This is a genomic window from Kineosporia sp. NBRC 101731, assembly GCF_030269305.1.
Taxonomy (GTDB): Bacteria; Actinomycetota; Actinomycetes; order Actinomycetales; family Kineosporiaceae; genus Kineosporia.
Map to the genome: position 1 here is coordinate 115,344 of NZ_BSTC01000008.1, position 115,343 is coordinate 230,686.

A 115,343-nucleotide genomic window follows, 5' to 3' on the forward strand; every position below is an offset into this window, starting at 1 on the left:
TCAGCACGCCGGTGTCGGCGTCGGCGATCAGTTCCAGCCCGGCCGGACGGTGGTCGTCGTGGTCCAGCGCCCGTTCCACGGCGCTGCGGGTGGTCCGGGTGGCGTCGGAACGGGCCGTCGACGTACGGACGCCCCGGTCGGCGGCCGTCTTCTCGGTGTCGCCGACGGCGAACACGGGCGGGTCGGTGTAGACCACGCGCGGTGTACCCGAATGGTCGGCGTCGCGGCCCCGTCCGAGCAGCTCGTCGGCGACCACGCGGGCCTGGTGGTTGGCGCCGTGCGTGTAGGGGTTGATCGCGGTCAGGTCGCCGATCGCGAACACGTCAGGGCGGCCGTTGACCCGCATCCGGGCGTCGACCAGCACCTCGCCCCTCTCACCGGTCTCCAGGGCGAGGTCTTCCAGCCCGTCGAGCACGGGCTTCTTCCCGACGGCCACGAGCAGCCGGTCCACCGCGAACGTCTCGCCGTCGGTGGTCAGCGTGGTGCCGTCGACCCGTTGCAGCTCGGTGCCCGGGCGCACGTCCACCCCGAGCCGCTCCAGCGCCCGGGCCATCGTCTCGCCCAGCCAGGGCTGCTCGCGGTCGAGCAGCGTCGGGGCCGACTGCAGCAGCGTGACCCGGCTGCCGAACGAGGCGTAGACCTCGGCGAGTTCGCAGCCGATCGCCCCGCCACCGAGGATCGCGAGCCGGCCGGGCAGTTCGGCGGTGGACAGGGCGACGTCCGAGGTCCAGATGCCCGGCGCGCCCCGCTCCAGCCCGTCGACGGGCGGCATCACCGCCGCCGACCCGGTGGCCAGGACCAGGGCCGCGCGCCAGTGCACGGTGCCCGTGCTCGTGCCGTCGTCCAGCCGCACCCCGCCGGGCCCGGCGGTGGCGCGGGCCCGCACCAGTTCCACACCGTCCTCGAGCATCCCGTGGGCCGCCAGAGTGTCCTCGCGGTGGTGGACCGTGTCGTCACGCACGCGTACTGCCCGGGCGAAGGCCTCGAGATGGGGAACCGCCGAACCGGCCGAACGGTGTCGCCGGGCGGACAGCAGCATCGACTTCGACGGTACGCAGGCGACGTAGGCGCATTCCCCGCCGATCCGGTGCCGTTCCACCGCGAGCACCCGCAGACCCGCCCGGGCCAGCTCCGCGGCCAGCGGTTTCCCGGCCGAACCGGTACCGATGACGATGACGTCGAAGTGTTCACCGTCGACGTCCGCCGGGGTTTTCACGGCTTTTCCGACAGCCTCTGCCACTTCTTCGTCGCCCGCGCCGCTCATATCCCGAATCATGCCTACGACCTGCTGATTCGGCATCCCGGGGAAGGGCCCGCCGGATGCATTCGATCTTCGCAGCGGTTAGTTTGGGGTATGGCCGGTTTCCTCGGGAAGTTCAGTGTGTTCGCCCGCTCCCCTCAGGGCAAGAAACTGATCCAGCAGGTCCAGACCGTCGCCAAGGACCCGGCCACCCGGGCCAAGGTGCAGGCCCAGGCCCAGCAGATCAGCAAGCAGCTCAAAGACCCGGCCACCCGGGCCAAGGTGCAGGAGCAGGCCCGCGGCCTGACCAAGCGCCTGAAAGACGCCACGGGTGAGAAGCCGAAGCCCGGGCAGTCGTCCCCGCAGACGAAGCCCACCAAGCCGGCGTCCGGCCCGGTCTACGGCACCCCGCCGGACGATGCGCCGAAGTACGGCCAGCCCCCGCAGCACTGATCCCCTCGACCTCGAACCCGAGCGCGTCCTCGGGGCTTAGCCTCTCGCATCGCGCCTCACCCATCGCGCCGCACGGGTATGCGGAGGGTGCTCTAGGGGGCCGGGTTCGGGTCGTGTGCGCGGGCCTTGGTGTCGGCCCGCCCGCCGGGGCCGATGGGTGACGACGCCTGCGGCCCGGCTTCGGCCAGGGCGGTCTCGAACCGGGCCGCGGGGCCCCGCCCGAGCAGGTGCACCACGCCCGGCATCAGGCCGCGCACCGGCCGCAGCAGCCGGATGAAGGCCTGGCCGTAGACGTAGGGCGAGCGGCGCTCGATGCCGTTCACGATCCGGGTGATGGCCGAGTCCAGGTCGTGCAGGCGCAGCCGGCCGGAGCGCCCGGCCACCCGGCCCATGTCGGTGTCGGTGAACGACAGGTAGGCCACGCCTACCCGCACGCCGTGACCGGTCAGTTCGGTGCGCAGGCCCAGGGCGAAGGCCTCCACACCGGCCTTGCTGGCGCCGTACGCCGTGATCATCGGGGTGGGCGCGAGCGCGGCCAACGACGCGACCTGGAGGTAGTAGCCCTGACTGCGGACGAGGTGGGGCAGGAACGCGCGGACCGTGCGGATGCTGCCGAGCAGGTTGACCTCGATCACCCGGTCGTAGGCCGCCGGGTCGGACAGGCTCAGCGGGCTCCCCATCGCGATCCCGGCGTTGGCGATCAGCACGTCCACACCGCCGAAACGCTCCTGCACCCCGGCGACGGCGGTGGCCAGGGCGTCGGGGTCGGTCACGTCGCACTCGAACCAGGCGGCCCGGTCGCCGCAGCGGACGGCCACGGCGGCGAGCTGCTCCGGCTCCAGCCCGAGCAGGGCGACGTGGGCACCGCGCTCGGCCAGCCTCTCGGCCAGCGCGGCGCCGATGCCTCGCGCCGCGCCGGTGATGACAACGACCTGGCCGGCGATCGGCTGCGGGATGCGCATCGCGCTGAGTCTCCTCGGGGGGACGGGGGGAGAGAAAAGGCTCAGAAAGTACCTGTGAACGAAGATGCCGTCGCGAGTGCGCCTGATACGCGCGCGGGGCGCGATGTGACGAGCGCGACGTCCCCCATGATGTCCCTGGATGTCCGTGGAACCGGTGCAGTGAGGCACGGTCGGAATGCACCGGGTGCCAGAGCGGGTTCGCACCGGTGCGAGCAGAAGCAGACCAGTGGCAATCCGGTGGCTGTCCGGTTGCTGTCCGGTTGCTATTCAGGCAGACCAGTTGCTTGCGCACGACTTGTGCACGATCACCGCAGAGGAGTCTTTCGTGACCCAGACGCCGACCCCGTCCTCCGGCCCGGCACCGACCGAGGCCGCGTTACGGCGGGCACTGCGGCGCGCGTCCGACGGCGTCACCCTCGACCAGGCCGAGGCCGAAGTGCTGCTGCAGGCCCACGGCGAGCACCTGGACCGGCTGTTGCAAGCGGCCGGGGCAGTACGGGACGCCGGGCTGGTCAGTGCCGGGCGCGAGGGCATCGTCACCTACTCGCGCAAGGTGTTCGTGCCGGTCACGCACCTGTGTAACGACCGCTGTCACTACTGCACGTTCGTCAAGACCCCGAAGCAGCTGGAGCGCGAGGGCAAGTCGCTCTACATGACGCCGGACGACGTGCTCCGGGTGGCGCGTCAGGGCGCCGCGCTGGGCTGCAAGGAAGTGCTGTTCACCCTCGGCGACCGCCCCGAAGACCGCTGGCCCGAGGCCCGCGAGTGGCTGGAGGAGGCGGGTTACTCCTCGACGCTGGGCTACATCCGCGCGCTCGCGGTGCAGGTGCTCGAGGTCACCGGCATGCTGCCGCACCTCAACCCGGGCGTGATGTCCTGGCAGGACCTGGGCCGGGTGAAGCCGGTCTCGCCGTCGGTCGGGATGATGCTGGAGACCACCTCGCGTCATCTCTACGAGACCCCCGGCCAGGCCCATTACGGCAGCCCCGACAAAGACCCCGAGGTGCGGCTGCGGGTGATCGAGGACGCCGGACGGCACAACATCCCGTTCACCACCGGCCTGCTGATCGGCATCGGTGAGTCGTTCACCGACCGCGCGCAGTCGCTGTTCGCGCTGCGCCGCCTGGCCCGTGAGTACGGCCACATCCAGGAAGTCATCATCCAGAACTTCCGGGCCAAGCCGAAGACCGCGATGCGGTCGGCGGCGGACGCGCAGGAGGACGAGTACCTGGCCGCAGTGGCGGTGGCCCGGTTGGTGATGGGGCCCCGGATGCGGATCCAGGTGCCGCCCAACCTGTCCGAGCCGGAGCAGCTCGGCCGGCTGCTGCAGGCCGGGGCCGACGACTGGGGCGGCGTCTCACCCCTGACCCCCGACCATGTGAACCCCGAGCGTCCCTGGCCGCACCTGGACGACCTGGCCCGGTACAGCGCCGAGGCGGGTTTCGAGCTGACCGAGCGGCTCACGGTGCACCCGGAGTACGCGTCGGTGGGGGAGCCGTGGCTCGACCCGCGGGTCTACGGCCATGTGAAGGCCCTCATGCGTGAGGACGGCCTGGCCAACCCGGCCGCGTTGCCCACCGGAATGCCTTGGCAGGAGCCTGATCCCGAGTGGGGCAGCAGCGGCCGCATCGACCTGAACATCACGATCGACACCACGGGGCGCACCAGCGACCGGCGCAGCGACTTCGACGACGTCTACGGCGACTGGGCGGCGCTGCGGGAGAAAGCCGTGCTCACCGGGGCCCCCGAGCGGCTGGACGGTGACGTGGTCAAGGCGCTGAGCGTGGCCGAGACCGACCCGCAGGCCCTCACCGAAGACCAGTCGGTGCTGCTGGCCTACGTCGAGGGCGATGCGCTCAAGCAGCTGGCCCGGATCGCCGACGACCTGCGCCGCGAGGCGGTCGGCGACGACGTCACCTACATCGTCAACCGGAACATCAACTTCACCAACGTCTGCTACACCGGTTGTCGCTTCTGTGCTTTCGCGCAGCGCCGCAACGACGACGACGCCTTCACCCTCTCGCTGGACGAGGTGAAGAGCCGGGTGCGCCAGGCCTGGGACATCGGCGCGACCGAGGTCTGCATGCAGGGCGGCATCGACCCGCACCTGCCCGCGACGGCCTATTTCGACATCGCCCGGGCGGTGAAGGAGGCCGTGCCGCAGATGCACATGCACGCGTTCAGCCCGATGGAGGTCATCAACGGCTCCACCCGCACCGGCCTGCCGATCCGCGAATGGCTGCGGCAGGCCAAGGAGGCCGGTGTCGACTCGATGCCCGGCACCGCCGCCGAGATCCTCGACGACGACGTGCGCTGGATCCTGACCAAGGGCAAACTGCCCACGGCGTCGTGGATCGAGTGCATCACCACCGCCCACCAGGAGGGCCTGCCCACCTCGTCCACCATGATGTACGGCCACGTGGACAACCCCTCGCACTGGGCGAAGCACCTGCGGCTGCTCGCCCAGTTGCAGGAACAGAGCATGGAATACGGCGCAGCGCGTTTCACCGAGTTCGTGGCGCTGCCGTTCGTGCACCAGAACGCGCCGATCTACCTGGCGGGCGTCGCCCGGCCGGGGCCCACCATGCGCGACAACCTGGTGGTGCACGCGCTCGCGAGAATCCTGCTGTACGGCCGGATCGACAACATCCAGACCTCGTGGGTGAAGCTCGGCGTGGACGGCACCCGGGCGATGCTGCAGGCCGGCGCGAACGACGTGGGCGGCACCCTGATGGAAGAGACCATCTCGAGAATGGCCGGTTCTCAGTATGGTTCGTTGAAGACCGTGGCCGAGCTGGAAGAGATCTCCGAGCACCTCGACCGACCCGCGCGGCAGCGCAACACGTTGTACGAAGAGGTCCAGCTACTCGGGTAGAGCAAAAATTGAGGACGCCCACCAGAGTCTGGTGGGCGTCCTCAATTTTGGTTCTTCTACAGGGACCAGTCGATCGGCTCGGCACCCAGGTCTTCGAGCTCGGCGTTGGCCCGGCTGAACGGGCGTGACCCGAAGAAGCCGTTGTTGGCCGAGAGCGGGCTCGGGTGGGCGCTCTCGATCAGCGGAATGTCTTGCAGCGCAGGGGCGAGCGAGCGCGCGTCGCGACCCCAGAGAATGGCCACCAGGGGCTCGTCCCGCTCCGCCAACGCGTGGATCGCCTGCGCGGTGACCTCTTCCCAGCCCTTGCCCTTGTGCGAGGCGGAAGCGCCGGGCGCGACCGTCAGCACTCGGTTGAGCAACAGCACACCGCGTTCGGTCCAGGCCGTCAGGTCACCGTGCTTCGACGGCTCGATGCCCAGGTCGCTGTGCAGTTCCTTGAAGATGTTGTTCAGGCTGCGCGGCAGCGGGCGCACGTCCGGCCCCACCGAGAACGACAGCCCGACCGCATGACCGGGAGTGGGGTAGGGGTCCTGCCCCACGATCAGCACCCGCACGTCCTTGAACGGCTGCTTGAAGGCCCTCAGCACGTTGGGGCCGGAGGGCAGGTAGGTCCTGCCGTCGGCGATCTCCTTGCGAAGGAAGTCGCCCATCTCGGCGATCTTCTCCTCGACCGGGGCAAGTGCCGCAGCCCAGCCCGGGTCGATCTGCTCAGCGAGTGGTCGGCGTGTCACGGCCGCCGACAGTAGCGCCGTGCACACCTAGACTGCACATCCGTGCATCGCTATGACGCCGGGACCGAGGTTCTCGCCGAGGCCGTGATGAGTTACTCACGGCAGCGCATGAGTTACCAGGACGTTCCTCTGGACGCTCCACTCACAGCCGCGCAGCTGCGCGCCCGGGCCGGTCAGACCATCACGCCCGAGGGCATGGGTGGTGAGAAGGCTCTGCGGCTCTTCGGTGACGTGCTGGCCCCGGCCTGCATCTCCACCGACCACCCGCGCTACCTCTCCTTCATCCCGTGCGCCCCGACCAAGGCCGCGACCCTGTTCGACCTGGTGGTGAGCGCGTCCGGGCTGTACGCGGGGACCTGGATGGAGGGCTCGGGCGCCGTCTACGCCGAGAACCAGGCACTGGCCTGGCTGGCCGGGATGGCCGGCCTGCCGGAGAGCGCGGGCGGGGTGTTCGTGCCGGGCGGTACCACCGGCAACCTGTCCGCCCTGGTCGCGGCCCGGTACAGGGCTCGTCTCGACCGTGCGGAGCACCCTCGCCGCTGGGCCGTCGCCGGCACCGTTCACGCGCACTCGTCCATCGTCAGCGCGTGTGACGTGATGGACGTCGACTTCATCGGGGTTCCGGTGGGTGAAGACGGCCGGCTGACCGGTGCCGCGTTGCGTGAAGCCCTGGAGAAGGCCGGGCACGACGGGGTGTTCGCGGTGGTGGCCACGGCCGGCACGACGAACCTGGGCATCGTCGACGACCTGGAGTCGGTCGGCGCGGTCTGCGAGGAACTGGGCCTGTGGTTCCACGTCGACGGTGCCTACGGGCTCGCCGGCCTGGCGGCACCGAGCGTGCGGCACCGGTTCAGCGGCATCGAGCGCGCCGACTCGTTCGTGGTCGACCCGCACAAGTGGCTGTTCGCCCCGTTCGACTGCTGCGCCCTGATCTACCGCGACCCGACGGTGGCCCGGGCCGCCCACACCCAGCGGGCGGGATACCTGGACGTGGTCACCGACGGCGCGTCGCACGACGAGATCAACCCGTCCGACTACGCGGTCGGCCTGACCCGCCGGGCCCGGGGGCTACCCTTCTGGTTCTCGCTCGCGACGCACGGCACGCAGGCCTACACCGACGCCGTCGAGCGCACCCTGACCGTGGCGCGCCACGCCACGGAACGGATCCGGCACAGCGACGTGCTCGAACTGCTGCACGAGCCAGAGCTGTCGGTGGTCTGCTTCCGCCGGCAGGGCTGGACCCCCCAGGACTATCGCGCCTGGTCGGACCGGTTGCTGGCCGCCGACATCGGGTTCGTGGTCTCCACCACACACGCGGGGGAGACCGTGACCCGACTGGCCGTGGTGAACCCGGAGACCAGCGAGGCCGATATCGACACGATTCTGGACAGTCTGGTTTGAATGACACGGGTCTGCCGCGGTTCTAGAGTGAGCCCGACAGATCTTGAGGTGGGTTGAGGAGCGGGATGGATTCGCAGGAGCAGCCGGAGACCGGTCCGACCGGTCTGACTGCGCGGGAGGCCGAGATCCTGGCCTTCGAGCGGCAGTGGTTCCGGTTCGCCGGTGCGAAGGAGCAGGCCGTCCGTGAGCTCTTCGACATGCCGGCGACCCGCTACTACCAGGTCCTGAATACGCTGATCGACCGACCCGAGGCCCTTGCCGCGGACCCTATGCTGGTGAAGCGCCTGCGCCGGATGCGGCAGACGCGGCGCCGGAGTGGATCCGCACGGTCACTGGATGCTCACGGCTGAGTATCAAAAGCGTCCGATGGGGCACACCACAGTGATATGGCGTTCTGAGATGCCCGGCCGGGAGGGGCCGGGTCGGTAGTCTCAGGCCGTCGAGTACCCCTGAACCGGGTGGTGCTCGTTCCATCGTTCTGGGAGTCATGCGATGACCGCCACGAGGCCTCCGGGCTACGACGACCGCTCCGCCGCGCCGGTGGAGGCGAGCCGCCGCGGTGCACACCGCGCGCGGCCGAAGACGATTGCCGCGCTGCTGCCGGTCATCGCGGGCGTTGCCGTCGTGCTGCTCGTGATCGGTGCTGTCTACACGGTGGCCAGCAGTCGTTCCGGTGGCGAGTCCAGCAGTTCGGCGGCCGGTGGCCTGAGCGACGAGACCGAGGCAACGGCCTCGGCGACCGCCGGTGGTAAGGGCGGCGACAAGACCCCGGCGGCCGGCGGTGACACCACGGCCGAGCCGACGGCAGACGCTTCGGCGACCGAGGACGCGGGCACCGGCGGCGGTGCTGACACCACCGCCGACCAGACCATCCCCGTCGTGGTGCTGAACTCCCTCGACGTGGCTGGCCTGGCGAGCACGTACAAGGAGAAGCTCGAGGCCAAGGGCTGGACGGTCTCGCGCACCGACAACTCCGTCAACCGCGACCTGCAGGCCAGCAAGATCTACTACGAGGACGCGTCGATGAAGGCCTCGGCCCTGGCGGTCAAGAAGGCCCTCGGCGGTATCGGGGTGCTCTCCATGAACCCCACGGTCACTGACGACGACATCATCGTCGTGCTGGGGCAGGACTCCCAGTAGCCCGAGGGCGGTGACCACGAAGGTTGGCCACCCCGCCCGTTCGTGATCATGCACACCTTCCCCGGGGAGCTGGGGCACGTCCCGGCCGAAGGCTGGGGGATTGCCTGATCGCGAACGCAGTAGTGCTGGCGGGCGTTGGTGGGCCACCGCACTAGCTGCGCCCTCCTGAGGTGCTGCGGGGCGGACTGAGGTGCTGCGGGGCGGGCCGAGGTGCTGCGGGGCGGGCCGAGGTGCTGCGGTGCGGGCCGAGGTGCTGCGGTGCGGGCCGAGGTGCTGCGGTGCGGGACCGGTCGGGCGAACCGCGTGGGCCGGACCGGGTGCTGTCAGGCAGCCACCGGGTGCCCCGGGGGACTTCCCCGGCAGGCCCTGGCGCATGCATCGGTTGTCCGCCACGGGAACGTGCCCGGGCCCGGTTCGGCGGCTCGCTTGTTCCCCGATTGGGTCATTTCCGTGCGGTCAGGGCGCACGGAAGTTCCCCGATCATGGACGCGGGCCGGTCAAAGTACGCGGGCGGCGCCCCAGGGGCGCCTTCAGGGGCCCACGCGCGCCTAGGTGTCCTGACCACGGAGGTCGGCCACCGGCTCGTGCGTAGTCAGGCAAACCCTCGGCCGGCGTTCGGCGAGGTGACCGCACTTCCCGCTCGTGGAGACGTTGTCTCCGCCGAGGGCTGGGGGCCGCGTGGGCGTGAACGAACCGTGGGGTCACGTCGCCTGTGCCGGTGTGCTCACTGCCTGCACACGACGGGCCTCAGGGCGTCGTCGCGGGCAGTTGCCTGACCAGCGAGGATAGTTCTGGTTCGAATAGTCCTACGTTTCGGACCGTCATCATTCTGCCTTTTATCCGGTCGTGGAAAAAGGCCGTTGCCATTCATCGAACGGCGCTCGGTCTAAGTGCGGTTCACGAACATCGCTAAGAACTGGTATCTCCCGCATGTCGCATTCAGGCGCTACTGTAGGCGTCGGTCGAACAGTTCGATGAGCAATGTCCTCTCCAGCTTTCACGCCAGAGGCCCGCACGTTGGACCATCCCGGACCTGCCTTCTCAGGTGGAAACGGCGAGCGTGAGACCCGGTTCGTGTGCAGTGCGCGAACCGCGCCGCAGTTACAGCAAGCAGGAGTTGGAATGGCTCAGGGAACCGTCAAGTGGTTCAACGCCGAAAAGGGTTATGGCTTCATCACCGTTGACGGTGGTGGCGCGGACGTCTTCGTGCACTGGTCGGCCATCCAGATGGACGGCTACCGCTCGCTCGACGAAGGTCAGCGGGTGGAGTTCGAGGTCGGTCAGGGCCAGAAGGGCCCGCAGGCAGAGGCCGTGCGCCCCGCATCCTGATTCGTCGGTCGTTGGCCCCTTCGACGGGCTTATGACTTGACTCGTCACCGAAGCCGTTCCCGGCTCGACCCCGGGAACGGCTTCGTGTGTTTCCGAAAGTTTTACATTCCCGAGACCAGGTCGAACTAATAGCGTCGGTAATGGCCGTCGCCGGTCGCTCTCCTTGAACCGCGGATCGCTGAACCAATAGCGATGGATGATTGTTAGGGCAACGAGCCGGTAAGGCTATGGCTGCGCGCCGGAATGCGCTGAGCGGTTAATTCTTCTCGGCGTAGGACGCGATCGGGGCGGCGGCCAGAGGGATACGAACACCACGATCCCCGAGAACCAGGGAAGTGGCCTCGGAACCGCTGTCGACGATCGCCGCGACGGCTTCTGCGGCCAAGTGCGCGGGGGCATGCACGATCACTTCGTCGTGCTGGAAGAAAACCAGTTCGGCCCGGCCCTGATCATCGGGCAGCCCCGACAGACGACGGCGTAGTCCGGCCACGAGCGCGTTGGCCCAGTCGGCCGCCGAGGCCTGGATCACGAAGTTACGCGTGAACCGGCCCCGGGCCCGGGAGCGGGCCAGCGCCTGTTCCGGCGGCCCGTCCTGCCAGGTCGGTTCCGGTGGTGGGCAGGTGCGCCCGAGCACGCTGCGCACGATGCCGCCGTCTTCACCGGTGCGGGCCGCGCGCTCGAGCAGTTCCAGAGCCTGCGGGAAGCGCCGGCGGAGCGCCACCATCGCCAGGGAGTTGGCCCGGGCGCCGTACATGGCGGCCAGCAGGCCGATCTTCGCCTCGTTGCGGGCCTCGGGTTTACCCAGGGCCTGCCGGGCCAGGGCGGTGTACATGTCAGGGTCAGCCGTGGCCGCGATCATGCCGCGGTCTCCCGACAGCGCCGCCAGGATGCGGGGCTCCAGTTGACCCGCGTCGGCCGCCACCAGCACCCAGCCCGGATCGGCCACCACACACGCGCGCATGACCTTGGGAATCTGCAGCGCCCCGCCCCCCGATGTTGCCCAGCGCCCGGTGACCACCCCGCCCGGCACGTACTCGGCGCGGAACCGGCCCCCGCTGACCCACTGGTCCTGCCAGGCCCAGCCGTGGGCCACATGCAGCCGGGCCAGCTCCTTGTAGCGCAGCAGGGGCGGCACGGCCGGGTGGTCGATGCCCTTCAGCTCCCAGGCGCGGGTGGTGTCGACCGTGATCCCCTGCCGCCTGAGCGCCTTCAGCACCTCGGCGGGGGAGTCCGGATTGACCTGATTGATCTGGAACCCGGGCCCACTGCTGCCCGGAGCCAGCTCCTGCGCCACCTCCTCGGCCAGCGTCTGCAGCTTGCGCGGCCGTCCGTGATGCGCAGGCCGCGGCCCGAGCAGCTCGGTGAGCACCTCGTCGTGGATGCGCACGCTCCAGGGCAGCCCGGCCCGCCCCATCTCCACGGCGGCCAGACAGACCGCGGACTCGGCGGCCACCAGTAGCGGGAAGCCTGGATGGGCGACGCGAATGTCGGCGATCTGCTCGACCTGGGTCGCGTAGAGGCGGAGTAGCCCGGCCAGACCGTGAGGTTGTTCTCCACGCGGAGTGGGGCCCACCACGGGTTCACCCTCGTCGAGGTGGTCGGGGAAGCCGGTCGGGGCGGGGTGGCTGAAGCGGTCGGGGCGGCCGCCCGGGGCAAGGTGGTCGCTCGGGGCAAGGTGGTCGCTCAGGGTCAGGTGGTCGGCCGGGGCATGGTGGCCGGTCGGGTCATTGTGGCGGGCCTGGTCGCCGTGATCGGTCGAGTTGGGGTGGCTCGTGGTCGGGTCGCTGCGGCGGGGGTCGGTGGGGCCGGCCGGATCGGCTTCGGGAACGTGACCCGTGGCGGTTCTGGGTACCGTCAGGCCCGCATTGTCGAGCTCCTCGACCCAGGCGGCGACCTCGTCCGGCACGGCAAGCATGCGGGGGTCGATCTCGCCGCCGGCCGGTAGCTCAGGGCCGGAGCCGACCGAGCCGGAGCCGACCGAGCCGGAGCCGACCGAGCCGGAGCCGACCGAGCCGGGCCCGACCGAGTCCGACCCACCCGGGCCGACCGGCGTCCCTCCTTCTGGAGTTGCCCCCGAACCCTCACCGAACGCGTTCTCCTCGAACAGTGAGATCTGGGTGGCGCGGCCCGGCGTCACCGGCTCGCGGACCGCCGACTGGGGCGGCACGAACGGCTCGCCCTCGTACGTGCGCAACAAGTTCTCGACGGCGGCCAGGTCGTGGCACCGCTCGACCCGCACCCCGGCCTCGAGCAAGGCCGGATACATCTCGGTCGTACGCCACCAGATCCACCGGGGGCGGGCCTGGAGCTCCAGCCGGCGCACCTCCGCGACCGGATCGGCCGCCCAGGTGACCGGGCCGACCGGGCGACCGGCCCCGTCCACCCTTTGCCACTGGACACCGTTCCCGGAGGGCACCACCAGGACATGCCCCGGCGCGACCGCGGCCGCGCCGGCCGAACCGCTCTTCACCGCTCCGCCCGCCACAACCCCATGCTGGCAGCCACCACCGACAGTTCTGAGCGCCCGGCACCGGTTACGCGGTCAGGGGAAACAATGTGCGAACGGCCGTTCGGAGGGGCTCTGGAGGTTTGCACTCACCATGGTCGAGTGCTAATCATTGAACTAGCACTCTCCAAGTGTGAGTGACAGTTTTGCGAGTACGGCCAGGTGGATGAGGGCCGGTGTCGGGCGGGACAGGACCGTCGGGCGTCGGTCCGTCCGTCGCGGGCATCTCCCTGGCCAACAACCCACCCTACGTGGAGGGAACACCACACGATGGCCAAGATCATCGCGTTCGACGAGGAAGCCCGTCGCGGCCTCGAGCGGGGTATGAACCAGCTCGCCGACGCCGTGAAGGTGACCCTCGGGCCGAAGGGCCGCAACGTCGTTCTGGAGAAGAAGTGGGGCGCCCCCACTATCACCAACGACGGCGTGTCCATCGCCAAGGAGATCGAGCTCGAGGACCCCTACGAGAAGATCGGCGCCGAGCTGGTCAAGGAGGTCGCGAAGAAGACGGACGACGTCGCGGGTGACGGCACCACCACCGCCACCGTGCTCGCCCAGGCCCTGGTTCGCGAGGGTCTGCGCAACGTCGCCGCCGGCGCCAACCCGATGGCCCTGAAGAAGGGCATCGAGGCGGCTGTCACGGCCGTCAGCGCCGAGCTTCTCGCGCAGGCCAAGGAGGTCGAGACGAAGGAGCAGATTGCTGCTACCGCGTCCATCTCCGCCGCTGACCCCGCGATCGGCGAGCTCATCGCCGAGGCGATGGACAAGGTCGGCAAGGAAGGCGTCATCACCGTCGAGGAGAGCAACACCTTCGGGCTCGAGCTCGAGCTCACCGAGGGTATGCGCTTCGACAAGGGCTACATCTCTGGTTACTTCGTGACCGACCCGGAGCGTATGGAGGCCGTCCTCGACGACCCGTACATCCTCCTGGTCGAGGGCAAGATCAGCACGGTCAAGGACCTGCTGCCCCTGCTCGAGAAGGTCATCCAGAGCGGTAAGCCCCTCGCGATCATCGCCGAGGACGTCGACGGCGAGGCGCTGTCGACCCTGGTGGTCAACAAGATCAAGGGCACGTTCAAGTCGATCGCCGTCAAGGCGCCCGGCTTCGGCGACCGCCGCAAGGCCATGCTGCAGGACATCGCGATCCTGACCGGTGGCCAGGTCATCTCCGAGACCGTCGGCCTCAAGCTCGAGACCGCCGGCCTGGAGCTGCTGGGCCAGGCCCGCAAGGTCGTCATCACCAAGGACGAGACCACGATCGTCGAGGGTTCCGGTGACGCCGAGCAGATCGCCGGCCGCGTCACGCAGATCCGCAACGAGATCGAGGCCAGCGACTCCGACTACGACCGCGAGAAGCTGCAGGAGCGCCTGGCCAAGCTGGCCGGCGGCGTTGCGGTGATCAAGGCCGGAGCTGCCACCGAGGTGGAGCTCAAGGAGCGCAAGCACCGCATCGAAGACGCCGTGCGTAACGCCAAGGCCGCCGTCGAAGAGGGCATCGTGGCCGGTGGTGGCGTCGCGCTGCTGCAGGCTTCGGTCGTCGCCTTCGAGAAGCTCGACCTGACCGGCGACGAGGCCACTGGCGCCAACATCGTCAAGGTCGCCGTCGAGGCCCCGCTCAAGCAGATCGCGATCAACGCCGGTCTCGAGGGTGGCGTCGTGGCGGAGAAGGTGCGCAACCTGCCTTCCGGTCACGGTCTGAACGCGGCCACGGGTGAGTACGTCGACCTGATCGCCAAGGGCATCATCGACCCGGCCAAGGTCACGCGCTCCGCGCTGCAGAACGCCGCGAGCATCGCGGCGCTGTTCCTGACCACCGAGGCGGTCATCGCCGACAAGCCGGAGAAGTCGGCGGCTCCGGCCGGCGGCGCCCCGGACATGGGTGGCATGGACTTCTGATCCACCTGATCCATCTGCACCACAGTGGGGCGGCTCTCCTTCGGGAGGGCCGCCCCTCGTGCTTGGTCATGGAGGACGAGGATGCGCACCTGGGGTGCCCACCCCGGAACCGGGGGCTGACCGGCGTCCGCAATTACGTCTCTTCACGGTCGATCCGCACGTAGACACGGATCGGTGCGCAGTCATGCTCCAACGCTGCTTACCCTGGTTCCTGTGCCGATCGAGACCACACGCGACCACAGCCGGATCGTCCCGCCCGCCCGGCAGGTGCTGCTGGCGCAGGTGACGGACCAGCCGATCGACCTCCAGGCGCTGGCCTCACGCGTCGAGGGGGCGTCGTCGGGGGCCGTGGTCACATTCGGCGGCGTGGTGCGCAACCACGACGGCGGTCGCGAGGTGACCGGCCTGGAGTACGTCGGCCACCCCACCGCGCAGGCCGTGCTGGAGCGGGTGGTCGCCGAGGTCACCGCCGCCAGCGACGCCGAGGCCGTCGCGGTCTCCCATCGCATCGGCACGCTGGCCATCGGCGACACGGCGCTGGCCGTCGCGGTCGCCGGGGCCCATCGTCAGGAGGCCTTCGAGACCGCCATGCGCCTGGTCGACGAGGTCAAGGCGCAGCTGCCGATCTGGAAGCGGCAGGTGCTCGCCGACGGTACCGACGAGTGGGTTGCCTGCCCCTGAGATCTACTTCTTGGAGCCGGCGTTCTTGATGCCGGCTTCCTTGCTGCTGCGCTGGTACAGCTGCACCTGGTAAGTGCCCAGATCGGTCGCCTTCTTGGCGTGGAAGTTGTTGCTCAGCAGCCGCTGCTTGTCGGCTTCGGGGTCTTCGGCACTCTCGCCCAGCCGGGTGTTGCTCGTGACCACCCAGATCCGGGTGCGCTTGCGCAGGGCCTTGGTGATGTCGGCGGTCGTGGCCTCGACACCGAACAGCGTGGCGGAACGGGCTCCGGTCTGGCCCAGGGCGATGTCGTCGACCTCGTCGAACGCCGCCGGGTAAGCCAGTTTCACGACGCGCCGGGACTCGGGCAGGAAGATCACCGCGTCGCCCGGCTGGGCCTGCGACTCGATGGTCTGGGCCACGCCCCGCAGATTCTCCGAGTGGCCGGTGGCCCGCCAGCGGTAGACAGCCTGCATGTGTGCACCGCCGAGGGTGAACACGAGCAGCATGATCGCCAGGTACCGGACTCGCAGCAGGGTGGCCAGCGAGGCCAGGGCCAGAGCACCTCCGGGCACGGTGAAGAAGACGTAGCGCCAGTCGTACAGCGGGTGTATCTGCGAGACGCTCCAGAGCATCACCGTCGGCAGCACCGCCCAGGCGAGGCCGAGCGCCAGGGCCGGGTTGTGCGTGCCCCGGCCGATCCCTGCGAAAGCGAGGACCAGGAGGCCGACCACGATCCAGGTGAGCTCGTACTGGGCCTCGAAGAAGCCGGTGAGCCGGTTCCAGTGCGGCACCGGTAGCCAGGCCACCTGGGCGCTCTGCTGACTGGAGAACCAGAGCAGTGGGCTGAGCAGGGCCACGGCCAGGCCGCCGGCCAGGAACCAGCGGTGCCGCACCGGGGCGGCCGACGTGGCCAGCACATAACAGAGGTGGACGGCCAGGATGGTGAGGCCGATGACGTTGAGCAGGCCGAGCGCGGTCACGCAGCCGATGTAGACCGCCCAGCGTGTGCGCAGCCACGGCTTGCGGCAGACCTGCACCAGGGCCAGCGTGGCGGCCGTGGCCATCAGGGCGACCAGCGCGTAGGGACGGGCCTCCTGGGCGTACCGGGAGGACAGCGGCGCGATTACCCAGAGCAGGCCGGCGACGAGGCCGACCCGGCCGGATCCCAGTTCCCGGCCCAGACGCACCAGTAGGACGCCGGTGACGGCCGCGGCCGCCGCGGACAGCAGCCGGATCGGGGTGATCGAGGTGCTGTCGCCGAGCAGGGCGTGCGCGAGCAGGTAGTAGGTGGCGTGGACCAGGTCGACGCTCTTGGTCAGGTCGAGGATCTCGCCGGTGCTGCGCGACACCACGTCGCGGGTCACAGCCTCGTCCCACCACGGGCTGGGCCGGTTGATCCACCAGGTGAAGACCACGACACCGATGAGCGCGACCAGACCTTCGGCCATCCACGGCCGGGCCAGGACGTCGTGGGCGCGGCCCTCGAGGCGTTCGAGACGGCTCGAGCGGGGTCTGATGCTCTGGGGGGTGGTCTGCGGTCCGGTGAGTGCTGTGGTCTTCCGGCCTGAATCAGCCGGTACGGCCCCGTCGGGTCCCCGCCCCGTGGTCTGCGTCACCGAACGATGTCTCCTACTTCGACGTGGTGAATCGGCACCTATGAGAGTGCCTATGGTCACGCACGGCGACGTTGCCGCATCCTGATCCGTGGTCACCCACGGCGGACAGCGTCGACAACGGGAGACCGTTTCGGCGCCTTCGGAACGGGCGCCCTCGATCAGCCTACGTCAGGCCGGACACTGTCACCCGTCGGAAGGGTCACGGGAGGACAACGGTCGACTGAGAGATTCCTGGGAGTCGAAAACCCAGTAAAACTGGATCAACCGCCAGCAAATGGCGGCAGAACGTCGACGACGGCGCCGACCGGGACGACCCTGAGGCGGTCGCCCGTGACCTCGTCCACAAGGAACGACGACGCCTCGAGGACCCTTGCGAGGGCCGCTCCATGACGGTCGGCCAGGTGCAGCAGGAGTTCATCAAGGGGGGTGGGGCCGGCGATGGACAGATGCTCGGACTCCACTCCGGCCGCGGCCCGGGCCCCGGCGAAGTAGCGGATCGTGACCGACCCTGCCGTGGGGTTGCTGTTGTCCGTGAGGCTGTCACTGGTGATACGGGTGTTGCTCATGAGAAAGACTCAGCCTCCGATGGCGCTCATCGGCCGGGCCGGCTGGATGAACGAGGTGTCGTTGATGCCATGACCCGCCGCCTTGCCCCACATCGCCGCCCGCCAGATCTGGGCGAGCTCCGCGTCGTCCGCACCTGAGCGCAGCAGGGCCCGCAGGTCGGTCTCGTCGCGGGCGAACAGGCAGTTGCGGATCTGGCCGTCGGCCGTCAGCCGGGTGCGGTCGCAGTCGCCGCAGAACGGCCGGGTCACCGAGGCGATGATGCCCACGGTGCCCGTATTCTGGCCGTCCGAGGCGGTCCAGGTCTGGGCCGGTGAGGCGCCCCGGACCCGGGCGTCGACCGGAACCAGCTCGAACTCCCCGGCCAGCGCCTGCTGGATGTCGTCGGCCGTGACCATCTGCTCGCGCTGCCAGGCGCCCTGCGCGTCGAGCGGCATCTGCTCGATGAACCGCAGCTCGTAGCCCTGGGCCAGGGCCCAGCGCACCAGGGGTACGGCCTCGTCGTCGTTGATGCCGGGCAGCAGCACCGTGTTCACCTTGACCGGCCCGAGCCCGGCCGCGGTGGCCGCGGTCAGTCCGGCCAGCACGTCGCGGTGCCGGTCGCGCCGGGTGATCCGGTGGAAGCGTTCCGGGTCGAGCGTGTCCAGGGAAACATTGATCCGGCTCAGCCCGGCCGAGGCCAGGGCTCCGGCGCGCTTGTCCAGACCCACGCCGTTCGTGGTGAGCGCGGTGACGGGCGCGTGGCCCGTCTTCGTCCGTAGCCGGGCGGTCGCCTCGACGATGCGCTCCAGGCCCCGGCGCAACAGCGGCTCGCCGCCGGTGAAGCGGACCTCCTCGACCCCCAGCTCCGCAACCGCGAGGGTGATCAGGCGGATCAGCTCGTCGTCGGAGAGCACCTGTTCGTCGGGAAGCCAGTCCAGGCCCTCCGGCGGCATGCAGTAACCGCAGCGCAGCGAGCACTTGTCGGTCAGGCTCACCCGCAGATCGGTGGCCACCCGTCCATAGGTATCGATCAGGCGGGAGTCTTCGGGTCGCCCCGTGAGGGAGGGAACCCGCCCTTCTCCACGAGTCCTCGGGAGGCCGAGCATCACCGTTGCCACCTCGCCACTGTAAACAACGCTGGGGAAAAGGTGTGTTCGAGGCCTGAACCGGGCACACCGCGGCTCGCCGTCCCGGGTGGTGTGGTCGCCCGGGTGAACGGGAAGAACTCTCTGCGAGCCGGTGGTGTGGGGCATTTGTGCCGGTGGGCGACGCTGTGACGTGGCCCTCTCCAGGCACTTCCGGTCGGCGGTTCCGGTCGGTTCAGCCGGTCGGCGGGCTCCGAAAACACCCATCTGCGTGCTGTTATGACAGAGGGTAAAAACTGGTGACGCGGCGAGGGGTGCCGCGGGTGGGCGTTTCCTGTGGGTTCCCAGTGTCGTCCTACTTGACCAGGTGCTAACCTGAAGGTGAACAAAAGATGAACGAGAGGTGGCTAGGGGACTATGAAGCGAACCTATGGTCTTGAGACGGTCTCCGGTGCGTCGTCTACGGAGTCGGTTTCCGCGACGGGTGACTCGTCGCTGCACGAGGGGCACCCGGAGTGGACGACCGCCGGGCTGAGCCCGGTGGCCCACTGGGTGAAGCTGCCCGACGGTAAGGGTGGCCGCCGGCTGTCCATGGTGTGGGAAGTTCCGAACCCCATGCCCTACGCCGCGCACTGAGGTCGGTAACGACCCGCAACGACCCGCAATGACCCGCAACGACGCACAGCGACCCGCAACGACCTGGACCGGCGGTCCGGCCCGCGCACTCTGTCTGATCGGTCGAGAGGTCCCGTCCCGACCGATCCGATGAGTGCCGGCCGGCCGCTGTCCTTCCGCCGCCGCGCATGGCTCCCTGAGGGAGCTGTGCGCGGCGGCGTCGTTTTGCTGGCGTCCTCACGCTCGACCGGGCTCGGTGACTCACACGAACCCGGGGTTTTCCACAGGCGCGGATTCTGTGGGCAGTGCCGAACGCCTTCTGGTGGAAGCTGTCATGGTCGTTCCACGCCACCTGAACCGGTGGCGGAACGGCCGCTCCCGCCCGTGCGCACCCCCAGGCCGCAGGCGGGAGCGGTCTCTGAGTAAGGCATTTCGCGATGTCAGGGGTTCGGCAGAGGGAGAGGGTATGCCCAGGTTCGAGGTGGACAGCGTCCAGGTGGTGCAGGCGAGTGCCGCGGTGCAGGCGTCGGCCCAGCAGATCGGTACCGAGGTCGACCGCATGATGCGGCATCTCGTGCAGTTGCAGGGCAGCTGGAGCGGATCGGCAGCCACGTCGTTCCAGTCGGTGGTCGGTGACTGGCGGGTGACGCAGGAGCGGGTGCGGGTGGCCCTGGAACAGATCCAGGCCGCGCTGGCTCAGGCGGGGCGGCAGTACCAGGAGGTGGAAGACGCTGCGGTGCGAATGTTCACGGTCTGACGGGAGGTGTGCCCGGTCGGGATCGGGCGGAGGGCGTACAACGCGGAAGGCCTTCGGTGATCCTGCTGGATCGCCGAAGGCCTTCCGGGAAAAGGCTGCTCGGATCAGCCCTTTCGTTGTGACGGCCGGAGGGGGCCAGCCGTCGGAACCGTTCGCCCCGGGTGGGGGACCAAGGCGGACGGTGGTGCGGTGTGGCTACCTTCCGATCCTTTCGATCCTTTCGGACCGGGCGGGGATCAGTTGGCGCTGTCCGGGCGGGTGTCCAGCGTGACCTTCACGTCCTGGGCCTTACCGTCCCTGACGATCGAGACGGTCACCTCGGTTCCCGGGGTGCGCTCGCGCACCTGGGCCATGAGCGACTCGGCGCCGTTGATGTACTCGCCGTCGATGGCGATGACGGTGTCGCCCTTCTTCAGGCCGGCGGTCTCGGCCGGGGAGTCGGCGACCACGGACTGCACCGAGGCGCCGTCGCGCTCGGCGTTGTCCACCTTCACGGTGGCGTCGCCGAGGGTGATACCCAGCCACGGGTGCTGGGCGCTGCCGTTCTCGATCAGCTGGTTGGTGATGTTCTTGACCTGGTCCACCGGGATGGCGAAGCCCAGGCCGATGCTGCCGGACTGGCTGGAGCTCTCCTGGCCGAAACCGCTGCTCTGGCTCAGGGTGGCGATCGAGGAGTTGATGCCGATCAGCTTGCCCTGCGCGTCCACCAGGGCACCGCCGCTGTTACCGGGGTTCACGGCCGCGTCGATCTGGATGGCGTTGGTGACGACCGTCTCGCTGGTGCTGCTGGACGACGAGTCGCTGCTCTCGGAGGACGAGGTGGTGACCGGGCGGTCGACGGCGCTCACGATGCCGGTGGTGACGGTGCCGGCCAGGCCCAGCGGGTTACCGACGGCCATGACCGAATCGCCCACGCTGACCGACTCGGTGTCGCCCAGGGTCGCGGGCTTCAGGTCGCTCGGCGGGTCTTCCAGCTGGATCACGGCCAGGTCGGTGGCCGAGTCGGTGCCGACGATCTTGGCGGTGTACTTACGGCCGTCGTTCAGCACCACCTCGATGGTCTGGGCGCCCGTCACCACGTGGTTGTTGGTGACGATCCGGCCCTTGGCGTCGAGGATGACGCCGGAGCCCTCACCCTCGGACGACTGGCTGGTCACCTGCACCGAGACCACGCTCGGCTCGACCGCGGAGGCCACGGCCTTCCAGTCCGGGTTCTCCGAGGAGCTGGTGGTCACCGGAGCCTGCGCGGAGTCGTCGTTCTGGGAGGACGAGGTGAGCGAGCTGGTGACGGAGGAGGAGTCGTCGTTGTTCACGGCGAGAACCACGCCCGCGGTGAGCAGGCTGGCGATCAGGGCCGCGCCGAGACCGGTCGCGATCACACCACGCCATCCGGGCTGCCCGGCCTCGCGGCGCTTCTTGCCGTTCGGCGGGAGCGGAGGCTGACCACCCTGACCCAGCTGGCCCGGCTGACCCGGCTGACCGTTCGAGCCCGGCTGGCCCCAGCCGGTCTGCGGCAGCGCGCCGGTCTGCGTGCCGACCGGGGCTCCGGTCTGGGTGTCGGTCGTGGTCGGGTAGGCGGTGAGGGTCTGCGTACCGCCGCTGGTGTTCTGCATGTTCTGGCCTCCGCTGCTCCAGCCCGTCTGCTGGGTCTGCCCGTACTGGGGGCGTGTGTACGGGCTCTGCCACTGGTTCTGATCGTGCTGCCGGCCGTACTGCGGGGCGCCCTGCGGCTGCTGCCCGTAGGCCTGCGGGTTCTGCTGGGTCTGGCTGTACTGCTGGCCGTACTGCTGCTGGCCGTACTGCTGCTGGCTGTGCTGCTGCGCGGGCTGCTGTCCGTAAGGCTGCTGTCCGTACAGCTGGGCACCCGGCTGCGACTGGGCACCCGGCTGGGGCTGGGCGGCCGGTGCCGTCGGGGCGGCCGGGGGCGCCTGCGGGGACTGCACCGCCTGTGTGTCCTGCGTCGCGCTGTATCCCGGGGCCGCGCTGTACGCCGGTGTGGCCGGCGTCGTGGCGGTCTGGGACTGCGCCTGCGTCTCGTTCGCCGGGCCGGCCGGAGCGGAGGAAGCCTGCGCAGCCGGAGCCGGGTCGGTGGCGGACGAGTCGGCACCCGGGTGGTTGCCCCAGGAGGACGTGTTCTCGTCGTGGTTGTTCGTGGTCTGCGACATTCTTCTCACCCTCATGGCCAGCTTGCTGACGTGAACTAGTTCAAGCCCCGCCCCTCGGCGTTCGCTGCACCACGTCTGTGAGAAGCCTGAGAACGTGAATCCGGTAGGCGGGGGAGACCGTAAAACGAACGCAAAACGGCGATGCCCCGGTCGTGAGACCGGGGCATCGCCGTTCGAACGCAAGCGTTCTAGGCGTCCATAAGCGCTTTATTCAGCGGCGGACGGGGCGGCCGGAACGTTCAGCGGCCGGCCGTCAGCGCCGAGGCGCGTGCGACGGGGGTTGGCGACGGATCGAGGAGCCTCAGTGTCGTCACGGTCCGGGGTGGTCGCGGTGTGAAGCATCTTCCCTCCTTAACAAAGGGTCGTAGGCCGTTGTGCTCTACCGATGGCCAGGCTCTCGCAACTCTGTGACCGCCTGGTTTCGATTCAGGGAACGCGGTGTTCTCCCGGAAAATGCCCGGAGGAGGGTCGGCATCACCTGTACGGACAAGCATATCCCCGCAGGCCAGACCATACGAGTCGGATTGACGAGATCACCCTGTGGTTGGTGTCACGCCGTAGTGCCGGTTTTCCTCACACCTGCGGGAATGCCCTGGAGAGAGCGCTGTGGCGGGTGGGGACAGGACCAAAGGACCGCCCGTCCGATGGTCGGCCATTCGGACGGGCGGTCACTGACGGTCAGCGATTTTGCGCTCAGCTGGACGGACCGGCATGGGGTGACAGGGGTTCGTCGCCCAGTTCGTCCGGGGTGTCCGGGGCATCGGGTGCCTCGTCCGGATCGGTGCCGGCCAGCGGCAGTTCCACCCGGAACGTGGCACCGCCGCCCGGGGTCTGGGTCACCCCGACCCGTCCGCCGTGCGATCCGATCACGGCCGAGACGATCGACAGACCGAGACCGGAACCACCGCCCTGATGCCGGGCCCGGGACGCGTCCACCCGGTAGAAGCGCTCGAACACCCGGCTCGCGTGCTCGGGAGCGAGCCCTTCGCCGTGGTCACGGACCTCGAGCACCGCAACGTTGTTCTGCTGCCCCGCGGCCACCTCGATCGGGCTCCCGGCCGGGGTGTGCCGCACGGCGTTGGCGACCAGGTTGGCCACCACCTGACGCAGGCGGTGGTCGTCGCCCGTCACCACGGCCGGGACCGGGCCGCTGCCCTCGGTGAGCCCGACCAGCCGGACCCGGCGGTCCGGCGCCAGACCGCGCGCGTCGTGCACGGCGTCGCCGGCCAGCACGGCCAGGTCGACCGGTTCGGCGCGGGCCGGGCGCTGCTCGTCCATCCGGGCGAGCAGGAGCAGATCTTCCACCAGCGCGCCCATGCGGTGCGACTCGTCCTCGATCCGGCTCATCGTGCGCGCCACGTCTTCCGGCTCGGAAACCGCTCCCTGCCGGTAGAGCTCGGCGAAACCACGGATGGAAGCCAGCGGCGTGCGCAGCTCGTGCGACGCGTCTGCGGCGAACCGGCGCGTTCTCTGCTCCGAGGCCTCCTGCTGGTGGAACGCCCTCTCGATCTGGGCGAGCATGCCGTTGAGCGAGTGGGTGAGCCGGCCGACCTCGGTCGTCGGCGGGTGCGCGGGCACCCGGCGGGACAGGTCGCCCGCGGCGATCGCGGCGGCGGTCTCCTCGACCTCGGTGAGCGGCTTGAACGAGCGCCGGATCACCAGCCAGCCCAGGCTCGCGAACAGCACGGTCACCATCAGGCCGAACATCACGATGAGGATGCGCAGACGGTTCACGGCGTCCTCGACGTCGTCGAGAGGGATCGCGATCTGCACGCTCCCGGTGGTGCCGACCGGGCTGCTCCACCCGGAAGCGATGACCCGCCAGCTAGATTCACCCTCTTCCGAGCCGACGGTGTAGATCTTGTTCTTCGTGGCCCAGGCCTGCTCGGAGGTCATGTCGCTCAGGGCGGGCACCGGGCCCTCGGCCGGTACGTCGGCGTCGCCGATTCCGCCGTTGTCCACGCCGATCTTGATCACGTACCGGACGAGGCCCCACTTCAGCGCGTCGCTGTTGTTGCCGCCCCCGTTGAGAGCGTCTTCGGCGACCGGTTTCAGGCTCTTGGTGAGCTGGCTGTCGACCTTGCCGACCAGGTAGCTCTTCAGGACGTACTGGCTGGCGAAGCCGGTCAGGGCCAGGCCCGCGACCAGCAGGACGACCATGATCCCGACCAGCCGGGCGCGCAACGGCGCCTGGTTCCATTGATTGCGGACGCGCTGCACGGCCGACGAGCGTTTCGCCCGGGCCGGTGGGGGCCCGAGTTCGGGCGCGGGCAGGAGGTTCTGCGTCGGAGCGCTCATCGGGATCAGCCCTGGGGAGGAAGACGCAGCACGTAGCCGACGCCGCGCTTGGTGTGGATCAGCGGGGGGTCGACATCGTCGATCTTGCGTCGCAGGTAGGAGATGTAGGACTCGACGATCCCGGCCTCACCGTTGAAGTCGTAGGCCCAGACGTGGTCGAGGATCTGCGCCTTCGACAGCACCCGGTTGGGGTTCAGCATCAGGTAGCGCAGCAGCTTGAACTCGGTGGGGGAGAGCTCGACCAGGCGGTTCGCGCGGCGGACCTCGTGCGAGTCCTCGTCCAGTTCGAGATCGTGGAAGACGAGTCGCCCACTGGCGGCGTCGGTCGCGACGCCGGTGCGGCGCAGGACGGCGCGGATCCGGGCGACGACCTCTTCGAGGCTGAACGGCTTGGTCACGTAGTCGTCGCCGCCCACGGTGAGGCCGGTGACCTTGTCCCCGGTCTCGTCACGGGCAGTCAGGAATACGACGGGTATGTCCCGGCCGCGCTCGCGCAATTTGCGGGTGACCGTGAAGCCGTCCATGTCCGGCATCATCACGTCCAGCACCACGAGGTCGGGGCGGTGCTGCTCGGCGAGCGCCAGGGCCTGGGCGCCGTCCGCAGCGCCCACGACGTCGAAACCGGCGAACCGCAGACTGGTGGTCAACAGTTCGCGGATATTCGGTTCGTCGTCCACGACCAGCAACTTCGCTTCAAACGTCTTCTCAGCCACGGCTCTAGCGTGCACCCGGTTTCTGGGAAGTTCCTGGACGCCAGCCGTTAAGGCTGCTGGGTGTCGGGGCGGCGCAGGAGACCGATGATCCGGGTCAGTTCGCGGCGGTCGGCCTCGTCGAGCCGGTCGAAGAACTGTTCGGCCTCGCTCGCCCGGGCCTTGCGCACAGCCTCGGCGATCTCCTCGCCCTGGCTGCTGAGCGTGACCAGCGTGGCGCGCCGGTCGTCCGGGTCGGGGGAGCGCAGCACCAGGCCCCGCTCCTGCAGGGCGTCGACCACCTCGGTGCCCGAGCGCGGGGCGATGCGCAGGTGGTCGGACAGCGAGCTGATGCGCAGGCGGCCGTGCCGGCGCAGCACGCCGATGGCCCGGGCCTGGGCCGGGGTGATGCCCAGCGGACTGACGCTCTCGTGGCTGCGGTGGCGCAGGGTTCGCGACACCGACCAGAACGCCTCGGCCAGCGTCTCGTTCTCCTCCTGCGTACTCACCGGAATACCGTAGCCGAGGTTACGGTTGGGACCTCATAGTGAGGTAACCTCACTAAATATTCGCCCATCCCGGAGGTCGCTCTTGCCCCGCCCTTCCCGTTCCCCCGAACTCAGTCCCGCCCAGCGTGCCGCCGAGAAGGCGCAGGCCCGCGAGGTCTCGCTGCGCCGTGTCGGCGTGCTCTTCGCCCACCATCGATCCCCGCTCGCCGTGGTGATCGCGATCATCGTGGCGTCGTCGATCATCGCGATGGCCTCACCCTTCCTGCTGCGCGAGATCATCGATGTCGCGATCCCGCAGCAGAAGGTCTCCCTGCTGGTCTGGCTCGTCGGCGGCATGGTCGCCGTGGCCGCGGTGACCAGCATCTTCGGTGTGCTCCAGACCTGGATCAGCACCCGCGTGGGGCAGGAGGTGATGCACCGGCTGCGCACAGACGTGTTCACGCACCTCCAGCGGCAGTCCATCGCCTTCTTCACCCGCACCCGCACCGGTGAGGTGCAGTCACGCATCACCAACGACATCGGCGGCATGCAGAGCGTGGTCACCTCGACCGCGACCTCCATCGCCTCCAACCTCACCACCACGGTCGCCACCGCGGTCGCGATGATCGCGCTCTCCTGGAGACTGTCGCTGATCTCGCTGGTGGTCATGCCGCCGGCCATCTACTTGAGCCGTCGCGTCGCCGACCTGCGCCGGGCCATCACCGCCCAGCGTCAGCGCGAGCTCGCCGACCTGAACGTCACCATCGAAGAAGGCCTTTCGATCAGTGGTGTGCAGCTCAGCAAGACCCTCGGCACCAGCGCCGCGCTGATCGAGCGGTTCACGAAGACCTCCGAACGGCTCATCGACCTGCAGCTGCGCTCCGACCTGGCCGGCCGCTGGCGGATGGCCTCGATGAGCGTCATCTTCGCCGCCATCCCGGCCGCTATCTACCTGAGCGCCGGGCTGCCCGCGACCGCCGGGCACATGACCATCGGCACCCTGGTCGCCTTCACCGCCCTGCAGCAGAACCTGTTCCGGCCGCTGATGAGCCTGCTCAACGTCGGGGTGTCGATCACCTCGTCGCTGGCCCTGTTCGCCCGCATCTTCGAGTACCTCGACCTGCCCGTGGAAGTGGACGACCCGGCCGACGCGGTGCCGATCGACCCGGCCTCGATCCGCGGTGACGTTTGCATCGAAGACGTCACCTTCACCTATCCCGGCAACCGCACCGCGGCCCTGGCCGGTGTCGATCTCATCGTCCCGGCCGGGAACACTCTCGCCCTGGTCGGCGAGACCGGTTCGGGGAAGAGCACTCTCGGATCTCTGGTGGCCCGGCTGGCCGACCCTACCGCCGGCCGGATCACGATCGACGGCATCGACCTGCGCCGGTTCCGGCTCGAAGACCTGGCGAAGGTCGTCGGTGTGGTCAGCCAGGAGACCTACCTGCTGCACACCACGGTGCGGGAGAATCTGCGCTACGCCCGGCCGGACGCGACCGACGAGCAGATCGAGGCCGCGGCCCGTGCCGCCCAGGTGCACGACCTGATCGCCTCGCTGCCCGACGGTTACGACACCATGGTCGGCTCACGGGGCCACCGGTTCTCCGGGGGCGAGAAGCAGCGCCTGGCCATCGCCCGCACGCTGCTGCGTGACCCGCGGGTGCTCGTGCTGGACGAGGCCACCAGCGCCCTGGACACCGCCACCGAGCGGGCCGTGCAGCAGGCCTTCGACGAACTGGCCCGGGGCCGCACCACGATCACCATCGCCCACCGGCTCTCCACGGTGCGCGACGCCGACCTGATCGCGGTGCTCGACCACGGCCGGATCGTCGAGACCGGCACTCACGAAACACTTCTCGAGCGGCACGGGCAGTACGCCGCTCTCAGCGGGTGAAGACCTCAGGCCTCCGGCTCCCGGGCCCCGATCTCCTCGGCGTCCATGATCCGGTAGGCGTATCCCTGCTCGGCCAGGAAGCGCTGCCGGTGCGCGGCGAAGTCCTGGTCGAGGGTGTCGCGGGAGATGACGGCGTAGAACCGGGCCGTCTTCCCGTCGTGCTTCGGGCGCAGGAGCCGGCCGAGGCGCTGGGCCTCTTCCTGGCGTGACCCGAACGAACCCGAGACCTGAATGGCCACACTGGCTTCCGGTAGGTCGATGGAGAAGTTCGCGACCTTGCTGACCACCAGGGTGTGCAGTTCGCCCGAGCGGAACGCGTCGAACAGTCGCTGCCGCTCGGCCACCGAGGTCTCGCCCTTGAGAACCGGTGCGTCCAGACGGTTCCCGATGTCGTCGAGCTGGTCCAGGTACTGCCCGATCACCAGGATCTGCTCACCGGCGTGCTGACGCACCAGCTGCTCGACCACCTTGGTCTTCATCTCGCTGGTGGCGCACAGCCGGTACCGCTCCTCCGGTTCCGCGGTGGCGTAGGTCAGCCGCTCCCGTTCGGGCAGGGTGACGCGCACCTCCACGCAGTCGGCGGGGGCGATATAGCCCTGGGCCTCGATGTCCTTCCACGGCGCGTCGTAACGCTTCGGGCCGATCAGGCTGAACACGTCACCCTCGCGGCCGTCCTCGCGCACCAGCGTCGCGGTCAGGCCCAGACGGCGCCGGGCCTGCAGCGAGGCGGTCATCCGGAACACCGGCGCGGGCAGCAGGTGCACCTCGTCGTACACGATGAGGCCCCAGTCACGGGCGTCGAACACGTCGAGGTGGGCGTACGCGCCCTTCCGCTTCGTCGTCATCACCTGGTAGGTGGCGATGGTGACCGGTCGGATCTCCTTGCGGGAACCCGAGTACTCGCCGATCTCCTCCTCGGTCAGCGACGTGCGCGCGATCAGCTCGTCGCGCCACTGCCGGGCCGAGACCGTGTTCGTCACCAGGATCAGCGTGGTGGTGCCGGACTTCGCCATCGCGGCGGCACCGACCAGGGTCTTGCCGGCGCCACAGGGCAGCACGACCACCCCGGAACCGCCGTGCCAGAAGCCGTCCACCGCGTCGGCCTGGTACGGCCGCAGCTCCCAGCCGTCGGGGGCCAACTCGATCGGGTGCTTCTCGCCGTTCACGTAACCGGCCAGGTCTTCCGCCGGCCAGCCGAGCTTCAGCAGCACCTGCTTGAGATTGCCGCGCTCGCTGGGGTGCACCAGCACGTTCTCCGGATCCAGCCGGGCTCCGACCAGGGGCGCCACCTTCTTGCTGCGCAGCACCTCCTCGAGCACCGGCACGTCGAGCGCGCGCAGCACCAGGCCGTTGTCAGGGTCTTTGATCAGCTGCAGCCGCCCGTAGCGGGCCATGGTCTCGGCCACGTCGACGAGCAGCGCGTGCGGCACCGGGTAGCGCGAGTACTCCAGCAGCACGTCGACGACCTGTTCGGCGTCGTGACCGGCGGCCCGGGCGTTCCACAGACCCAGCGGCGTGAGCCGGTAGGTGTGCACGTGCTCGGGCGCCCGTTCCAGCTCGGCGAACGGCGCGATGGCCCGGCGACAGGCCGCCGCCTGGTCATGGTCGATCTCCAGCAGCAGCGTCTTGTCGCTCTGGACGATCAGTGGTCCGTCAGTCACGAAATGCAGTCTCCCTCATTGCCGGCAGGACCGGACACGACCTCAACCCGATTCCTGCCCAGGTTCATCCCCAGAAGCGGTGGAGCCCCCGGAGCCCTCGGCGGCCCCGGCCACCGCGATCACCCGGTGCACGGAGTACCCCCGCACCTTCCCGGTGCTCAGCTCCAGAGCCCGGATCCGGCCACCCTCCACGGCCAGCGGCTCGATGATCTGCCGCACGGGCCGCCCGGCATCCTCCAGGTATCCGATCCACAGCGCCCGACGTGAGGCCGCGGCCTCCCGCAGCACCGCGATCGCCCCGGCCGGGTCCATCGGCACCAGCGGCGGGGGTTCGGAGTCGTTCGTGACCGGCCGCCGCACGTTCGCGTCCACCGCCCGCATGGCCCGCACCGCCTGGTGCAGGGCCTGCGCGGTGGCGGTGGGCGGCGGCTGGCGTCGCGCGACCGGGGAACCTCCCGAACGGGCGCGGCGCGGCGGCACGGACTGGATGACCAGGTCACCGTCCGGCGACTCGGCCGCCGGGGCCAGACCCATCTCCCGCAGGGCGGCGAGCACCAGGTCGGGCGGGGCCCCGGCCGCGAGCACGGTCGGGGCCAGCCGGCGCAACCGCAGCCCGGCGGCCCGCCGGTCGGCCAGCACCTCCGCCAGGAGGCCCTCGTCGTCCGCCCGCAGATACGCGGAGGCGACCCCGACGCGCAGACGTCCGTACCGGCGGGCGCTGTCGGCGATCAGGTACTCCAGCGGCTGTGGCACCGGGGTCCGGCTGTGCTGGGCCAGCCAGCGGGTCAGGTCTTCCCCCGTACGCCCGGCGTCGAGTGCCCGGCGCACCGAGGCCGCGGTGAAGCGGAAGACCGAGGCACCGCCCCGGCTCTCCACGTCGGCCATGAGCAGCAGTTCGCGCTCGGTCACGGTGGGCAGCCGGCCGGGTGCCACCACGGTCAGGTCGGCCTGCAGCAGCACGTGGTCGACCGGGTCGGGCAGGGTCTCGTCCAGCAGGTCGCCCGCGGTCCGGGCCTCGATCGTGCGGCGCGACACCTGCGCGGCCGTGGGCTCCGGACCGGACCCCGAACCGTAGGTGGGCACCGCCCCGCTCGACTCGGTCGACTCGATCAGCGCCCGCCCGAACGACGAGATAGCCGCCATACCGGTGATTCCCAGCCACGCCGCCTCGGTGAGGGCCCACCGCACCAACTCCGGCTGCGACGCCGACGACCGGCGGGGAGAGGTCCACACCAGCCGCTCCACGAGACCGGAGCCGGACGCGTCTTCCATAGCGCTGACGGTGTCGTCGCTGCGGGAGGGGCGATGGATCGTCTCCACCGAGAGATCCGTCAGCACGTGCTGCCGCACGATCCGCGCCTGCGGGCGCTCCACCAGGGGCCCGAGCGCCGCGATCGGCCCGTCCTTCGGGCCCCGCGAGCCGATCAGGGCCGCCGCCCGGGGACTGTCCCACCAGGCCAGCGCGATCCGGGCCCAGCGCTCGCCGATGCTGCCGGCCAGCCAGACGTCGAAGTCGGGGGTGGGCAGCCACGACGGGTCGGCCTCGCCGTCGTCCGCGATCAGCCCGGCGGCCAGGGCGATCTCCACCACCAGGGCCGCCGGGGTCTCGTCGATGTCGAGCTGCGTGGCGACCCGGCGCAGGTCACGCACGCTCAGCCCACCGGCCCGCAGCAACGGTGGCGGGTCGGTGCCCCAGGCGCTGCACAGTTCCTCGACCAGCCGCACCGCCTCGGCCGCGGACAGGGCCGCCGTGTCGTCGACGTGCCGAGCCTTGCGCTCGCGCACCGGCAGGGCGGGCGGGCTCTGCTCGGGGCGGCGGTGCACCCGGCCCCCACGCAACGCCATCCCGATCTCGCGCGGCAGCACCACGTGGCCCGGGTCGGCGACGGCGAGCAGGCCGTGGGCGAGTAGCCACTCCACCGGCGAGCCCGCGGTGCCGGCCCGCACCGGGCGGTCGGCGTCGGGCACCTGCCCCACGGGCGGCCCCCAGACCAGCCGTTCCAGCACCTGGGCCGCGTTCGCCGGGGCCTTCTCCAGCAGGGCCTTCACCGTGTCCGGGTCACCCAGGTGCTTGGCCAGGCGGGCCAGCGCCGTGTCCGGGTCGCCGGAGGGCGGCAGTCCGAGGTCTTCCATCACCTCGGCCAGGCGCTGCGGTGAGCGGCGGCCCAGGGCCTCGTCCAGCGGCGGGCCCAGACCGGCGGGGTGCGGGCCGAGGCTCTCCCGGGCGGCGCGCACCAGGTGCAGGGAACGGATACCGCCCCAGACCAGGCCCAGCCCGCGCAACCGGGCCAGCGGGCCGCTCACCGGGGCACCCCAGCGGCGGGTCAGCTCACCCGACGACACCGGCTCGGGGCTGACGGCCAGCACCTCCAGTACCTGAAGCGTGCGCGCGTCCAGCCCGTCGACGGCGCGCTGCACCGACAGCCGGCTCACGGCGGCCGTGGCCAGGCCGCCCAGATCGACCGGTGGCGGCACGGTCAGGTCGGGGCGCTGCTCCAGGAGCGAGACCAGCGCCTCGTCGTCCCAGCTACGCAGTTCGTCGGCCAGGCTGCGCACGGGGGTGGGAGGCACGGCCTAACGGTAATCGCCCGCAGCGATCCGCCCGACCTGTCGGGGGCGTGGCGTTGGCATCTCGACAAGCGGTTTGCCCGATGTGTGGGGATGCTCGATCAAGGAAAACGCTCCGGGTCGTCCGGACGCGTCTGAAGAAGGAGGACGCATGGTTACGGCGATCGTCATCATCGTCTTGCTGGCTTTGCTGCTGCTCGGTCTCTTCGCCTTCCAGAAGGCCCGCCGTAACGCGGAACTCCAGCAGCGACGGTCAGAGCTGAAAGACCGGTTCGGGCCCGAGTACGAGCGGTATCTGGCCGGTTCGGACAACCGGACCAAGGCCGAGCGTCGCCTGGCGGCCATCGCGGACCGCCGCGACAAGCTCCAGATCCGCGACCTCAGCACCGAGGAGAAGGCCCGTTTCGGCACGCGCTGGTCCGCGGCCCAGGCCCGCTTCGTCGACGAGCCGCCGGCGGCCGTGGACGACGCGGAGACCCTGATCAACACGGTGATGAAGGAACGCGGTTACCCCGTGGACGACTTCGCCACCCGCTCCGACATGGTCATGGTCGACCACGCCGAGATCGTTCAGGAGTACCGCAGCGCCCACGAGTCGCACGAGCGTCACCGCAGCTCCGGCACGCTGGAGACGGAAGACCTGCGCCAGGCGTTCATGCACTACCGCAAGCTGTTCCACGCGCTGGTCGGTACGCCCGAGCCGGCATCCACCACTCGCCCCCTGGCTGCGGGCAAGCACGCCGACGCCCCCGTTGCTGATGGTGACACGCCCGTGCGCGACACGGTGCCGCTGCCGGCTCGCGACGCCGGGCGTCGTCCGCCGGTCAGCCCCACCCGTCACGAGGGCACCGGCGAGAAGGTCGCCGAGAGCACCACGGTGAACGCTGACCCCGAGAACACCACCCGGCACCCGCAGGAGACCCGATGACGACCCCCACGAACGGCCCGGACCAAGACGTCAGGAACCCCGACGGGCTGCGGACGGATGAGGCGGTCACCGCCGAGCGGCGCGCCGATCAGGCTGCCCGCGCCGCGGCGGACCGGGACGCCGGAGCAGCCCGGGACACCAAGGACGCTCAGGACCCGGTGACCGCCGGCCGGGGCACCCCGCAGGAGACCTCCGCGCAGTCCCGGCCCAGCTGGCCCGGGCCGAGTGCGGCGAGTTCGGTGGGGCAGGCGGGTCCCGGTGAGCGCCCGGTGGGCGGCACGGTCGACGAGACGGTCGATGAGGGCAAGAGCGGCGAATCACGGACGTCGTGGGCGGGTCCCACGGTCGTGTCGCCGGAGCAGGGTGACCCGTCGGTGCGGGAGGACTACGCGCACGGCGAGGCCCACCGCCGCGCCGGTTCCGGGGGTGTCTCCGGTGTCGGCAAGGACGAGGTCATCGGCAAGGACCCGGTCGTCACCCGGGTCCCGGCCGAGCGGCCCCCGCAGCCCGACCCGGTGGACACCGTTTCCGGCAGCTCGGATTCTGGTAGTTCGGACAGCTCGGTCGGCACGGTCCCGGTCAACACGGACCCGGCCGTCGGCAAGACCTCGGACCGCGACGTCGTGGCCGGTGTCGCCGAGGGCGAGAAGATCGACGACACCGACGCGCCTTCAGCTCCGGTCACCTCGATCAACAGTGGCCGGCGTCGTTCCCCGGCCGCGCCCGACGCGGTCGACGGCGTCACCGACGTCACCTCGGACGACGAATGGCGTGATCTGCAGGCCAAGTTCGTTGACGACCCGGAGTCCACGGTCACCGAGGCAGCCACCCTGATCGAGCGTGACCTCGCGGGCCTGCGCTCGAAGCTGGCGGGCGGCTCGACCGAAGACCTGCGCAACGCGTTCAAGCGTTATCGCGGTCTGCACGAGTCGCTGCGCTGACCACCGGCTGACCATCAGCTGACCAGTACCCGCACCACCGGACGGCGAGGGGCCCGCACGGGTGCCTCGTCGTCCTCTGTTGTGCCGGTGTTGTGTCGCGCCGGGCCGAGAGTTGTGCCGGGCGGTGCCGAAACCCCCCTAAACTGGCGGCCGTGCCAACTGAACAGCTGGTGGTCGGCTTCGACCTCGACATGACCCTGGTCGACTCCGCCGACGGCATCGTGGCCACGCTGGTACAGGCCCATCAGCAGGTCGGCGGGGGTGCGCCGGGCACGGTCGTCAATCGTGAGCGGGCCTGGCCGCTGATGGGATACCCGCTCGACCGGATCATCACCGAGCTGATGCCGGGGGTGGACGTCGAGCGGATGGCCGACACCTACCGCTCGCTCTACTCCACCACCGGGCTGGCGCGGAACACGCTGCTGCCCGGTGTGGCGGAAGCTTTCGCGGCCGTCCGCGCGGCCGGCGGCCGGGTCCTGGTGATCTCGGCGAAGTCCGAGCCGGGGGTCCGGTCCGTGCTCGAGGCCATCGGTCTGCTCGACCATCCGCATCGGCCCGACCTGATCGCCGGGGGCCGGTTCGGCACCGCGAAGGGCGAGTTGCTCGTGGTGGAGGGCGCGTCGGTCTACGTCGGCGACCATGTCGGTGACGTGGCCGCGGCCCGGTTCGCGGGTGCCACCAGCGTCGGTGTGATCACCGGACCGCAGTCGGCCGACGAACTCACCGCGGCCGGTGCCGACGTCGTCCTCCATGATCTTCTCGGATTCCCCCGGTGGCTTTCGGGTCATCTGGCCGGATTAAGCCGTTCGCACGTCGGCAACTGACGGCTAATCTTGAGGAAACGACAGATCGTGAGCAAGAGCGGTTGCCGCGGATAATAAGGTCCGCGGCAATCATCACGTGACAGGGGAAAAAGACGTGCCGACTGGCAGGGTCAAGTGGTTCGACGCCGAGCGAGGCTTCGGTTTCGCCAGCAACGATGACGGTGGCGAGGTGTTCGTGCACGCCTCCGCGCTGCCCGACGGCACGACCACGCTCAAACCGGGCGCCAAGATCGAGTTCGGGGTTGCCGAGGGCCGTCGTGGCCTGCAGGCCCTGAGCGTGCGCCTGGTCGAGGCCAGCCCGTCCGTGGCCCGGGCGATGCGCAAACCGGCCGAAGACATGACGGTCATCGTCGAAGACCTGATCAAGCTGCTGGACAATGTTTCCAACAGCCTGCGCCGTGGGCGTTACCCCGACCGTTCTTCCGCGAGCAAGGTGGCAACCGTGCTCCGCGCCGTAGCGGACGACCTCGAGGCGTGATCGGCCGACCGGCTCGCCGCCCGCGCCTGCTCGACACCCTGCGCGGATGGGGGAGACTTGCGGGCGCGGCCACTGCCAGATCGGCGCCGCCCCCGTCGTCGTCGACGGGTGGCACGGCAACCGGTGAACGGTGGCAGGCAGGTCGGGGTGCAGCAGGAGTGGAGCAGATGGTGGACCAGCAGGTGACCGGAACGATCGACGAGGCCCAGGCCCCGATCTTTCCTGAGCAGGCCGAACCGCAGGGCCAGGCTCCGGCCGCGCTGCCGACCGAGCCCGATCCGGTAGCAGCGGCCGCGGTCGACCTGGCCCGTGGCGCCGCGGAAGACGTCGCCCAGCCGGACACCGTGGGCCGTCACCTCTCGGTGTCGGTCGACCAGGCCGGGCTGACGATGCACGCCTTCGACTGCACGGCGAAGGGCTACCGGGGCTGGCGCTGGGCGGTCACGCTCGCCCACGTTCCCGGGTCCGATCGGGTGACGGTCTGTGACACCGTTCTGCTGCCCGGCGCCGAGTCGATCATGGCTCCGGACTGGGTGCCGTGGTCCGACCGGCTGGCCCCGGGTGACCTGGGCCCCGGCGACGAGCTGCCGTTCCGGCCCGAAGACCCGAACCTGGTCCCGGGCTACACGGTCACCGACGAAGACGACGCCGACCAGCAGCTCTTCTGGGAGCTCGGGCTGGGGCGCGAGCGTGTGCTGGGGCCCGAAGGGGTTTCGGGTGCGGCGGATCGCTGGCACCGGGGTCCGCACGGTCCCACGGCCGACATCGCCGTGCAGTCCGCTGCCTCGTGTGTGACCTGTGCGTACTTCGTGCCGCTGTCCGGCCGACTGCGCCAGTCGTTCGGCGCGTGCGCCAACGAGTGGTCGCCCGCCGACGGCTCGGTGGTCACGGTCGACTTCGGCTGTGGTGCGCACAGCGAGACCGACCTGGAGATGCCGGGGCCCGAACCGCTGAGCGACCACATCCTCGACGACACGGTCGTCGACCGGTTCGACCTGTCGGCTCCCGAGCCTTCGGCCGAGTCGGCTCCCGGTATCGAGACCGGGCCGAGGGTGGACGTCGATGAGCCCCAGGCTCCCGGCGACAGTGCGGACGCGGTCGGCCCGGAGTCGTCGGTAGAGGCTCCGGAGTCGTCGGCCGATGCCGAGTCGCCGGCCGATGTTGAGGCGCCGGCTGATGTGGAGCCGCGGGCCCAGGTGCCCGATCGCCGGACCCCGCGGGACGCCGGTGGCACGATGAAGGATCTGGTCGAGCCCGACACCTCGCCTCCGGTGGAGATCTCGGTCGAGCCGACGATCGATCCGGAGCCGGTGGCCTCGCCGGAAGACCTGGTCACGGTGCGTCCGCTGGGCGAGTCGGCGGTGAACGGGACCACGAAGGACGAGTCGTCCCCGGGCGAGTCGGCTGGGGACGCGTCGGTGGCGGACGAGGTTGATCTGGCCGAGACGGCGACGGATGAGTCTCCGGTGGTTCAGCCGGTCGCAGACGAGGTTGCTGAGGCCGGGTCGGTGGTGGACGAGGTGGTTGCCGAGGAGGCAGCGCCCGCCTCGGCCGAGTCGACCGAGCAGGCCGAGTCGACCGAGCAGGCCGAGCCGGTTGAGCCAGCCGAATCGACTGAGAAGGCCGAATCGGCTGAGAAGGCCGAATCGGTTGAGCCGACCGAGCGGGTCGAGTCGGTGGAGCCGGCCGTCGAGGTGGTTGCGTTCGGGGGTGTTCCCCAGGAGCAGACCGTGAAGGCCGAGCCCGAGGAAGACCAGGCTCCGCCGGTCGCGCTGGGTCCCGATGCGCGGGTGGCTGACGGCGATGCTCCGGAAACGGTTGCGTCGAGCGAATCTTCGCAGGGCCAGGCCCTTGAGCCGGTGAGCGAGTACAACCTGCCCGCCGACGGCTCGATCGAGTCGTCAGTGACCGCGCCGGGTGAGTCCATCCGGGAGTCGGACGGTGCACTGGTCACTCCGTCCGAGTCGGCAACCCCCTCCCTCAGCAGTGGAACCGCCGGTGCTGCGGTGGACGCGGTGACGGGGCCGGACCCTGACGGGGCCGGCGACGCCGGTTCCGGGCCGGTTCGGGCCGGAACTGCCGAAGCCGACCACGCTGGTCGCGATGCGGTTGACACCGATTCGGTGGCCGACGTCCTCAATGTCGAGGCACCGGAGAACCATTCGGCGACATCGGTGCCCGAAGCCGCTGAGCTGACACCGGCGGCCGACTCTGTTGCGACGGATGACCCGGCCGTGACCGATGCGCCTTCGGTTGCTGACGAGGTACCGGCCGCTGGCGAGGCCTCGGCTGCTGAAGAAACAGCGGTTACAGGCGATCCGGTCGTTGTCGACGAAGCGCCGGAAGCCGGTCAGGCGCCGGAAGCCGGTCAGGCGCCGGAATCCGGCCACACGCTGGAATCCGGCCACACGCCGGACGACGAGCGTAAGCCTGAGAGCCGGACCGAGGTGCCGCCGCAGTCGTGACCAACGACCGGTTCGGTGTGGCGGACATCCGGCACCGGGTGCTGGCGGCCTGGGCGGCCTCGCCGACCCGGTTCCGGGAAGACGCCAACGCCGAGGAAGAGCTTGTCCTGGGTGGTTACCGGGATCGCCTGGTGATCGAGTTGGCCCAGAACGCGGCCGATGCCGCGTCGCGGGGCGAGGTGTCCGGGCGGTTGCTGCTGCGGCTCGCCGAGTCCGTCGACGGTCCGGGCGGTACGGGCGGCACCGGCGGACCGGTGCTGGTCGCGGCCAACACCGGTGCGCCGCTCGACGCCGACGGCGTGCAGGCACTGTGCACACTGCGGGCCTCGGCCAAGCGCGACGGCGGCACGGTCGGCCGGTTCGGTGTCGGTTTCGCGGCTGTACTGGCGGTGTCCGACGAGCCGGTGGTGCTGAGTCGATCCGGCGGAGTTCGCTTCTCGGCCGCAGATACTCGCGAACTGGTGAGCCGCAAGGCTTTCGAAGACAATTCCCCGAAGCTGGCGGAAGAGCTACAACGCCGCGACGGCAAGGTTCCGGTGCTGCGGCTGCCTTTCGAGGCCGAGGGGGTGCCGCCGGAGGGGTACGACACGGCGGTGCTGCTGCCACTGTCGGGCCCGGACGCCACCGCCCGGGTACGGCAGTTGCTGGCCGAGGTGTCCGATGTGCTCCTGCTGGCCCTGCCCGGGCTGGACGAGATCATCGTCGAGCTGCCCGGTGAACCGCCGCGGGTACTGCGCGATGTCGCGCACCGCTGGCGAATCCTTCGGCGGGAGGGTGACATCCCGGCGGAACTGCTGGCCGACCGGCCGACCGAGGAGCAGTTGCTCACCCGCTGGAGCCTGACCTGGGCGCTGCCCTCCGGCGAGGGTGATCTGCCGCAGCCGGCGGTGCTGAACGCGCCCACGCCGAGTGACGAATCCCTGCCCTGGCCGGCGGTTCTCGTGGCCACCGTGCCGATGGACGTGACCCGGCGGCACGTGGTGGCCGGCCCGGTCACCGACCTGATCGTGGCGAACGCCGCCCGGGCCTATGCGGATCTGCTCGGCCAGGTCGCCGCCGAGGGTGGCGAGGCCTGGCCGCTCGTCGTCACCGGTCTGCCCGCCGGGGCGGTGGACGGTGCCCTGCGCGAGGCCGTGCTGGCCCTGCTGCCCGACATCCCGCTGCTGCACTCGGCCGAGGACGCCACGGTGCTGTTGCGCCCGACGCAGGCCCTGGCGCTCGCCGGACCGGTCGGCGCCGATCGCGCGGTGGTGAGTGTCTTCGCCTCCTGGCTGGACGGTCTCGTGCACGCACCGCGTCCGTCCGGGCCCGTGTTCGACCACCTGAACGTGCGTCGCCAGTGGCTCTCCGACGCGGTCGAGTCCCTGCCGGCGCTGCCCGACCCGCAGCGCTGGCGCGCGGCCTACGAGGCGCTGTCCGGGCTGACGATCGATGAAACAGTACGCGAGGCATTGGCTTTCCTGCCGGTCCCGCTGGCCGACGGTTCGGTCGCGCGCGGTGCCCGAGGTCTGCTGCTGGCCTCCCCGGAGACCGATGTCGACGCTGGGGCACCGATCTCGGTGCCCGAGGCGCTGAGTGTGCTCGGTGCGAAGGTGGTGCACCCCGACGCGGTGCATCCTCTGCTCGAACGGCTGGGCGTCACCGTGGCCGGGCCGCGAGCGCTGGTCGAGCTGCCCGTGGTGCGCTCGGCTGTTCGTGAGATCGGTGATGAGCCAGGTGCTTTCGTCGATCTCGACCGTTCGCCCGACGAGCTGCGCGACGCAGTGCTGGCCTTGGTCGCGGTGGCCGTGACCGCAGGTGAACTGGGCCCGGGGGAGCTGCCCTGGCTGGGGGAGCTGGAACTGAGTGACGAGGACGGAGAACCCACCCCGGCGTCGGCCCTGGCCATCGAGGGCAGTCCGGCCGCCGACTGGTTCCATCCCGACGACGTCGGCATCCTGCCCGAGTGGTGGGCGCAGCGCTGGGGCGAGAGCACCCTGGTCGCGGTCGGTGTGCTGCGAGGGCCCGGTGCCTTCCTGGCGTCCGAGGCCTCACTGGAGCCCGACCTGCTGGGGCTGGACGACGAGGAGGGCACGCCCTCCACGGAGCTCGACGCCTGGGACGACTACGCCGCCTGGGTGCAGGCGACTCATCCGGAGATGCTGCCTGGCGGAACGATTTCCGAGCTCATCGCGGTCCGTGACCTGGACCTGGTGCGGCCCGAGGCGCTGCCCGACGTGGTGACGGCGATCGCCGGCGACCCGCTGCTGCGGCCCGCGCTGGTGCGCCCGGCGCGAGTGGTGTCGGGCGGCCGGGGCTTCGATGTTCCCTCGTACACCGCCTGGTGGTTGAGGTCCGAGCTGACCGACGGCGATGAGGAGGGCGGTGTCCTCGCGGCACCCGACGCCGAGCCGTCGCTGCGTGCCCTGCTGACCCCGGCACCGGACTGGCTGGCCAGGCTCGACGCCGTCGCGAGCCGCGCGGTCGGCGTGGTCACCGGGGTGGACGACCTGGACGCCCAGGGTCTGCACGACGTGCTGGACCGGCTGGCCGATCCGGAGGTCGAGCTGACCGCCGCGATGTTGCTGCCGCTGCTCGAGCGCATGGCCGATCTGGCCTCCGGGCCGGTCGTGGAAGAGACGGAACGTCCCTTTTCCGTGCGTGCCCTCGATCCGGACGACCCGTCCCGCACCGTGGTGGTGCCGGTCGCGCAGGCCGTGATCGTCGACGCGCCGATGTACCGCCAGCGTCATGACCTCGGGGCGCAGGTGCCCGTGGCACCCGCCCGGGCCGGTGCGCTGAGCGACCTGCTCGGCGTGTCCCGTGCGGGTGACCTGATCTCTGGCGTTCTCGACGATGCCGACGGTACGGAGCAGCCGGTGGGCGAGGCGGTACGCGGTCTGCTCCCCGAAGCTCCGGCCACCTGGTGTGAGCACGAGGCGCTCGTCGTGGATGGCGTCGAGGTGGACTGGTGGGTCGAGGGCGAGGGAACGACAGCGAGGCTGCACGCGTCGACCGTCGACGGTCTGGCCCGGGCACTGGCCTGGTCGGGGGAACGCTGGGAACTGCGCGACCTTCTGGCGGCGGTGCTCGCCGACCCGGATCTGGGTGCGGACGCGCTGGTCGACCAGACTTTCGGCTAAGGGCTGGTCGGGCTAGGTCAGATCAGGTCAGATCAGGGCAGGGTGCCCGGCACGCCGCCGGGCCGGGGCACGGGCTTGCGCCGCAGCTTGGGCAGCCCGGTGGGCTCCCCGTTGTTGCGTGGCACGTCGTCGACGTCTCCCGTGTAGCCGCTGGAGGGGATGACCTCACCCGGCTTCGGCTTGGGGCGGCGGACGAGTAGATACGTGTAACCCACGAACCCGAGCGCCACTCCGGCCAGGGCGGTCCACACCCACCAGCCGCGTCCGGTGGACTCCAGCTCGGGGCGCAGGACCAGTCCCAGTACAAACAGCAGCGCCCAGATGCCGGTGCCGACCGCCACCGGCAGCCGTTCGCCCGGACCACCCTGGGTGACCTGGTAGGGCACTTCCTGTTCTCCCACTCTTTCGAGGTTACCTGTCCGAACGGGCGGACCAGGGGTTATGTGCCCCACTGCGTGATGATCTTGCGTCGGACAGCCCGAACAGGCGACCGGAAACCACCCCGAGAGGCGAGGGAATAGTTAGCACGGCTAAGCAGTTCGGTAGACTGTGAGCGTGCTCGAGGAGACAGAACTGCGCGTGTCCCTGATGAAGGTGACACGCCGGTTGCGCGCGGAGAAGTCTGACACCGAACTCACCGACAGTCAGATGTCGGTGCTGGCTGTGCTGGATCGGACCGGTCCTGCGACACCCCGGGCGCTGGCTGATTTCGAGCGGGTGCAGCCGCCCTCCATGACCCGCACGCTCGCCGCCCTGGACGCCCGCGGTCTGGTCGACCGCGAGCCCGACCCGGCCGACGGCCGGCAGATCATCGTCCGGATCACCCCGTCCGGCGAGGCCGCCGTCACCGCGACCCGTCGTCAGCGCGACGCCTGGCTGGCCCGGCGGCTGGCCGACCTCGACCCGGAAGAGCGAGCCGTTCTCGCCCGTGCGTCACAGATATTGAGGAGGATCGCCGACTCGTGAGTCCCATGTTCAGGGCCCTGGGCATCCGTAATTACCGACTCTGGGCAACCGGAGCCATCGTGTCGAACACCGGCACCTGGATGCAGCGCGTGGCCCAGGACTGGCTGGTCCTCACCCAGCTCACCGACAACTCCGGCGTCGCGGTCGGCATCACGACCGCGCTCCAGTTCCTGCCGGTGCTCCTGCTGGCCCCCTGGGCCGGCGCCGTCACCGACCGGTTCGACCGCCGCCGGGTGCTCATCTCCACGCAGGTGGCCTTCGCCGTTCTCGGCCTGACCCTCGGCCTGCTCGTCGTCACCGGCCTCGTGCAGCTCTGGATGGTCTACACCCTCGCCTTCGGTCTCGGTGTCGTCGCCGCCGTGGACGGTCCGGCCCGCCAGGCCTTCGTCTCCGAGCTGGTGCCGGTCGACTACCTGCCCAACGCCGTCGGCCTGAACTCCGCCTCGTTCAACGCCGGCCGTCTGATCGGCCCCGGCCTCGCCGGTCTGCTGATCGCCTCGTTCGGCACCGGTCTGGTGTTCCTCGTCAACGGCGTCAGCTTCGTCGCCGTGGTGTTCTCCCTGACCCGGATGAACCGTGCGGAGCTGAGCGCCCAGCAGCGTCCGCCCCGCGGCAACCGCTCGGCCCGCGCCGGCCTGGTCTACGTGCGCAGTCATCCCGAGATCGGCCTGATCATGGCCATTGTCGGCACGGTGGCGATGCTGGGCCTGAACTCTCAGATCACCATCGCCCTGATGGCCCGGCTGGTCTTCGACAAGGGCGCCGGGGAGTACGGCATCCTCGGCTCGGTCATGGCCATCGGATCGCTCGGTGGCGCCCTGCTCGCGGCCCGGCGGGAACACCCCACGGTGAAGCTGGTCATCACGGCCGCCGCGGCCTTCGGCGTCACGTCGATCCTGTCCGCGGTGATGCCCACGTACTGGTCGTTCGGCCTGATGCTGATCCCCGTGGGCCTGTCGGCGCTGACCATGCTCACCGCCGCCAACGCCACCATCCAGCTCTCCACCGAGCCGGCCATGCGAGGACGCGTGATGGCCCTCTACATGGCGGTGATCATGGGTGGCACACCGATCGGGTCGCCCATCATCGGCTGGGTCGGCGAGACGTTCGGCCCCCGCTGGACCGTGCTCATCGGCGGTATCGGAACCCTCCTCGTCGCCGTCGTGGCCGCAGCCGTGCTGAGCCGCTCGCCGGGTCTGCGCGCAGCCGTGGCCCAGGCCGAGAAGGGCCCGGCCGTCACGGTCACGGCCACCACCGTGCGGGCCCGGTCCAGGCACACCCCCGAGGCCGAGACGGTCGCCCGGACCACGGCAACCCGGACGACGGCAACGGCCGAGGTGACGGAGAACTCGACCGCCTGACCCGCCTTCCAACAAGAAGGGTCAGGCGCCCAGCAGCTTGTCCAGGACACCCTGGAACAGCTGATACCCCACGAAACTGACGATGTCGAGGATCGTGTGGGCCACGATCAGGGCCCACACCCGGCCGCCGCGCCGGTACCACTCGGCGAACACCAGGCCCATGATCGCGTTCCCCACGAATGCCCCGAAGCCCTGGTACAGGTGGTACGAGCCGCGCAGCAACGCACTCGCCACGATGACTCCCCGCCAGCTCCAGCTCTGACGGCGCAGCCGGTTCATCAGGTACCCGACCACGATGACCTCTTCGAGCACCGCGTTCTTGACCGCCTGCAGCATCAGGACCGGAACGGTCCACCAGTACTCGCCCAGGCCGGACGCCACGACCGTCGTGGTCAGGTTCAGCCGGTTCCCGATGATGTACAGCGCCAGACCGGGCACCCCGATCAACGCCGCCAGCCCGGCTCCATGGGCCAGATCGCGCCAGTAGGTACGGCCTCTCGCAGTCGTGCTCGAGTCGCTCGTCCCAGCCTCGGCGACTGTACGCTCCGGGCCGTCAGCGCTGGCCCGGAACCACACCCCACCCCGGCTCAACCCGAGTCGCTCGGCCCAGCGGGGTGTGTCACCGGCCAGCAGCCACAGCACCAGGGCCACCGGCACGAGCGTGTTGACGATGCCCAGGAGCTGGTAGGTCAGGTCCAGGTACTCGCGCACGCTCTGGGACGTGTTCAGCGTGGAGGTCTGCGACCGCAGACTGCCCTCGGCCGTCAGCTTGGCGATGATGCTGACCAGCGAATAGACCCCCGACATCCCGAGCGAGAGCCCGAGGACGATCCAGATCTCCCAGGTCAGCCGGCGTTGGGCCGCGGGCTCATCGTGCGGTGGCTCCTCGCTGACGTCGCGGCGCAGGGCCGGACCCCGCATCCACCAGGGGGAACCAGCCACGTCGGCATCGGTCTGAGACACGCCGCCACGATAGACAACCTCGCTGTGGTGAGCCCCGCCACCCGCTCATCGCCCCTCCCCGGATTCTCCGGCCCGCGGCAGCGCCGGCCCCAGCGCCCCGCCGGCGCCCGCGTGCACCGTGTAGTCCACCGGCGCCCGTTCCACCACGGCCGACGGCGGCAGGGCCGGGCGGCTGAGGTACTCCACTCCTTCCGGCACCGGAGCGGTGCGGTAGGCGGCGCCGATCCGTTCCGACAGCTCCGCCCGGCGCTCGGGAGTGGTGGCGACGTCGCGGAACTCCTCGTACAGCCGGTGTGTGTCGCGGGTGACGCGCCAGCTGGCCGGGGTGTGGAACTGAACTTCGAAGGCGATCCCCGTGGACGGGTCGGCCCAGGTGGTGTTGAGACCGCGGTACCGCTGCGAGCTCCAGGCGTTGTTCAGGCTGAGGTTGTGATAGCCGCGATGCGCCAGCAGACGGGTGACCTGCTCGACCCCGGACACGTACGAACGATTCTCCAGCACCACCGTGTAGCGCACCGCGTCTTCGGCCCGGTCGAGCAGCACCGGCAGCGGACGGCCCGTGTTGGCCTGCTGCGTGGCCACCTTTCGCCTCATCGACTCCCCGGTCTTCAGGCGGTTGGACAACCCGGCCAGATCGGCCCGGGCAGCTCGCGACACCTCTCGCATGGTCTTGGTCAGGCTGGGTTCACCGGCGGCGATCAGCGCCGAGAACCTTTCCACCGCCTCGACCGCCTGGGGCGTGAGTTCGCGCCCCAGGGTGTGCTCCCAGGACATCGGGCCCAGCGGCTGCGTACTGCGATCGATCAGCCGGGACCGCGCCGACCGGGCCGCGGCCTCGGTGGCACCCCGGCGACCGGCTTCTTCCGCGCGGGCCAGCTGGGACATCCGGGCCGCCCGGGAGAGTTGCCCGGCCCGCCCGGTCGCCGTGCTCGTGCCGGCCCCGAAACCCCCGGCCACGCTGGGCAGCAGGTGCCCCGTCGCGCGGGCCGGGTTGGACCGCCAGGTGTGCCAGTCGACCACCGCCCGGCCGGTGTCGGCCGGGTGCGAGGCCGCTTCCTTCACCGTTCCGAGCAGGCGCACCGTGGTCGAGGGATCGTGCCGGGCCACCCACCGGGTGAACCCGATGGCCGCGACCAGGCTCTCCTCGGTGGCCTCCTGCGCCCCGAGCAGCACCTCGGCCCGCGCATCTTCGGCGGCGGCCAGCCAGCGACGCCAGCGCGGCGGACGCTGCGGGGCCACCGCCGCCAGCCCGGACAGCGTGGTCGCGGTGAGCCGCGCCGCCTCGTGCGCACGTTGAGCGGCGTCTCGGCTGAGCACCTCGGCCAGGTCGGAGGGAGACGAAAGAGCCCTTCGGAGTTCGTGAATCGCGGGTTCCAGCAGCTCGGCGAACCGAGAGTAGGCGGTCGCGGCCCGGCGGCACGCCGAGGCCACCCGGCGGAACTCGTCGGGCTGGGTGGAGAGCATCTCGCTGATCGCCCCGGCGGCCGGGCCGGGCACCGCCTGAGCCAGGGGCGTGGGCAGACCGACAGCCGCCGCCTCCAGCCCGTCGGCGATCACCTGGAGGTGCCGGCTCAGCGACTGCGCGGCGGCCGACTGCGCCGCGAGCCGGGTCAGCTCGCTGGGGGAGACCCCGCCGGTGGAGGACTGGTGCCTGGTGCGAGCCACCCCGGTCACGGCTGAAAGCCCCGGGTCACCACGGTTTCGGTGTCTTCACAGGTCTTGGCCAGCAGAGAGAGCAGGTCGGCCAGGCGCTCGGCGTCGCCCACCACGTCGCCGAGGGCGTGCGACCAGCGGTCGAGGAACTCGTGCGACGCCCCGACCAGTGCCGGGTCGCCGAGGGCGGACATGGTGGCCCGCACGGGGCCGGGGTGGGCGTGGAGGGTGGACGCCTCGGACGCGGCCGACCGGACGCGTCCGGCCAGATCGTGGAGCTCTGCGGTGTCGACGTGAAGCCGTGGGCTCATGTCTTCAGACCGTAGGGCAGACCACCGACAGTCTTGGAAAGTTATCCACAGGCATGGTTTTCCACAGGCTGGGGATTACGGTGTGACATCGTGCAGATGATGCACCGGGTCGTGCAGGAGATAGCGCGCGAAGCTGTCGACGGTGAACCGCGCCCCGTCGCTGCGCCGCCCGGGCCGGCTCCACTGCTCGTCGGTGACGGCGGCGAACCGGTGGGCGATCGCGTCACCGGCCTCCAGGAGCTCACGCGAGACCAGCACCGGATCCTGCTCCCAGTACCGGTCGGCCAGCGCGGTGTCGTCCTGGTCCCAGTTGGGGAAGATCGGGTCGTTCTCGGTGAGCATCGTCTGCAGACGCCCGTCGAAGACCCGGAAGGTGTCACGCACGTGACAGGCGTACTCCAGCGGCGACCAGACCTCTTCGGAGGGACGTTTGCGCACGTCGGGCGTCACCAGCACCTCCAGCCAGGCGGCGGCGTTGGCCCGGATCAGCGACGGCAGGCGCCACATCGCAATGGATCCGGCCTCGTAACCGCACTCCGGGCAGGTGCGATCGAGTACCCACGTCCAGTCCTTGGTGTCCTTCGCGATCGCCATGCACAAAGATTAGTGCGGACCTTCCGGGTGAATCCTCTTCTATGCGCACTCCTGTCACAGATATTTACCGGCCACCTGCGCACTTAGCATGACCGGATGCACCTGACCGTCGAAGCCGCCCGCCCCGAGCACGCCACCGACGTGTCCCGCCTGCTGCGTGATTACCTCACCCTCACCGAGCAGGAGAAGACCGCCCGTGGCCTGGCCGTCGGCGGCCCGCTGCCGCAGCGTTACCAGGACGAGGTCGACCACCCGGAAAGCCTTCTCCCCGACTGCCTGCTCGCGTGCACCGGCGACCGGGTGCTCGGCCTGGTGGTGCTGAAGGAACAGGGCGACCAGGTCGAGATCAAGCGGCTCTGGGTCGACCCGGCCGCCCGCGGCACCGGTGCCGGCCGCGCCCTGGTGCGCGCGGCCGTCGACCGGGCCGGCGCCCGGCCGGTCACCCTCACCGTCTGGGACTGGCGGGCCGCCCCGATCGGCCTCTACCGCTCACTCGGGTTCACCGACACGCAGTCGTGGGACGAACGTCCACACCTGATCTGCATGACTCTCCCGGCGGGCACCGCTCAGTCGAGCAGATAACTCCGCAGAACCGCCGGGATCACGTCCCTCGACGAGCGCAGCTGGTCCGCGTCCTGCGACGACAGGTCCGGCACCGCGAGCAGCAGCTCTTCCAGGTGCCCGTCCGGCAGCGCCTGCAGCCAGCGCCGCGCCGCCTCGTCCAGGGCCTCTTCGGTGAGTTCACCCAGGAACCGCACCCGGGACATCCCACCGTCCGGATACACGTCCATCCGGATCTGCGTCACCACGTCGCGGGCCACCCTCAACCGGTGCACCGAGTCGGGCCGCAACGGCCCGCGGGGCAGCAGTTCCAGCCAGGTCGAACTGTCATCAACAGAGGACGACGCCGGCACCGCACCGGTCAGTCTCACCTCTCCGGGAGCGTTGCCGAGGAAGTGGCTGGTGTCGATCACCGCCCGGCGCACCCGCCCGGCCCCGGCCAGCGCGAAGACCACCCAGTCGTTGCCGCCGTCGCGCCGCCGGGCGTTCTCCCAGCCGCCCTCGGTGGTCAGCGGGTCGCCGGGCCGGATCAGCTTGCCCGCCGACGAGTAGAACATGTCCGAACAGCCCACCACCGCACCGCCGTTCGTGAGCGCGGCAAGATCGATGGTGCCGGTCAGATGACGCGGGTCGGCCACCGGCTCACCGAGCACCCGCAGTCGGGCCACGCCGCCGTCCGGGTAGATCGACAGCCGCACGTGCGTCCAGCGGCGGTCACTGGCCACCTCGAACGCATTCTCGGTGTCACCCTTGAGCGCGACCTTCGGCAGGATCGTGGTCCAGGCGCTCTCGGGCAGGTCCTGAGCCACCGGGTGGCCCTCGCTCGCCGTCGCCTCGATCGTGGCGTAGGGCGGGTAATTGCCCTTGAAGTGCGCTGTGTCGATGACCACCGAGCGCACGACACCGGGAATGCCCAGCCGCACGATCGCGAAGTCGTTCCCCGGCCGGTCCACCGGGTCGCGGCGCCGGCGGGTCTCCCAGCCGTCGTAGATCTTGCCGTCCGGCCCGAATTCGTGCACCTGGTGCGCCGAGGGCTCCGGCCGGATCAGGTTGCGCCGGTCGGCGAACAACTGGTCGTTCGCGTACACCACCCGCCCGCCGACGTTCGAGCACGCGAGATCTGTCAGTCCGCCAAGTTGTTCAGCCATGTCGGCCACCTTCCTGTGCCACTTCCCCGGGGAAAGTCTGCATGATCACGACCAATAGGTGGGGGTCTACCGTGATCAGGCAAAGTTTCCCCGGAAAGATTGCATGATCACGAAGGGTTTGAGGGCTACACGTCGCCCCGCCGCAGCAGCCGGCCCCGCGGGGGAGCGGTCAGGTCGATGGGCTCACCGGCCAGCCAGGTCTCGCGCACCACCCCGGCCAGGGCCATACCGTCGTAGGGCGTGATCGCGTGCTTGTGCTCCAGCGCGGAGGCCGCCACCACCGACGCCTCGTCGGGGGCGAACAGGCACAGGTCGGCGTCGTAGCCCAGCGCGATCCGGCCCTTGCGGGTCAGGCCGGCCAGGTTCGCGGTGCGGGCCGCCATGTACTCGGCCACGTCGACCAGCGTGAGGCCGTGGGTGCGGGCCTGGCTCCAGACCGCCCGCAGGCCCAGCTGCAGTGACGAGATGCCACCCCAGGCCACACCGAAATCACCGATGTCGAAACGCTTCAGCTCCGGCGTGGAGGGGGAGTGGTCACTGACGATCACGTCGATCACGCCGTCGCGCAGCCCTTCCCAGAGCAGCTCACGGTTCGAGGACTCGCGGATCGGTGGGCAGCACTTGAACTGCGTGGCCCCGTCGGGAATCGACTCCGACGTGAAACTCAGGTAGTGCGGGCAGGTCTCGACCGTGATGAGCACACCGTCGCGCTTGGCCGAGGCCAGCATCGGCAGGGCGTCGGAGCTGGACAGGTGCAGGATGTGCACCCGCGCCCGGGTGTACCGCGCGGCCTCGATCACCTCGGCGATGGCCATGTTCTCGGCGCCGCGCGGGCGCGAGGCCAGGAACTTCCGGTAGCGCTCGCCGTCGGCGGCCGGAGCCCGGTCGATCGCGTCTGAGTTCTCCGCGTGCACGATCATCAGGGCGCCGAAGTCCTGCAGCTTGCCGAGGTACTGCTCCAGCTCGTCCGACGACAGGGGCAGGAACTCGTCCACCCCGGAGTGCAGCAGGAAGCACTTGAACCCGAACACCCCGGCGTCGTGCAGCGGCCGCAGGTCGTCGAGGTTGCCGGGCACGGCCCCGCCCCAGAACCCGGTGTCCACGAAAACCGCACCGGAGGCCGATTTCCGCTTGATCTCGAGCGCCTCGACCGTGGTGGTGGCCGGGATCGAGTTCAGCGGCATGTCGATGACCGTGGTGACGCCGCCGGCCGCCGCGGCCCGGGTGGCGGTCTCGAAGCCCTCCCACTCGGTGCGGCCCGGCTCGTTGATGTGCACATGGGTGTCGACCAGGCCGGGCATCAGCACCACGTCGTCGCCCAGTTCGATCACCCGGGTGGCCTCCAGCGGCGCGTCGAGAGGCTCGATCGCCACGATCCGCCCGTCTCGAATCCCGATGGAACGGGCCGACTCGCCCACCGTGGTGATGACGCGTCGAGCCCGGAAAACCGTGTCAAGCATGAGAACCTCGTCCCGTCAGCGTTTCGCCAGCACCAGCAGGGCCGCCCGGTCGAGTCCGGAGGCGAGAAGCACCTCGGAGTCGTCACAGGCCCCGCACTCCACCGCCCGCAACACCGCGTTGGCCAGGGCCTGTGCGGTGGCGGGCTCGTCCATCACGCCTGAGTCCGCCTTCTGGGTGTAGGCCCGCAGACGCGCCGCGCTCGGCGCGAGCTGCGCCCGGTAGAACGCATAAGTGGCTGCGTACCGGGTGACCAGGTGCCCCGGGTGCAGGTCCCAGCCCTGGTACAACGCGCGCTCCAGGGCCCGGTTCACCAGCCGGGCGTGCAGGGTCCAGGCCGCCGCGATCTCGTCCGGGGAGCCGACCGGGATCACGTTCGTCGACCCGTCACTCACCCGTACACCGGTCTGCGCGGCGGCCAGCTGCATCACGGCCTTGGCGTGGTCGGCCAGCGGGTGCTCCAGCGACTGGTAGCCCGCGACCACCCCGGCCGCCGCACTGAAATCGTAGGTGCCGTAGTGCAGTCCCTCGCAGCGGCCCTGTGCGGCGTGCACCAGTCGGGCCACCGCCGCCGTGCCGTCCGGCCCGTAGACCGCCTGCGGCACCTCGATCTGCAGCTCCAGGCGCAGCGATCCCTCGTCCAGCCCGTAGGTCGACTCCAGGTACGCGAGCACCCGCACCCCGGCGTGGACCTCGGCCTCGTGGGCGACCTTCGGTAGCGTCACGACGAATCGCTCCGGTAGTCCATCGTGCGAAACCGCCGCGGAGACAAGGAGTTCCAGTGTTTTCAGGCCTCTCCAGCGGGTGGCGGGCTGGAGCCCTTTGATGCGGGTGCCGGTGAGCAGCGGAGCCTCGGGCCGCCCGGCCAGCTCGGCCAGCGCGATCCCGGCGGCGGTCGCCGCCGCGTCCTCCTCCTCGGAAGGACGTAAACCGTAACCGTCCTCGAAGTCGACCCGGACGTCCTCGATCGGCTGGGAGGCGAGTTTCGCCAACAGACGCGGGTGGACGTCTACCATCAGTTCCGCGGGAAGCCCCGAGAAAGACGCCAGGGACGCGGAATCGGTGACGTGGGTGCTCAGCAGGGTCAGTGCCCGTGAACCCCACTGTGTGCAGGTCGACGCGGTGAACTGATCGGCCGGTACGTACGCGGTGTGCACCGGCTGCCGGCTGGGGGCCTCGCCCGGGAAGCGGGCGGCCTGGGCGTCGGCGGGGGCCAGCAGGGTGTCGATCTCGGAAATGAAGGCAGCGTCGAACATGTCGTTCCCCTTACAGGACTCAGGCAAAACCGGGAACGAACTGCCAGGCGGGGCCGGCGTCCGGCGCCTCCTCGCGCAGCACCTGACCCTCGATCAGGCCGTACGGACGGTCCCCGGCGATGAACACCTCGTTCGGGTTGTCCAGCCCGAAAGGTGAGAGGTCGGCCAGGTAGTGATGTTTGTTCGGCATCGACAGCCGTACCTCGGCAACCTCACCGAACTTCTCCAGCACGGCCCGGCCCATCGCGTACAAGGTCTGCTGAAGAGCGAGACTGTGTGTCGCTGAGAAGGTTTCGAGCAGTACCGCACGGATGGCCGGGTAGATCTCGCCGAAGGCCAGATCGGCGGAGGAATACCGCCAGCGGGCGGTCACCGAGGTCGCCAGAATCCGGTCGGTGGTCTCCGGCAGGGTCGTGTACTCGTCGCGCGGGAAGCCGTGGAACTCCGAGCCGGTGGTCTTCAGTACCACCAGATCGGTCAGCCCGGACACCACCCAGACCTGATCGCCGTCGAAAGTCACGCTGGTGGTGCGACGTTCGCCGCCCGGCCGGGCGAAGGAGTGATCGTCGAGGTGATCCCAGGGCAGCTGGTCGATCTCGATCTGCGCACCCTTCACCGGCTCCTGCGACTCGACGAAGTGCCGGCCCAGGCGAATCGCGAAGTCTTCCGGTGTACCCACGCCGAACTTGCGGGCGAAGGCGTACACGGTGTTCTTCTGCGTGTCCGTGGCCAGCACCGACGCGTTGTCCCCGGTCAGGTAGGTGGCGTCGAACGCCCCCCGCAGGTGGGTGCTGATGTTGAGGTCGGTGAGCACGTGCCGCGGGGCGGTGCGGTCCACGTGCACGAGTCGCACCTCGGCCTTGCCGTACTGGTTGACTCCCAGGACGATGCCCATGCCTCAGCTCCCTCGGTAGGTCGAGTACGCGTAGGCCGACAGAAGAATCGGCACGTGGAAGTGACCGTCTTCCGTGATCCGGAACGTGACGGTCACCTCCGGGTAGAAGCATTCCCGGCCCTGCTGCTCGAACCATTCTCCGGTTCCGAACGTCAGGCGGAAGATGCCGGGAGTGAGGATCTCGTCACTACCCCAGTCGCGGATGCGACCGTCGGAGTCGGTGCGGGCGGTGGCCAGCGGGGTCCAGCCGGACGACGACCTCTCGAGCACCACCGACACGCCCTCGGCCGGCCGGCCGGTACCCGAGTCCAGCACGTGGGTGGACAGCGTGGCCATCAGGCGACCTCTTCCGACAACTCGTCGATCAGCGCGCCCAGACGTAGTTGCGCGATCTGGGCGAGCTGGTCACGCACCACGTCGGCCTCGGCCTCCGGGTCGTTCTCCAGCCGCTCGGTCAGCGCCAGCAAGATCTCCGGTCCGCTGCGCCCGGCCGCCCGGATCAGGAACACCCGGTCGAACTTCTTCTCGTAAGCCAGGTTTCCAGCATGTAACTTCTCGGCCAGATCGGCGTCCGCGGCATCCACGCCGGACTGCTCCGACCGGGAGTGGGCAGCCTCACGACTGGCGTCGGCGGGCCTCTCACCGATGCGGGGATGCCTGCTCAGAGCCAGATGAAGGTCGTCGTCAGTGAGCACCAGCCCGAACCGGTAGGCGGTGGCCAGCAGGCTCTCGACATCCGGGTAGGGGCGCCCGGCCAGCACCGCTGTCGCCCAGCCGGGCCCGTGCAGGCAGGTCAGGAGCCGTTGCCGGGCGGTCTCGGAAGTGAGCTCGTTGAACACTGCGACACCGTGCGCTGCGGGCACCGGGCTCCTCAAGATCGATGGTCGGTTCCCGGACACCATACTCAACGACGGCGTCGGCGAGAACGACTAGGACGCAACATGATCGCCGCGCTGAACAGGACAACCATCACAACCACGGCCCCGCCGGCTCCGATCATCAGGCGAAGGCGGTTGTCGTCACCGGCCAGAGTGCGCAGGGTTTCGTTTGTCCCCGAGGTGGTTTCAGCAGAGGACGAGGTGGGCGCCGCGGTCTCGACCGCGTAGCTGGGCACCCGTACCCGCAGAACCGGCTGATCCTCGCCCTCCGACCCGATCAGGGCGTAGGCGCCGTCGTCGATGACCGCGATCGACTCACCCTGTTCCTGGTCGGGCAGAGCTTCGGAGGCCAGCGTGTCGAGGCTGCCGTCCTCGGCGGTCTCCGGGTCGGCGATCACCGACTGGTTGCCGTATCCACGCAGGAGCATGTTCCCGTCGGGCAGGAAGGCCCCGTCGGTGACGAGCGAGGCCCCGGTGCGGGCGACCCGGGTCATCCGGGTGATGCGCGAGACCCCGGTGCCGCCGGGCCAGACCTTGGTGGGGACGGCGAACACCTCGGACCCGAACAGCGTCTTGGAGACCACGTAGAGCCGGCCCGTGCGCGGATCGGCCAGCAGGGCCTCGGCGTCGCGCGGGCCCCCGGGGTAGGTCAGGCGCAGCACCCGGATCGGCTGCACCGTCATGTCCGTCAGCTGCTCCGGCTCCCGGATGATCGCGATGCGTACGTCGTCGTGCTTGGCGTTGTTGTCGCCGATGTCCCCGATCGCGATCAGCGCCCGGCCGTCGGCGTCGCGCCAGCTGGTGATCGCTTCCCAGTCCCGGGCGTCCTCACCGGCGATCGTCACTGCCGCCGCGGTGGAACCGCCCTTCGCGATCGCGTAGATCCGGTTCGAGTTGCCGGAGTCGTTGTGCGTCCAGAGCACACCGTCGTGCAGCAGGCTCGGGGCCAGGCCGGAGCTCTCCAGGATGCGCGGATCGCTGATCACCCGGTCGGTGCGGGTCTTCGCTTGGGCCGTGCCGGGAACCAGCAGCACCAGCAGCAGCGCGAACAGGGCGGTCAGCGGCTTCCTCACCCGAGCGTCACCGCGTCCACCTCGGGCCGCAGGCGCTCGGCCAGGGCCGGTTGCACCTGCCAGGCCGAGACCAGCTCGGTGTACTCGGCCACCCGCCGGGCGGTCGGCGCGGTGCCGGTGCGCACGGCGCGGATCAGGGCGTTGCGCGGGGTGTGCCGGGAGTCGATGAACTCGACCACCTCCACCCGGTAGCCGAGCAGCCGCAGCAGGTCGGCCCGCACGGTGTCGGTGAGCACGTCGGCGAAACGCTCGCGCAGGATGGCGTGCCGGGTCAGCCCGGCGAACGGGATGCCGCCCTGGGCGTCGGCGAGCTGCCGCTGGATGTCCTGGTGGCAGCAGGGGGCAGCCAGCACGCCCCGGGCCTGCCAGCGCACGGCCAGGGCCAGCGAGTCGTCCGTCGCGGTGTCGCAGGCGTGCAGGGCGAGCACGATGTCGACCCCGGTGAACTCGGGGTCGACGGCGGCCTCCTCGATCGAGGCGGCCTTGAACCCGAGACCCTCCAGTCCGGCCTCCGCCGCCACCCGGGCATTGCGCTCGGCCATCTCCGGCCGGATGTCCACACCCAGCGTCTGCACGTCCGGATCGATCTCGGAGGCCAGGTACCGGTGCGCGGCCATGGTCAGGTAGGCGTTGCCGCAGCCGAGGTCGACCACGCGCAGCGGGCGGCCCTCCTGCTTCACCTTGCGGGCGATCGGGGCCAGCTGCCGCAGGAAGGCATCCACCTGCCGGCGCTTGGCGGCGTCGGCCCCGAGCACCGTGAACAGCGGGTCGGCCGGGTCGATGAGGTGGTTCTTGGCGCGGTCGTGCGTGGTGTCGACCGGCTCGGCGGTCTGCTCGGAGGTGTGCACCTGGGCCTCGCCGCGCTTGGTCACCCGCAGCTGCACCACGCTGTCGCGGGTCTCCACGTGCCAGTTGCCGAACGGCTGGGCGAGCAGGTCGCCGACCATGCTCTCGGCGTCGGCCCCGGTGAGATTACGGACGACGGGGATGCGCCCGTCGGTCGAGGTCACCTGGAGGTGCCGCTCGCCACGGAGGTCGACCGGCCTCAGCTGCGCCCGCTGTGGGTCCGGACGGGCACTGCGCCGGTGGCCCGAGGCGACGGCACGCACCAGCCCGCCGGTGTCCAGGAGGAGGGGGCGGAGACGGTCGAGGGCAGGCTGGAGCGGTTCGGGCACGGGAGCGATTGTCTCAGGACTCATCCAGGACCCCGGCGAGGCGAGCCCTCACCTGCCGCGGCGAGCCCCCTCCAACCCCGTCGTGATCATGCAAAACCTCCCCGGAGTTCTAGAACTGTCCGGGCAAGAGTTCTAGAAGACTGGGGAGGTTTTGCATGATCACGAACAAAGGGTGGGCGGCCAGCAGCTAGCCGACTAGCCGACTAGCGACTAGGCGGCCGGCTGACCGGCTAGCTGGCCGGTCAGCCGGCCGGCTCGTTGGTCAGCGGGCCAGCCAGGCGTCGGGGGCCTCGGCCATTTCCCGCACGGTGGCGGGGAGCTCGCCCGTGAGCACGTCGTGCAGGGTGGTCTCGTCGAGCACCATGCGCAGGCTGTGCCGCATGGCGACCCAGACCGTGGGCAGGTGCTCGGCGACACCGGTGTAGGCGGTTTCGTGTGGACGTAACCCGCGTACCTCGGCGAGGGGCCCGTCCACCACCCGGATCACCGCACCGATGGTGATCTGGTCGGCGGGCCGGGCCAGCGCGTAGCCGCCGTCGGCGCCACGCTGACTGCGCACGAGGCCTGCCCGGCGCAGTTCGGAGAGGATGGCCTCGACGAACTTCCGGGGCAGATCCTGCTGGGCGATCAGCACGTCCACCTTGACGAGATCGGGTGACTTCGAGGCGAGCATCAACAGGGCTCGCACGGCGTAGTCGGTCTTGGCGGAGATCTGCACGCGACCATTGTCCCAATACCTGGGACTGCGCGCTGCCCGGCCTGCGCCGACACGCCCGGCAGGGCGTGCACAGTGCCGGGTGAAACGGGGTTTATGCCTTTTTAAGACACTGCCAGGGTCTTCGGGGCGTGCGTGGTGCGCAGCCAGACCGAGCGGCCGGGCTCGAGCGCGAGTTCCTGCGCCTGGATCCGGGTGAGCTGCACCCAGGGCTCGCTGCCGCCCTTGCTCGTGCGCAGTTCGGCCCGCACCTCGAAGCCGACCCGGGTCAGCCGGGTCACCGTGGCCTCGATCGCCTCCTGGCCGGGGGCGGCCAGCACCTCGATGTCGTGCGGGCGCACCAGCTGACCGTCGAGGGTGGTGACCGGGCCGAGGAACTTCATCACGAAGTCGTTGGCCGGCCGGTCGTAGAGGTCGGCGGGGGCGCCGACCTGCTCGATCCTCCCGCCGTTGATCACCACGATCTCGTCCGAGACCTCGAGGGCCTCTTCCTGGTCGTGCGTGACGAAGATGGTGGTCACGTTCATCTCGTCGTGCAGGTTGCGCAGCCAGTCGCGCAGCTCCTTGCGCACCTGGGCGTCGAGGGCACCGAACGGCTCGTCGAGCAGCAGCACCTCCGGCTGCACGGCCAGGGCGCGGGCCAGGGCCATGCGCTGGCGCTGGCCTCCGGACAGCTGTGAGGGCAGGCGGTCGGCGAACTGCTCCAGGTGCACCAGCTCGAGCAGTTCCATGACCCGCTTGCGGATCTCGGCCTTGGGCTTGCGCCGGATCTCCAGCCCGAAGGCCACGTTCTTGAACACGGTCATGTGCTTGAACGCGGCGTAGTGCTGGAACACGAAGCCCACGCTGCGTTTCTGCGGGGGCAGCCAGGTGGCCTGCACCCCCTCGATCTCGACGTTGCCGGTGTCGGGGAACTCCAGGCCGGCGATGATGCGCAGCAGCGTGGACTTACCGCCTCCGGAGGGGCCGAGCAGGGCGGTCAGCCGGCCGGTCGGAACCTCCAGGCTGACGTTGTCGAGGGCGACGAAATCGCCGAAACGCTTGTTGATGCCGGAAACCGAGATGCTCACTGGTTCTGCTCCTTCGGCCGCAGCAGGGCGATGACGACGATGAAGAGGACGGCGACACACATCAGCAGGAAGGCCGCCGTGAACGCGTCCTGTTCGGCCTGCGCCCCGAACTCCTGGTAGGCGTCGTTGACGAAGAGGGTCGGGGTCTGGGAGACGCCCGCCACGCTGCCGCTGACCACCCGCACGGCCCCGAACTCACCGAGCGAGCGGGCCAGGCTGAGCACCACACCGTAGGCCAGCGCCCAGCGGATGGTCGGCAGGGTGATGCGGACGAACCGCTGGAAACCGTTGGCCCCCAGCGATTGGGCGGCCTGGTCCTGCTCGGTACCGGCTTCTTCGAGCACCGGGATCACCTCACGCACCACCAGCGGCAGGGCCACGATCACCGTGGCCAGCACCAGGGCCGGGGTGGCGAAGATGATCTGGATGCCCATGCTGTTCAGCACCGGGCCGAACCAGCCGTTCGTGCCGTAGACGAAGATCAGCGCGATACCGACGACGATCGGGGAGATCGAGACCGGCAGGTCGATGATCGCGTTCAGCAGGCGACGGCCCGGAAAGCGGTACCGCACGATGAGGATCGAGATGCCGATGCCGAACACCGTGTTGATCAGCACGCTGATCACCGCGACGAACACGCCGAGCCGGGCGGCGGCCTGGAAGTCGGGGTTGCGCAGCGACTCCAGCACCGGCTCCAGGCCGTTCTCGAATGTGTGCTGCACGACCGTGCCGACGGGGAGCGCGACCAGCCCGAGCACGTAGCCGACGGCGATGATGCGCAGCACCCACCGCACGACCGGGTTGCCCAACTGTCGCCGGCGCCTCCCGGGCGCGACCGCGGGTGGTGCCGGAGTCGTCTTCAATTCGATCTCTGAAGTGGCAGTTTCAGTCACGACGGGCCGCCAGTCTCTGCAACGAGTCGAGCAGGACGAGCACGATCACGGCGACCACCAGCAGCAGGGTGGCCACGGCGGCGGCGCCGGTGGTGTCGTTCTGCTCGATCAGCTTCAGCATGTACGCGCTGCTCACCTCGGTCTTGCCGATGAGGTTCGCCGAGATCAGGATGACCGACCCGAACTCGCCCAGGGCGCGGGCGAAGGCGAGTGCGGAGCCGGCCAGCATCGCCGGGGCGATCGTGGGGAGCACGATGCGCCGGAAGATGGTGAAACCCGAGGCGCCGAGCGAGGCCGCGGCCTCCTCGACGTCCCGCTCCATGTCGATCAGCACCGGCTGCACCGAGCGCACCACGAACGGGAGCGTGACGAAGAGCAGGGCCACGAAGATGCCGCGCCGGGTGCCGACCAGATCGATGCCGAACGGGCTCTGCGGCCCGTACAGCGAGATCAGCACCAGGCCGGCCACGATCGTCGGCAGGGCGAACGGGATGTCGATGATGACCTCGACGATCCGCTTGCCCGGGAACGAGTCCCGTACGAGTACCCAGGCCACGAGGGTGCCGAGCACGGCGTTGATGACGGTCACCAGCACCGCGGCGCCGACGCTCAGCTTGATCGTGTCCAGGGCCTCGGGGTCGGTGACGGCCTCCCAGAACGGGCCGAAGCCGCTCTGCAGGGCCACCACCACGATGCTCGCGATGGGCAGCAGCACGATCAGGGAGAGCCAGAGCATGCCGACGCCGAGGCCGAGCCCCGAGGCGGCGCTGAGCCGCCCCGAGGAGACCGGCCGGGGGCGCCGCCGCGGCGGCGCCGGGATATCCGGTGCGGTGGCCATCGTCGGTTACTTCCGGAGCTTGGTGACGATGCCGTTGTCGCCGAAGAACGTGTCGTCGACCTCGTCCCAGCCGCCGAGATCGGCAATGGTGGTGAGGTTCTTGACGGTCGGGAACGGGTTGGCCGGGTCGTTCGCGCCCTCGACATCGGTGGCCGTGACCCCGTCGACGACCGGACGGAAGCCGTCCTTCGCCAGGATCGTCTGCCCCTCGGTGCTGCGGATGTAGTCGAGGAACTTGCCGGTCACCTCGGGAGCGTCACTGGTGACGGCGCCCGGGTTCTCGATCAGCAGGGTGCTGTCGGGGACGATGTACTCGAGTTCCTCGCCGGCGGCGCGGGCCGCGATGGCCTCGTTCTCGTAGGAGATCAGCACGTCACCGGTGCCCTTGAGGAAGGCGTCGGTGGCGTTGCGGCCGCTGTCGTTCCAGCTCACCACGTTGCCGATGAAACTCTTCAGGTAGGTCTGCGCGGCCGCCGTGTCGTTGTCGGCGCCGAGGGCCTGGGCGTAGGCGCCGAGCAGGTTCCACTTCGCGGCGCCGGAGGTGCCCGGGTCGGCGGTGACGATGCCGATGCCGGACTTGGCGATGTCGTCCCAGTCCTTGATGTTCTTCGGGTTGCCCTTGCGCACGGCGATGACCACGACGGAGCTGGAGTTGATGCCCTCGGTGTCGCCGACGCTCTTCCACTCCTTGTCCACCTTGCCGGCGTCCACGACCTTCTTCAGGTCGGGCTCCAGCGAGAAGGCGACCAGGTCGGCGGCCTGACCGGCGACCACGGCGCGGGCCTGGGCGCCGCTGGCGCCGTAGGAGCTCTTGAACGTGACGCCCTCGCCGTCGGGCGTCTTCGCGAACGCCTCACCGAGATCGTCGTAGGCGGACTTGATCACGGAGAAGCCGACGATGTCGATCTCCTTGGCGGAACCCCCACCGCTGCCGCCGGAGGAGGAACCGGTGCTCGTGTTCGAGCCACAGGCGCTCAGCCCGAGGCTGGAGGCCGCCAGCAGGGCGAGCACGGCGGTGGTGCGACCGCGACCACGCAGAACGTTCATCTCGGGAAGACTCCAAGTCTGTGACGGGACCAGTTCTCAAGCTTGCGTTGCACACCGGTCCGGTCGGGCGATCCGGCAGGCGGTAACCATACATTAACTCTATCGCTCCACTAGAGAATAGAGGAAAAGCCGGGTTTATAGGGATGGCCCGGATGATGTGTTCGCGAAGCCTGTCAACGTGCCGTTACAAACCGGCATCGGCGATGGTCAGCCTGGTGGCGGGAACGAGAAATGCCCCCGGACCTCGCAGGTCAGGGGGCATTTCTCAGAGAAACGGACTAGCTCAGGTGTTCCACCACGTACTCGATGCTGGCCAGCAGGGCGCTCGCGTCGTCCGGCTCCACCGCCGGGTAGACCGCGATGCGCAACTGGTTGCGGCCGAGCTTGCGGTACGGCTCGACGTCGACCACGCCGTTCGCCCGCAGGGTCGCGGCCACCTGGGCGGCGTCGGCCCCGTCGAAGTCGACCGTGCACACCACCTGGCTGCGGGCGGCCGGGTCGGATACGAACGGCGTTGTGTACGAGGTCTTCTCGGCCCAGGTGTAGATCCGGTCGCTGGAGTCGGCGGTGCGGGCGGCGACCCAGTCCATACCGCCGTTGCCCAGCATCCAGTCGATCTGCGAGGCCATCATCGCCAGGGTCGCCACCGCCGGGGTGTTGACGGTCTGGTTCTTGCGCGAGTTGTCGATCGCGGCCTGAAGGTCGAGGAAATCGGGGATGTAGCGGCCGGACGCGGTGATCCGCTCGCTGCGCTCCAGCGCGGCAGGGGAGAGGAACGCCAGCCAGAGCCCACCGTCGGAGGCGAAGCTCTTCTGCGGGGCGAAGTAGTAGGCGTCGGTCTGGCTCACGTCGACGGGTAGGCCGCCCGCCGCGGAGGTGGCGTCCACCAGCATCAGCGCGTCGTCCTGGGCGCCCGCGACCCGCAGCACCGGCGCCATCACACCGGTCGAGGTCTCGTTCTGCGGCCAGGCGTAGGCGTCGACCCCTTCTTCCGCCCGGGCCTGCGCCACCTCACCGGCCGGCGCCGAGATCACCGTGCCGGAACCGAGGAACGGCGCCTTCTCGGTCACGGCGGCGAACTTGGCCGAGAACTCGCCGAACGTGAGGTGCTGGGCGCGGTGCCGCACCAGGTTGAAGGCCGCGATGTCCCAGAAGGCGTTGGAGCCGCCGTTCCCGAGGACCACCTCGTAGCCGGTGGGCAGGTCGAACAGCTCGGCGAGCCCGGCACGCACCCGGCCGACGAGGTCTTTGACCGGGGCCTGACGGTGCGAGGTGCCCAGCACGGTGCGCTCGATCGAGGCCAGGTACTCCACCTGCTCGGGGCGGATCTTGCTGGGGCCGGAGCCGAAGCGGCCGTCGGCGGGCAACAGCCCGGCCGGGATGGTGATGGACGGCGTACTCACCGAGGCGAACCTTCCTGACGAGCGGTGGGACGCGCCAGTCTCGCAGGTCGGGGCCGGGCCGGGCGATCAGGTTACGGAGGCGGGCAGATCGGCGCCGCCGGCGATCACGGCCGCGACGAACAACGGCGCGGTCGCGATCGTCGGTGGTCGCCGCACTAGACCCTGAAGCCGTGCACCTTCTCGATGCCTCGCGGACCCTCACCCACGTACCGGGCCGAGGGGCGCACCAGCCGTCCGGTGGCCTTCTGCTCGACGATGTGGGCCGACCAGCCGGCGGTGCGGGCGCAGGTGAACATCGGGGTGAACATCCGGGCCGGTACCTGCGCGAAATCGAGGATCACGGCCGCCCAGAACTCCACGTTGGTGGCCAGTACACGGTCCGGCCGGCGGGCCTGGAGTTCGCTCAGGGCGGCCTTCTCCAGGGCCAGGGCGGTCTCGAAGCGGGGGGCGCCGAGACGTTCGGCGGTGGAGCGCAGCACCTGTGCCCGCGGGTCCTGCGCGCGGTACACCCGGTGGCCGAAACCCATCAGCCGCTCGCCGCGGTCGAGTACCTGCTTCACGTAGGCCAGGGCGTCGCCGGTGCGTTCCACCCCCTCGAGCATGTGCAGTACCCGCGACGGCGCCCCACCGTGCAGCGGGCCCGACATCGCGCCGACCGCACCGGACAGCGCCGCCGCCACGTCCGCACCGGTCGAGGCGATGACCCGGGCGGTGAAGGTGGAGGCGTTCAGGCCGTGCTCGGCGGCCGAGACCCAGTAGGCGTCCACGGCCTCGACGTGTCGCGGGTCGGGTTCGCCCCGCCAGCGGATCATGAACCGCTCGGTGATGGTGCGCCCCTCGTCCACCATCTTCTGCGGAACCATGGCCGTGTTCTGGCCCCGGGCCGACTGGGCCACGAACGACAGTGCCATCACCGACGCCCGTGCCAGGTCGTCACGCGCCTGGGCCGGATCGATGTCGAGCAGTGGCTTGAAACCCCACAGCGGCGCCAGCTGGGCCAGGGCGCTCTGCACGTCGACCCGCACGTCGCCGGTGTGCACCGGCAGCGGGAAGGGTTCGGCCGGGGGCAGACCGGGGGTGAACGAGTTGTCCACGAGCAGGCCCCAGACCTGGCCGAAGTCCACCCGCCCGGCGAGATCGACCAGGTCGACGCCGCGGTACCGCAGGGCGCCGCCGTCCCGGTCGGGTTCGGCAATCGCGGTCTCGAAAGCCACGACGCCTTCGAGACCCGGTACGAATTCGCCCATCTCGAACTCCTTTGTTCTGTTGTCGTGTCCTGGTGGGGACAGTCCGCGGCCGTGGCCCGCCGGATCGCGACGGGCCGGTCCGGACAGTTCAGCGCAGTCAAGGGCACAAAGGCAGGGCCTACGGCATGAGTAAGGCCATATTCGGCGGGCGGCGGTAGCTTTCTGTGTCCGTCCGATGGCCGAGCGTCTGTTACGGCGGCGTCGGTGGCCGCGAACCCCCAGACTGTTGGCCATGAGCATCGAGCACGTGGATCCGGCGTTCAGCGACCAGCGGCTGTCCTACCAGGTGCCGGGCCTGGCCGAGACCGACCTGGCCACCAGCCCCCTGGCCCAGTTCCGGGGCTGGTACGACGAGGCGCTGGCCCATCCCGGCGTGACCGAGCCGAACGCGATGGCCGTGGCCACGGTCGATGCGGACGGTGCCCCGTCGGTGCGCACGGTGCTGCTGAAACACGCCGAGCGTCTGGGGTTCGTGTTCTTCACCAACTACGACTCACGCAAGGCCGCCGATCTGACCGCCCGTCCGGTCGCCGCGCTCGACCTGGTCTGGATGCCCCTGCACCGCCAGGTCAGTGTGCGGGGGGTGGTCGAGCGGGTCGACGAGCGGGCCACCGCCGAGTACTTCCGCTCGCGGCCGTGGGGCTCCCGGATCGGCGCCTGGGCCAGTCACCAGTCGCAGCCGGTCGCCTCCCGCACCGTGATGGCCGACCGCTGGAGGGAATTCAGCGAGCGCTGGCCCGACACCGGCAGCGCGGACGATGTCCCGGTGCCGCCGCACTGGGGCGGTTTCCTGGTGCGCCCGGTGGAGATCGAGTTCTGGCAGGGCCAGCCCTCCCGGATGCACGACCGGCTGGTGTTCCTGCCCGTGGGCGCCGATCCGGAGGCGATCCGGATCAGTTCCGACGCCGGCCTGCCGTTGCTGGACGACCCGGACGCCTGGCAGGTCATCCGCCGCGAACCCTGACCCGCCACGAACCCTGACCCGCCGCTGCGCACCTACTCTGCCGTGATCACGAACACAAGGGTGAGGACCTAGCTTTGGTGATCAGGAACCGTTTTCGCAGTAGCGGTTCCAGGCGGCCTCGGCCTCGTCGTCGCGGCCGGCGCTGCCGAGTACGGCAGCCAGCCGGGCGCCGAGGCCGTGGGTCTGTTCCGTCTCGTGCGCCACCGAGGCCGCTTCCGCCGCCTCGCGCAGGTCGGTCACGGCACCCTCGAGGTCGCCGAGCTCGGCGCGCAGCTGGCCGCGTAGGCCCTGCAGGTCGCGGGCCGACCAGGTGTCGCCGAGCTCGCGGTACTCGTCCACCAGCCCGTCGGCCACCTCCATGGCCTCACCGAACCACCCGCCCAGGGCCAGGAGCCGGGCCCGCTGCTCGGCGATGGCGACCCGGTGCCAGCGCATCTGCTGCTCGGCCAGCTCCCGCTCCGAGGGCTGCACCCGGCGCCCGGACAGGGCGTGAGACCAGTCGTTCAGGGTTTCGTCGGCCTCGTCCAGCGCATTCAGCGCGGCGTCGTCACCCGAGGCGGCCCGCACAGCCGTGACCCGTTCGCGGCGGCAGGTGGCGGCCCGGGCCCAGTCGGCGCCGGCCTCGGCCAGCTCGGCGGCCCGCTCCAGATCGGCCGCCACCCGGCCGGGGCGCCCGGCCACCCGGGCGGCCAGCTGCCAGGCCTCGGCCTGGCCGATCGGGTTGCCGTTGCGGGCGTGCCACTGGGCGCTGCGGATCGCCAGGCGCCGGGCCGGTCCGGGCGTGCCCGCGGTCGAGTTCGCCTCTGCCGCAGCGAAGGCCGCGGCCCCCGCCAGATGCATCTGAGAGGCGATCTCGGCCGGGATGTCGCCCTCGGGTACCTGCACCTCGTCGGGGGCCAGGCGCTCGCCGGGCGCGGCGGTCAGCGCCGGCGTCTCCATACCTTCTGCCCGCAGCACATCGACCACGTCGGCGAACGCGGCCTCGGCGGCGGCCGCCGCGGCGAACGGCCGCTCCAGCTCGAGCAGGACCCGGGAGAGGTCCACGCGGCACTGCCCGGCCAGGGCGGCGGGGGCGAAACGGTCGAGCAGCGGCACTGCCCGGGCCAGGTCGGCCGCGGCGATCGAAGCGTCACCCGTGCGGTGCCTCAGCATTGCCGAGGCAGCCAGTAGGGTGCCGAGAATAGGCCCCTCGCCTGATCTTTCGGCGTCTTCCACGGCATGGTCCCAGACTGCGAGGGCAGCCGCCGGGTCGGTCTCGCCGAGCACCGAGGCCAAGTCGGCCCCGGCCTGGGCGCGTTCCAGCGGGCGCACCCCCTCGGGCAGCGTGGCCACGGCCTGCATCAGGGTGCTCACCGCGGCCGAGCGCGGTTCGTCGCGGGCGCGCAGCCGCAGCATCCGGGTCAGGGCCCGCAGGTGGCGGTGCTCGAGCCGTTCCGGTGGCACCGACCGCAACTGGGCGATCGAGGTCTCGAGCGGGTCGAAGTTCACCAGGTCGAGCGTCTGCGCCACCTCGCGCACGTCTTCCGGTGACATCTCCGCGCGCAGCTGTTCCATCGGGTCGAGCTGACGACGCGACTGCTTCGGGTCGTCGTCACCGTGCCAGGGCCGGTGCCCGGGGGAGTCGGACGGCGTCACCCGGATCGGTGTGGTGATGAACGGGCCGATCAGGGACGTCGGCATGGACGCCGGGCCGAACGCCTCGGTGAGGACCGGGTCGTGGATCGGCTTGACCTCGTCCTCCTCCTCGTCCTCCGGGAAGTCTGGCTCGTCATCGGATCCGGCGGGCGGATCGACCGGGATCAGCCCGGTGACCTCTTCCGGCACCGCACCGTGAACCGGTACCAGCTGGGAAATCTGGGCGGGTACCACCACACCGGCGGTCGCAGCGATCTCCCGGGCCAGCACGAGCCGGGACAGGGCCTCGCCGAGGTCGGGCGGGGTGCCCGTGCCGGCCACCTCGGCCGTCAGCTCCTCGATCCGGTCCATCGCGGTATCCGGCTCCATCAAACGGTTCTGGGCCGCGACAAGCACACAGGCCTGGTCGTGCAGCAGCGACTCCAGAACCAGGCCGGACGCGAACAGCCGCTCGGTGGCGGCCTGGGAGGCTTCCAGCAGCACCCGTGCTTCCAACGGCGGTCCCATGTCGGGATCGACCGGATGGGAAGAGATCTCATCCAGCGCCAGCCAGCCGTCGAGCCGGGCCGCGGCCTGCTCGGCGTACGGATCTCCCTCGGTGCGGATCGACGACCGGATCAGGCGCCACGCGCCCATCACGGCCCGCATCGCCTCGGTCGCGTCCGCCCGCAGGGCATCGTCGAACTCCTTGGCCAGCACGGTGAGGTCGGTGCTGTCGGTGGCCGTGCCCTCGGCGCGGCGCCCCCGGCTGATCTGCTCCGGGGTCCACTGCTCCAGGCCCGCCCGCTCGAAGGCCTCCAGCGGCATGTCGGGCAGCGACCCGGAACCAAGGGTCTCGCGCAGTCGCGCGCCGACCTCGCCGGTCTCGTTACGCGCGTCGAAAAGCAACGCCAGGCGACTGCTCTCGGCCAGTGCGCGCTCACCGAGGAGGGACACCGTCAGATCGGTCCCGGTGCGGTAGGCGACCGGCAGCATGCTGGCCCGCGCGACCGGCAGCACCACCTCACCCGGCCGCCCGGCCTCGGTCAGGCTCCAGACCAGCCGGGCGATCGCCGCCGCGTTCTGCAACTGCTCCAGCGGTTCGGGAACCCCGGTCAGCGCCGGCAGCCATTCGCGCAGCAGGTCCAGTCCGTGCCGCAGGCGCCCGGACCGGGCGCAGGCCAGCAACTGGTCGGCCGCACCGGTGCCCCGGATCGCGATCGACGCCAGCGCGTCACCGGCCTGGGAATCACCGGAGATGCCGGCCGCCGCGGCCGCTCCGGCCAGCCGGGTACGGATCAGCCGGACCGCGCGCACGTGTTCCGAGGCCGCCGCGCCCACCTGCCCGTTGCGCAGGAACGCGGGGATCACCGCCCCGATCATCCCGGCGGGCTGCGACTCGCACTCCGACGCCGGGGCCCGCAGCACCGGCCCGGCGTGATCGATCGCTCGCTGGTAGGCGCCCAGCTCGACCAGGTGACGCACCTGCTCGGCCCGCTCGCAGTCGGCACAGCCGGCGCCTGCCGGTGAAGGACCGGCGGCCAGCCAGGCCTCGAGTTCACCGCTCGCGGCGATGATGCCGTGCACGTGACGGGTGAACAGGAAACGTGACCGCAGCACCGGGCCCGCGGGCTCACCGGCCTCGGCGTAGCGCTGCTCGGTACCGGTGATGATGTGGTTGATCAAAGAACGCGACACGTCGGGATGGGGCAGCAGCCCGGCCCCGGTCGTGGCCAGGTTGGCGAGCAGCAGACGGCCCAGCTGTTCGTCGAGCCAGTCGGGGGCCTCGTCGTAGCGGGCCATCAGCCAGCCGAACAGTTCCGGCACCCGCTCGTGCCGTCCCGCGTCGAGGCAGGCGGTCAGGAGGGCGCTACGGATCTGGGTGCCCAGCAACCCGACTTCCTGGGCGCTACCGGCCCCGGACACCGATGGCAGCAGCCCGTCCAGCGCCTCGATGCGTTCCGGTCCCACCGGAAGCTCGAGCGCGCCGGCCAGAGCCGCGCGGATCTCTTCGGACGCCGTGCTCACTCGCACGATCATGCCTTCTTCCGGCGCCCGATGTCCGCCGGACGGGCTACTCCTGCGTACGCCCACCGAGAAACCGGGGAAAAACCCGTTGCCGGGTGCGGCCGGGCGTACGTACCGTCGTGGCACACGAGAGAGGAGGTGGTTCGACAGTGAGTTCATATCGGACGCGTGAGGTGGCAGTCAGCTAGCCGCCGTCGTTCCGGACGGACTGCTCTCGTTCTTTCTCGAGAGTGATTCACGGCCCCGACAGCGGCCGGCGAATTCCAGGCAGTCACCGCAGCCCGCAGGGGGCGCGCATCGTCCAGCGCGCCACCGCCGGATTCCAGATCTCTGACCTCAGAGATCCCGGCGAGCCTGCGGGCTGTTGCCTGCCCCCACTCCGTTCGCGGAGGGTTTGAGGGGGCTCCCGGCCCCTGGAGGAGGGGTGCGGGCGGGTGCGGTGTCCGGCCCTTGTTTCCGGGCTGTTCCGTTCTCCGCACAAAGCGTCAGATGGGGCCTCTCAGGCCGGTGGTGGATGGTGCCTGGTTGCCGAAGGGTTGACAATGGGCACGTGAGCGACCTCATTGACACCACCGAGATGTATCTGAGAACGATCTTCGAGCTCGAGGAAGAGGGCGTCGTCCCGCTGCGGGCCCGGATCGCAGAGCGTCTGGGTCACTCCGGGCCGACCGTGTCCCAGACCGTCGCGCGGATGGAACGTGACGGTCTTCTCCATGTCTCCGGCGACCGCCATCTCGAACTGACCGAGATCGGCCGGGCGAAGGCCACCCGGGTCATGCGCAAGCACCGGCTCGCCGAACGACTGCTGCTCGACGTGATCGGCCTGGAGTGGGAGCTCGTCCACGACGAGGCCTGCCGCTGGGAGCACGTGATGAGCGACCACGTCGAGCAGAAACTGCTCAAGATGCTCGCCGGGCCGATGGAGAGCCCGTACGGCAACCCGATCCCGGGGCTGGAGGAGCTCGGTGGGCCGGAGGCACTGCCCAACGCCTTCCGCGAGGGCGTGCTCAGCCTTCCCGACGCCGTGGCCGCGGCCGACAACAGCAACGAGCTGATGATTCGCCGCCTCGGCGAGCGGCTCCAGATCGACACGCAGTTGATGAAGCAGTTGCAGGGCGCCGGCATGGTGCCCGGTTCCCGCGTGCAGGCGCAGCGCACGCCCACCGGTTACCTGATCAGCGTGGTCAAGCTGCCGGAGATGCGCTCGGCCGAGGCCGACGGGGGTGTCGCGCTGCTGGCCGACGTGGCCCGTCACGTCTTCGTCGAGGCCGTCTGAGGGCCCACCCGAAGGGAAACCTCCGGCAGGCCGGCGCCAGCTCACACGCACCACGTCGCCAGAAGCCGTAAGAACCCAGGAGAGCCCCGTCCCGGCCGCAGCCGGGGCGGGGCTCTTCGTCGGTCCGGAAGCCTCCGGAAGCCTCCGGAAGCCCCGCCGAAGGTGCCGTGAAAGCCCCGTGAGGGCCCTCGTCCTCCATTCCTGCACAGAGAACCGAAGCCCCCTCGCTGCACCCGGGCTTCTCTACTCAGAGTCGCGGAGAACGGCCGTATCAAGATCGATTCAATACTGTCAAAAATGGCACGACGCGCCGCGGCGTGTCGGGCTCCCGTGCAGCTCAGAGTGCGGAACGGGGGGTTCAAGGTAGTGGTGAGGCTTCTGTGCGTCCTCCCATCGGGGGCGCCGAAGCCGCGTTCGAAGGACCAAAGATCGGCCGAACGTGCTGATCCAATCACGTTCCGTAAATATTCCTGGGGCTGCCGTGACCCAGACGTGACATCGCTTCGCGCGTTCGGGTAGCTTCGCGTTCGCTTCTCCCCCTCCGAGAAGCCCCCGAGGTGGACGCCGAGCTCTGCCATCACCCCGGGGCAACACGAACACCGCATGGCAGAGGCGGGGGACCCAATTCCGGGCGTCGTTCCACAGACGTCCTTGGGGTGAAGCCGGGACACCGTCCTCGAACAGAGGGCGATCCCGGCCGGATGACTTCTCCCATCCGAACCCGACAGCTGACCTCGTAGGCGTTCGGAGAGGTAAACCGTGACTACTCGGGCCACGGCGCGCCATCGCGCGCCTGTTCGTCCTGCAACACCGCTTTCGTCTCTGGGTCATGCCGTGACCGGCCAGATGTCGGTGCTCGGTCGGGGTGGCGCAGTGATCGCCATGTCGGGCGGGCTCGTCGCCACGATGGGGATGTCTTCCCAGGCCGCGAACCGTACGACCACCGGCGCCGAGGCGGCTGTCCCGGCCACTGCCCCGATCGCGGTGCAGCCGGCTGTCGCCTTCTCGGGAAGCCTCGCGGCACCTTCCGGCGCCCAGACTTCTTCGGCATCGCTCACGGCACCGGTCGCCGCCACGGTATCGTTCGAAAGCAGCGATTTCACCGCTGTTCCGAACAAGGTCGTTATCTCCGCCGTGAGCGGAGAGTCGTCGACGGGTACCAGTGTGTCCAGTTCATTCGGCAGTGCGCGGGGCTCCTCCGTGCTAGCCGTTGCCGCCCGCTACCTGGGCGTTCCATACCGCTACGGCGGCACCACACCCATGGCCTGGGACTGTTCCGGTGCCACCGGTTACATCTACAGCCAGGTCGGTATCGACCTGCCACGCACGGCCAACCAGCAGATGCTGAGCTCCACCCGCATCTCCCGGTCGCAGGCAGTGCCGGGCGACCTGGTGTTCTTCACCTCTGGTGGTAGTGCCTACCACGTGGGGATCTACGCCGGCGGCAACATGATGTACGACGCCGGTCGCACCGGTACGTCGTTCAGCAAGCGTGCCATCTGGACCAGCGCCGTGACGTTCGGCCGGGTGGCCTGAGCGTTCGTTCGAGGTTCACCGCCGAAGCCCCCGCCGGATCCCGGTGGGGGCTTCGGCGCTTTGTTTGCCGGATCGTCACGCAGATCACTGAGGTAAAGGGAGTGATCTGGCACGGGGTTGCCGCTTACGCTGTCAACCAGAGTCCGACAAGCTGGCATACCGGTGAGGAGGTCGTAGGTGATACCACACATACGCGACTTTCTTGCGGCCAGGGCGCGGGCGCATACCGGGTTACCGGGCCAGCGCCGGCAAGCCCGCACGAGCGGGCCTGCGAGCAGTACCAGTTCCACCGAGATACCGGGCGGCCATGTGCCGCCCACTCAAGGCGTCGTTCCCTACGGAACGGCGCCTTTTGTCGTCCGGGACCCAGGAGGTGGCCGCTGATGCGCACCCTCGTACTGAACGCCGGCTATGAACCACTGGCCGTCGTCTCCTTCCGCCGGGCCATCGTGCTCGTCCTCGCCGGTAAAGCGGCCGTGGTCGAGAACGGCCCTCATCCAGTGATCAGTGAGACCCTCACCGTCGACCGGCCTCTCGTGATCGTGCTCTCCCGCTATGTGAAGGTGCCGCACGGCCGGGCGATCCCGGTGAGTAGACGGGGGGTGCTGCGGCGCGATGAGCACCGGTGCGCCTACTGCGACGCTCACGCCGCCACGATCGACCACGTGCTGCCACGTAGTCGCGGTGGTCAGGACACCTGGGAGAACCTGGTGGCGTGCTGCATGCGGTGCAACAACGTCAAGGGCAGCCGTACCCCGGAGGAAATGGGGTGGACGCTCTCGGTGCGGCCGCGTTCGCCGCGCGGCCCGGCCTGGGTGGTGCGGGGCGCAGACGTACGTGAGCCGTCCTGGGAGGAATACCTGGGCTCCGCGGCCTGAGCACCCAAGACCACGGTCTGAGCCAGAAGGTCCCTCCAACCTCTGGCTCAGACCGAGGAGCTCATGTGGCCACTGCCGAAGCGGGCCGGAGACAGCACCGCCCGGACACACGAAAATGGGCCCGGGCGAAGCAGAAGTCTGGTGCACCGGCGCTCTCGGCGCCGGTGCGTTGGAGAGCCTGCCACACCGATGCTGATTTAGCAAAGTGTCATGACTCCACGTAATCAAACTATCGGTATTGGCAGGTTGTGACCATGTGACCGATACGTATTGCGAAGTTATGCGTCAGCAGAGAGTGTGCCCGCATCGAGCCGTACCGTGCCCGTCCAGACCGATCCGGGTGCCAGTTCAGTCGGTTCCAGCAGGGCCGGTTCGATGCAGACGAAGTCGCTCTCGGCGCCCGGGGGCACGTCGCCCAGGCCGTGGCCGGGGCCCGGGTTCCAGACCACACGGTCGGGAAAGCCGTTGGCCGTGATGACCAATGGCCCCAGCTCGGGGTCTTCCAGGGTCACCGGGCCGGAGGCGCCCGCGATCGCGACGTCGCGTGTGCCGAGTGCGAGCACGGCATCGTCCAGCACGCCCGGTGAGCCCCCGGCATTGTCCGCCGCGGTCCGTCCGCCCAGACCGGTGATCACCGTGGTGGGGTCACCGACGGTGAAGTAGGTGTGGAGAGCCGCGGTGAAGTTCCAGGGCGCGGTGTCGGTGTTCCGAGCGGTGAGCGTCAGATCGAGGACCGAGCCGGACGCTTGCACCCGCAGCACCAGCTCGAACGCGTGAGGCCAGATCGCGCGGGTGTTTTCGTCGTCTTCCAGCTTCGCCTCCCAGAAACCGGCGCCGGACTCGACCACGACCCAGGCCCGGTTGCGCGCCAGGCCGTGCTTCGGCAGCGGCCCGCGCCCGGCGAACTGCGGGAAGATCACCGGAACGCCGCCCCGCACGGCCAGGCCGGGCCCGCTCTCGGCGGTGGGGCTCAGCCACAAGCGGGCCGGACCGCCCGCCGGGGCCCAGCCGAGCACGTGACCGCCGTGCGCGGTCACCACCAGCTCGGCGCCGTCGGGGCTGTTCAGGGTGTGGGTGGTGGAGGGATCGATGGCCATGGTCGGCATTCTCGCCGTCCCGGGTGAACAGATCCGGCAAGCACGCCACGCGAAATACCGGGAGAGATGAACACAGGTGCGCCGGTAGCATCGATGACGGCAAAAGCCCTACCTGCTGAGAGGTCCTTCGATGCACGACCCGCGCGCCCTGCTCGACCCGGGCAATGAGGCGGTTCGCCGGCTCGCCCGCCGAGGCTACACACTCGACTCGGCCGCATTGGAAGAACTGCTGTCCAGCCGGAACTCCGGCATCAAGACGGCGGACGACCTGCGTGCCGAGTCCAAGAAGCTGGCCGGTGAGGTCGGCAAGACGGCCAAGGCCGGCGGCGACGTGACCGCGCTGAAAGAGCGCGCCCGCGAGCTGAAGGACGAGATCAAGCAGGCCGAGGAGCGCGCCGAGGCGGCGAGTGCCGACCTGCGTGACCTGATGCTGAACATCCCCAACCTGCCGCTGGACACGTTGCCTGACGGCTTCAGCGACGAGGACGCCACCGAGATCCGCCGCTGGGGAACCCCGCCACAGTTCGACTTCACCCCGCGCGACCACGTCGAGCTGGGGGAGCGCACGGGCATTCTCGACTTCGCCCGGGCCACCAAGCTGTCGGGCCCGCGGTTCCGGGTCGCCCGGGGCGCGGGGGCAGCGCTGGAGCGGGGTCTGGCCTCGTTCTTCCTCGACCTGCACACCCGCGAGCACGGATACACCGAGTTCTCGGTGCCGCACCTGGTGATGCCCAGCGCCCTGCTCGGCACCGGTCAGCTGCCGAAGTTCGAGGAAGACCTGTTCCGCACCGCGGCGGGCACGCGTGACCTCTACCTGATCCCGACGGCCGAGGTTCCGCTGACGAACCTGCACGCCGACGAGATCGTCGAGCCCGGCGACCTGCCCCTGGCCTACACCGCCTGGACGCCGTGCTTCCGCTCGGAGGCCGGCTCCTACGGTCGCGACACCCGGGGCCTGATCCGGCTGCACGAGTTCGAGAAGGTCGAGATGGTGCGCATCGTCGCCGCCGACTCCTCGCAGAGCGAGCTCGAGAAGCTGGTCGGTCACGCCGAGGCGGTGCTGCAGAAACTGGGGCTGGCCCACCGCACGATCCTGCTGGCCGCGGGAGACACCGGTTTCAGCGCCCAGATGACCTACGACGTGGAGGTCTGGCTGCCCGGGCAGGACACCTACCGGGAGATCTCGTCCTGCTCGGACTGTGGTCAGTTCCAGGCGCGGCGCGCGAACATCCGTACGCGCACCGACGAGGGCAAGCGTGAGTTCGTCGCCACGCTGAACGGCTCGGGCCTGCCGATCGGCCGCACCATGGCCGCGGTGCTGGAGAACGGGCAGCAGGCCGACGGCTCGATCGTGCTGCCCGAGGTGCTCACCAGGTACACGGGCTTCAGCACGATCCACGCCGACGGCAAGACCGACTAGTTCTCAGCCGGAGATCGTCGGCCCCACCTCGGTCGGCGTGATCCGGATCAGGCAACGGCGTTCACGCTGCATCGCCGCGCGGTAGTCGTCCCAGTCCGGGTGTTCCCCGGAGATGCTCCGGTAGTAGTCCTCGAGCAGGGGCAGCGCGGCGGGCAGCGTGACCACGTCGGCCGGTCCGGCGATCTGCACCCACGGGCCGTAGAACTCGTCGGTGAACACGGCCAGCCAGGCCCGGGCGTCGCGCTGCAGGTGCTTGACCTTCATCGCGGGCTCGCGGGTACTGATCACCACCTGGGTCCCGTCGCCCGACACGCCCACCGTCACCGGTGACATCTGCGGGGCGCCGTCTTTCTTCAGGGTGGTGAGCACGGCGTTGTGGTTGTCCTGGCAGAACTTCAGGGCCTCGGCGATGTCCATCCAGCCATCCTCAACCAAAATTGAGGACGCACCACACGACTCGTGTGGTGCGTCCTCAATCGTTTCTGGTCGGCTCAGGCGGGTTGCTCGATCCGCTTGGCCTCGATCCGGTTCTCCTTGGGCCATTTCACGTTCCAGACCCAGCCGGCCTTCTCGAACAGCCAGATCAGCCGCGCCGAGATGTCCCATTGGCCGGGGTCGACACCGTGCCGGGCGCAGGTCGGGTCGGCGTGGTGCAGGTTGTGCCACGACTCGCCGAAGCTCGGGATGGCCAGCAGCCACACGTTCGAGGCGCGGTCCTTCAGGGTGGTCTTGAAGGGCCGTTCGCCCATCACGTGACAGACCGAGTTCACAGCCCAGGTGACGTGGTGGATCAGGGCGATGCGCACCAGCCCGGCCCAGAAGTACGCGGTGATGAAGCCGTGCCACGACTGGCTCACCAGACCGCCGATGATCGCGGGGCCGAACAGGCTGGCCAGCAGGAAGAAGACGAAGTTCTTCTGGATGAAGCGGATGTCCTTGTCGGCCACCAGGTCGGGGGCGAACCGGCGCGAGTTGGAGTTCTCCCGGGTGAACAGCCAGCCCATGTGAGCCCAGACCATGCCCTTGGCCAGAGCCGGCACGGTCTCGCCGAAGCGCCAGGGAGAGTGCGGGTCGTCCTCGTCGTCGGAGAACTGGTGATGGCGGCGGTGGTCGGCGACCCAGCGGATCGGCGCACCCTCGATCGCCATCGTGCCCGCGACCGTGAGCAGGATGCGCATGGGCCGCTTGGCCTTGAACGAGCCGTGGGTCAGGTAGCGGTGGAAGCCGACGGTCACACCCAGGCCGGTGAACAGGTACATCACCGTGAACAGCACCACGTCGGTCCAGCCCAGCCAGCCGCCGATCCAGGCCACCGGGATCGCTGCGGCGACCGCTACGAGGGGAGCGACGACGAAGAACCAGAGGAAGGCGATCTCGACGTTGCTCTTGCGCCCGTAGGTCAGGGGCAGTTGCTGCCGGCGGGGGGCGCGCTGGTCCGGGTCGGAGGTGGGGCCGGCCTCGGCCACGGAGGTGTTCATGTCGCCGGCGTCGGCCGCGCTGGTCGATGCGGTCACGGAAGACCCCTGTCGCTGGGTGTAGGTCGGCTGATCCACGTTCTTTACTTACGTAACCGTAACCTACGACCCCGTAGGTTGCACAAGGTCTGGAGCGCGTGTGAAAGGGGTGACTCGCCTCCGTCTCGCGCGGGCCGGCGGCCGAATGAGCTCGCGGATTAGCACCGGACGCCGGAATCCCGCCAGAATCAGTCTTCGTGCCGTCCCCGCGTGTGCTCGCCGTGACCGCCCTCGCCGCCCTGGGCGGCCTGGCCGGGCTTTTCAGTGCCGGTGACGGGGGCGTACCAGCGTCCACCGACGCCCAGTCGGTGCGGGGTGGGCTGGTCAGTCAGGCCTCCGGGGCCGTCGCGGCAGAGAACGCCAAGACCGGCACGCGCACCTGGCGTATCGGCACCACCCGGGCCGCGGCGCAAGGGCTCACCGCGTACGCCGGGGCGACCTCCGCGGCCCCCGGCGAGAAGGTGTCCCTGTTCCTGCGGGGCAACGGCGCCACCCACGCCCGGGCCTATCGGCTCGGCTGGTACGGCGGGGCGGGCGCCCGCCAGGTGTGGGAGAGCACGTTCCCGGCCACCGCGCAGACCGGTACAGCGGCGAACTGGACCTCGACCTCCTCGATCGACACCACCGGCTGGCCCGAGGGCACTTACCTGATCCGCCTCGACCTGGGCGGGGCCAGTCGTTACGTGCCGCTCACCGTCACCTCCGCCCGTTCCGGGGCCGCGGGCCGGGTGGTCGTGCTGACCTCACCGATGACCTGGGCCGCGACCGGGCGTAAGAGTTCGGTCGGCAAGGGCCGCACCGTCACCCTCGACCGCCCGCTGGTCACCGGCGACGGTGGTGGCGGGCTGGTGGCCGATGCCGGGCTGATCGCGCAGATCGAGCGCACCGGAACCGATGTCGTCTACCTGACCGATGCCGACCTGGCCGCCGCACCCGGCCTGATCGACGGCGCCACAGCCCTGCTGGTCGACGGGGACAGCCGGTACTGGACCGCGCAGATGCGTACCTCGGTGCGCAAGGCCGTCGACGCCGGTACCAACCTCGCGTTCTTCGGGGCCGGCTCCGCCGAGGTCAACGTCGTCCGTAATTCCACCGCCCCGCGAACTTTCACTGTCGCGGCCGCGGCGACCGCGGCGTCCTCCCAACTCACCGGCTCGGTGGCCACCTGCCGGGCCAACTGGGCCACCGCACTCACCGTGGCCGACCCCACCTGGTGGGGCTTCGAGGGTGGATCGGTGCGGAACGGCGAGGTGTTGCGGCGTCTGGTGTCCGGGCGGCTCGACCGGGTCGCCGTCCCGTCGGACGCGTCCGTGGCGGCCTCCGCCGACCTTGCCTGCGGTCAGACCCAGGCCACCACCTATCGCGAGAAGCCTTCCGGAGCAGGCGTTTTCACTGCCGGAACGCAGGCCTGGGCCTGCACCGTGAGCGGCGCCTGCACCGACGCGACCGGCCGCCGGATCAAGGCCGACGCCCGCGCCCAGCAGGTCGCGGCCCTGGTCACCCGCAACGTGGTGAAGGCCTTCGCAACCCCGAAGGCCGCCCCCAACCTTCCGTGACGCCTCAAGCCTTCCGTGACGCCCCAAACCTTCCGTGACGCCCCAAACCTTCAGCGACGCCCCAAGCCTTCAGCGACGCCCCAAACCTTCCGTGATCATGCAAAACCTCCCCAGTGTTCTAGAACTCTTGCGGCGACAGTTCTAGAACTCCGGGGAGGTTTTGCATGATCACGAACAGGGTTTTTCAGCCCAGCTCCGCGTCGTGGGCCAGGATCGCTATCTGCACGCGGTTCGTCACCCCGAGCTTCGTCATCACCCGTGAGACATGCGCTTTCACCGTGGCAACACTCATGTAGAGCTCATCGCCGATCTCCGCGTTCGACCCGCCCCGTCCCACCGCGACGGCGACATCGCGCTCGCGAGGGCTCAGGGGTTCCAGCCGGGCCCGGGCCTCCTCGCGGCGCGAGGGCGCCTGCGGCAACGGCGCACCGACGTGCTCGATGAGGCGACGGGTGATGGCGGGGGAGAGCATCGCGTCGCCGGCCGCCACCGTGCGGATGCCGCGCACCAGATCGGCCGGGGGCGTGTCTTTCAGCAGGAAGCCGCCGGCCCCGGCGCGCAACGCCCGCAGCACGTACTCGTCGGCGTCGAACGTGGTCAGCACGATGACCTGCGGGGGTGAGGGCTGTCGCATCAGCTGCTCGGTGGCGGCCAGGCCGTCGACCCGGGGCATCCGGATGTCCATGAGCACCACGTCGGGCCGGGTCTCCCGCACCGCCGCGAGCACCTGGGACCCGTCGTCGGCCTCCCCGGCCACCTCCACCTCGTCGCTGCCGGAGAGCATCATCCGCAGCGCGGCCCGCACCAGTGCGTCGTCGTCCACGATCAGCACGCGGGTCTTCTCAGGTGTCACCCGGACCACCTTCCTCGTCGGGGACCGACCAGGGCAACCAGGCGGTGAGCCGGAAGTCGCCGGACGAGACGCGGCCGTGCTCCAGGCGTCCCTCGGTCAGGCTGATCCGTTCGGCCAGCCCGACCAGTCCCTGCCCGGCTCCCGGTAGTACGTCGGGCGGTGCCAGCGGGGACCGGTTCAGCACGCTCACGTCGATGCCCCGGCCCGGACCACCGGCCACCGACACGGTGACGGCGGTGTGGGGTGCGTGTTTCCGGGCATTCGTCAGGCCCTCCTGAACGATCCGGTACACCGTGCGGCCGATCAGCTCGGGCGCGCCCTGATCACCGTCGAGCGTGAGGGTGACATGCATGCCCGCCGCCCGGGACTCCGCCACCAGGTCGGGGATGTCACACAGGGTGGGTTGCGGCCGGGCCGGGGAGTCTTCCGTGTCCCCGGCCCGCAGTACGCCGATCACCTCGCGCAGGTCCTGGAGCGCCTGGTGCGCGCTGGCCCGGATCACCGCGGCGGACTCGGCCACCTCCGGCCCGGCCTTGTCGGCGCGGAACTCCAGGGCCCCGGCGTGCAGGGTGATCAGCGAGATCCGGTGGCCGAGCACGTCGTGCATCTCCCGGGCGATACGGGTGCGCTCGGACTGGCGGGCCTGCTGCAGCAACAGGTTCCGCTCACTCTCGGCCCGCTCGGCCCGATCGCGCAGCGAGAGGATCAGCTGGTAGCGGGCCCGGGCGAACAGGCCCCAGGCCACCACTGCGCCGATCAGCAGGACAGCCACGACGAGGCTGGTCACCGGCTCGGTGTTCAGGTCGGGCCGGACGACGACGTAGACGACCCCGGCGGCCAGGTTGATCACCGCCAGCAGGGCGACGTGACGCAGCGGACGGCGCACGGCCACGGTGAACAACAGCACCTGGGCCGGTACCGCGGCGATCGAGGAGAAGGTGGAGAGCACGGCCATCAGCAGCCCGAGCCGGACCGGCCAGCGACGGCGCCACCAGATCAGCACGACGCAGGGGATACCGAACAGCCCGTCGGCCACCATCAGGATCCGCGACGGCGGGGGAGTGGGCTCGGTACCGGCCACGGCCAGCAGCAGGCCCATCCCCAGGCAGATCAGGAACAGGACGGTGTCCACCGCCCAGTCACGGGGGGAACGCCGCAGCTCGCGGGCGCGCACACCCTCGTCCAGCTCCGCCGGGATCCAGCCCGAGAACCATCGTCCGCCCGTGCTCACCAGGCCACCGTAGGCAACCCGATCGGGCGGCCACCATCGCCCCAGGGCGAACCGACCACCTACTTTCGTCTACCTGGGGGTCATCCTCAGGTGATGACTGATCGGTCCGAAGACGGACGCGGTCGGCCGGCCCGGGACGGCAGAGTTGTTCCCGTGATCGAGATCGAGAACCTGACGAAGCGATACGGCACCCAGACCGCTGTCGCCGACGTGTCCTTCCGGTGCGAGACCGGCACAGTGACTGGTTTTCTCGGCCCGAACGGCGCCGGAAAATCGACCACGATGCGGATTCTGTGCGGCCTCACCCCGGCGACCGGCGGGCGCGCGCTGATCGACGGCGTCCCGTACCGGGACCTCCCCAACCCCGGGCGTGCAGTGGGCGTGCTCCTGGACGCTTCCGCTCAGCACGCCGGCCGTACCGGCCGCGAGGTGCTCACCCTCGGCACGATGGTGCTCGGTCTGCCGCGCGAGCGCGCCGGCCAGGTGCTCGACCTGGTGGGCCTGGACAAGAAGGCCGCCGACAAGCGGGTCGGCAACTACTCCCTGGGTATGCGCCAGCGTCTCGGCCTGGCTCACGCCCTGCTCGGCAACCCGTCCACCCTGGTGCTCGACGAGCCGGCCAACGGCCTCGACCCCGAGGGCATCTTCTGGATGCGCGGTCTGCTGCGCGAGTTCGCCGACCGCGGCGGAACGGTGCTGCTGTCGTCCCACCTGCTGCACGAGATCGAAGCGGTCGCAGACCATCTGGTGGTGATCGGCAGCGGCCGGATCGCGGCCGACGGCAGTAAGCAGGAACTGCTGGCCGGTGCGGGCACCCTGGTGCGCGCCCTGGAGCCGGAGGCCCTGGCCGACGCCCTGCGGCGTGCCGGGGTCACCATCACCCCGACCGCGGACGGCGCGTTCCTCACCGACGCCGAACCGCTCGTGATCGGTCGTACGGCCGCCGCGACCGGTGCGGTGCTGACCGAACTGCGCCCCGCCGACGGCGCCGGCCTGGAAGCCCTGTTCCTCCAGCTCACCGCCACCGCCAGTACCGCCGCCCCGGCCGGTGCCGTCAATCCGTCCGCTGCCCCGATGGAGGTCGCGCGATGAGCGCCCCGACCGCACAGCACTCCGCCCTTCCCGCCTGGGCCGCTCCCGGCGCCACCGGGTCCACGAAGATCAGCACGCCGGGGATGCTCACGCTGACCCGGATCGAGCTGCGCAAGATGTCCGACACCCGGGCCGGGCGCTGGCTGCTGATCATCACCGCCGGGCTGGTGATCCTGGTGATCGGCGCGATGGCGATCTGGGGCTCGGACGAGGGCAGCTGGGTGAACTACACCGGTCTGGCCTCGTTCCCCATCACGATCTTCGGCCCGGTGGTCGGGATCATGACCGTCACCAGCGAGTGGAGCCAGCGCACCGCCCTCACCACATTCACCCTGGTTCCGCAGCGCGGCCGGGTGATCGTCGCGAAACTGCTGGCCGCCGTGGCCCTGGCCGTGGTCACCGTGGCGATCACGCTGGTCGTCGCCGCCGTGGCCACCGCGATCAGCAGTGGTGACGATCCCTGGGACCACACCGCCACGTCCATCGGCACCCTGCTGCTGTACGTCGCGATCTACTTCGCCATCGGTGTCGGGTTCGGCCTGCTGTTCTCCAGCACCCCGGTCGCGATCGTCAGCTTCTTCGCCCTGCCGATCGCGTTCTCCCTGCTCTCGCTGTTCTCCGCCCTCCAGACCCCGATCGAGTGGGTGAACCCCCAGTCGACGCTGGAGGTGCTCAACGCCACCGACCCGATCAGTGGTGAGGACTGGGCGAAGGTGCTCCTGACGTGCCTGCTCTGGATGGTTGTGCCCCTGGTGGCCGGGGGTGTTCTGACCTCTCGGCGCGAGGTGAAATAGGAATTCCTCAGGAGGGGACAGCGAGCCGGTGGCCATCAGGCCACCGGCTCGCTGTTTTCCGCCCGGAGGCGAAGCTGTGCATCTCATAGCTGGTTCACAGCCCGGATGCGGGGTTCGCTCATCCCGGCCACCAACTCTGAACACATGGCAGACAACCAGGGGCACACGACGACCGCGGCGCCGGTGAACAACCACCCGGCCCCTGCCCAGAACGAGAACGAGACACAGGCCGCCCCGATGTGGGCGTCGCCGCAGCCTGCACCGGTCGGTCAGCCGGTGGCGTCCGGGCCTGCGGCATCCGGTCCGGCACCGGTTCAGACACCGGTTCAGTCCCCGGTCCAGTCCCCGGTCCAGTCCCCGGTCCAGGGGCAGGCCGTCGGCCTGAACGGTGGTTCGGCGGTCGCGCCGGGACAGCCGTACGTCCAGCAGCCGCCACTGACCTTCGAGGTACCGCCGGACCAGCTCGGTGGCGCGCCGGTGGCCGGTGGTCGTTCGGGTGCGTTCACCGACAAATTGAAGACGCCGGTGGCCGCTGCGGTCATCGGTGGTGTCCTGCTTCTCGGTGTCGGTTTCGCGACCGGCTATGTGGTCGGTCACGACCGGGGCGCTTCGTCGTCCAGCAGCACCGGCGGCCAGACCGGTTTCGGTGGACAGGGCGGTTTCGGTGGACAGGGCGGTTTCGGTGGACAGGGCGGTTTCGGCGGTCAGGGTGGCTTCGGGGGTCAGTCCCAGCAGGGCACCCAGCCGTTCGGTCAGGGCGGCACTCAGGGGGGCACCGGGACTCAGGGGGGCACCGGGACTCAGGGGGGCACCGGGACTCAGGGGGGCACCGGGACGCAAGGCGGGACCGGCACCCAGCAGTTCGGCCAGAGCCAGGACGGCACCGCCACGCAGGACGGCACCACCACGGACGGCACCACCACGGATCTCTCGCAGACCCAGTGAGCCCGCGATGCCGACCCGTCGCGAACGTCTGACCGGCCAGAAAGACAGACCAGCGAGTACACGGCCCGTGCCGGCGGGACATCCCCTCCGGTGGCCCGAGAACACCGGCCGTGTACTCGCTCGACATCTGTCGGCGCGCGGTTTCCGTCTGTCCGGCCACCATCGCGATGGCCGGCCGGTACGAACGACTCGGCGACCGTGGGTCACGGTCGCCGCGTGATGTGACACACCTCCCGGCACCCGTTGAATCAGGAGGCCGGGCGGGTATCGCGCCGCCGAGCGAGCATTCTGCCGGTGTTCACCGGTCACTGACAGGTGCACCCCCGCACTCGGAAAACCCCCGTTGACGAGCTGATTTGTCGACGTCGAGGGCCGGTGCGAGGGCGCCTGATCACTGTCCGAGGATCGTGCGGGCGTCGTCCACGCCCAGTTCCCCCGTTGCCAGGGCCCGCAGGGTGGCCAGTCTGGCCGCCTCGTCCGGGGCCGCAGAAGCGTCACGTTCCGTCGCGCTCGCCGCAGTGGCCGGTGCGGTGGGTGCGGTGGGTGCGGTGGGCCGCAGACCGAGCTTCGTCAGAAGGTCGTCGAACCGGGCCCGCGCGGTGGGGTAGCTGACCCCGAGATGGCGCTCGAGCTCCTTCATGTTGCCGCGGGAGGCGAGAAAGACCCGCAGCACGTCGAGTTCCGACTCCTCGAGCGCGCAGAAGTCGCACTGGTGGAAGTGCCCGCTGATGCCCGTGCCACAGGCGTCGCAGCCGAGCTGGGTGACGTGGAGATCCTCGCTGCAGACCGGGCACTGCTGAGGGGCCCGGTACTCCCGGGATCCCCCGGCCAGGGGACCGCGGCTCACAGGGGCACCTCGTCCCAGATCTGGGCCCCGACCGTCACCGAACTCATCACCGCGTCGATCTTCAGCAGATCGCGCCCGTTACCGACCATGGACTGCGTGATCTGGTCGTCCAGGGGCAGGGTGCTGACCGGCTGGTCGGGAAGTTGCAGCCGGCCCATCCGGTTGGTCCCGGAGATCCGCAGGTCGCTGCCCTCCAGCAGGGTGAGCCGGGCGGACGAGGACTCGGCGTAGAACCGGGACTCGCCCAGCGGCACGGCGCTGAGCTTCACCGACGACGACATCGCCTCGACATCGAGCCGGCCGCGCAACTTGTCGGCCTTGAGCGAGCTCGCCACCACGCGCGCCTTCAGCCCTCCGACCAGGCCGTTCAGCTTCACCTCGGCGCCGGTGGCCTCCAGCTCGACCAGCAGCGCGGGATTCACCCGCACCAGCAGCTGATGCTCCTTCCACGACCGCGCCCAGGTGAGGGTCTTGGGCAGATCGCTGAAGCTGAAGCCACCCAGCAGGTTGCCGCCCTGGCGGTTGGCCCGCTCGTCCAGCGGGCCGGTGCCCGAGACGACGAGGGTGGTGCCCTCCTGGTTGATGCGGTGCGGACCGCTCACGTAGAGCTGGGCCACGGTCGGGTCGGCCACGACCTGGACGGCCCGGTACGAGCCGAGCACCCGCACGGTGTCGATCGTGCCGGTGATGGGGGGCGTGCCACCGGCCTGACCCGCCGGGCGGCCGAACGAGGGCGCCACCGGCTGACCCGGCTGACCCGGCTGACCCGGCTGACTTGGCACGGATGCGCCGCTCGCCTTCTGCTCGTCCATGGCCTTCATGGCCGCCTCGGGACTCATTTCCCCCGAGGCGACGCTCCTGAGAATCGCTTCTAGTTCGTCACTCATGAAAATATTTAAACTCGAGCTTCGCAAAATGGAAACCCTGGCTTTCCACTGAGGGGTTGGGGTCGGGGGTGCGCCCCGAAATGCGGACCTGGCCGTACCGAGGAAGAGTGAGGGCATCCGGACAACGGATACCGATGCGACGGGAGGGCCGCCATGAGCGCCACCGACAAGATCAAGAACACTGGCCAGAGCGTCGTCGGCAAGGTGAAGGAAGCCGTCGGCAAGGGCAAGGACGACGAGCGTCTCGAGACCGAGGGCCGCGCCGACCAGACCTCTGCGGACTTCAAGCAGGCCGGCGAGCACGTCAAGGACGCCTTCAAGCACTGACGTACGACGGCGGAGCCCCGGGACCCTCAGGTCCCGGGGCTCCGTCGTCTGCGGGCATCGAGTGCCAAAAGCGCTTGCCGTCCTGCCTCGGAGGGGGATTCAGGCAGGACGGCAAGCTGTACTTACCGAGCCGGTGCAGTCGCAGCGCCGTGTCTCGGGGGGAAGACACGATGCGCGCGTAGTCGTTGCACCGACAAGTACCATGGTGCCACCGAGGTCGTTGCGTCGTCAACCAATCACGGTAGGCTGGACCGGGTGGATGAGAACGACGCCCCAGACCGTGGGGCCTGGCTGAACGAGGCCGAGCAGTCCGCCTGGCGGGCCTATCTGGACAGCACCCGCATGCTTTTCGCGGCGCTCGACCGGCAGCTGGCGGCCGAGTCCGACCTGACGCTCACCGACTACGACATCCTGGTCCGCCTCGACGAGGCGCCGGGTGGCCGCCTGCGGATGCGTGAGCTGGCCGATCTCACCCTCTCCACCCGGAGCGGCGTCACCCGCGCGGTCACCCGGGCCGAGCAGGCCGGATGGGTCCGCCGCGTGGAGTGCGAGGAAGACCGGCGGGGCATGAACGCCGAGCTGACCGATGCCGGTCGGGCCAAGCTCGCGGCCAGCGCCCCGGGGCATGTGCGAGCCGTGCGCGAGATGCTGATCGATCAGCTGACGCCGGAGCAGTTGTCCCAGCTCACCGAGATCGGCCGCCGGGTGCAGGGCAAGATCGATATCGGGTAGCCCACGACGGTCAAGCGGGGTCACCCGTTTGCCGATGCCGTGGACATGAACCCCTCTGCCGCCCTGCTCGAACGTCTCCTCGGAATCGCCGAAGGAGTCGCCGCTTTCGGCGATCAGCTCGATGAGCCCACCGGAACCCGCCTGTCTGCCGCTGCCCGGGAGGCGATCGACGAGTACTGGGAGCAGATGCGCGGGTACCCGTCCGGCTCCCGCTCGTGGCGCGACGAGGTCTTCGCCCTTCTGATGAGCACCCAGTACCGGGCAGCGGCCTAGGGCTTAGGGGTTGACGCCCAGGAGCGGTGCGGCATCCCGGCTCGGGCTGGGTTTGACGGCCAGTCCCCGGGAGTCGTTCTGTTGTGCGGCGAGATGTTCGGCCACGGTGACGGCCTCGTAGTGCGCGGGTTTCCCCTCGTCGGCGCAGCCGGGTAGCACGGAGATCACTGCATCGGCGTTGCCGTCGTGGAAGAAGGCAGCCGAGCGGCGGCGTACCAGATGGCCTTCGTCGTCGGTGGGCGGCAGCACGCGGTGGAGCGGGGAGACCCAGCGGTCGTTGGTCCAGTGGGCTGCCAGATCGCCCAGATTCACCAGAAGTGCACCGGCGGTGGGCATCACGTCGTGCCAGGTGCCGTCTTGGTCGAGGATCTGCAGGCCTCTGATCTCCGGGTCGGCCCACAGCACGGTGACGATGCCGTGGTCGGTATGGGCTCCCATGCCGACCTGGTCCTGCGACAGCAGCTTTTCGTCGGCCGGGACGCAGTAGTTGTTCAGACGCAGTACTTCCAGGGCATGGTCCTGATAGCCCGCGAAGAAGTCATCGTCCAGCCCGAGCGCCACGGCCATCACCGAGGTCACCTCGCGGGCGACCCGGGCGGCCTCGGCGAACCAGATCATCACACTCGGCTCGAAGCTCTCCGGGCGCAGCGGCCACAGGTTCGGTGCGTACTGGAGATCGTCCAGGCCCAGGCCGGGGAAGTCCTCGGAGCTGCGGCCGACGTTGAACGACTCGAACAGATCGGCGGGGGAGTCGACGCCCAGGCTCAGGCTGAGGCGCTCGGCCCGCGGCGGGGTGTACCCGCGGTTGAACTCCGGTGACGCCGGGCGCAGGGCCTTCTTCTGCCACATCGGCAGGCCGAAGAAGCTGTCCATCGCGGAGACCATTCCGGTCTCCACCGCGGCCGGGATGTCGTGCCCGACCACCTGGACGAACCCGACGGTGGACGCGGCCCGGTCCAGTTCCGCGGCCACCAGGGCGCGATCGGCCGCCAGGCCGTCACGGAACGTGGCCAGGTCGATCGTCGGGATGTGCAGCTGACCGTCACGCGTGCGGGCTGTACTCATACGCCTGAACTTCCCCTCCGTCACACCGTTGGGCTCGCCGGAGCCTGCTGCCGAAGTTCCGACGGTACGGGCAGGCCATGAACACGGCGTTACGGAGCACGGGTCTGGATTTCACCGTCATTGCCGGTTGTTCAGCTCGGGCGCAGGTGTTGCCCTCATCGTCCCCCGTCGGTGGGTCAGATCGTGTAGGCCCAGGCCGGTGCGACGGGGTGCCGGGCGGTGCGCCAAGCGTTCAGGCTGCCGGCCGCGGCGACGATCCAGCCGGTGAGAAGACCGGTGAACAGGGCCACGGCCAGCCACTCCAGGGCCTGCGCACCGGTGGCCGAGGCCAGACCCGCGGCCCCGGTCACACAGGTGCCCACCGGGAAGGTGAAGGCCCACCAGGTCGGGGCGAACGGCAGACCCGGTGCGGTCCGCGCGGTGCGCAGGGTCAGGGTCAGGGAGAGGACGGCCCACAACAGGGCGAAGCCCAGCACCGGAAGTCCGTAGACCGCGCCGAGGGTGCGCAGGGCCGTGGCGAGCGGATCGGTGACGGCCAGATCGGCGCGCCGGCCGACGGCGTTCGCCGCCGTCACCGACTGACCCAGCGGTCCGAGCACGATCCACAGTGTCGGAACCAGTTTCGCCGGGGGCAGGCCGTGCCGCAGCAGGCGGCCCCACAGCTGCGTGACGACCAGGCCCGAGGCGATCAGGCTGATCCCGAACAGGCCGTACAGCGTCAGCAACAGGGTGAGCCTCGGCTGGCCCGCGGGCACGTGCGGCAGCAGCGCGGCCCCGGTCGCGGCGGAGACCATGGGCGGCACGACCGGCATCAGCCAGCCGCCGAACGCGGCGTCCGGACGGCGGGAATCATCACCCAGAGCGCCGGTGATGTGCCAGTAGGGCACGGCGAGGGCGCTCGCCAGACCCAGCGCCGTGCCGATCAGCCAGAGGGTCCACGCGACGGTCACCGCCGCGTGCGCGCCGATCACGTCCTCACCCACGAGCAGCGTTCCCGCACCCACCGTGAGCAGAGCCATCGGCGGTGCACCGTAGAAGTGCGCGACGACCGGGTGCCGGTGGTGCGACCGGGCCCGATCCCGGTGCGAGATCCATTGCGCGGCGAAGGCGCCGGTCATCAGTACCAGCATCGTGGTGGCCAGAAGCCAGGCCCCGACCGCGAAATCGCGCACGCCCGGGGTCGTGGACAGGCCTCGGGGCAGCGCGACGGCGGCCGTGGCGATGATTCCCGTACCCATCACGGCGGCGAACCAGTTCGGCGCGATCGCCTCGACCAGAGTGAGGTTTTCCGTTGGTCGGGGCCGGGTCGGCCGGATGGCCGGCCGAGGGGGCAGGTGGGTCATGGTCACGCTGTCGAGTCTGGTGCTCCCCGGGCGCGGGCGGAACGGGCCACCCACCTGGATCGTCACAAGGCTGCCCTGTGACCCCTACTGCGCGACTCAGGGAAGTACCGCGCCCGTAGTAGCTCCAGGTGTCGATGGCTGGACGATGTGCCCGGGACCCAAGATCACGATCCTTCTAGGGGTGGGCACCGTTGCCCGCGTTCGCAGGAATTCAAAACCGGTCATCCCGCCCGGAGGGGACTCATCCGCCATGTCCGCACTCGCCCGATGGTGCTATCAGCACCGGTACGTCGTTCTCGCGCTATGGATCACGCTGCTCGTCGGCCTGGGGGCCGCCAACGCGTCACGCGGCACCGCGTACTCCGACGAGTTCAGCCTGCCCGGAACGGAATCCTCCAAGGCGCTGGATCTCCTGGAGCAGGCCAGCCCCGCACAGGCCGGTGACACCGGCCAGATCGTCGTCCACGCCGAGAACGGCAAGATCTCCGACGCCGGGGTCCAGCAGCGGGTGTCGGCGATGCTCGCCGAGGTCTCCGGGCTGCCGCACGTGTCCGGGGTGACCGGTCCTTACGACGAGGCCGGGGCCACACAGGTCAGCCAGGACGGCACGATCGCCTTCGCCACCGTGCAGTTCGACGCCTTGACGGCGGACATCCCGGTGGAGGACGTCGAGAAGGTCATCGACACCGCCCAGGCGATCGACGGTGACGGCGTGCAGGTCGAACTCGGCGGCCAGGTGATTCAGAACGCCACCCAGGAACCGCCGGGCGGCAGTGAGGTCTTCGGGGTGATCGCGGCCGCGGTCATCCTCTTCATCACCTTCGGCTCGCTGTTCGCCAGTCTGATGCCGATCATGGTCGCGCTGTTCGGCGTCGGCGTGGGAATCCTTTCCATCGGCCAGCTCTCGCACGCCATGTCGCTCTCCTCGATCGCGCCCACCCTGGCCGCGCTGATCGGTCTGGGCGTGGGTATCGACTACGCGCTCTTCATCGTCACCCGTTACCGCAGCGGCCTGAAGTCCGGTCTGCAGCCCGAGGACGCGGCCATCCGGGCGCTGAACACCTCCGGTCGTGCAGTGCTTTTCGCCGGTGGCACGGTGGTGATCGCTCTGCTCGGCCTGCTCGTGCTGAACGTCAACTTCCTGGCCGGCATGGGAATCGGCGCCGCCGTCACGGTGCTGGCCACCGTCGCGGCCGCGATCACCCTGCTGCCCGCTGCCCTCGGTATGCTCGGAGTGCGCCTGCTCAGCCGTCGTGAGCGGCGCGCCCTGGCTGAACACGGTCCTTCGGAAAGTCATGCTCGACAGGGATTCTGGGGTCGCTGGGCGAAGACCATCGAGCATCGGAAGGTGCTCTTCGGGCTGGTTGCCACCGCGTTGATCGTGGTGCTGTCGCTGCCCACGCTGTCGCTGCGCCTGGGGTCGTCCGACGCCGGTAACGACCCGTCGGACAGCACCACCCGTCAGGCCTACGACCTGCTCGCCGATGGTTTCGGCCCGGGTTCGAACGGCCCGCTGCTGCTGGTCGCCGAACTGGGCAACGACTCCGACGCGAAGGCACTCACCGCGCTGGCCGCCACGATCCAGGAAACCCCCGGTGTTGCCGCGGTGGCTGCCGTGCCGGTGCAGCCCGGGGCCACGCTCGGCCTGATCCAGGTCGTCCCGACGACCTCACCGCAGGACGCGAAGACCAGTGAGCTGATCCAGCACCTGCGCAAGGACGTGATCCCTCCGGCCGAGAGCGGCACCTCGATGCAGGTGTACGTGGGCGGCGCGACCGCGATCTTCGACGACTTCGCCGACGTACTCACCGGCAAGCTGCCGTTGTTCATCGGTGTGATCGTGGCCCTGGGCTGTCTGCTGCTGCTCCTGGCCTTCCGCAGTGTCGTGGTGTCCCTGACCGCGGCGGTGATGAACCTGATTGCCGCGGCTGCCTCGTTCGGCGTGCTGGTGGCGGTGTTCCAGTGGGGCTGGGGCTCCTCGGCCATCGGGGCCGGGCCGGGCGGCCCGGTCGAGGCCTTCCTGCCGGTGATCATGCTGGCCATCCTGTTCGGCCTGTCGATGGACTACCAGGTGTTCCTGGTCAGCCGCATGCACGAGGAATGGCAGCACAGCCGCGACAACGCCCGGGCGGTGACGGTCGGACAGGCCGAGACCGGACGGGTGATCACGGCGGCGGCGCTGATCATGATCTTCGTGTTCGCGGCCTTCATCCTCGAGGGTCAGCGGGTCATCGCGGAGTTCGGCGTCGGCCTGGCCGCGGCCGTCGCGATCGACGCCTTCCTGATCCGGACGGTCCTGGTGCCGGCCGTCATGCACGGTCTCGGTGATGCCAACTGGTGGCTGCCGGGCTGGCTCGACCGGATCCTGCCGCACCTGTCGGTCGACCCGGCCGACGAGCCCCTGCCCGACGCGACCGCGGACGAGCCCCCGGCCGCCGAACTGGTGTCCCGCTGACCGCCTGATCCGCCTACAGTTCTGAGATGGGACTTCCCCTGAAGATCATGCCGAAGGCCGTCGGCCACCCCCGGGTCCGTCCCTGGGTGTCCGACGGCCTTCTGGCCTTGCTGCTCTTCGCGTTCAGTGTGGTGGCCGGGTTCAAGATGACCGAGCACCCGGAGCTGCACACGGCCGGGGTGCTGCTGGCCGAGGCGGCGATCTTCTCGGTGCTGGTGCTGCGCACGGCCCGGCCCCAGACCGTGCTCTGCTGCACCGCCGCGGGGTGCGCGGCCCTGGTCTGGCACCTCAACGGTCTGGACACCCCCGCGCTGCTGGCGCCCGCGGCCGCGCTGTCGGTCGTGGCGGCCCGGGGAAACCGCCGGGTCACGGTGATCTGGTGGGGTCTGACCAGCGCGGTGATCGTGGTCAGTCAGTCGATCGGCTCCGGTGAGGTGTTCCAGGCCAACCAGATCGGCACCCTGGTCTGGCTGGGGTTCTTCGCCGCGATGGGCGAGGCGGTCCAGAGCAAGAAGGCTTACGTGGCGGCGATCGAGGAACGGGCCCACCGGGCCGAGCACACCCGTGAGGAGGAGGCCGGCCGCCGGGTCGCCGAGGAACGGCTGCGCATCGCCCAGGAACTGCACGATGTGGTCGCCCACCACATCGCCGTCATCCACGTGCAGGCATCGGTGGCCGAGCATCTGGTGAAGGACAAACCGGAAGAGGCGGCCGAGGCGCTCACCCACGTACGGCGCTCCAGTCGTACCGTGCTCGACGAGCTGACCGGCCTGCTCAACGTACTGCGGCAGCCGGGTGACACGAAGACCCCGATCGAGCCGGCCGCCGGTGTGAACGACCTGCCCGCGCTCATCCACTCGTTCGAGTCCTCCGGGCTCAGGGTCACCTGGACCATCCGGGGCGAACGTCGTCCACTGCCCCCGGCGGTCGACCTGGTGGCCTACCGCCTGGCGCAGGAGGGCCTGACCAACGCCCACAAGCACGGCCTCGGCTCGGCCAAGCTCGATGTCCGGTTCACCGGTGACGCCGTGATGATCGACATCGTCAACGCGAACGGCGTCGAGGCCCGGCCGGCCACCGACGACAGTTCGCTGACGGGTGGGTACGGCCTCATCGGGATGCGCGAGCGGGCCCTGGCGGTGGGCGGCAGCCTGCGGGCCGCGCCGGAGCCCGACGGCACCTGGCGGGTGCGGGCCCGGCTGCCGGTGCGGGCGGAGAAGGAGAAGAAGGCCCCGGTGCCGATCCCCCCGATGCCCCCGCCGGACAAGGCTGCTGTTTCCTGCAAGATCCCCGTCCGGCCCGGTGGCCTCGGCCAGCGGGAGCCGAGCCGGGGCACCGCCTGAGAGAAATGTGATGACGAACCAGATGACCCGAGTGCTGCTCGCCGACGACCAGGCACTGATCCGCGCCGGTTTCCGGGTCCTGATCGACTCCGCGTCCGACCTGGAGGTGGTGGGCGAGGCCGGCACCGGCCGGCAGGCCGTCGACCTGGCGCGGTCCACCCGCGCCGACGTGGTGGTGATGGACATCCGGATGCCCGACCTCGACGGTCTCGAGGCCACCCGGCTGATCTGTGCCGATGACGACCTGGCCGGGGTGAAGGTGCTGGTCGTGACCACCTTCGAGATCGACGAGTACGTGCTCGCCGCGCTCCGGGCCGGCGCCAGCGGGTTCGTCGGCAAGGGGGTGGAGGCGGAAGAGCTGCTCGCTGCCATCCGTACGGTGGCCACCGGTGACGCGCTGCTGTCGCCGCGCGCCACCCGGGGCCTGATCACCGAGTTCCTGGCGCAGCCGAGCAGCGTGAACCCGCCTACCCCGGAACAGTTCTCGGCTCTCACCGAGCGTGAGCGGGAAGTGGCCACGCTGGTTGCGCTGGGCCTTTCCAACGATGAGATCGCCGAACGGCTCTTCGTCAGCCCGCTCACCGCGAAAACACATGTGAACCGAGCGATGACGAAGGTCGGCGCACGGGACCGGGCCCAGCTCGTGGTGGCTGCCTACCAGAGCGGGCTGGTGAGCCCGGCCCCCGATCTCAATCGCTGAAGGTGACACCCTTCCAGAACGCGACCCGGTCCTTGATCTGCGCGGCGGCCTCTTTCGGCGCCGGGTAGTACCAGGCGGCATCGGTGTTCTCGGTGCCGTCGACCGTGACCGAGTAGTACGACGCCGTGCCCTTCCACGGGCAGACACTGGTGGTGCTGCTCTCGCTGAACAGGTCCTGCCGCAGCGACGAGGCCGGGAAGTAGGGATTGCCCTCGACCTCGACGATGTCGTCCGACTCGGCGATCACGGTGCCGTTCCAGGTGGCGCGCATGGACAGTTCCTTTCGCAGGGGCAACAACCTGTGAATCAGGATGCCTTTCGGTCAACGGGGCTGCCATCGCGACTATTTCTGTTTAAGGTCGGGGGGTGCGATGGACCGATTCGGCACGGTTCGTCCGGGGTGGCGCCACGGCGCTGCGCCGGGCTGCCGCAGTGACGGCCTTTCTGCTCGGGGTCACCGTGGTCTTCATGATGTCCGGGTCGACGGCCGCGCAGCCCAGAACCCTGGCCGACGACACGCCGGCCACTCCCTCGGGCACGTCTGCCCTGCTCCCCACGGTTTCCGGCACCAGCGGCCCGTTACTGCCCACGGCCAGTGCCACGGCCTGGCCGTTCGACTCGTTCCCGACCACGAGCACCACCCCGACCCCGTCCTCGACGTCGGGCGGCGCCTACGGCATCTCCAAGACCACCGCCCTGACCTCCTCGGGCATCCCGGCGCGGGCTTATCAGGCCTATCGGTCGGCGGCCGCGCAACTGGCCGTCTCCGACCCCACCTGCAAGATCGACTGGGCGCTCATCGCCGGCATCGGACGCGTGGAGAGCAACCACGGCCGGTACGGCGGGTCCGGCATCACCCAGGCCGGCCTGATCACGCCGCCCATTCTCGGTATCCGCCTCGACGGGTCTACCCCGGGCACCGCCCGCATCGGTGACACCGACAACGGCGCGTACGACGGCGACTCCTCCGTCGACCGCGCGGTCGGACCGATGCAGTTCCTGCCCGGCACCTGGAAGGCGTACGGCCAGGGCAACCCGCAGGACATCGACAATGCAGCGCTCGCCACCGGAAAATACCTCTGTGCGGGCAGTTCGAGCCTCGACACCCGGGCCGGTCAGGCGGCGGCCGTGTACCGATACAACCGCAGCAACAGCTACGTCTCGCTGGTGCTCTCGCTGGCCACGGCCTATCGCACGGGCGAGGAGCAGACCGTGCCCGACGCCCCGGCCGACACGCCGACGCCCAGGCCCACCGGTGAGGACACCGACCCGCCGGGCACCGCTCCGGGCCCGCCGCCCGCACTGCCCCAGCCGCCGAAGCACACCACCCCGACGAAGACGGCCAAGCCGACGAAGACCAGCAAGCCCACCACCACGAGCAAGCCCACGAAGACCGGCAAGCCGACCCCCACCAAGACCCCCAAGCCGACGACCACGGTCACGCCCACCACCAGGCCCACGCCGACGAAGACGGTCGCGCCCACCCCCACGCCGACCACCACGGTGGTGCCGACCACGTCGCCCACGCCCACCGTGAAGCCCCCGGCGTCCCCCACGCCCACCGACAGCTGCACGACCTCACCCACACCCACAGCGACGGGCACCGCCACCCCGACCCCCACGCCAACTCCCACCACCACGCCGAGTCCTACACCCACCCCGTGCGTGACCAGTGCGCCGGCGGTCGAAGAGTCAGGCGAGTAGCGCCCCGTCACCGAAAAGTCCCCGTTCCGGACCCCATGGGCAACCAGGGGGTTGCCTGTTTGATAGGCAACCTCTAGGCTGCCTATTGTTGAAGGGGAGCGATGGACGACGAGGTGTTCCGGGCGCTGGCCGATCCCACCCGGCGGGCGTTGCTCGACCGGCTGGCCGAGGAGAACGGGCAGAGTCTCAAGCAACTCTGTGTGGGGCTGGGCATGTCCCGGCAGTCCGTGAGCAAGCACCTGGCGGTGCTCGAGGCGGCGAATGTGGTCACCACGCTGCGGCAAGGGCGTGAGCTGCTGCATCACCTGAATGCCGAGCCGATCAATGCCATTGCTGACCGGTGGATGTCGAAGTACGACCGCGGCCGGGCGCAGGTCCTGGCCGGTCTCAAGCAGGCTCTGGAGGGGCAGAACATGGCTGAGAACAGTGAGTTCGTCTACGTCACGTACATCCGCTCGACGCCGGAAAAGGTCTGGCGGGCGATCACCGAGCCGGAGTTCACGAAACAGTACTGGGGAGTGGAATTTCGCTCCGACTGGAAGAAGGGCAGCCCGATCGTCTGGGATTTCCAGGGGCTCGAGGTCGCCGATCCGGAGCAGGTGGTGGTGGAGTCCTCGCCCTACGAGCGCCTGGCCTACACCTGGCACGGTCTGACCCCGGAGCTCGTCGACACGATGGGCTGGGACGAGGACCGGCGGCTACGACTGGCCGAGGACCCACGGACCACGGCGACTTTCACGATCGAGCCGCAGGACGGCGGCGTGGTGAAGCTGAGTCTCGTGCACACCGGTGCACCGGACAGCACCATGGTGAAGATGGTCGAACAGGGCTGGCCCGTAGTGCTGGCCGGTCTCAAGACCTTGCTGGAGACCGGCTCTGCACTGAAGGGCTAGCTAGACGTCGATCCGCGATCCGATGATCACCGTCTGGTCGCGGGGCAGGCGGAAGTAGTCGGCGGCGTCGGCGGTGATGCCGGAGGTGGCCAGGAACAGCCGCTTGCGCCACCTGGTCATCCCGGGCGCGTCTCCGATCTCCAGGTCGATGGTGGACAGGAAGTAGGAGGCGTCACCCAGGGAGACGGGTAGCTCGGGAGCCGTGCCGCAGATCAGGGCCAGCGCTGCGGGGACATCAGGTTCGTCCATGTAGCCGAACCAGGCGGTCACGTGGGTGATGCCGTCGTCGGCGTATCCGAGCTCGTCGAGTACCACCCGTTCGGCGGGTGGGACGTACGGCACCGGCCGGGTCTGGATCGAGACGATCACCGCGTGCTGGTGCAGAACGTGGTTGTGCTCGACGTTCGCCCGCATCGCCAGGGGTGTCGTGTCCTTGCCACGGTTCAGGAAGACGGCGGTGCCCGGCACCCGTACCGGTTCCGGCTGCCGCGTGTGCAGGGTGTCGACGAATTCCCGCAACGACCCCTCTTCCTCCTCCCGCCGGCTGGTGACCTGTGCCCGTCCACGCTGCCAGGTGGTCATCACGGTGAAGGCGGTGATGGCGATCAGGAGCGGCAGCCAGGCGCCGTGCACCAGCTTGGTCAGGTTCGCGCTCAGGAACAGCAGGTCGAGCAGGAAGAAGACACCACCGGCGCCGAAGACCAGCCAGCGCGGCCAGTTCCAGCCCTTCCGGGCGACGTAGAAGAACAGGATGGTCGTGATGGTGATCGTGCCGGTGGCCGCCATCCCGTAGGCGTAGGCCAGCCGCTGCGAGCTCCGGAAGGTGAAGACCAGGGTCAGTACCGAGAACATCAGCAGCCAGTTGATCCACGGCACGTAGATCTGGCCGATCGCCTGGTCCGAGGTGTGGGTGATCCGCAGGCGGGGCAGATACCCGAGTTGGACGGCCTGGTGGGCGACGGAGAACGCGCCGGTGATGACGGCCTGGGAGGCGATCACGGTGGCCGCGGTGGCCAGCAGGACCAGGGGCAGACGGAACCACTCCGGTACCAGCAGGAAGAACGGGCTACTCAGGTTGGCCGGGTTCTGGATGATGAGAGCACCCTGGCCGAGGTAGTTGAGGAGGCCGGCCGGGAAGACGAGGATCAGCCAGGCCCGGGTGATGGCGGCCCGGCCGAAATGACCCATGTCGGCGAACAGCGCCTCGGCGCCGGTGATCGCCAGCACCACCGCGGCCATCGAGAAGAACGCGATCCCGAAGTGGCCGAACAGGAAGCCGATCGCGTAGGTCGGTGAGAGGGCCTTGAGCACTTCCGGGTTCTGCGTGATTCCGCGCAGGCCGGCGATCCCGATGGTGAGGAACCAGGCGATCATCACCGGGCCGAAGAGCCGTCCGACCTTGGCGGTGCCGAACTTCTGCGCGGTGAAGAGCGCCACGATGATCACGGCGGTGATCGGCACGGTCAGATTGGCCAGGGAGGGGTTCACGATCTCCAGGCCCTCGACCGCGGACAGGACCGAGATGGCCGGGGTGATCACGCTGTCGCCGAAGAACAGCGAGGCGCCGAAGATGCCCAGGCCGGCCAGCACCGCTTTGGTCCGCCGGGAGCCCGGCACCGCCTGACGACGGATCAGTGTGATGAGCGAGAGGATCCCGCCCTCGCCGTCGTTGTCGGCCCGCAGCACGAAGAGCACGTACATCAGGGTCACGATCAGCGTCACCGACCAGATGATCAGCGAGATCACCCCGAGGACGTTGTCCGGCGTCGCCGGCACCGGATGAGGGTCGTCGGGGCTGAAGATCGTCTGGAGCGTGTAGATCGGGCTCGTGCCGATGTCCCCGTAGACGACCCCGAGCGCGGCGATGGTCAGCGCGGTCCGGGCCAGGGAAGGGCTTCGCGTGTCGGCTGCAGGACGGTCAGGGTTGGCCACGCACGCGACTCTGGGGCCGGTTCCGTGACGGCGCAACATTTTGACAAGATTTTGACACGTGCCCGTTCGATTACCCCGCGTTACCATGCGGCTGGACGGGGGGTGCGGCCGGGGGCTCCGTGAGCGCACAGTGATAGGGCTCGGGGGTCTCATGAACGGACGTGGTGGTCGCCGGAGCGGTGTCGGCCCGGGTGTCGGCCAGGATGTTGTCGCTGACCCCAAACCAGGCGATCAGCGCGCTCACGGCCACCAGTACGGCGCCGCCGATCACGGCGGTGTGGAAGCCGTGGGCCAGTGGGCCGGGGCGGTTGAAGTCGTCGCCGGACAGGCCCATCGCCAGTGGCAGCACGGCCACCGAGAGCAGTCCGGCGGTGCGGGCGACGGCGTTGTTCACCCCGGAGGCGACACCGGCGTGCCGGTCCTCGGCGGCGGCCAGCACGGCGGCGGTCAGAGGGGCCACGGTCAGGCTCAGGCCCAGCCCGAAGACGATCACGGCGGGCAGAACGTCGGTGAGATAGCTTGCGGTGGAACCGATCCGGAGCATCAGCAGCAAACCGCAGGCCATGATGAGAGGTCCGAACGTCATCGGGCGGCGGGGGCCGATGCGGGCCGACAGGGCTCCGGTACGGGACGACAGGGTGAGCATGATCGCGGTCAGCGGCAGCGTGGCGGCGCCGGCTTGCAGGGGGCTGAGGCCGGTGACGACCTGCAACACGATCGCGAGCAGGAAGAAGGTGCCGGAGATCGCGGCGTAGAGGGCGAAGGTGACCAGGTTCGCGGCGGTGAACTGCCGGGAGGTGAAGATGTCGAGCGGTATCAGGGGATGGTTGCTGCGACGCTCGGTGAGGACGAATGCGACCAGCCCGAGAGCGCCGATCAGCGCAGCCGCCGTCACCACCGTGGTGGAGGACCCGCCGGCCGCGATCAGGGCGTAGGTCAGGCCACCGAGACCGATGGCGCCGGTGACGGATCCGGCGAGATCGGGACGACGGGGCGCCGTCGGGTCGAGTGACTCCGGCACGTGCCGCAGAGCCAGCCCGATCACGAAAACCGTGAGCGGCAGGTTGATCAGGAAGACCAGACGCCAGGACTGCTCGAGCAGGGCGCCGCCGAGCAGCGGGCCGAGCGCGGCGGACACCCCGCCCAGGCCCGACCATGCCCCGATCGCCCGGGCCCGGTCGGCGGGATGGAACGACGACGAGATCATCGCCAGGCTGCCGGGTGTCAGCAGCGCGCCACCGACCCCCTGGAGGGCGCGGGCCAGCACGAGAGTCTCCAGATTCGGTGCGACGCCGCACATCAGCGACGCGACGCCGAACCAGGCGACACCGATCAGGAACACCCGCCGCCGGCCGAAGCGGTCACCCAGCGACCCGCCGAGCAGGATCAGGGAGGCCAGGGTGAGCGCGTACCCGTTGACGGTCCACTGCATCCCGGCCACGTCCGCGTCCAGGTCACGACCGATCGTGGGCAGCGCCACGTTGACCACGGTGGCATCGAGACTGACCACCGCGCTGCCCAGAACCGCCGCGGTCAGGACCCACCGCCCGGACGGCGTGGAGAGGCGCAGCGGTGCTGCGTCCTCAGTGGGAGCTTTTCGTGGCTGACCCGTCATGTCACCGAGACTGCCCCACTTCGTCACACCGCGTCGAGCCTATGGTGGCTGCATGGAATACGTGAAGCTCGGCTCGACGGGACTGGATGTCTCCCGTCTGTGTCTCGGATGCGTGAGTTACGGGGAGCCCGGCCGTGGCACCCATCCCTGGACCCTCGGCGAGGACGAGAGCCGTCCCTTCATCAAGACGGCCGTCGAGGCCGGGATCACGTTCTTCGTCCCCCAGCGCTAGCGCGCCGGGAGGTGCCCCCACCGGCCAACATGTATTCGGACGGCACCAGCGAGGAGATCGTCGGCCGGGCGCTGGCCGACTACGCCCGCCGCCACGAGATCGTGCTGGACGCGGGTAGCGATCGGCAGAAGACTGACGCCGTCGGCCAGACCCTCTATCAGGAGGGCGATCGTGAGATCGTCGAGGCAGTCGCCAAGGTGGCGGACGCCCGGGGCGTCTCCCGAGCCCAGGTGGCACTGGCGTGGGTGGCCCGGAACCCGGTCGTGACCGCTCCGATCATCGGGGCGACCAAGCCGCACCACCTGACCGATGCGCTGGCCGGGATCGAGCTGCAGCTGACGGACGACGAGGTGTCGCAGCTGGAGGCTCCCTACACGGCCCATGCCGTGGCCGGTCACTCGTAGCATCCGGAAACCTACTCGAAGCTTCCAAGTGCTCTTGTCTGCCTACTTTGAGTGATGGGAAGATCATTGAGCGACAACTGAATTGCATTAAGTAACGAATTGGTCTCGGTGTGTTGCCCTGGCTTGTCCGGATGATGATGGGGGATTCCTCGTCCGTTTGCCATCCGGTCAGCCATCGGCTGCTCCGGGCCCCCGGTTGTCGACGCATCGACGTGTCAACGTGTGCAACGTTCAACTATGCGGGGGCAATGTGCCTGAGGAGGCAGCAGTCTTGAAGAAGGTCATGCGCGGTGTCAGTGCGACGGTGGCAATGGGCGCGATCGTAGGTCTGGCAGCCTGTGCCCCGCCGGACAAGAAGGACGACAGCGCGACCGGCGCCAACGGCGTCAGCGCCGCGTCGGCGACCTCCGCGGAGGAGTTCGGAGGGCTCGACGCCCTGGTCACGGCGGCCAAGAAGGAAGGCCAGCTGAACGTTGTCGCACTGCCGGACAACTGGGCGAACTACGGCAAGATCAAGGCCGCCTTCACCGAGAAGTACGGCATCAAGATCACCACGGACAACCCGGGCGGGTCCAGTCAGGAGGAGATCAACTCGGTCAAGGACGAGAAGGGCCGCAGCTCGGCCCCGGACGTCCTGGACATGGGTGGTGCCGTCACCCTGGCCAACACCGCTCTGTACGCGCCCTACCAGGTCGCGACCTGGGACGACATCCCGGACAGCCAGAAGGAGTCGACCGGCCTGTGGGTCAACGACTACGGCGGCTACATGTCGATCGGCTACGACTCGTCCAAGTTCAACGACGTCTCCGCGCTGAAAGACCTGCTCGGTAAGGACTTCAAGAACTCGGTCGCACTGAACGGTGACCCGACGCAGGCCGGTGCCGCGTTTGCCGGCGTCGCGTTCGCCGCGCTCGGCAACGGTGGCTCGGCCGACGACGTCAGCAAGGGTGTCGACTTCTTCACCGAGCTGAAGAAGGCCGGCAACTTCGTGCCGGTGCAGGCCAGCGACACCACGATCAAGAGCGGTGAGACGCCGGTCGTGTTCGACTGGGACTATCTGAACGCCGCCCAGGTCAAGGAGGTCCCGACCTGGAAGACCGTGATCCCCGAGGGTGTCCTGCTCGGCAGCTACTACAACCAGGCCGTCAACAAGGACGCTCCGCACCCGGCCGCCGCCCGGCTGTGGCAGGAGTTCCTCTACTCCGACGAGGGCCAGAACCTCTACCTCGGTGGTGGCGCCCGTCCGGTGCGCATGGAGGCCATGACCACGGCCGGCACCATCGACAAGGACGCCGCGGCGAAGCTGCCCGAGGCCAAGGGTGACGCGGTGTTCCTGACCACGGAGCAGACCACGAAGGCCACCGAATACCTGACCAAGAACTGGGCCAAGGCGATCGGCTGACGTGGTGACGTCCACGCCTGTCGACGGTGAACCCGCCGCCCGGTCCTCGCGGACCGGGCGGCGGGTCCCGCTCAGCTGGCTCGGTGTGGTGCCGTTCCTGGCCTACATCGGGCTCTTCCTGCTCCTGCCCACCGTGCTGGTGGTGGTCCAGGCGTTCGCCGACCCCGACGGGCGGCCGACCCTGGACAACGTCCGGGCCCTGTCCGAGAGTTATGTGCTGACCGCCTTCTGGCGCAGCATCGAGTTGTCGTTCGTCACCGCCCTGGTCGGAGCCGTGCTCGGTGCGCTGCTGGCCTACCTGCTGGTGAGTGGCCCGGCCGACGGATTCGTCCGGCGCGTGGCCACCGCGGCCGCTGGTGTGCTGGCCCAGTTCGGCGGTGTGACCCTGGCTTTCGCGTTCATCGTGAGCGTCGGTAACCAGGGCCTGATCACCCTGCTGCTGCAGAACATCGGGATCGGCGCCTCCGGTGGCTGGCTCTACCAGATGTCCGGCCTGATCGTGGTGTACCTGTACTTCCAGATCCCGCTGATGGTGCTGGTCTTCCTGCCCGCGCTGGACGGCGTGAAACCACAGTGGCGGGAGGCCACCGAGAGTCTCGGTGGCAACAGCTGGGCCTACTGGCGGCACGTCGCGGTACCGCTGCTGACCCCGCCCTTCCTGGGAGCGTTCCTGCTGTTGTTCGCCAACGCGTTCGCCGCCTACGCCACCGCCGCGGCGCTGATCAGTCAGGGTGGCGTGATCATCCCGCTGCAGATCCGCGCGGCCATCACCAGTGAGACCGTGCTCGGCCGGGAGAACGTGGCCAACGCGCTGGCTCTCGGCATGGTGATCGTGGTCGCCGTGGCCATGGCGCTCTACTCCTGGATGCAGCGGAGGTCCGCCCGATGGCTGCAGTGATGACCGAACTGACCACAGCTCCACCGAAGAACCAGGGTGTGCGAGCCCGTTCGGCCCTGCGCTTCCGGATCGGCCGGGCCGTGCTGCTCGTGCTGTTCGCCCTGTTCTTCGCCGTCCCGCTGCTCGCGCTGATCGAGTTCAGCACGCGCAGCACCGACCTGACCGGGCCACGCACGCTGGAGTACTGGCGCTACATCGGCCAGGACCCGCAGATCCTCACCGCGCTGCGCGACTCGGTGCTGCTGGCCCTGATCACCTCGGTGGTGGCCCTGGTCCTGCTGCTGCCGACCATGGTCTGGGTGCGGCTGCGGCTGCCGAAACTTCATCGGGTGGTGGAGTTCCTGTGCCTACTGCCGCTGACCATCCCGGCCCTGGTGCTGGTGGTCGGCTGGGCCCCGATCTACCTGTGGATCGCCTACTTCACCCCCGCCCAGTTCGACAGTTCACCCGTGGTACTGGCTTTCGCCTACGTCATCCTGGTGATGCCGTACATGTACCGCTCGCTGGACGCGGGGCTGTCGTCGATCGACGTGCGCACCCTGGCCGAGGCCGCACGCAGCCTGGGCGCCGGCTGGTTCACCGTGATGGCGCGCGTGATCATGCCGAACATGCTCTCGGCCGTGCTCAACGCAGCGCTGCTGTCGGTGGCGCTGGTGCTCGGTGAGTTCACCGTGGCCTCGCTGCTCAACTACGACAACCTGCAGGTCGTGATGAACAACGTGGCCCAGATCAGTTCCGGGGTCACGGTCGCGCTCGCCGCGGCGTCCCTGATGTTCGTGTTCGTGCTGCTGTTCGCGCTGTCGTTCGCCGGCCGCCGCCGGCCGGCCCGCGCGACCGCTGAGGAGAAGTGACGTGACGAAAACCGATACCCCAGTGACGGCCGCCGAGGCCACCCGGGCCGGGGTCGAGGTCCGGCTGGAAGGACTGCGGCGCCAGTACGGTGCGGTCACCGCCCTGGACGGCCTCGACCTCACCATCAAGCCCGGCGAATTCGTCGCTCTGCTCGGCCCCTCCGGCTGCGGGAAGACCACCGCGCTGCGGCTTCTCGCGGGTCTGGAAGACGCCGACGGCGGGCGCGTGGTGGTCGGCGACAAGGACGTCACCCAGCTGCCCACGAACAAGCGCGACATGGGCATGGTGTTTCAGGCCTACTCGCTCTTCCCGCACATGACCGCCCGGCAGAACGTCGCCTTCGGGCTGCGCCTGCGCAAGATCGGCGAAACCGAACGCAACCGGCGGGCGGGCGAGATGCTCGAACTGGTCGGCCTTTCGGCGCAGGCTGACCGGTACGCCCACCAGATGTCCGGCGGTCAGCAGCAGCGGGTGGCCCTGGCCCGGGCCCTGGCGATCCGCCCGACCGTGCTGCTGCTCGACGAGCCGCTCTCCGCCCTGGACGCCAAGGTCCGGGCCACCCTGCGCGACGAGATCCGCCGCGTGCAGCTGGAGGTCGGGATCACCACGCTGTTCGTCACGCACGACCAGGAGGAGGCGCTCGCCGTCGCCGACCGGGTGGGTGTGATGAACGCGGGCCGGCTGGAGCAGCTGGGCCCCCCGACCGAGGTCTACGGTCGTCCGGCCACGCCGTTCGTGGCTCAGTTCGTGGGCCTGTCCAACCGCATCCCGGCGACCGTGAACGGTTCCACGGCAGATGTTCTGGGTGCCGCGGTGCCGGTCATCCCGTCGTCGATCGACCGTGGTGAGGGCTTCGCCCTGGTGCGCCCGGAGGCCGTGGACCTGTTCCCGGTGACCGACGGCGCGACCGGCCCGCTGGTGGGTCAGGTGATCGCGACCTCGTTCCTCGGTGCGGTCAGCCGGATCACGGTCGACCTGGGCCCGGCCGGCAAGGTGCTGGCCCAGATGCCCACCTCGCAGGCTGGTGGCTTCGGCTCCGGCAGCGTGGCCCGGGTGACGTTCCGGCCCGACCCGGTGCTGGTGGTCAAGGGCTGACCTGCCCCTCTTCGGTGATCATGCCAATCCCCCAGCCTTCGGCCGGGAGGTGCCCCCACTCCCCGGAGTTCTGGAACTGCTGGCCCGAGAGTTCTAGAACGCCGGGGAGGTTTTGCATGATCACGAAGAGGAGGGGTGCGGTTCTCGGAACTCGGGGACACTTTGCAAGATCACGAACAGGGGTTTGGCCGGGTCAGTAGGCTTGGAGGGCCAGATCGATCGCCAGACCCAGTCCGGTCAGGGCGATGAGGATGCGCAGGGGGCCGGCCGGGGCATGGCGCAGGACGATCGGGCCGATCCGGCCGCCGATCAGGGATCCCAGGGCCAGGGGCAGGCAGTACAGCCAGTCCACCGGGCCGAAAGCGATGAAGTAGACCGCGGCCACGGCATTCGCGGCCGTGAGCACGGTGGTGCGCACGGCGCTGGCCCGGGCCAGGCCCAGCCCGGTGAGACCGAGCAGCAGGGCTATCAGCATCACGCCGGCGGCGGCCCCGAAGTAGCCGCCGTAGATGCCGACGAGGAACGTGCCGATCAGGAGGGCGCGCGGTGGGCCGTCGTCCGCCGGTGCCGGATCGAGATCGGCTGCGGTGTGCGGGATTTGGTCGGCCGGAACGTCGCCGACGGCCGATCCTTTCGCCGGTCCGGGGCGCAGCAGCACGGCCAGGGCGGCGCCGCCGATCAGGAACGGCACGACCTTCTCGAACGCGTCGGACGGGGTGAGCAGGAGCAGTACACCGCCGACGATGCCGCCGGGTACGGCCCAGAGCAGCATCTTTCGCAGCAGTGGGCCCTGGCCGCGCAGCTCCGGGCGGGAGCCGTGCAGGGTGCCCGCGCCGGAAAAGATCAGGGCCACGGTGTTGGTGACGTTGGCGCTGATCGGGGAGATGCCGGTGGCCAGCAGGGCGGGGTAGCTGATCAGCGAGGCCAGACCGGCGATGCTGCCCGTGAGACCGCTGCCGATACCGGCGAGCACCAGCAGGAGGGCCGTGGTCGCACTCACCGGTGCAACACCGAGCGCCGCTCCGGATCGCGCAGGTCGGTGCCTGCTTCCAGCCACATCTGCCGGACGTGGGCCGCGCCCCGGGCCCGGGCCAGAGCAGCCTCGTCCGGGGTCATGGGCAGCACGGGGTAGAAGCCCACCGGGTCGGCCGGGGGCCCGAGATCGAGGTCGGGCACCAGGCCACCGGCGTCACCCAGCAGCACCGCGGTGAACCGGGCCCCCGGCCAGAGGGGCTGCTGCAGGTCGATCGTGGCGCCGGAGGCCAGTACGAGTCCTTCGACCTGAGGGGTGGCGGCCAGCACGGCCAGCGTTCGCAGGACCTCGTCGCGGGCGGGGCGCAGACTCAGGACGAGTTCGGCCCGGGGGCCGCGCACCGGATCGGCGACCGTGGCCGTGGGTGGGTGCATCGGCTCCTCGCTGATCCCGACGGTGACGTAGCGGACCAGGCCGGTGGGGTCGGGTCCGAAACGGTCGACGTGCAGCGTGCGGGTGCCCAGGAAGGTCACGGAGGCACTGGCGTTCGGACCGGGGAAGGTTGTCGTCAGATGCGTCCGGACGAGGTCGGTGACGGCAGGCACCCCGGCATTCCATCACGGCCCCCCGCAGCGGGATCGGGCCGCCGCCGGTAGGGGCACCTGGAGAGCCGCGGTGACCACCTCGTCCTCCGCTGCGGCACGACCACCGGGCGATCACCCGGTTCCGGGCCGGGGCATCGTGCCACCATGCAGGAATGCCTGCGGACGAGGATCTCCTGCACCGGGCCCGGTTGCTGCAGGCCGGGAAACTGGAGCCGGTTCCGCCCCGGGCGGCGGCCACGGTCGCGCTGCTGCGGGACGGCGCGGCCGGTCCGGAGGTGTATCTCCTGCGCCGGGTGCCGCAGATGGCCTTCGCCGCCGGGATGTACGTGTTCCCCGGTGGTTCGGTGGACGCCACGGACGCGGTCGGCGGGCACGGCTGGCAGGGGCCCGACCCGGCCACCTGGGCCCGGTGGTTCCGCACCCGGGAGAGCACCGCGTCGTCCGTCGTCCGGGCCGCCGTGCGCGAGACGTTCGAGGAGACAGGGGTGCTGCTGGCCTCCGGTGGGCCGTCGGCGGGGTCGTCGGCGGGGCCTCCGGCGGGGTCGAGGACGGACGAAATGGCGGACGAGGTGGTCGGCGAACGGGAGCGGGCCGGTCTGGAGGCGGGCCGGGAGAGCCTGGCCGCCCTGCTCGCCCGGCACGACCTCGACCTGCGCGCGGACCTCCTGGCTCCGCTGCAGCACTGGATCACCCCGGAACTGGAGCTGCGTCGCTACGACACCCGGTTCTTCGTCGCCGCACTGCCGCCGGGTCAGGAACCCCGAAACGTGGGTGGTGAGGCCGATCGCCGGGTGTGGATCACTCCCGCGCGGGCGCTGAACTCAGGTCTGACCCTGATGCCGCCGACCCGGGCTGCCCTCACCGAGCTGGCGAGGTATGCCACCGTGGCCGAGGCCCTCACCGCTGAACGGGAGATCGGTGTCGTGATGCCGAGATTCGAGATCGTCGGGGACCGGCTGGTGCGCAGCACCGGATGAGGTCAGGTCTGCCGGATCGCGGGACCCAGGAGCAGCCGGCTCGCCGCCGGCCGGTAACGCGGTAGGCCCAGGGGTGGGAGGGGTGGCACGAAGAGCCGGGAAAAGCCCGGAAGGGCCAGTCGCTCAGGCATCGACACCCGGCGCCGCTTCGTCCCGGCGCACTGCCAGCACCAGGGCCACCAGCAGGACCAGGGCGATGGCCAGCAGGGGCACCTCGCGGTTGTCGGTGTAGCGCAACTGCGCCAGGGCGACGGCGGCGAGGGCGCCCCCGAGGACGACGCGGGTGGGGGAGCAGCGCGGGTGCAGCAGACCGACCCCGATCACCACCGCGACCAGGAACGGTCCCCAGTAGTACGAGAGGATCAGCGGGTCCAGGAGCAGACGCACCACCAGCACGGCCAGCGGCGCGATCCAGACGACGTCGCGGCGGCGGCCCAGCCCGAGGGCGACCACCGCCCCGGCCAGTCCCGCGGCGATGCCCTGGAGCAGGCGTAGTTCCCAGCTGAACTCGGTCAGGTGGGGGAACAGCAGGCCGATCAGGGTCTCTTCACGGATGGTCCACACCAGGTGGAACATCTCGAACCGGCCGGTGGCGAGGAAGGGCAGGTACGGCAGCACGGCGCCGGCGGCGAAGGCTGTGCCGGCCCGGGCGAGTCGTCGGGGGGCGCGTTCCACCAGCAGCACCCCGGCTGCCAGCACGCCCCAGGGCTCCCAGCCCGCGGACAGCCCGATGATCAGCCCACCGGCGGTGCTACGGCCGCGCACGGCCGCAGAGGTGCCGACGACCCACATCACGGGGACGCCGTACTGGGCCAGGTGCCCGCCCAGCCAGAACTGGTGGGGCACGGTGATCAGCACGGCTGTCAGACCGGCCGCGAGTTCCATCGGGGCGCAGTCCGGCAGGTCGTGCAGCCGGCGCAGGTACCGCACGAAGGCCATGACGCCGGCGACGATGAGGGCGCCGCCGATCAGGCGCAGGAGGAACTGCCCGGCGAGGCCGACGTCGATGTAGCCGGCGTGGTGCTGATGGCCGAACGGGTACAGGGCCCAGCTGGCAAGCAGCTCGAACGGGCCGGCCTGCATCCAGGAGGTGCTGTAGATCTCACCCAGACGGCCCTGCAGGATCCAGCCTCCGGCGCGGCTGAAACGCACCAGGTCGGCCGGCTGGACGCCCAGGTTCCAGATCGACTGCACCGCCCCGACCCCGCACAACAGCCAGCGCAGCCGGGTGACCACCCGCAGGGCAGGAGCGAGCCCACTCAGCCGGCGCCCGGCGGCGACCAGCTGAGGGGCTTCCTGCGGGAAGGAGGTCACCGAGTGTGGCTCGGCGACCGGGGTTGGTGCCTTTACTTACCCGGGTACGACTTGCGGAACGGCTTGCGGCTGTCCGGGGTGCCCCGTGGGTGCTGCGGGGGCGCCCCGTCGGTCTTGGTGAGGTGGATGAGCTTCCCCGAGATCCGGGTCTGCGTCAGCGCCTCGACGGTTTCGCGCGACAGGTTGGCCGGCAGTTCGACCAGGGTGTGGTCGGCCTGGATGTCGATGTGACCGAAGTCCGACCGGCCCAGACCGCCCTCGTTCGCGATCGCCCCGACGATGGCGCCGGGCTGTACCCGGTGCCGGCGCCCGACCGCGATGCGGTAGGTCGCCAGAGGCACGTCGCCCCGGGGGCGACGCGGACCGGCCACCCGCGGTGCCGGACGGCCGTTGCGGGCGGCGCCGGCGGGCTCCCGGGCCGGACGACGGGCCGAGGGCGGCGGGTCGGGCGGCAGCAGGAAGGACTTACCGGCCTGGGCCATCACGGCCAGGGCGGCGGCCACGTCGGTCGCCGGCACGTCGTTCTCGGCCAGGAACTCCTCGATCAGACCGCGGAACACGGCCACCTCGGGGTTCTCCAGATTGGCCTTGATCGAGTCGGTGAACTTGCCGACGCGCGTGGAGTTCACGTCGTCGGCGGTCGGCAGCGGCATCTCTTCGATCGTCGAGCGGGTGGCCCGCTCGATCGACCCGAGCAGGCGCTTCTCCCGCGGCGTGACGAACAGCAGCGCCTCGCCGGAGCGACCGGCCCGGCCGGTGCGGCCGATCCGGTGCACGTACGACTCGCTGTCGTGCGGGATGTCGAAGTTCACGACGTGGGTGATGCGTTCCACATCGAGACCGCGGGCGGCGACATCGGTGGCGACGAGGATGTCGAGCTGACCGGACTTGAGCTGGTCGATCGTGCGCTCACGCTGCTGCTGAGCCAGGTCACCGTTGATGGCGGCGGCGGAGAAGCCCCGCGCCCGCAGCCGCTCGGCCAGTTCCTCGGTGGACTGCTTGGTGCGGACGAAGATGATCATCGCCCCGAAGTCCTCGACCTCGAGGACCCGGGTGAGGGCGTCCACCTTCTGCTGGTGACCCACGAAGATGTAGCGCTGCCGGGTGTTGACCGACGTCACCGTGCGGTTGGCCACGGTGATCTCGGCCGCGTCGGTGAGGTACTTCTTCGAGATGCGGCGGATCTGCGGCGGCATGGTGGCCGAGAAGAGGGCCACCTGCTTGTCGTCCGGAGTCGTCGCCAGGATCGTCTCGACGTCTTCCTGGAAGCCCATCTGCAGCATCTCGTCGGCCTCGTCCAGCACCAGGTACTTCAGCTGGGAGAGGTCGAGGGTGCGCTTCTCCAGGTGATCTATCACCCGTCCGGGCGTACCGACGACGATGTGGGCGCCGCGCTTGAGGCCGGCCAGCTGCACGCCGTAGCTCTGCCCACCGTAGATCGGCAGCACGTGCAGACCCGGGATGTGGTGGGAGTAGCGGCCGAAGGCCTCGGCCACCTGCAGCGCCAGTTCCCGGGTGGGAGCGAGCACCAGGGCCTGCGGGGCACGCTGGGAGAGGTCGATGCGGCTGAGTACCGGCAGCGCGAACGCTGCGGTCTTACCGGTACCGGTCTGGGCCAGACCGACCAGGTGGCGCCCCTCCATCAGCGGCGGGATCGCCGCGGCCTGGATGGGGGAGGGCATCTCATAGCCGACATCGCTGAGGGCTCGAAGCACGCGCTCGTCGATCCCGAGGTCGGCGAACGTGGGCTGGGCCTCGCGCGGCTCCGGCAGCTCTGCGGGGGGATGGGGGACGTCCACAGAGTGCTCCGGAGTGTCTTCCGGGGCGTCGCGGACAGCGGGATCGGTGTTCATCGCCCACTAATCTACGGAGCCTGGGGGCTTCCTGCACAACGCGGGGCCCCAGGAACCGAGTTGTCCCGGGGCCCACGGCTGTGCAGCGGCTTTGCTGGGTGACCCTGCGTGGTTAGTCGCCCGCCAGGGTGGCGGGTGCTCCGGAAGCGGCCGGTGGGGGTGCATCGGGAGCACGTTCCACGGTGAAGTCCCCCGCCTCGGTCGCGTCCGGGAGTTCTGGTGCACCGGCCCGCCGCAGCACCAGGGTGAGCAGCACGGTGATGATCAGATTGGCCAGGACCGCCACGAAACCGACGTAGATCTGCTTGTCGCTGTCGAACCCGGCGAGTGACAGTTTGTAGGCGGAGCCACCGAAATGGTCCTTGCCGTTGTTCGGGTTCGGGATCTGGTAGAGCATCCCGATGCCGACCACCAGCCCGGCCACCAGACCGGTGCTCAGCGCCCACGGATGCAGCCAGCGGGTGTACACCCCGAGGGCCACGGACGGCAGGGTCTGGAGGATCAGGACGCCCCCGATCAGCTGCAGGTCGATGGCGAACTGCGGGTCGAGGAAGAGGATCACCGCGACCGCGCCGACCTTCACCACCAGGGACGTGATCTTGCTGACTCCCGCCTCCTGAGCCGGGGTGGCGTCGCGCTTCAGATACTCCTTGTAGACGTTGCGGGTGAACAGGTTGGCCGCCGCGATCGACATGATCGAGGCCGGCACCAGCGCCCCGATACCGATCGCCGCGTAGGCCACGCCCGCGAACCAGTCCGGGAACATCTGGTCGAACAGCGAGGGCACGATCGTGTTGGTGTCCTTGCCCAGGGGCTTGATCCCGGCGGCCAGCGCCATGTAGCCCAGCAGCGCGATCAGGCCGAGCAGGAAGCTGTAGGCCGGCAGCGCGGACATGTTCTTCTTGATCGTGTCGCGGCTCCTGGCCGCCAGCACGCTGGTGAGCGAGTGCGGGTAGAGGAACAGCGCCAGGGCCGAGCCGAGCGCCAGGGTGATGTACTGCAACTGGTTGTTCGCGTTCAGCACGATGCTGCCCCGGGGCGCCCCGGTGTTCGGGTTGGTCTGGCTCAAGGCCTGCTCGGCGCTGCCGAAGATCACTCCCCAGCCGCCGAGCTTGTACGGGATCACGATCACGGCCACGATGATCACCAGGTAGATGAGCGTGTCCTTGACGAACGCGATCAGCGCCGGCGCCCGCAGGCCCGAGCTGTACGTGTACACGGCCAGGATCAGGAACGCGATGATGATCGGCAGGTGACCGGTCACGCCCATCACCTTGAGCACCGCCTCGATGCCGATGAGCTGCAGGGCGATGTACGGCATGGTGGCGACGATGCCGGTGATCGCGACCAGCAGGGCCAGGGTGGGGGAGCCGAAGCGGCCCCGCACGAAGTCGGCCGGGGTGACGTAGCCGTGCCGGTAGCTCACCGACCACAGCCGGGTCATCACCAGGAACGCCAGCGGGTAGATCAGGATCGTGTACGGCACGGCGTAGAAGCCGATGGCCCCGGAGGAGAAGACCAGGGCCGGGACCGCGACGAAGGTGTAGGCCGTGTAGAGGTCGCCACCGAGGAGGAACCAGGTCACCCAGGTGCCGAAGTTCCGCCCTCCGAGACCCCATTCGTCCAGATGGTCGAGCGAGTCGGCCCGTCGCCAGCGGGCGGCGGCGAAGCCCATCACCGAGACGAGCAGGAAGAGGAAGGTGAAGACGACGAGTTCGACGATGTGGTCGGAGGCGTGGGGCATGCCTCAGTCCCTCCGCTTCGTCTTGGTGTAGACGAGCGCGGTGCAGCCGACCCCGAGCAGAACGAAGGCCAGCTGTAGCCAGTAGAACAGCGGGAAGTCGAACAGGCGCGGGTTGTCGTGATTGAAGAGCGGTGTGCTCAGCGGGATCACGATCGGGATGAGCAGGAACCAGTTCCAGTGACTGGCGTCCGAGTGCCCGCGGTGCGGCTCCTCGGGAGGTTCTGAGGACGACATTGTCACTTCCCCTCACTGACGGTGTACGACAGAGGCGAGTGACTGTCTATCAGGTCACAGTTTGTCCGCCAAGGGTCACGGGGGCAGTCTGTGAAGAAGGGTCAGACGGGTTCCGAGATCGCCTTGACGATGATGATCAGCGTGCGACGGCAGACATCCAGGTCCGCGCCCTGACCGCTCGCGGCGGCGACCCACATCGCGGTGGTGCCCGTCTCGTAGCCGGCGATCACGGCGTTGATGGCGTCTTCGGGGGCGACCGCCAGGCGACGGCCGGCCCGGGCCAGTCCCACGGTGAGCAGTCGCAGCAACTCCTCACGGAACGGCTGCATGGTCTTCAGCAAGAGCGGGGCGTGCTCCGGGTTGCGGATCAGGTAGAGCCCGACCTCGCTCTCCACCAGCCTCGACTCACGGTCCTGCGGGTTGGCGGCCATGACCTGGTCGACCAGGTAGTCGACCATCTCCACGCCGTCCGGGGGGTCCTGGGTGCTCCGGGCGCTCTGCTCGAGGATCGTCCGGACCCCGCCGAGCAGCGTCTCGTGCTTCTGCGCCATCAGCTCGTTCAGCAGGTCTTCCTTGGTGGCGAAGTTCGAGTAGAACGCGCCCCGGGTGAAACCGGCTTCCTCGCAGATGCTTTCCACGCTGGCGCCGTTCACTCCGCGCTCGGCGATGACCGCGCTCGCGGCTGCGAGTAGACGCTGCCGGGTGGCGGCCCGCCGGGGGGTGATCCGGGTCGGTTGCTCGATCACGGTCGTTCCTCGGTCTCCTCGTGGTTCGCGCCCGTCGGCGTGGCGAACGCACAGTCTCCCTCAGGTGGCGGCAGCCGGCAGGTCGCCGGACGATTTGGGAGGTGTGTGAGGGCTGCACCTCGGCTGTCCAACTCCTGTTCAGTACATTACTGTATTCAATACAGACCTGTATCGAAGCTGTTCAGACGCCCCCTGCCCCGGGCGCTGATGGGAGAACACGTATGTCCACGCTGCTTTATGCGCTCGGCCGGCGCGCCTACCGGGGGCGGTTGGTCGTCATCGGCGTCTGGGTCCTGGTGCTCGCCGGACTCGCCGCCGGGGCGGTGACCCTCGGGAGCGGCACCAGCGAGGAGTTCCGGATTCCCGGCACCGCCTCGCAGGAGGCTCTCGACACGCTCGGCGACCGCTTCCCCGAACTGGCCGGTGGCCAGGCGCAGGTGGTCGCGGTCGCGTCCGACGTCACCACCCCCGAGATGAAGAAGGCGGTGCGCAGTTCGCTCGCCGCCGTCTCGCAGGTCGACGGCGTCACCGCCGTGATCGACCCGTACAACGAGCAGGTCAAGGGCGCGATCTCGCAGGACCGGCAGGTCGCCCTGGGCACCGTGCAGGTGGAGAGCAACTGGCGCGACGATTCCGACGCCCTGCGTGACGCCATCGAGAAGGCCGCTGAGCCGATCACGGCCGCGGGCGGCCAGGTCGAGTTCGGCGGTGAGGTCTTCGCCGTGTCCCTGCCGTCGGTCACCCCGACCGAGGGCATCGGCGTGGTGGTCGCGCTGATCGTGCTGATCGTCACCTTCGGCTCGATCCTCGCCGCCGGGCTCCCGCTGATCACCGCCCTGGTCGGCGTCGGCGCCACGATGGCCGCGATCTGGCTGTTCACCCCGGTGCTCGACATCTCCAGCACCGTGCCGCTCCTGGCCCTGATGATCGGTCTGGCCGTCGGCATCGACTACGCGCTGCTGATCGTCTCGCGGCACCGCGACCAGCTCCGGGACGGTCTCGACCCGGAGGAGTCGGCGGCCCGGGCGGTGGCGAAGGCCGGTTCCGCAGTGGTCTTCGCCGGTCTGACCGTGATCATCGCCCTGGTCGGCCTGGCCGTCGCCCGCATCCCGTTCCTCACCGTCATGGGTGTGGCCGCGGCCGGAGCCGTGCTGGTGGCCGTGCTGATCGCGCTCACCCTGCTGCCGGCCCTGCTCGGTTTCCTGGGATCGCGTCTGACGCCGAAACCCGTTGAGGGCAAGGAACGTCACCGCTTCGCCCACGCCTGGCTGAGCACCGTCATCCGGATCCCGGTGGTGACGATCCTGCTCGTGGTGGTCGCCGTCGGCGCGCTCGCCGTGCCGGCCAAAGACCTGCGCCTGGCCCTGAACGACAACGGCACCGCCGCGTCCGACACCACTCAGCGCAAGGCGTTCGACCTGGTCGCCACTCACTTCGGCCCCGGCGCCAACGCTCCTCTGCTGGTCACCGCCGATCTTCCGGCCGGCTCCGACCCGCAGAAGCTCCTGGCCCAGCTGGCCCAGGAACTCGGCGGCCTGAAGGGTGTGGCCGGGGTCAGCTCGGCGGCGGTCAACGCCGACGGCGACCTGGCCGTGGTGGCCCTGGTCCCGACCGGAAGCGCCTCCTCCCAGGTCACGTCCGACCTGGTGAAGGAGATCCGTTCGGCCGACGCCGATCTGCGGCAGAAGTACGGTGTCGATGTCGGCGTCACCGGCCAGACCGCCATCGCGATCGACATCTCCGACCGTCTCAGCGACGCCCTGCTGCCCTTCGGCATCGCCGTCGTCGGCCTCTCCCTGGTGCTGCTCGGCGCGGTCTTCCGCTCCATCGCCGTCCCGATCAAGGCCGCCCTCGGCTACCTGCTCTCGGTCGGTGCCTCGTTCGGCGCCGTCACCGCGGTGTTCGAATGGGGCTGGCTGGGTGACCTCCTCGGCGTGCAGCGCGAGGGCCCGGTCATCAGCTTCATGCCGATCATCCTGATGGGTGTGCTCTTCGGCCTGGCCATGGACTACGAGGTGTTCCTGGTGGCCCGGATCCGCGAGGAGTTCGTGCACAACGGTGGGGACGCCCGCAAGGCCCTGCGCGTCGGGTACGCGGCCGGTTCCCGGGTGGTCACGGCCGCCGCGCTGATCATGGTCTCGGTGTTCACCGCATTCGTGCCGGAGGGCGACGCCAACATCAAGCCGATCGCCCTGGCACTCGCGGTCGGGGTCTTCGTCGACGCGTTCATCGTGCGGATGATCCTGGTGCCGGCCGTGCTCGCCCTGCTCGGCAACGCCGCCTGGTGGATCCCGGGCTGGTTGGACCGCCTGCTGCCGCGCCTGGACGTGGAGGGGGAGGGCCTGGAGAAGAAGCTCGAGCACCAGAAGGAGGAGGAGCCCGCCCCGGTCCTCTGAATCCCCTGGTGAACCGGGAGGGCCCCGCACGCGGTCTGCGTGCGGGGCCCTCCCGCGTCCGTACAGGTGATACCGGAACCTCACGTGATCTGTTTCAGCCGGACGGTATTCAGGTGGCCGTCGTCCGGTCGATGAAAGCGTGACGATTTCTCCCCGGCTCTCGGTGGAAGGCCACCCATGACCGTGCACTCCCCTCTGAAGTTCATCACCGATCTCCGGATCGGCCTCAAGATCCTGATACTGGCCCTGATCGCCGTCATCCTCACCGCTGCGGTGGGGTGGACCGGTCAGCACGCCCTGAACCAGGTGCAGAAGTCCGGCGAGTACGTCGTCGATGTCACCGCCGAGGGGAGCCAGGCAATTCTCTCCGCCCGGTCCAACTACAGCGGCTTTCGACGGTTCGTCTATGCCACCGTGATCGCCCCGGACGCCGAAACTCGCGACAGCTTCCTCGAGAGCGCGAAAGAGAACTACGACGAAGCGCTCGCAGAGATGAAGCAGCTCCAGACGCTGGATCTTCCGGCCGCCGACCTGGCCGTCGTGACGGACAAACTGATTCCGGCGACCGAGAAGACCTGGACGATGTGGCAGGACGAACTTCTGCCCACCGCATCGCTGCTCAACTTGGGCCGCGGCCGGATCGACGCCTATGTCGCCAAGGTCCGCGCTGACTTCGACCCGCTGGCCAACGACGTCCGGGACCAGATCGCGGTCATCACCGCGAGCCTGGACAAGTCGATGACCGACCAGTCGGACGCCTCGGCCTCCGACGCCAAGAGCGCCGCGATCCGGATCTGGGTGATCACGGTCCTCGGCGCGGTGCTGCTCTTCGCCGTCGGGTTGTGGATCGCCCGGATGGTGTCCGGCCCGGTGAACCGGTTGCGCCTGGCGCTGGTGGCGCTGTCCGAGGGCGACCTCACCGTGGCAGCCGACGTGGGGGGCCGCGACGAGATCGGCCAGATGGCCACGGCCCTGAACGAGGCCCGGGATTCCCTGCGCGCGGCCATGATCCAGATCAACGGAACATCGGGGACGCTCTCCGACGCCTCTCACAGTCTGGGCTCCATCTCCGCGCAGATCTCCGCGAACGCCGAGGCGACGTCCCGGCAGGCCTCCGGCCTGGCCGGTACCGCGAACGAGGTGTCGGGGAACGTGCAGACGGTGGCCGCCGGCACGGAGGAGATGACGGCGAGCATCCGGGAGATCGCCTCGTCATCGGCTCAGGCCGTCCGGGTGGCCGCCAGCGCGGTCAACGAGGCGGTCACGGCCCGGGCGACCGTCGGGAAGCTGGGTGACTCCAGCGAGGAGATCGGCAATGTGGTCAAGGCGATCACCTCGATCGCCGAACAGACCAATCTGCTGGCGCTGAACGCGACCATCGAGGCGGCCCGGGCCGGGGAGGCGGGCAAGGGCTTCGCCGTCGTCGCCGAGGAGGTGAAGCAACTGGCCCAGGAGACGGCCCGCGCCACCGAGGACATCTCTCGCCGGGTCGAGACGATCCAGGCAGACACCCAGGAGGCGGTCAACGCGATCGCCCGCATCTCGCAGACGATCGAGGACGTCAACTCGTACCAGACCACGATCGCCTCGGCGGTCGAGGAGCAGACCGCCACCACGTCGGAGATCTCCCGGAGCATCACCGAGGCGGCGGCGGGATCGGCCAATATCGCCGCGAGCGTGGACTCGGTGGCCGGGGCCGCCCAGGCCTCGGGGGAAAGCATCGGCCAGGCCGAGCGGGCCGCAGGGGAGCTCGCAGGACTGTCGGGTGAGCTCCGTCAGCTGGTCTCCCGGTTCCGGCTGTGACGAGATCTGATGCCACTCCTCGTCCAGCGGCTCCGGGGAGCAGCGGCCGGACGGGTGGCACGGCAGCGTGGAGCAAAAACTCGAACACGCTGAGTGTTCAGTCGTCGCAGATCGTTGCCGATGGGCTGGGGACGATCCAGGCCGCCCCAACGGCCGGTGCCCAACCGAAAGGCTCCAGGAACTACCCCGTACGTCAGCTGGTGTCCCGCTTCCGGCTGTAAACCACTGAAACGCAACCGAAATCCCATCAGCTGAGATCAGCATGAAAGAGAGATAGGCGGATCATGCAGGCACTAGTCGTCGACGACTCGCGGGTGATGCGGACCATCCTGACCAAACTCCTCACCAACCTGAACTTCGATGTGGTTCAGGCCGGCGACGGAGCGGAGGCTCTGGCCGCACTCGATGCCGGGGCCCGTCCGGAGGTCGCGCTCGTGGACTGGAACATGCCGGTCATGGACGGGCTGACCTTCATCAAGAAGGTCCGGCAGAACCCGGAGTACCGGGACGTGGTGCTGATGATGGTCACCACCGAGAGCGAACAGAACAACATCGTGCGGGCGCTCGCCGCCGGTGCGCACGAGTACGTGATCAAGCCGTTCACCGACGAGGTCATTGCCGAGAAGCTGGAGATGCTGGGACTGATCGAGCGATGAGCACACCGGAAGAGTTAGCAGTGGGTGAAGGGAGATCTCGCCGATGAGTATCGCGACCACGGACTTCGCTTTCGTGGCCGACCTGGTGCGCCAGCGCAGTGCCATTGATCTGCAGCCTGGCAAGGAGTACCTGGTGGAGTCCCGACTGGTGCCGCTGATGCGGACCAGCGGGGAGAGCGATCTTGCCGCTTTCGTCGCCCGGCTGCGCCGCGGCGATTCACAGCTGATCGCCTCGGTCATCGACGCGCTCACCACCAATGAGACCCTGTGGTTCCGGGACACGGCCCCTTTCGACGTCTTCACCAAGCAGCTGCTGCCGGATGTGGCCAAGACGTCGCTGACCAAGAAGATCACCGTGTGGTCGGCAGCCTGCTCCTCCGGTCAGGAGGGCTACTCGCTGGCCATG

At 69.6% G+C, this 115,343-nt stretch carries 99 protein-coding genes, 2 pseudogenes and 1 riboswitch (2 of these 102 cut by a window edge); of the genes and pseudogenes, 47 read left to right on the top strand and 54 right to left on the bottom strand.

The features are described 5' to 3' along the window. Positions 1 to 1,264, bottom strand: partial view of a dihydrolipoyl dehydrogenase family protein gene (locus QSK05_RS22230; RefSeq protein WP_285599217.1) — the 5' portion only. The gene continues 170 nt to the left of window position 1, outside the view; the window shows 1,264 of its 1,434 coding nt (coding positions 1-1,264); its start codon is at positions 1,262 to 1,264; its stop codon lies beyond the left edge, outside the window. Positions 1,265 to 1,354: 90 nt separating this feature from the next. Here QSK05_RS22230 and QSK05_RS22235 point away from each other — a divergent pair, with 90 nt between their 5' ends. After that, positions 1,355 to 1,693, top strand: coding sequence for a hypothetical protein (locus QSK05_RS22235; protein ID WP_285599218.1), 339 nt, complete (start codon positions 1,355 to 1,357; stop codon positions 1,691 to 1,693). Positions 1,694 to 1,785: 92 nt separating this feature from the next. Here the strand turns inward: QSK05_RS22235 and QSK05_RS22240 are convergent, their stop codons facing one another. After that, on the bottom strand, positions 1,786 to 2,655 hold the full coding sequence (locus tag QSK05_RS22240) for an SDR family oxidoreductase (RefSeq protein ID WP_285599219.1): 870 nt from the start codon (positions 2,653 to 2,655) through the stop codon (positions 1,786 to 1,788). A gap of 304 nt (positions 2,656 to 2,959) precedes the next feature. On the opposite strand from QSK05_RS22240, the gene QSK05_RS22245 reads away from it, so the two are divergent. Further along, positions 2,960 to 5,530 carry a bifunctional FO biosynthesis protein CofGH gene (locus QSK05_RS22245; protein ID WP_502879813.1) on the top strand — a complete coding sequence of 857 codons (2,571 nt, stop codon included), beginning with the start codon at positions 2,960 to 2,962 and terminating at the stop codon, positions 5,528 to 5,530. A gap of 56 nt (positions 5,531 to 5,586) precedes the next feature. Here the strand turns inward: QSK05_RS22245 and QSK05_RS22250 are convergent, their stop codons facing one another. Continuing rightward, positions 5,587 to 6,261 (bottom strand): uracil-DNA glycosylase, encoded by a 675-nt coding sequence (locus QSK05_RS22250; protein WP_285599221.1) that lies wholly within the window; start codon positions 6,259 to 6,261, stop codon positions 5,587 to 5,589. Between the two features lie 42 nt (positions 6,262 to 6,303). Here QSK05_RS22250 and QSK05_RS22255 point away from each other — a divergent pair, with 42 nt between their 5' ends. The 4 genes from QSK05_RS22255 (at position 6,304) to QSK05_RS22270 (ending at position 10,131) form a co-directional block, all read left to right on the top strand. After that, positions 6,304 to 7,662, top strand: a complete 1,359-nt coding sequence (locus QSK05_RS22255) for a pyridoxal phosphate-dependent decarboxylase family protein (RefSeq protein WP_285599222.1) — start codon at positions 6,304 to 6,306, stop codon at positions 7,660 to 7,662. Positions 7,663 to 7,727: 65 nt separating this feature from the next. Then, positions 7,728 to 8,012, top strand: coding sequence for a DUF3263 domain-containing protein (locus QSK05_RS22260; RefSeq protein WP_285599223.1), 285 nt, complete (start codon positions 7,728 to 7,730; stop codon positions 8,010 to 8,012). Between the two features lie 142 nt (positions 8,013 to 8,154). Beyond that, entirely contained in the window at positions 8,155 to 8,802 is a 648-nt protein-coding gene (locus QSK05_RS22265; RefSeq protein WP_285599224.1) for a LytR C-terminal domain-containing protein, read from the top strand. Between the two features lie 1,122 nt (positions 8,803 to 9,924). Next, entirely contained in the window at positions 9,925 to 10,131 is a 207-nt protein-coding gene (locus tag QSK05_RS22270; protein WP_214153400.1) for a cold-shock protein, read from the top strand. A 256-nt stretch (positions 10,132 to 10,387) separates the two neighbouring features. Here the strand turns inward: QSK05_RS22270 and QSK05_RS22275 are convergent, their stop codons facing one another. After that, complete coding sequence (locus tag QSK05_RS22275; RefSeq protein ID WP_285599225.1) at positions 10,388 to 12,616, bottom strand: bifunctional 3'-5' exonuclease/DNA polymerase; 2,229 nt, start codon at positions 12,614 to 12,616, stop codon at positions 10,388 to 10,390. Positions 12,617 to 12,907: 291 nt separating this feature from the next. Here QSK05_RS22275 and groL point away from each other — a divergent pair, with 291 nt between their 5' ends. Together groL and QSK05_RS22285 are read left to right on the top strand one after the other, a co-directional pair. Beyond that, positions 12,908 to 14,533 (top strand): chaperonin GroEL, encoded by a 1,626-nt coding sequence (gene groL / locus QSK05_RS22280; RefSeq protein ID WP_285599226.1) that lies wholly within the window; start codon positions 12,908 to 12,910, stop codon positions 14,531 to 14,533. A 213-nt stretch (positions 14,534 to 14,746) separates the two neighbouring features. Then, on the top strand, positions 14,747 to 15,214 hold the full coding sequence (locus tag QSK05_RS22285) for a molybdenum cofactor biosynthesis protein MoaE (protein ID WP_285599227.1): 468 nt from the start codon (positions 14,747 to 14,749) through the stop codon (positions 15,212 to 15,214). Between the two features lie 3 nt (positions 15,215 to 15,217). Here the strand turns inward: QSK05_RS22285 and QSK05_RS22290 are convergent, their stop codons facing one another. The 3 genes from QSK05_RS22290 to moaA form a co-directional block, all read right to left on the bottom strand. Beyond that, positions 15,218 to 16,810: a glycosyltransferase family 39 protein gene (locus QSK05_RS22290; protein WP_285599228.1), complete on the bottom strand. Its 1,593-nt coding sequence runs from the start codon at positions 16,808 to 16,810 to the stop codon at positions 15,218 to 15,220. Between the two features lie 260 nt (positions 16,811 to 17,070). After that, entirely contained in the window at positions 17,071 to 17,376 is a 306-nt protein-coding gene (locus QSK05_RS22295) for a MoaD/ThiS family protein (protein WP_285599229.1), read from the bottom strand. Positions 17,377 to 17,385: 9 nt separating this feature from the next. Beyond that, positions 17,386 to 18,474: a GTP 3',8-cyclase MoaA gene (gene moaA / locus QSK05_RS22300; protein WP_285599230.1), complete on the bottom strand. Its 1,089-nt coding sequence runs from the start codon at positions 18,472 to 18,474 to the stop codon at positions 17,386 to 17,388. Positions 18,475 to 18,858: 384 nt separating this feature from the next. Between moaA and QSK05_RS22305 the strand changes: the two genes are divergently transcribed. Together QSK05_RS22305 and QSK05_RS22310 are read left to right on the top strand one after the other, a co-directional pair. Then, complete coding sequence (locus QSK05_RS22305) at positions 18,859 to 19,077, top strand: hypothetical protein (protein ID WP_285599231.1); 219 nt, start codon at positions 18,859 to 18,861, stop codon at positions 19,075 to 19,077. Between the two features lie 445 nt (positions 19,078 to 19,522). Further along, complete coding sequence (locus tag QSK05_RS22310) at positions 19,523 to 19,813, top strand: WXG100 family type VII secretion target (RefSeq protein ID WP_231484025.1); 291 nt, start codon at positions 19,523 to 19,525, stop codon at positions 19,811 to 19,813. Between the two features lie 236 nt (positions 19,814 to 20,049). On the opposite strand, the gene QSK05_RS22315 is transcribed toward QSK05_RS22310, so the two are convergent. The 4 genes from QSK05_RS22315 to QSK05_RS22330 all read right to left on the bottom strand — a co-directional run bounded on the left by QSK05_RS22315 (position 20,050) and on the right by QSK05_RS22330 (position 25,474). Continuing rightward, positions 20,050 to 21,978 (bottom strand): S1C family serine protease, encoded by a 1,929-nt coding sequence (locus QSK05_RS22315; protein WP_285599232.1) that lies wholly within the window; start codon positions 21,976 to 21,978, stop codon positions 20,050 to 20,052. A gap of 693 nt (positions 21,979 to 22,671) precedes the next feature. Next, on the bottom strand, positions 22,672 to 24,276 hold the full coding sequence (locus QSK05_RS22320) for a sensor histidine kinase (RefSeq protein ID WP_285599233.1): 1,605 nt from the start codon (positions 24,274 to 24,276) through the stop codon (positions 22,672 to 22,674). A gap of 5 nt (positions 24,277 to 24,281) precedes the next feature. Further along, positions 24,282 to 24,989 (bottom strand): response regulator transcription factor, encoded by a 708-nt coding sequence (locus QSK05_RS22325; protein WP_285599234.1) that lies wholly within the window; start codon positions 24,987 to 24,989, stop codon positions 24,282 to 24,284. A gap of 47 nt (positions 24,990 to 25,036) precedes the next feature. Then, entirely contained in the window at positions 25,037 to 25,474 is a 438-nt protein-coding gene (locus QSK05_RS22330; RefSeq protein WP_285599235.1) for a MarR family winged helix-turn-helix transcriptional regulator, read from the bottom strand. Between the two features lie 82 nt (positions 25,475 to 25,556). Here QSK05_RS22330 and QSK05_RS22335 point away from each other — a divergent pair, with 82 nt between their 5' ends. Beyond that, positions 25,557 to 27,347, top strand: coding sequence for an ABC transporter ATP-binding protein (locus QSK05_RS22335; RefSeq protein WP_285599236.1), 1,791 nt, complete (start codon positions 25,557 to 25,559; stop codon positions 27,345 to 27,347). 5 nt (positions 27,348 to 27,352) lie between these two features. Here QSK05_RS22335 and QSK05_RS22340 read toward each other — a convergent pair whose 3' ends face one another. Both QSK05_RS22340 and QSK05_RS22345 read right to left on the bottom strand, forming a co-directional pair. Further along, positions 27,353 to 29,008: a DNA repair helicase XPB gene (locus QSK05_RS22340; RefSeq protein ID WP_285599237.1), complete on the bottom strand. Its 1,656-nt coding sequence runs from the start codon at positions 29,006 to 29,008 to the stop codon at positions 27,353 to 27,355. Positions 29,009 to 29,050: 42 nt separating this feature from the next. Then, on the bottom strand, positions 29,051 to 31,579 hold the full coding sequence (locus tag QSK05_RS22345) for a helicase-associated domain-containing protein (RefSeq protein WP_285599238.1): 2,529 nt from the start codon (positions 31,577 to 31,579) through the stop codon (positions 29,051 to 29,053). Positions 31,580 to 31,727: 148 nt separating this feature from the next. Here QSK05_RS22345 and QSK05_RS22350 point away from each other — a divergent pair, with 148 nt between their 5' ends. The 6 genes from QSK05_RS22350 (at position 31,728) to QSK05_RS22375 (ending at position 40,334) form a co-directional block, all read left to right on the top strand. Beyond that, the gene (locus tag QSK05_RS22350) at positions 31,728 to 32,504 is read left to right on the top strand and encodes a hypothetical protein (protein ID WP_285599239.1); all 777 of its coding nucleotides are present in this window, start codon (positions 31,728 to 31,730) and stop codon (positions 32,502 to 32,504) included. Continuing rightward, positions 32,501 to 33,445 (top strand): hypothetical protein, encoded by a 945-nt coding sequence (locus tag QSK05_RS22355; protein WP_285599240.1) that lies wholly within the window; start codon positions 32,501 to 32,503, stop codon positions 33,443 to 33,445. The genes QSK05_RS22350 and QSK05_RS22355 overlap by 4 nt, the downstream gene beginning before the upstream one ends. Before the next feature lie 152 nt (positions 33,446 to 33,597). Next, positions 33,598 to 34,269 (top strand): HAD family hydrolase, encoded by a 672-nt coding sequence (locus QSK05_RS22360; RefSeq protein ID WP_285599241.1) that lies wholly within the window; start codon positions 33,598 to 33,600, stop codon positions 34,267 to 34,269. Positions 34,270 to 34,363: 94 nt separating this feature from the next. Next, positions 34,364 to 34,747, top strand: a complete 384-nt coding sequence (locus tag QSK05_RS22365; protein WP_285599242.1) for a cold-shock protein — start codon at positions 34,364 to 34,366, stop codon at positions 34,745 to 34,747. A gap of 167 nt (positions 34,748 to 34,914) precedes the next feature. Further along, a complete protein-coding gene (locus tag QSK05_RS22370; RefSeq protein WP_285599243.1) occupies positions 34,915 to 37,212 on the top strand; it encodes a DUF3027 domain-containing protein in 2,298 nt (765 codons plus the stop codon). After that, positions 37,209 to 40,334 carry a sacsin N-terminal ATP-binding-like domain-containing protein gene (locus tag QSK05_RS22375; protein ID WP_285599244.1) on the top strand — a complete coding sequence of 1,042 codons (3,126 nt, stop codon included), beginning with the start codon at positions 37,209 to 37,211 and terminating at the stop codon, positions 40,332 to 40,334. The genes QSK05_RS22370 and QSK05_RS22375 overlap by 4 nt, the downstream gene beginning before the upstream one ends. 32 nt (positions 40,335 to 40,366) lie before the next feature. Here QSK05_RS22375 and QSK05_RS22380 read toward each other — a convergent pair whose 3' ends face one another. Then, the gene (locus tag QSK05_RS22380) at positions 40,367 to 40,735 is read right to left on the bottom strand and encodes a DUF2530 domain-containing protein (protein WP_285599245.1); all 369 of its coding nucleotides are present in this window, start codon (positions 40,733 to 40,735) and stop codon (positions 40,367 to 40,369) included. 154 nt (positions 40,736 to 40,889) lie between these two features. Between QSK05_RS22380 and QSK05_RS22385 the strand changes: the two genes are divergently transcribed. Beyond that, on the top strand, positions 40,890 to 41,300 hold the full coding sequence (locus QSK05_RS22385; RefSeq protein ID WP_285599246.1) for a MarR family winged helix-turn-helix transcriptional regulator: 411 nt from the start codon (positions 40,890 to 40,892) through the stop codon (positions 41,298 to 41,300). Further along, positions 41,297 to 42,661, top strand: coding sequence for an MFS transporter (locus QSK05_RS22390; RefSeq protein ID WP_502879803.1), 1,365 nt, complete (start codon positions 41,297 to 41,299; stop codon positions 42,659 to 42,661). The genes QSK05_RS22385 and QSK05_RS22390 overlap by 4 nt, the downstream gene beginning before the upstream one ends. Positions 42,662 to 42,682: 21 nt before the next feature. Here QSK05_RS22390 and QSK05_RS22395 read toward each other — a convergent pair whose 3' ends face one another. The 4 genes from QSK05_RS22395 to QSK05_RS22410 all read right to left on the bottom strand — a co-directional run bounded on the left by QSK05_RS22395 (position 42,683) and on the right by QSK05_RS22410 (position 46,182). Further along, entirely contained in the window at positions 42,683 to 43,582 is a 900-nt protein-coding gene (locus QSK05_RS22395; protein WP_352302295.1) for a CPBP family intramembrane glutamic endopeptidase, read from the bottom strand. Positions 43,583 to 43,669: 87 nt separating this feature from the next. Next, a complete protein-coding gene (locus QSK05_RS22400; protein WP_285599248.1) occupies positions 43,670 to 45,289 on the bottom strand; it encodes a serine/threonine-protein kinase in 1,620 nt (539 codons plus the stop codon). A gap of 5 nt (positions 45,290 to 45,294) precedes the next feature. After that, entirely contained in the window at positions 45,295 to 45,588 is a 294-nt protein-coding gene (locus tag QSK05_RS22405) for a WXG100 family type VII secretion target (protein ID WP_285599249.1), read from the bottom strand. Positions 45,589 to 45,663: 75 nt separating this feature from the next. Beyond that, a complete protein-coding gene (locus tag QSK05_RS22410) occupies positions 45,664 to 46,182 on the bottom strand; it encodes a DinB family protein (RefSeq protein WP_285599250.1) in 519 nt (172 codons plus the stop codon). A 96-nt stretch (positions 46,183 to 46,278) separates the two neighbouring features. On the opposite strand from QSK05_RS22410, the gene QSK05_RS22415 reads away from it, so the two are divergent. Further along, positions 46,279 to 46,764 carry a GNAT family N-acetyltransferase gene (locus QSK05_RS22415; protein ID WP_285599251.1) on the top strand — a complete coding sequence of 162 codons (486 nt, stop codon included), beginning with the start codon at positions 46,279 to 46,281 and terminating at the stop codon, positions 46,762 to 46,764. Here QSK05_RS22415 and alc read toward each other — a convergent pair. From alc to QSK05_RS22490, 16 genes and pseudogenes are all read right to left on the bottom strand, one after another. After that, positions 46,749 to 47,891: an allantoicase gene (gene alc, locus QSK05_RS22420; RefSeq protein WP_285599252.1), complete on the bottom strand. Its 1,143-nt coding sequence runs from the start codon at positions 47,889 to 47,891 to the stop codon at positions 46,749 to 46,751. The two genes, QSK05_RS22415 and alc, sit on opposite strands and share 16 nt — an antisense overlap. Before the next feature lie 125 nt (positions 47,892 to 48,016). Next, on the bottom strand, positions 48,017 to 49,351 hold the full coding sequence (allB, locus tag QSK05_RS22425) for an allantoinase AllB (protein WP_285599253.1): 1,335 nt from the start codon (positions 49,349 to 49,351) through the stop codon (positions 48,017 to 48,019). A 15-nt stretch (positions 49,352 to 49,366) separates the two neighbouring features. Continuing rightward, on the bottom strand, positions 49,367 to 50,605 hold the full coding sequence (locus QSK05_RS22430; RefSeq protein WP_285599254.1) for a DUF6986 family protein: 1,239 nt from the start codon (positions 50,603 to 50,605) through the stop codon (positions 49,367 to 49,369). Between the two features lie 19 nt (positions 50,606 to 50,624). Beyond that, positions 50,625 to 51,500, bottom strand: a complete 876-nt coding sequence (pucL, locus tag QSK05_RS22435; RefSeq protein WP_285599255.1) for a factor-independent urate hydroxylase — start codon at positions 51,498 to 51,500, stop codon at positions 50,625 to 50,627. 3 nt (positions 51,501 to 51,503) lie between these two features. Continuing rightward, positions 51,504 to 51,836, bottom strand: coding sequence for a hydroxyisourate hydrolase (uraH, locus tag QSK05_RS22440; protein WP_285599256.1), 333 nt, complete (start codon positions 51,834 to 51,836; stop codon positions 51,504 to 51,506). Then, complete coding sequence (gene uraD / locus QSK05_RS22445) at positions 51,836 to 52,363, bottom strand: 2-oxo-4-hydroxy-4-carboxy-5-ureidoimidazoline decarboxylase (RefSeq protein ID WP_285599257.1); 528 nt, start codon at positions 52,361 to 52,363, stop codon at positions 51,836 to 51,838. The genes uraH and uraD overlap by 1 nt, the downstream gene beginning before the upstream one ends. Before the next feature lie 41 nt (positions 52,364 to 52,404). After that, positions 52,405 to 53,451 carry a hypothetical protein gene (locus tag QSK05_RS22450; protein ID WP_285599258.1) on the bottom strand — a complete coding sequence of 349 codons (1,047 nt, stop codon included), beginning with the start codon at positions 53,449 to 53,451 and terminating at the stop codon, positions 52,405 to 52,407. After that, the gene (locus tag QSK05_RS22455) at positions 53,448 to 54,626 is read right to left on the bottom strand and encodes a class I SAM-dependent methyltransferase (protein ID WP_285599259.1); all 1,179 of its coding nucleotides are present in this window, start codon (positions 54,624 to 54,626) and stop codon (positions 53,448 to 53,450) included. The genes QSK05_RS22450 and QSK05_RS22455 overlap by 4 nt, the downstream gene beginning before the upstream one ends. 262 nt (positions 54,627 to 54,888) lie before the next feature. Then, positions 54,889 to 55,344, bottom strand: coding sequence for an RrF2 family transcriptional regulator (locus QSK05_RS22460; RefSeq protein ID WP_231484052.1), 456 nt, complete (start codon positions 55,342 to 55,344; stop codon positions 54,889 to 54,891). A 101-nt stretch (positions 55,345 to 55,445) separates the two neighbouring features. After that, a complete protein-coding gene (locus tag QSK05_RS36670) occupies positions 55,446 to 55,724 on the bottom strand; it encodes a TOBE-like domain-containing protein (protein ID WP_502879814.1) in 279 nt (92 codons plus the stop codon). 30 nt (positions 55,725 to 55,754) lie between these two features. After that, positions 55,755 to 56,471, bottom strand: a pseudogene (locus tag QSK05_RS22465) (sulfate/molybdate ABC transporter ATP-binding protein); the annotation flags it as partial. Then, a complete protein-coding gene (locus QSK05_RS22470; RefSeq protein WP_285599261.1) occupies positions 56,408 to 57,220 on the bottom strand; it encodes a sulfate ABC transporter permease in 813 nt (270 codons plus the stop codon). The pseudogene QSK05_RS22465 and the gene QSK05_RS22470, both read right to left, overlap by 64 nt. 76 nt (positions 57,221 to 57,296) lie before the next feature. Further along, positions 57,297 to 58,142 carry a sulfate ABC transporter permease subunit CysT gene (gene cysT / locus QSK05_RS22475; RefSeq protein WP_285599262.1) on the bottom strand — a complete coding sequence of 282 codons (846 nt, stop codon included), beginning with the start codon at positions 58,140 to 58,142 and terminating at the stop codon, positions 57,297 to 57,299. Between the two features lie 6 nt (positions 58,143 to 58,148). Next, on the bottom strand, positions 58,149 to 59,189 hold the full coding sequence (locus tag QSK05_RS22480; RefSeq protein ID WP_285599263.1) for a sulfate ABC transporter substrate-binding protein: 1,041 nt from the start codon (positions 59,187 to 59,189) through the stop codon (positions 58,149 to 58,151). 278 nt (positions 59,190 to 59,467) lie between these two features. Further along, a complete protein-coding gene (gene serC, locus QSK05_RS22485; RefSeq protein ID WP_285599264.1) occupies positions 59,468 to 60,592 on the bottom strand; it encodes a phosphoserine transaminase in 1,125 nt (374 codons plus the stop codon). 155 nt (positions 60,593 to 60,747) lie between these two features. Further along, on the bottom strand, positions 60,748 to 61,839 hold the full coding sequence (locus QSK05_RS22490; protein ID WP_285599265.1) for a citrate synthase 2: 1,092 nt from the start codon (positions 61,837 to 61,839) through the stop codon (positions 60,748 to 60,750). A 232-nt stretch (positions 61,840 to 62,071) separates the two neighbouring features. Between QSK05_RS22490 and pdxH the strand changes: the two genes are divergently transcribed. Further along, a complete protein-coding gene (gene pdxH, locus QSK05_RS22495) occupies positions 62,072 to 62,803 on the top strand; it encodes a pyridoxamine 5'-phosphate oxidase (RefSeq protein WP_285599266.1) in 732 nt (243 codons plus the stop codon). An 81-nt stretch (positions 62,804 to 62,884) separates the two neighbouring features. On the opposite strand, the gene QSK05_RS22500 is transcribed toward pdxH, so the two are convergent. Beyond that, positions 62,885 to 66,445 (bottom strand): hypothetical protein, encoded by a 3,561-nt coding sequence (locus QSK05_RS22500; RefSeq protein ID WP_285599267.1) that lies wholly within the window; start codon positions 66,443 to 66,445, stop codon positions 62,885 to 62,887. A 550-nt stretch (positions 66,446 to 66,995) separates the two neighbouring features. Between QSK05_RS22500 and QSK05_RS22505 the strand changes: the two genes are divergently transcribed. The 3 genes from QSK05_RS22505 (at position 66,996) to QSK05_RS22515 (ending at position 70,135) form a co-directional block, all read left to right on the top strand. Beyond that, positions 66,996 to 67,721 carry an iron-dependent transcriptional repressor DtxR gene (locus QSK05_RS22505; protein ID WP_285599268.1) on the top strand — a complete coding sequence of 242 codons (726 nt, stop codon included), beginning with the start codon at positions 66,996 to 66,998 and terminating at the stop codon, positions 67,719 to 67,721. A gap of 587 nt (positions 67,722 to 68,308) precedes the next feature. Further along, positions 68,309 to 68,478, top strand: a riboswitch (cyclic di-AMP (ydaO/yuaA leader). A 77-nt stretch (positions 68,479 to 68,555) separates the two neighbouring features. Next, positions 68,556 to 69,257: a C40 family peptidase gene (locus QSK05_RS22510; RefSeq protein WP_285599269.1), complete on the top strand. Its 702-nt coding sequence runs from the start codon at positions 68,556 to 68,558 to the stop codon at positions 69,255 to 69,257. Between the two features lie 383 nt (positions 69,258 to 69,640). Next, a complete protein-coding gene (locus tag QSK05_RS22515) occupies positions 69,641 to 70,135 on the top strand; it encodes an HNH endonuclease (RefSeq protein ID WP_285599270.1) in 495 nt (164 codons plus the stop codon). A gap of 278 nt (positions 70,136 to 70,413) precedes the next feature. On the opposite strand, the gene QSK05_RS22520 is transcribed toward QSK05_RS22515, so the two are convergent. Beyond that, a complete protein-coding gene (locus tag QSK05_RS22520) occupies positions 70,414 to 71,232 on the bottom strand; it encodes a D-hexose-6-phosphate mutarotase (RefSeq protein ID WP_285599271.1) in 819 nt (272 codons plus the stop codon). A gap of 130 nt (positions 71,233 to 71,362) precedes the next feature. On the opposite strand from QSK05_RS22520, the gene serS reads away from it, so the two are divergent. Next, positions 71,363 to 72,652, top strand: coding sequence for a serine--tRNA ligase (serS, locus tag QSK05_RS22525; protein WP_285599272.1), 1,290 nt, complete (start codon positions 71,363 to 71,365; stop codon positions 72,650 to 72,652). Between the two features lie 3 nt (positions 72,653 to 72,655). On the opposite strand, the gene QSK05_RS22530 is transcribed toward serS, so the two are convergent. Continuing rightward, complete coding sequence (locus tag QSK05_RS22530; protein WP_285599273.1) at positions 72,656 to 73,069, bottom strand: PPOX class F420-dependent oxidoreductase; 414 nt, start codon at positions 73,067 to 73,069, stop codon at positions 72,656 to 72,658. Positions 73,070 to 73,143: 74 nt separating this feature from the next. Continuing rightward, positions 73,144 to 74,130 carry an acyl-CoA desaturase gene (locus tag QSK05_RS22535; protein ID WP_502879815.1) on the bottom strand — a complete coding sequence of 329 codons (987 nt, stop codon included), beginning with the start codon at positions 74,128 to 74,130 and terminating at the stop codon, positions 73,144 to 73,146. A gap of 233 nt (positions 74,131 to 74,363) precedes the next feature. Between QSK05_RS22535 and QSK05_RS22540 the strand changes: the two genes are divergently transcribed. Further along, positions 74,364 to 75,722, top strand: a complete 1,359-nt coding sequence (locus tag QSK05_RS22540) for a N,N-dimethylformamidase beta subunit family domain-containing protein (RefSeq protein WP_285599275.1) — start codon at positions 74,364 to 74,366, stop codon at positions 75,720 to 75,722. 184 nt (positions 75,723 to 75,906) lie between these two features. Here QSK05_RS22540 and QSK05_RS22545 read toward each other — a convergent pair whose 3' ends face one another. Beyond that, positions 75,907 to 76,584 (bottom strand): response regulator transcription factor, encoded by a 678-nt coding sequence (locus tag QSK05_RS22545; RefSeq protein ID WP_502879804.1) that lies wholly within the window; start codon positions 76,582 to 76,584, stop codon positions 75,907 to 75,909. Beyond that, on the bottom strand, positions 76,565 to 77,806 hold the full coding sequence (locus tag QSK05_RS22550; RefSeq protein ID WP_285599277.1) for a sensor histidine kinase: 1,242 nt from the start codon (positions 77,804 to 77,806) through the stop codon (positions 76,565 to 76,567). Before QSK05_RS22550 ends, QSK05_RS22545 begins: the two co-directional genes overlap by 20 nt. Before the next feature lie 153 nt (positions 77,807 to 77,959). Here QSK05_RS22550 and QSK05_RS22555 point away from each other — a divergent pair, with 153 nt between their 5' ends. From QSK05_RS22555 to QSK05_RS22565, 3 genes are all read left to right on the top strand, one after another. Beyond that, positions 77,960 to 78,898 (top strand): ATP-binding cassette domain-containing protein, encoded by a 939-nt coding sequence (locus QSK05_RS22555; RefSeq protein ID WP_285599278.1) that lies wholly within the window; start codon positions 77,960 to 77,962, stop codon positions 78,896 to 78,898. Beyond that, positions 78,895 to 79,692 (top strand): ABC transporter permease, encoded by a 798-nt coding sequence (locus tag QSK05_RS22560; protein ID WP_285599279.1) that lies wholly within the window; start codon positions 78,895 to 78,897, stop codon positions 79,690 to 79,692. The genes QSK05_RS22555 and QSK05_RS22560 overlap by 4 nt, the downstream gene beginning before the upstream one ends. 144 nt (positions 79,693 to 79,836) lie before the next feature. Next, entirely contained in the window at positions 79,837 to 80,637 is an 801-nt protein-coding gene (locus tag QSK05_RS22565) for a RodZ family helix-turn-helix domain-containing protein (protein ID WP_285599280.1), read from the top strand. A 391-nt stretch (positions 80,638 to 81,028) separates the two neighbouring features. Here the strand turns inward: QSK05_RS22565 and QSK05_RS22570 are convergent, their stop codons facing one another. Beyond that, complete coding sequence (locus QSK05_RS22570; protein ID WP_285599281.1) at positions 81,029 to 81,484, bottom strand: DUF2089 domain-containing protein; 456 nt, start codon at positions 81,482 to 81,484, stop codon at positions 81,029 to 81,031. After that, entirely contained in the window at positions 81,481 to 82,371 is an 891-nt protein-coding gene (locus QSK05_RS22575) for a DUF4097 family beta strand repeat-containing protein (RefSeq protein WP_285599282.1), read from the bottom strand. The genes QSK05_RS22570 and QSK05_RS22575 overlap by 4 nt, the downstream gene beginning before the upstream one ends. 153 nt (positions 82,372 to 82,524) lie before the next feature. Here QSK05_RS22575 and QSK05_RS22580 point away from each other — a divergent pair, with 153 nt between their 5' ends. From QSK05_RS22580 to QSK05_RS22590, 3 genes are all read left to right on the top strand, one after another. Further along, complete coding sequence (locus QSK05_RS22580; RefSeq protein WP_285599283.1) at positions 82,525 to 82,698, top strand: CsbD family protein; 174 nt, start codon at positions 82,525 to 82,527, stop codon at positions 82,696 to 82,698. 255 nt (positions 82,699 to 82,953) lie between these two features. Continuing rightward, positions 82,954 to 83,430, top strand: a complete 477-nt coding sequence (locus QSK05_RS22585) for a MarR family winged helix-turn-helix transcriptional regulator (RefSeq protein WP_285599284.1) — start codon at positions 82,954 to 82,956, stop codon at positions 83,428 to 83,430. A 45-nt stretch (positions 83,431 to 83,475) separates the two neighbouring features. Then, positions 83,476 to 83,703 carry a hypothetical protein gene (locus tag QSK05_RS22590; RefSeq protein WP_285599285.1) on the top strand — a complete coding sequence of 76 codons (228 nt, stop codon included), beginning with the start codon at positions 83,476 to 83,478 and terminating at the stop codon, positions 83,701 to 83,703. Between the two features lie 3 nt (positions 83,704 to 83,706). Here the strand turns inward: QSK05_RS22590 and QSK05_RS22595 are convergent, their stop codons facing one another. Then, the gene (locus QSK05_RS22595; protein WP_285599286.1) at positions 83,707 to 84,768 is read right to left on the bottom strand and encodes an isopenicillin N synthase family dioxygenase; all 1,062 of its coding nucleotides are present in this window, start codon (positions 84,766 to 84,768) and stop codon (positions 83,707 to 83,709) included. Positions 84,769 to 84,944: 176 nt separating this feature from the next. Beyond that, a complete protein-coding gene (locus tag QSK05_RS22600) occupies positions 84,945 to 86,111 on the bottom strand; it encodes a TDT family transporter (protein WP_285599418.1) in 1,167 nt (388 codons plus the stop codon). Between the two features lie 250 nt (positions 86,112 to 86,361). Between QSK05_RS22600 and QSK05_RS22605 the strand changes: the two genes are divergently transcribed. From QSK05_RS22605 to QSK05_RS22615, 3 genes are read left to right on the top strand one after another with little or no spacing between them, the layout of a single operon-like run. After that, on the top strand, positions 86,362 to 88,566 hold the full coding sequence (locus tag QSK05_RS22605; RefSeq protein WP_285599287.1) for an MMPL family transporter: 2,205 nt from the start codon (positions 86,362 to 86,364) through the stop codon (positions 88,564 to 88,566). Positions 88,567 to 88,592: 26 nt separating this feature from the next. After that, on the top strand, positions 88,593 to 89,909 hold the full coding sequence (locus QSK05_RS22610) for a sensor histidine kinase (protein WP_285599288.1): 1,317 nt from the start codon (positions 88,593 to 88,595) through the stop codon (positions 89,907 to 89,909). 10 nt (positions 89,910 to 89,919) lie between these two features. Next, positions 89,920 to 90,609, top strand: coding sequence for a response regulator transcription factor (locus QSK05_RS22615; protein ID WP_231484084.1), 690 nt, complete (start codon positions 89,920 to 89,922; stop codon positions 90,607 to 90,609). Here the strand turns inward: QSK05_RS22615 and QSK05_RS22620 are convergent. Further along, entirely contained in the window at positions 90,599 to 90,880 is a 282-nt protein-coding gene (locus QSK05_RS22620) for a DUF427 domain-containing protein (protein ID WP_285599289.1), read from the bottom strand. The two genes, QSK05_RS22615 and QSK05_RS22620, sit on opposite strands and share 11 nt — an antisense overlap. Before the next feature lie 95 nt (positions 90,881 to 90,975). Between QSK05_RS22620 and QSK05_RS22625 the strand changes: the two genes are divergently transcribed. After that, positions 90,976 to 92,313: a lysozyme family protein gene (locus tag QSK05_RS22625; RefSeq protein WP_285599290.1), complete on the top strand. Its 1,338-nt coding sequence runs from the start codon at positions 90,976 to 90,978 to the stop codon at positions 92,311 to 92,313. A 101-nt stretch (positions 92,314 to 92,414) separates the two neighbouring features. Continuing rightward, the gene (locus QSK05_RS22630) at positions 92,415 to 93,206 is read left to right on the top strand and encodes an ArsR/SmtB family transcription factor (RefSeq protein WP_285599291.1); all 792 of its coding nucleotides are present in this window, start codon (positions 92,415 to 92,417) and stop codon (positions 93,204 to 93,206) included. Here QSK05_RS22630 and QSK05_RS22635 read toward each other — a convergent pair whose 3' ends face one another. Both QSK05_RS22635 and QSK05_RS22640 read right to left on the bottom strand, forming a co-directional pair. Continuing rightward, entirely contained in the window at positions 93,207 to 95,177 is a 1,971-nt protein-coding gene (locus QSK05_RS22635; protein ID WP_502879805.1) for a potassium transporter Kup, read from the bottom strand. A 31-nt stretch (positions 95,178 to 95,208) separates the two neighbouring features. Next, on the bottom strand, positions 95,209 to 96,753 hold the full coding sequence (locus tag QSK05_RS22640) for an MFS transporter (protein ID WP_285599293.1): 1,545 nt from the start codon (positions 96,751 to 96,753) through the stop codon (positions 95,209 to 95,211). Positions 96,754 to 96,805: 52 nt separating this feature from the next. Between QSK05_RS22640 and QSK05_RS22650 the strand changes: the two are divergent. The 5 genes and pseudogenes from QSK05_RS22650 (at position 96,806) to QSK05_RS22670 (ending at position 101,636) form a co-directional block, all read left to right on the top strand. Beyond that, a pseudogene (locus QSK05_RS22650) lies at positions 96,806 to 97,389 on the top strand (aldo/keto reductase). A gap of 283 nt (positions 97,390 to 97,672) precedes the next feature. Then, on the top strand, positions 97,673 to 98,791 hold the full coding sequence (locus QSK05_RS22655; RefSeq protein WP_352302299.1) for an ABC transporter substrate-binding protein: 1,119 nt from the start codon (positions 97,673 to 97,675) through the stop codon (positions 98,789 to 98,791). Positions 98,792 to 98,795: 4 nt separating this feature from the next. Next, the gene (locus QSK05_RS22660; RefSeq protein WP_285599297.1) at positions 98,796 to 99,689 is read left to right on the top strand and encodes an ABC transporter permease; all 894 of its coding nucleotides are present in this window, start codon (positions 98,796 to 98,798) and stop codon (positions 99,687 to 99,689) included. Beyond that, positions 99,677 to 100,540, top strand: a complete 864-nt coding sequence (locus tag QSK05_RS22665) for an ABC transporter permease (protein WP_285599298.1) — start codon at positions 99,677 to 99,679, stop codon at positions 100,538 to 100,540. Before QSK05_RS22660 ends, QSK05_RS22665 begins: the two co-directional genes overlap by 13 nt. Before the next feature lies 1 nt (position 100,541). Then, on the top strand, positions 100,542 to 101,636 hold the full coding sequence (locus tag QSK05_RS22670; RefSeq protein WP_285599299.1) for an ABC transporter ATP-binding protein: 1,095 nt from the start codon (positions 100,542 to 100,544) through the stop codon (positions 101,634 to 101,636). Between the two features lie 193 nt (positions 101,637 to 101,829). Here the strand turns inward: QSK05_RS22670 and QSK05_RS22675 are convergent, their stop codons facing one another. Beyond that, entirely contained in the window at positions 101,830 to 102,636 is an 807-nt protein-coding gene (locus QSK05_RS22675) for a sulfite exporter TauE/SafE family protein (protein WP_285599300.1), read from the bottom strand. Continuing rightward, on the bottom strand, positions 102,633 to 103,214 hold the full coding sequence (locus QSK05_RS22680) for a suppressor of fused domain protein (RefSeq protein ID WP_285599301.1): 582 nt from the start codon (positions 103,212 to 103,214) through the stop codon (positions 102,633 to 102,635). The genes QSK05_RS22675 and QSK05_RS22680 overlap by 4 nt, the downstream gene beginning before the upstream one ends. Before the next feature lie 152 nt (positions 103,215 to 103,366). Between QSK05_RS22680 and QSK05_RS22685 the strand changes: the two genes are divergently transcribed. Then, the gene (locus QSK05_RS22685; protein ID WP_285599302.1) at positions 103,367 to 104,191 is read left to right on the top strand and encodes an NUDIX hydrolase; all 825 of its coding nucleotides are present in this window, start codon (positions 103,367 to 103,369) and stop codon (positions 104,189 to 104,191) included. Between the two features lie 123 nt (positions 104,192 to 104,314). On the opposite strand, the gene QSK05_RS22690 is transcribed toward QSK05_RS22685, so the two are convergent. The 5 genes from QSK05_RS22690 to QSK05_RS22710 all read right to left on the bottom strand — a co-directional run bounded on the left by QSK05_RS22690 (position 104,315) and on the right by QSK05_RS22710 (position 110,082). Further along, complete coding sequence (locus tag QSK05_RS22690) at positions 104,315 to 105,505, bottom strand: hypothetical protein (protein WP_285599303.1); 1,191 nt, start codon at positions 105,503 to 105,505, stop codon at positions 104,315 to 104,317. Between the two features lie 32 nt (positions 105,506 to 105,537). Continuing rightward, positions 105,538 to 107,358: a DEAD/DEAH box helicase gene (locus QSK05_RS22695; RefSeq protein ID WP_285599304.1), complete on the bottom strand. Its 1,821-nt coding sequence runs from the start codon at positions 107,356 to 107,358 to the stop codon at positions 105,538 to 105,540. 112 nt (positions 107,359 to 107,470) lie between these two features. Beyond that, a complete protein-coding gene (mctP, locus tag QSK05_RS22700) occupies positions 107,471 to 109,102 on the bottom strand; it encodes a monocarboxylate uptake permease MctP (RefSeq protein ID WP_285599305.1) in 1,632 nt (543 codons plus the stop codon). Between the two features lie 3 nt (positions 109,103 to 109,105). Beyond that, entirely contained in the window at positions 109,106 to 109,336 is a 231-nt protein-coding gene (locus QSK05_RS22705) for a DUF3311 domain-containing protein (RefSeq protein ID WP_285599306.1), read from the bottom strand. A gap of 101 nt (positions 109,337 to 109,437) precedes the next feature. Then, positions 109,438 to 110,082 carry a TetR/AcrR family transcriptional regulator gene (locus QSK05_RS22710; RefSeq protein WP_285599307.1) on the bottom strand — a complete coding sequence of 215 codons (645 nt, stop codon included), beginning with the start codon at positions 110,080 to 110,082 and terminating at the stop codon, positions 109,438 to 109,440. A gap of 221 nt (positions 110,083 to 110,303) precedes the next feature. On the opposite strand from QSK05_RS22710, the gene QSK05_RS22715 reads away from it, so the two are divergent. The 4 genes from QSK05_RS22715 to QSK05_RS22730 all read left to right on the top strand — a co-directional run. Continuing rightward, the gene (locus QSK05_RS22715) at positions 110,304 to 112,478 is read left to right on the top strand and encodes an MMPL family transporter (RefSeq protein ID WP_285599308.1); all 2,175 of its coding nucleotides are present in this window, start codon (positions 110,304 to 110,306) and stop codon (positions 112,476 to 112,478) included. Between the two features lie 177 nt (positions 112,479 to 112,655). Further along, positions 112,656 to 114,281, top strand: coding sequence for a methyl-accepting chemotaxis protein (locus QSK05_RS22720; RefSeq protein ID WP_285599309.1), 1,626 nt, complete (start codon positions 112,656 to 112,658; stop codon positions 114,279 to 114,281). A 284-nt stretch (positions 114,282 to 114,565) separates the two neighbouring features. Next, positions 114,566 to 114,937: a response regulator gene (locus QSK05_RS22725; protein WP_285599310.1), complete on the top strand. Its 372-nt coding sequence runs from the start codon at positions 114,566 to 114,568 to the stop codon at positions 114,935 to 114,937. A 43-nt stretch (positions 114,938 to 114,980) separates the two neighbouring features. Further along, positions 114,981 to 115,343, top strand: the beginning of a protein-coding gene (locus QSK05_RS22730; RefSeq protein WP_285599311.1) for a CheR family methyltransferase. The gene runs 465 nt beyond the window's last position; the window shows 363 of its 828 coding nt (coding positions 1-363); the start codon lies at positions 114,981 to 114,983; its stop codon lies beyond the right edge, outside the window.

Coding starts and splice junctions, on each gene's coding strand:
- QSK05_RS22635 (WP_502879805.1), bottom strand. CDS start 95,177: ATGTTGCGCCGTCACGGAACCGGCCCCAGAGTCGCGTGCGTGGCCAAC.
- QSK05_RS22370 (WP_285599243.1), top strand. CDS start 34,915: ATGGTGGACCAGCAGGTGACCGGAACGATCGACGAGGCCCAGGCCCCG.
- QSK05_RS22430 (WP_285599254.1), bottom strand. CDS start 50,605: ATGTTCGACGCTGCCTTCATTTCCGAGATCGACACCCTGCTGGCCCCC.
- QSK05_RS22655 (WP_352302299.1), top strand. CDS start 97,673: ATGCGCGGTGTCAGTGCGACGGTGGCAATGGGCGCGATCGTAGGTCTG.
- QSK05_RS22725 (WP_285599310.1), top strand. CDS start 114,566: ATGCAGGCACTAGTCGTCGACGACTCGCGGGTGATGCGGACCATCCTG.
- QSK05_RS22320 (WP_285599233.1), bottom strand. CDS start 24,276: ATGAGCGCTCCGACGCAGAACCTCCTGCCCGCGCCCGAACTCGGGCCC.
- QSK05_RS22315 (WP_285599232.1), bottom strand. CDS start 21,978: ATGTCGCAGACCACGAACAACCACGACGAGAACACGTCCTCCTGGGGC.
- QSK05_RS22580 (WP_285599283.1), top strand. CDS start 82,525: ATGAGCGCCACCGACAAGATCAAGAACACTGGCCAGAGCGTCGTCGGC.
- QSK05_RS22530 (WP_285599273.1), bottom strand. CDS start 73,069: ATGGACATCGCCGAGGCCCTGAAGTTCTGCCAGGACAACCACAACGCC.
- QSK05_RS22260 (WP_285599223.1), top strand. CDS start 7,728: ATGGATTCGCAGGAGCAGCCGGAGACCGGTCCGACCGGTCTGACTGCG.
- serS (WP_285599272.1), top strand. CDS start 71,363: ATGCACGACCCGCGCGCCCTGCTCGACCCGGGCAATGAGGCGGTTCGC.
- QSK05_RS22665 (WP_285599298.1), top strand. CDS start 99,677: ATGGCTGCAGTGATGACCGAACTGACCACAGCTCCACCGAAGAACCAG.
- QSK05_RS22640 (WP_285599293.1), bottom strand. CDS start 96,753: ATGACGGGTCAGCCACGAAAAGCTCCCACTGAGGACGCAGCACCGCTG.
- QSK05_RS22600 (WP_285599418.1), bottom strand. CDS start 86,111: ATGACCCACCTGCCCCCTCGGCCGGCCATCCGGCCGACCCGGCCCCGA.
- QSK05_RS22705 (WP_285599306.1), bottom strand. CDS start 109,336: ATGTCGTCCTCAGAACCTCCCGAGGAGCCGCACCGCGGGCACTCGGAC.
- allB (WP_285599253.1), bottom strand. CDS start 49,351: ATGCTTGACACGGTTTTCCGGGCTCGACGCGTCATCACCACGGTGGGC.
- QSK05_RS22515 (WP_285599270.1), top strand. CDS start 69,641: ATGCGCACCCTCGTACTGAACGCCGGCTATGAACCACTGGCCGTCGTC.
- pucL (WP_285599255.1), bottom strand. CDS start 51,500: ATGGGCATCGTCCTGGGAGTCAACCAGTACGGCAAGGCCGAGGTGCGA.
- QSK05_RS22535 (WP_502879815.1), bottom strand. CDS start 74,130: ATGAACACCTCCGTGGCCGAGGCCGGCCCCACCTCCGACCCGGACCAG.
- QSK05_RS22715 (WP_285599308.1), top strand. CDS start 110,304: ATGTCCACGCTGCTTTATGCGCTCGGCCGGCGCGCCTACCGGGGGCGG.
- QSK05_RS22480 (WP_285599263.1), bottom strand. CDS start 59,189: ATGAACGTTCTGCGTGGTCGCGGTCGCACCACCGCCGTGCTCGCCCTG.
- QSK05_RS22630 (WP_285599291.1), top strand. CDS start 92,415: ATGGACGACGAGGTGTTCCGGGCGCTGGCCGATCCCACCCGGCGGGCG.
- QSK05_RS22615 (WP_231484084.1), top strand. CDS start 89,920: ATGACGAACCAGATGACCCGAGTGCTGCTCGCCGACGACCAGGCACTG.
- QSK05_RS36670 (WP_502879814.1), bottom strand. CDS start 55,724: ATGAAGTTCCTCGGCCCGGTCACCACCCTCGACGGTCAGCTGGTGCGC.
- QSK05_RS22720 (WP_285599309.1), top strand. CDS start 112,656: ATGACCGTGCACTCCCCTCTGAAGTTCATCACCGATCTCCGGATCGGC.
- groL (WP_285599226.1), top strand. CDS start 12,908: ATGGCCAAGATCATCGCGTTCGACGAGGAAGCCCGTCGCGGCCTCGAG.
- QSK05_RS22415 (WP_285599251.1), top strand. CDS start 46,279: ATGCACCTGACCGTCGAAGCCGCCCGCCCCGAGCACGCCACCGACGTG.
- QSK05_RS22240 (WP_285599219.1), bottom strand. CDS start 2,655: ATGCGCATCCCGCAGCCGATCGCCGGCCAGGTCGTTGTCATCACCGGC.
- QSK05_RS22595 (WP_285599286.1), bottom strand. CDS start 84,768: ATGAGTACAGCCCGCACGCGTGACGGTCAGCTGCACATCCCGACGATC.
- QSK05_RS22270 (WP_214153400.1), top strand. CDS start 9,925: ATGGCTCAGGGAACCGTCAAGTGGTTCAACGCCGAAAAGGGTTATGGC.
- QSK05_RS22610 (WP_285599288.1), top strand. CDS start 88,593: ATGGGACTTCCCCTGAAGATCATGCCGAAGGCCGTCGGCCACCCCCGG.
- uraH (WP_285599256.1), bottom strand. CDS start 51,836: ATGGCCACGCTGTCCACCCACGTGCTGGACTCGGGTACCGGCCGGCCG.
- QSK05_RS22355 (WP_285599240.1), top strand. CDS start 32,501: ATGACGACCCCCACGAACGGCCCGGACCAAGACGTCAGGAACCCCGAC.
- QSK05_RS22265 (WP_285599224.1), top strand. CDS start 8,155: ATGACCGCCACGAGGCCTCCGGGCTACGACGACCGCTCCGCCGCGCCG.
- QSK05_RS22520 (WP_285599271.1), bottom strand. CDS start 71,232: ATGGCCATCGATCCCTCCACCACCCACACCCTGAACAGCCCCGACGGC.
- QSK05_RS22490 (WP_285599265.1), bottom strand. CDS start 61,839: ATGGGCGAATTCGTACCGGGTCTCGAAGGCGTCGTGGCTTTCGAGACC.
- QSK05_RS22575 (WP_285599282.1), bottom strand. CDS start 82,371: ATGAGTGACGAACTAGAAGCGATTCTCAGGAGCGTCGCCTCGGGGGAA.
- QSK05_RS22295 (WP_285599229.1), bottom strand. CDS start 17,376: ATGAGCAACACCCGTATCACCAGTGACAGCCTCACGGACAACAGCAAC.
- QSK05_RS22410 (WP_285599250.1), bottom strand. CDS start 46,182: ATGGCGATCGCGAAGGACACCAAGGACTGGACGTGGGTACTCGATCGC.
- QSK05_RS22620 (WP_285599289.1), bottom strand. CDS start 90,880: ATGCGCGCCACCTGGAACGGCACCGTGATCGCCGAGTCGGACGACATC.
- mctP (WP_285599305.1), bottom strand. CDS start 109,102: ATGCCCCACGCCTCCGACCACATCGTCGAACTCGTCGTCTTCACCTTC.
- pdxH (WP_285599266.1), top strand. CDS start 62,072: ATGAGCATCGAGCACGTGGATCCGGCGTTCAGCGACCAGCGGCTGTCC.
- QSK05_RS22590 (WP_285599285.1), top strand. CDS start 83,476: ATGAACCCCTCTGCCGCCCTGCTCGAACGTCTCCTCGGAATCGCCGAA.
- cysT (WP_285599262.1), bottom strand. CDS start 58,142: ATGGCCACCGCACCGGATATCCCGGCGCCGCCGCGGCGGCGCCCCCGG.
- QSK05_RS22235 (WP_285599218.1), top strand. CDS start 1,355: ATGGCCGGTTTCCTCGGGAAGTTCAGTGTGTTCGCCCGCTCCCCTCAG.
- QSK05_RS22695 (WP_285599304.1), bottom strand. CDS start 107,358: ATGAACACCGATCCCGCTGTCCGCGACGCCCCGGAAGACACTCCGGAG.
- QSK05_RS22350 (WP_285599239.1), top strand. CDS start 31,728: ATGGTTACGGCGATCGTCATCATCGTCTTGCTGGCTTTGCTGCTGCTC.
- QSK05_RS22405 (WP_285599249.1), bottom strand. CDS start 45,588: ATGAGCCCACGGCTTCACGTCGACACCGCAGAGCTCCACGATCTGGCC.
- QSK05_RS22305 (WP_285599231.1), top strand. CDS start 18,859: ATGAAGCGAACCTATGGTCTTGAGACGGTCTCCGGTGCGTCGTCTACG.
- QSK05_RS22395 (WP_352302295.1), bottom strand. CDS start 43,582: ATGCGGGGTCCGGCCCTGCGCCGCGACGTCAGCGAGGAGCCACCGCAC.
- QSK05_RS22685 (WP_285599302.1), top strand. CDS start 103,367: ATGCCTGCGGACGAGGATCTCCTGCACCGGGCCCGGTTGCTGCAGGCC.
- QSK05_RS22565 (WP_285599280.1), top strand. CDS start 79,837: ATGGCAGACAACCAGGGGCACACGACGACCGCGGCGCCGGTGAACAAC.
- alc (WP_285599252.1), bottom strand. CDS start 47,891: ATGGCTGAACAACTTGGCGGACTGACAGATCTCGCGTGCTCGAACGTC.
- QSK05_RS22560 (WP_285599279.1), top strand. CDS start 78,895: ATGAGCGCCCCGACCGCACAGCACTCCGCCCTTCCCGCCTGGGCCGCT.
- QSK05_RS22310 (WP_231484025.1), top strand. CDS start 19,523: ATGCCCAGGTTCGAGGTGGACAGCGTCCAGGTGGTGCAGGCGAGTGCC.
- QSK05_RS22605 (WP_285599287.1), top strand. CDS start 86,362: ATGTCCGCACTCGCCCGATGGTGCTATCAGCACCGGTACGTCGTTCTC.